The sequence below is a fragment of the Streptomyces sp. NPDC028289 genome, from assembly GCF_055565975.1.
Genome location: NZ_JBVHTI010000007.1, coordinates 292,158 through 403,389 on the forward strand (window position 1 = coordinate 292,158; position 111,232 = coordinate 403,389).

The 111,232-nt window shown below is 72.3% G+C and carries 104 protein-coding genes and 2 pseudogenes (1 of these 106 running past the window's edge); 57 read left to right on the top strand and 49 right to left on the bottom strand.

The window, feature by feature from the left end; all coding sequences use genetic code 11:
- Positions 1-304: 304 nt before the first annotated feature.
- Complete coding sequence (locus ACZ4UV_RS34500) at positions 305-781, top strand: ATP-binding protein (protein ID WP_390042429.1); 477 nt, start codon at positions 305-307, stop codon at positions 779-781.
- A 318-nt stretch (positions 782-1,099) separates the two neighbouring features.
- Here the strand turns inward: ACZ4UV_RS34500 and ACZ4UV_RS34505 are convergent, their stop codons facing one another.
- The gene (locus tag ACZ4UV_RS34505; RefSeq protein ID WP_467843318.1) at positions 1,100-2,035 is read right to left on the bottom strand and encodes a cyclase family protein; all 936 of its coding nucleotides are present in this window, start codon (positions 2,033-2,035) and stop codon (positions 1,100-1,102) included.
- Between the two features lie 86 nt (positions 2,036-2,121).
- Here ACZ4UV_RS34505 and ACZ4UV_RS34510 point away from each other — a divergent pair, with 86 nt between their 5' ends.
- From ACZ4UV_RS34510 to ACZ4UV_RS34525, 4 genes are all read left to right on the top strand, one after another.
- Positions 2,122-3,036: an SDR family NAD(P)-dependent oxidoreductase gene (locus ACZ4UV_RS34510; RefSeq protein ID WP_390041955.1), complete on the top strand. Its 915-nt coding sequence runs from the start codon at positions 2,122-2,124 to the stop codon at positions 3,034-3,036.
- A gap of 335 nt (positions 3,037-3,371) precedes the next feature.
- Complete coding sequence (locus tag ACZ4UV_RS34515) at positions 3,372-4,526, top strand: acyl-CoA dehydrogenase family protein (protein ID WP_451022434.1); 1,155 nt, start codon at positions 3,372-3,374, stop codon at positions 4,524-4,526.
- A complete protein-coding gene (locus tag ACZ4UV_RS34520) occupies positions 4,526-5,578 on the top strand; it encodes a Zn-dependent alcohol dehydrogenase (protein WP_451022433.1) in 1,053 nt (350 codons plus the stop codon). The genes ACZ4UV_RS34515 and ACZ4UV_RS34520 overlap by 1 nt, the downstream gene beginning before the upstream one ends.
- A gap of 73 nt (positions 5,579-5,651) precedes the next feature.
- Positions 5,652-6,917 carry an MFS transporter gene (locus tag ACZ4UV_RS34525; RefSeq protein ID WP_451022432.1) on the top strand — a complete coding sequence of 422 codons (1,266 nt, stop codon included), beginning with the start codon at positions 5,652-5,654 and terminating at the stop codon, positions 6,915-6,917.
- Here the strand turns inward: ACZ4UV_RS34525 and ACZ4UV_RS34530 are convergent.
- A complete protein-coding gene (locus ACZ4UV_RS34530; protein ID WP_467843325.1) occupies positions 6,807-7,844 on the bottom strand; it encodes a GlxA family transcriptional regulator in 1,038 nt (345 codons plus the stop codon). The genes ACZ4UV_RS34525 and ACZ4UV_RS34530 overlap by 111 nt on opposite strands.
- A gap of 71 nt (positions 7,845-7,915) precedes the next feature.
- Between ACZ4UV_RS34530 and ACZ4UV_RS34535 the strand changes: the two genes are divergently transcribed.
- A complete protein-coding gene (locus ACZ4UV_RS34535) occupies positions 7,916-9,235 on the top strand; it encodes an MFS transporter (RefSeq protein WP_467843328.1) in 1,320 nt (439 codons plus the stop codon).
- Between the two features lie 207 nt (positions 9,236-9,442).
- Complete coding sequence (locus ACZ4UV_RS34540; RefSeq protein WP_467843331.1) at positions 9,443-10,639, top strand: PucR family transcriptional regulator; 1,197 nt, start codon at positions 9,443-9,445, stop codon at positions 10,637-10,639.
- Here ACZ4UV_RS34540 and ACZ4UV_RS34545 read toward each other — a convergent pair.
- Positions 10,636-11,187, bottom strand: a complete 552-nt coding sequence (locus ACZ4UV_RS34545) for an HdeD family acid-resistance protein (protein WP_351484173.1) — start codon at positions 11,185-11,187, stop codon at positions 10,636-10,638. The genes ACZ4UV_RS34540 and ACZ4UV_RS34545 overlap by 4 nt on opposite strands.
- A 306-nt stretch (positions 11,188-11,493) precedes the next feature.
- On the opposite strand from ACZ4UV_RS34545, the gene ACZ4UV_RS34550 reads away from it, so the two are divergent.
- The 5 genes from ACZ4UV_RS34550 (at position 11,494) to ACZ4UV_RS34570 (ending at position 17,207) form a co-directional block, all read left to right on the top strand.
- Complete coding sequence (locus tag ACZ4UV_RS34550) at positions 11,494-12,015, top strand: hypothetical protein (RefSeq protein WP_451020185.1); 522 nt, start codon at positions 11,494-11,496, stop codon at positions 12,013-12,015.
- A 98-nt stretch (positions 12,016-12,113) separates the two neighbouring features.
- A complete protein-coding gene (locus tag ACZ4UV_RS34555; RefSeq protein WP_451020186.1) occupies positions 12,114-13,307 on the top strand; it encodes a PucR family transcriptional regulator in 1,194 nt (397 codons plus the stop codon).
- Positions 13,308-13,512: 205 nt separating this feature from the next.
- Complete coding sequence (locus tag ACZ4UV_RS34560) at positions 13,513-14,358, top strand: alpha/beta hydrolase (protein WP_451020187.1); 846 nt, start codon at positions 13,513-13,515, stop codon at positions 14,356-14,358.
- 31 nt (positions 14,359-14,389) lie between these two features.
- A complete protein-coding gene (locus ACZ4UV_RS34565; protein ID WP_451020188.1) occupies positions 14,390-16,123 on the top strand; it encodes a thiamine pyrophosphate-dependent enzyme in 1,734 nt (577 codons plus the stop codon).
- 58 nt (positions 16,124-16,181) lie between these two features.
- On the top strand, positions 16,182-17,207 hold the full coding sequence (locus tag ACZ4UV_RS34570; protein ID WP_467843337.1) for a catalase family protein: 1,026 nt from the start codon (positions 16,182-16,184) through the stop codon (positions 17,205-17,207).
- 22 nt (positions 17,208-17,229) lie between these two features.
- Here the strand turns inward: ACZ4UV_RS34570 and ACZ4UV_RS34575 are convergent, their stop codons facing one another.
- The 4 genes and pseudogenes from ACZ4UV_RS34575 to ACZ4UV_RS34590 form a co-directional block, all read right to left on the bottom strand.
- Positions 17,230-17,829 carry a flavin reductase family protein gene (locus tag ACZ4UV_RS34575; RefSeq protein ID WP_351484163.1) on the bottom strand — a complete coding sequence of 200 codons (600 nt, stop codon included), beginning with the start codon at positions 17,827-17,829 and terminating at the stop codon, positions 17,230-17,232.
- Between the two features lie 61 nt (positions 17,830-17,890).
- Complete coding sequence (locus ACZ4UV_RS34580; RefSeq protein ID WP_451018399.1) at positions 17,891-18,676, bottom strand: enoyl-CoA hydratase/isomerase family protein; 786 nt, start codon at positions 18,674-18,676, stop codon at positions 17,891-17,893.
- A complete protein-coding gene (locus ACZ4UV_RS34585) occupies positions 18,676-20,913 on the bottom strand; it encodes an acetate--CoA ligase family protein (RefSeq protein WP_451018398.1) in 2,238 nt (745 codons plus the stop codon). The genes ACZ4UV_RS34580 and ACZ4UV_RS34585 overlap by 1 nt, the downstream gene beginning before the upstream one ends.
- A gap of 118 nt (positions 20,914-21,031) precedes the next feature.
- Positions 21,032-21,340, bottom strand: a pseudogene (locus ACZ4UV_RS34590) (flavin monoamine oxidase family protein); the annotation flags it as partial.
- A gap of 31 nt (positions 21,341-21,371) precedes the next feature.
- Here ACZ4UV_RS34590 and ACZ4UV_RS34595 point away from each other — a divergent pair.
- On the top strand, positions 21,372-22,277 hold the full coding sequence (locus ACZ4UV_RS34595; protein ID WP_467843920.1) for a nuclease/transposase family protein: 906 nt from the start codon (positions 21,372-21,374) through the stop codon (positions 22,275-22,277).
- A 7-nt stretch (positions 22,278-22,284) separates the two neighbouring features.
- The gene (locus ACZ4UV_RS34600) at positions 22,285-22,653 is read left to right on the top strand and encodes a zinc ribbon domain-containing protein (RefSeq protein WP_451018397.1); all 369 of its coding nucleotides are present in this window, start codon (positions 22,285-22,287) and stop codon (positions 22,651-22,653) included.
- 201 nt (positions 22,654-22,854) lie between these two features.
- On the opposite strand, the gene ACZ4UV_RS34605 is transcribed toward ACZ4UV_RS34600, so the two are convergent.
- Both ACZ4UV_RS34605 and ACZ4UV_RS34610 read right to left on the bottom strand, forming a co-directional pair.
- Entirely contained in the window at positions 22,855-24,012 is a 1,158-nt protein-coding gene (locus ACZ4UV_RS34605) for a flavin-containing monooxygenase (RefSeq protein ID WP_467843343.1), read from the bottom strand.
- Positions 24,013-24,313: 301 nt separating this feature from the next.
- A complete protein-coding gene (locus tag ACZ4UV_RS34610; RefSeq protein ID WP_467843882.1) occupies positions 24,314-25,912 on the bottom strand; it encodes a subtype B tannase in 1,599 nt (532 codons plus the stop codon).
- 214 nt (positions 25,913-26,126) lie between these two features.
- On the opposite strand from ACZ4UV_RS34610, the gene ACZ4UV_RS34615 reads away from it, so the two are divergent.
- Positions 26,127-26,564 carry a Zn-ribbon domain-containing OB-fold protein gene (locus ACZ4UV_RS34615; RefSeq protein ID WP_467843346.1) on the top strand — a complete coding sequence of 146 codons (438 nt, stop codon included), beginning with the start codon at positions 26,127-26,129 and terminating at the stop codon, positions 26,562-26,564.
- A 64-nt stretch (positions 26,565-26,628) separates the two neighbouring features.
- Positions 26,629-26,997, top strand: a complete 369-nt coding sequence (locus ACZ4UV_RS34620) for a GNAT family N-acetyltransferase (RefSeq protein WP_467843349.1) — start codon at positions 26,629-26,631, stop codon at positions 26,995-26,997.
- 246 nt (positions 26,998-27,243) lie between these two features.
- On the opposite strand, the gene ACZ4UV_RS34625 is transcribed toward ACZ4UV_RS34620, so the two are convergent.
- On the bottom strand, positions 27,244-27,915 hold the full coding sequence (locus tag ACZ4UV_RS34625; RefSeq protein ID WP_390041919.1) for a pyridoxine/pyridoxamine 5'-phosphate oxidase: 672 nt from the start codon (positions 27,913-27,915) through the stop codon (positions 27,244-27,246).
- A 140-nt stretch (positions 27,916-28,055) separates the two neighbouring features.
- On the opposite strand from ACZ4UV_RS34625, the gene ACZ4UV_RS34630 reads away from it, so the two are divergent.
- The gene (locus ACZ4UV_RS34630) at positions 28,056-28,502 is read left to right on the top strand and encodes a hypothetical protein (RefSeq protein ID WP_451023359.1); all 447 of its coding nucleotides are present in this window, start codon (positions 28,056-28,058) and stop codon (positions 28,500-28,502) included.
- Positions 28,503-28,627: 125 nt separating this feature from the next.
- Here the strand turns inward: ACZ4UV_RS34630 and ACZ4UV_RS34635 are convergent, their stop codons facing one another.
- Positions 28,628-29,632, bottom strand: coding sequence for an expansin EXLX1 family cellulose-binding protein (locus tag ACZ4UV_RS34635; protein ID WP_451022979.1), 1,005 nt, complete (start codon positions 29,630-29,632; stop codon positions 28,628-28,630).
- A gap of 139 nt (positions 29,633-29,771) precedes the next feature.
- Positions 29,772-30,941 carry a thiolase C-terminal domain-containing protein gene (locus ACZ4UV_RS34640; RefSeq protein WP_451022978.1) on the bottom strand — a complete coding sequence of 390 codons (1,170 nt, stop codon included), beginning with the start codon at positions 30,939-30,941 and terminating at the stop codon, positions 29,772-29,774.
- Between the two features lie 99 nt (positions 30,942-31,040).
- Here ACZ4UV_RS34640 and ACZ4UV_RS34645 point away from each other — a divergent pair, with 99 nt between their 5' ends.
- The 3 genes from ACZ4UV_RS34645 to ACZ4UV_RS34655 all read left to right on the top strand — a co-directional run bounded on the left by ACZ4UV_RS34645 (position 31,041) and on the right by ACZ4UV_RS34655 (position 34,712).
- The gene (locus tag ACZ4UV_RS34645; RefSeq protein ID WP_467843356.1) at positions 31,041-32,228 is read left to right on the top strand and encodes an acyl-CoA dehydrogenase family protein; all 1,188 of its coding nucleotides are present in this window, start codon (positions 31,041-31,043) and stop codon (positions 32,226-32,228) included.
- Positions 32,225-32,689 (top strand): nitroreductase family deazaflavin-dependent oxidoreductase, encoded by a 465-nt coding sequence (locus tag ACZ4UV_RS34650; protein ID WP_467843359.1) that lies wholly within the window; start codon positions 32,225-32,227, stop codon positions 32,687-32,689. Before ACZ4UV_RS34645 ends, ACZ4UV_RS34650 begins: the two co-directional genes overlap by 4 nt.
- A 388-nt stretch (positions 32,690-33,077) precedes the next feature.
- Positions 33,078-34,712 (top strand): tannase/feruloyl esterase family alpha/beta hydrolase, encoded by a 1,635-nt coding sequence (locus ACZ4UV_RS34655; protein WP_467843362.1) that lies wholly within the window; start codon positions 33,078-33,080, stop codon positions 34,710-34,712.
- Between the two features lie 23 nt (positions 34,713-34,735).
- Here the strand turns inward: ACZ4UV_RS34655 and ACZ4UV_RS34660 are convergent, their stop codons facing one another.
- Entirely contained in the window at positions 34,736-35,356 is a 621-nt protein-coding gene (locus tag ACZ4UV_RS34660) for a LysE family translocator (protein ID WP_467843365.1), read from the bottom strand.
- 84 nt (positions 35,357-35,440) lie between these two features.
- Between ACZ4UV_RS34660 and ACZ4UV_RS34665 the strand changes: the two genes are divergently transcribed.
- Positions 35,441-35,893, top strand: a complete 453-nt coding sequence (locus ACZ4UV_RS34665; protein WP_093501654.1) for an Lrp/AsnC family transcriptional regulator — start codon at positions 35,441-35,443, stop codon at positions 35,891-35,893.
- A gap of 66 nt (positions 35,894-35,959) precedes the next feature.
- Here ACZ4UV_RS34665 and ACZ4UV_RS34670 read toward each other — a convergent pair whose 3' ends face one another.
- Complete coding sequence (locus tag ACZ4UV_RS34670; RefSeq protein ID WP_351702695.1) at positions 35,960-36,607, bottom strand: TetR/AcrR family transcriptional regulator; 648 nt, start codon at positions 36,605-36,607, stop codon at positions 35,960-35,962.
- Between the two features lie 122 nt (positions 36,608-36,729).
- Between ACZ4UV_RS34670 and kbpA the strand changes: the two genes are divergently transcribed.
- Both kbpA and afsK read left to right on the top strand, forming a co-directional pair.
- A complete protein-coding gene (gene kbpA, locus ACZ4UV_RS34675; RefSeq protein WP_451022478.1) occupies positions 36,730-37,452 on the top strand; it encodes an AfsK-binding protein KbpA in 723 nt (240 codons plus the stop codon).
- A gap of 199 nt (positions 37,453-37,651) precedes the next feature.
- Positions 37,652-40,000, top strand: a complete 2,349-nt coding sequence (afsK, locus tag ACZ4UV_RS34680; protein ID WP_467843371.1) for a protein serine/threonine kinase AfsK — start codon at positions 37,652-37,654, stop codon at positions 39,998-40,000.
- A gap of 287 nt (positions 40,001-40,287) precedes the next feature.
- Here afsK and ACZ4UV_RS34685 read toward each other — a convergent pair whose 3' ends face one another.
- The 3 genes from ACZ4UV_RS34685 to ACZ4UV_RS34695 are packed head-to-tail and all read right to left on the bottom strand — an operon-like array spanning position 40,288 to position 42,636.
- Complete coding sequence (locus ACZ4UV_RS34685) at positions 40,288-41,061, bottom strand: enoyl-CoA hydratase/isomerase family protein (RefSeq protein WP_467843374.1); 774 nt, start codon at positions 41,059-41,061, stop codon at positions 40,288-40,290.
- Positions 41,058-41,471: a Zn-ribbon domain-containing OB-fold protein gene (locus ACZ4UV_RS34690; RefSeq protein WP_451016731.1), complete on the bottom strand. Its 414-nt coding sequence runs from the start codon at positions 41,469-41,471 to the stop codon at positions 41,058-41,060. Before ACZ4UV_RS34690 ends, ACZ4UV_RS34685 begins: the two co-directional genes overlap by 4 nt.
- Position 41,472: 1 nt before the next feature.
- Complete coding sequence (locus ACZ4UV_RS34695; protein WP_451016730.1) at positions 41,473-42,636, bottom strand: lipid-transfer protein; 1,164 nt, start codon at positions 42,634-42,636, stop codon at positions 41,473-41,475.
- 108 nt (positions 42,637-42,744) lie between these two features.
- Here ACZ4UV_RS34695 and ACZ4UV_RS34700 point away from each other — a divergent pair, with 108 nt between their 5' ends.
- Entirely contained in the window at positions 42,745-44,301 is a 1,557-nt protein-coding gene (locus ACZ4UV_RS34700; RefSeq protein WP_451016734.1) for a FadD3 family acyl-CoA ligase, read from the top strand.
- Positions 44,302-44,385: 84 nt separating this feature from the next.
- Here the strand turns inward: ACZ4UV_RS34700 and ACZ4UV_RS34705 are convergent, their stop codons facing one another.
- The 3 genes from ACZ4UV_RS34705 to ACZ4UV_RS34715 form a co-directional block, all read right to left on the bottom strand.
- Positions 44,386-44,583, bottom strand: a complete 198-nt coding sequence (locus ACZ4UV_RS34705) for a hypothetical protein (protein ID WP_390041892.1) — start codon at positions 44,581-44,583, stop codon at positions 44,386-44,388.
- 248 nt (positions 44,584-44,831) lie between these two features.
- The gene (gene afsR / locus ACZ4UV_RS34710; RefSeq protein ID WP_467843379.1) at positions 44,832-47,783 is read right to left on the bottom strand and encodes an SARP-family global regulator AfsR; all 2,952 of its coding nucleotides are present in this window, start codon (positions 47,781-47,783) and stop codon (positions 44,832-44,834) included.
- A 113-nt stretch (positions 47,784-47,896) separates the two neighbouring features.
- The gene (locus tag ACZ4UV_RS34715) at positions 47,897-48,028 is read right to left on the bottom strand and encodes a hypothetical protein (RefSeq protein WP_451016728.1); all 132 of its coding nucleotides are present in this window, start codon (positions 48,026-48,028) and stop codon (positions 47,897-47,899) included.
- A 43-nt stretch (positions 48,029-48,071) separates the two neighbouring features.
- On the opposite strand from ACZ4UV_RS34715, the gene ACZ4UV_RS34720 reads away from it, so the two are divergent.
- The 7 genes from ACZ4UV_RS34720 (at position 48,072) to ACZ4UV_RS34750 (ending at position 56,267) form a co-directional block, all read left to right on the top strand.
- A complete protein-coding gene (locus tag ACZ4UV_RS34720; protein WP_451016727.1) occupies positions 48,072-49,307 on the top strand; it encodes an amidohydrolase family protein in 1,236 nt (411 codons plus the stop codon).
- The gene (locus ACZ4UV_RS34725; protein ID WP_451016726.1) at positions 49,304-50,227 is read left to right on the top strand and encodes an LLM class F420-dependent oxidoreductase; all 924 of its coding nucleotides are present in this window, start codon (positions 49,304-49,306) and stop codon (positions 50,225-50,227) included. Before ACZ4UV_RS34720 ends, ACZ4UV_RS34725 begins: the two co-directional genes overlap by 4 nt.
- A gap of 9 nt (positions 50,228-50,236) precedes the next feature.
- Complete coding sequence (locus ACZ4UV_RS34730) at positions 50,237-51,007, top strand: SDR family NAD(P)-dependent oxidoreductase (protein WP_451016725.1); 771 nt, start codon at positions 50,237-50,239, stop codon at positions 51,005-51,007.
- 98 nt (positions 51,008-51,105) lie between these two features.
- Complete coding sequence (locus tag ACZ4UV_RS34735; RefSeq protein ID WP_351702659.1) at positions 51,106-52,224, top strand: LLM class flavin-dependent oxidoreductase; 1,119 nt, start codon at positions 51,106-51,108, stop codon at positions 52,222-52,224.
- Positions 52,225-52,318: 94 nt separating this feature from the next.
- Entirely contained in the window at positions 52,319-54,049 is a 1,731-nt protein-coding gene (locus ACZ4UV_RS34740; RefSeq protein WP_451016724.1) for an N-acyl-D-amino-acid deacylase family protein, read from the top strand.
- Entirely contained in the window at positions 54,046-55,515 is a 1,470-nt protein-coding gene (locus ACZ4UV_RS34745; protein WP_467843386.1) for an aldehyde dehydrogenase family protein, read from the top strand. The genes ACZ4UV_RS34740 and ACZ4UV_RS34745 overlap by 4 nt, the downstream gene beginning before the upstream one ends.
- Positions 55,516-55,715: 200 nt before the next feature.
- Positions 55,716-56,267, top strand: a complete 552-nt coding sequence (locus ACZ4UV_RS34750; protein WP_467843389.1) for a DUF3455 domain-containing protein — start codon at positions 55,716-55,718, stop codon at positions 56,265-56,267.
- A 162-nt stretch (positions 56,268-56,429) separates the two neighbouring features.
- On the opposite strand, the gene ACZ4UV_RS34755 is transcribed toward ACZ4UV_RS34750, so the two are convergent.
- A complete protein-coding gene (locus ACZ4UV_RS34755; RefSeq protein WP_388922271.1) occupies positions 56,430-56,816 on the bottom strand; it encodes a nitroreductase/quinone reductase family protein in 387 nt (128 codons plus the stop codon).
- 169 nt (positions 56,817-56,985) lie between these two features.
- Between ACZ4UV_RS34755 and ACZ4UV_RS34760 the strand changes: the two genes are divergently transcribed.
- Positions 56,986-58,635 (top strand): alkaline phosphatase family protein, encoded by a 1,650-nt coding sequence (locus ACZ4UV_RS34760; RefSeq protein WP_451016721.1) that lies wholly within the window; start codon positions 56,986-56,988, stop codon positions 58,633-58,635.
- A 137-nt stretch (positions 58,636-58,772) separates the two neighbouring features.
- On the opposite strand, the gene ACZ4UV_RS34765 is transcribed toward ACZ4UV_RS34760, so the two are convergent.
- The 3 genes from ACZ4UV_RS34765 to ACZ4UV_RS34775 all read right to left on the bottom strand — a co-directional run bounded on the left by ACZ4UV_RS34765 (position 58,773) and on the right by ACZ4UV_RS34775 (position 60,795).
- On the bottom strand, positions 58,773-59,627 hold the full coding sequence (locus tag ACZ4UV_RS34765; protein WP_467843394.1) for a serine hydrolase domain-containing protein: 855 nt from the start codon (positions 59,625-59,627) through the stop codon (positions 58,773-58,775).
- 112 nt (positions 59,628-59,739) lie between these two features.
- A complete protein-coding gene (locus tag ACZ4UV_RS34770) occupies positions 59,740-59,931 on the bottom strand; it encodes a DUF397 domain-containing protein (RefSeq protein WP_451016719.1) in 192 nt (63 codons plus the stop codon).
- A 9-nt stretch (positions 59,932-59,940) separates the two neighbouring features.
- Positions 59,941-60,795, bottom strand: a complete 855-nt coding sequence (locus tag ACZ4UV_RS34775; RefSeq protein WP_467843398.1) for a Scr1 family TA system antitoxin-like transcriptional regulator — start codon at positions 60,793-60,795, stop codon at positions 59,941-59,943.
- A 200-nt stretch (positions 60,796-60,995) separates the two neighbouring features.
- Here ACZ4UV_RS34775 and ACZ4UV_RS34780 point away from each other — a divergent pair, with 200 nt between their 5' ends.
- The gene (locus tag ACZ4UV_RS34780) at positions 60,996-61,436 is read left to right on the top strand and encodes an ATP-binding protein (RefSeq protein WP_451016717.1); all 441 of its coding nucleotides are present in this window, start codon (positions 60,996-60,998) and stop codon (positions 61,434-61,436) included.
- 26 nt (positions 61,437-61,462) lie between these two features.
- Positions 61,463-61,705, top strand: coding sequence for a hypothetical protein (locus tag ACZ4UV_RS34785; RefSeq protein WP_451016716.1), 243 nt, complete (start codon positions 61,463-61,465; stop codon positions 61,703-61,705).
- A gap of 209 nt (positions 61,706-61,914) precedes the next feature.
- On the opposite strand, the gene ACZ4UV_RS34790 is transcribed toward ACZ4UV_RS34785, so the two are convergent.
- The gene (locus ACZ4UV_RS34790; protein ID WP_451016715.1) at positions 61,915-62,499 is read right to left on the bottom strand and encodes a 3'-5' exonuclease; all 585 of its coding nucleotides are present in this window, start codon (positions 62,497-62,499) and stop codon (positions 61,915-61,917) included.
- A 68-nt stretch (positions 62,500-62,567) separates the two neighbouring features.
- On the opposite strand from ACZ4UV_RS34790, the gene ACZ4UV_RS34795 reads away from it, so the two are divergent.
- Entirely contained in the window at positions 62,568-63,188 is a 621-nt protein-coding gene (locus ACZ4UV_RS34795) for a hypothetical protein (protein ID WP_451016714.1), read from the top strand.
- Between the two features lie 134 nt (positions 63,189-63,322).
- On the opposite strand, the gene ACZ4UV_RS34800 is transcribed toward ACZ4UV_RS34795, so the two are convergent.
- Entirely contained in the window at positions 63,323-64,834 is a 1,512-nt protein-coding gene (locus tag ACZ4UV_RS34800) for a CehA/McbA family metallohydrolase (protein ID WP_467843403.1), read from the bottom strand.
- Between the two features lie 154 nt (positions 64,835-64,988).
- On the opposite strand from ACZ4UV_RS34800, the gene ACZ4UV_RS34805 reads away from it, so the two are divergent.
- Positions 64,989-65,834 carry an LLM class F420-dependent oxidoreductase gene (locus tag ACZ4UV_RS34805; RefSeq protein ID WP_451016712.1) on the top strand — a complete coding sequence of 282 codons (846 nt, stop codon included), beginning with the start codon at positions 64,989-64,991 and terminating at the stop codon, positions 65,832-65,834.
- A 96-nt stretch (positions 65,835-65,930) separates the two neighbouring features.
- On the opposite strand, the gene ACZ4UV_RS34810 is transcribed toward ACZ4UV_RS34805, so the two are convergent.
- Positions 65,931-67,517 carry a peptidoglycan-binding protein gene (locus ACZ4UV_RS34810; RefSeq protein WP_467843407.1) on the bottom strand — a complete coding sequence of 529 codons (1,587 nt, stop codon included), beginning with the start codon at positions 67,515-67,517 and terminating at the stop codon, positions 65,931-65,933.
- Positions 67,518-67,983: 466 nt separating this feature from the next.
- Between ACZ4UV_RS34810 and ACZ4UV_RS34815 the strand changes: the two genes are divergently transcribed.
- Together ACZ4UV_RS34815 and ACZ4UV_RS34820 are read left to right on the top strand one after the other, a co-directional pair.
- The gene (locus ACZ4UV_RS34815) at positions 67,984-70,596 is read left to right on the top strand and encodes a bifunctional FO biosynthesis protein CofGH (RefSeq protein WP_467843410.1); all 2,613 of its coding nucleotides are present in this window, start codon (positions 67,984-67,986) and stop codon (positions 70,594-70,596) included.
- A gap of 98 nt (positions 70,597-70,694) precedes the next feature.
- On the top strand, positions 70,695-71,264 hold the full coding sequence (locus ACZ4UV_RS34820; RefSeq protein ID WP_451016709.1) for a hypothetical protein: 570 nt from the start codon (positions 70,695-70,697) through the stop codon (positions 71,262-71,264).
- Between the two features lie 30 nt (positions 71,265-71,294).
- Here the strand turns inward: ACZ4UV_RS34820 and ACZ4UV_RS34825 are convergent, their stop codons facing one another.
- Positions 71,295-72,125 carry a helix-turn-helix domain-containing protein gene (locus ACZ4UV_RS34825; protein ID WP_451016708.1) on the bottom strand — a complete coding sequence of 277 codons (831 nt, stop codon included), beginning with the start codon at positions 72,123-72,125 and terminating at the stop codon, positions 71,295-71,297.
- Positions 72,126-72,228: 103 nt separating this feature from the next.
- Between ACZ4UV_RS34825 and ACZ4UV_RS34830 the strand changes: the two genes are divergently transcribed.
- Positions 72,229-72,825, top strand: coding sequence for an NADPH-dependent FMN reductase (locus ACZ4UV_RS34830; RefSeq protein ID WP_390041846.1), 597 nt, complete (start codon positions 72,229-72,231; stop codon positions 72,823-72,825).
- Here the strand turns inward: ACZ4UV_RS34830 and ACZ4UV_RS34835 are convergent.
- A complete protein-coding gene (locus ACZ4UV_RS34835; RefSeq protein ID WP_451016707.1) occupies positions 72,813-73,313 on the bottom strand; it encodes a DUF2165 domain-containing protein in 501 nt (166 codons plus the stop codon). The two genes, ACZ4UV_RS34830 and ACZ4UV_RS34835, sit on opposite strands and share 13 nt — an antisense overlap.
- 149 nt (positions 73,314-73,462) lie before the next feature.
- On the opposite strand from ACZ4UV_RS34835, the gene ACZ4UV_RS34840 reads away from it, so the two are divergent.
- Positions 73,463-74,884, top strand: a complete 1,422-nt coding sequence (locus ACZ4UV_RS34840; protein WP_467843415.1) for an aminotransferase class V-fold PLP-dependent enzyme — start codon at positions 73,463-73,465, stop codon at positions 74,882-74,884.
- Positions 74,885-74,907: 23 nt separating this feature from the next.
- On the opposite strand, the gene ACZ4UV_RS34845 is transcribed toward ACZ4UV_RS34840, so the two are convergent.
- Entirely contained in the window at positions 74,908-76,617 is a 1,710-nt protein-coding gene (locus ACZ4UV_RS34845; RefSeq protein ID WP_467843418.1) for an ATP-binding cassette domain-containing protein, read from the bottom strand.
- A 25-nt stretch (positions 76,618-76,642) separates the two neighbouring features.
- On the bottom strand, positions 76,643-77,044 hold the full coding sequence (locus ACZ4UV_RS34850) for a hypothetical protein (RefSeq protein ID WP_467843421.1): 402 nt from the start codon (positions 77,042-77,044) through the stop codon (positions 76,643-76,645).
- Between the two features lie 177 nt (positions 77,045-77,221).
- On the opposite strand from ACZ4UV_RS34850, the pseudogene ACZ4UV_RS34855 reads away from it, so the two are divergent.
- Together ACZ4UV_RS34855 and ACZ4UV_RS34860 are read left to right on the top strand one after the other, a co-directional pair.
- A pseudogene (locus ACZ4UV_RS34855) lies at positions 77,222-77,518 on the top strand (ATP-binding protein); the annotation flags it as partial.
- Between the two features lie 6 nt (positions 77,519-77,524).
- A complete protein-coding gene (locus tag ACZ4UV_RS34860) occupies positions 77,525-77,794 on the top strand; it encodes a tetratricopeptide repeat protein (protein WP_467843885.1) in 270 nt (89 codons plus the stop codon).
- Positions 77,795-77,891: 97 nt separating this feature from the next.
- On the opposite strand, the gene ACZ4UV_RS34865 is transcribed toward ACZ4UV_RS34860, so the two are convergent.
- From ACZ4UV_RS34865 to ACZ4UV_RS34875, 3 genes are read right to left on the bottom strand one after another with little or no spacing between them, the layout of a single operon-like run.
- Positions 77,892-78,914, bottom strand: a complete 1,023-nt coding sequence (locus tag ACZ4UV_RS34865) for an SDR family oxidoreductase (protein ID WP_467843423.1) — start codon at positions 78,912-78,914, stop codon at positions 77,892-77,894.
- A 10-nt stretch (positions 78,915-78,924) separates the two neighbouring features.
- Positions 78,925-79,647: a DUF998 domain-containing protein gene (locus ACZ4UV_RS34870; protein ID WP_451016702.1), complete on the bottom strand. Its 723-nt coding sequence runs from the start codon at positions 79,645-79,647 to the stop codon at positions 78,925-78,927.
- Positions 79,644-80,693: an aldo/keto reductase gene (locus ACZ4UV_RS34875; protein WP_451016701.1), complete on the bottom strand. Its 1,050-nt coding sequence runs from the start codon at positions 80,691-80,693 to the stop codon at positions 79,644-79,646. The genes ACZ4UV_RS34870 and ACZ4UV_RS34875 overlap by 4 nt, the downstream gene beginning before the upstream one ends.
- A 76-nt stretch (positions 80,694-80,769) precedes the next feature.
- On the opposite strand from ACZ4UV_RS34875, the gene ACZ4UV_RS34880 reads away from it, so the two are divergent.
- Together ACZ4UV_RS34880 and ACZ4UV_RS34885 are read left to right on the top strand one after the other, a co-directional pair.
- Entirely contained in the window at positions 80,770-81,306 is a 537-nt protein-coding gene (locus ACZ4UV_RS34880; protein ID WP_467843428.1) for a TetR/AcrR family transcriptional regulator, read from the top strand.
- 96 nt (positions 81,307-81,402) lie between these two features.
- Positions 81,403-82,086 (top strand): class I SAM-dependent methyltransferase, encoded by a 684-nt coding sequence (locus ACZ4UV_RS34885; RefSeq protein WP_451016699.1) that lies wholly within the window; start codon positions 81,403-81,405, stop codon positions 82,084-82,086.
- A gap of 113 nt (positions 82,087-82,199) precedes the next feature.
- Here ACZ4UV_RS34885 and ACZ4UV_RS34890 read toward each other — a convergent pair whose 3' ends face one another.
- Genes ACZ4UV_RS34890 through ACZ4UV_RS34900 form a run of 3 tightly spaced genes read right to left on the bottom strand, consistent with a single transcriptional unit; the run spans position 82,200 to position 83,484 of the window.
- On the bottom strand, positions 82,200-82,487 hold the full coding sequence (locus ACZ4UV_RS34890; RefSeq protein WP_467843431.1) for a hypothetical protein: 288 nt from the start codon (positions 82,485-82,487) through the stop codon (positions 82,200-82,202).
- The gene (locus ACZ4UV_RS34895) at positions 82,484-82,675 is read right to left on the bottom strand and encodes a DUF397 domain-containing protein (protein WP_467843434.1); all 192 of its coding nucleotides are present in this window, start codon (positions 82,673-82,675) and stop codon (positions 82,484-82,486) included. Before ACZ4UV_RS34895 ends, ACZ4UV_RS34890 begins: the two co-directional genes overlap by 4 nt.
- Entirely contained in the window at positions 82,672-83,484 is an 813-nt protein-coding gene (locus ACZ4UV_RS34900) for a helix-turn-helix domain-containing protein (protein WP_467843437.1), read from the bottom strand. Before ACZ4UV_RS34900 ends, ACZ4UV_RS34895 begins: the two co-directional genes overlap by 4 nt.
- Positions 83,485-83,597: 113 nt before the next feature.
- Between ACZ4UV_RS34900 and ACZ4UV_RS34905 the strand changes: the two genes are divergently transcribed.
- From ACZ4UV_RS34905 to ACZ4UV_RS34925, 5 genes are all read left to right on the top strand, one after another.
- On the top strand, positions 83,598-84,038 hold the full coding sequence (locus ACZ4UV_RS34905; RefSeq protein WP_467843440.1) for an ATP-binding protein: 441 nt from the start codon (positions 83,598-83,600) through the stop codon (positions 84,036-84,038).
- Positions 84,039-84,264: 226 nt separating this feature from the next.
- A complete protein-coding gene (locus ACZ4UV_RS34910; protein ID WP_467843443.1) occupies positions 84,265-85,080 on the top strand; it encodes a helix-turn-helix domain-containing protein in 816 nt (271 codons plus the stop codon).
- A 109-nt stretch (positions 85,081-85,189) separates the two neighbouring features.
- Positions 85,190-85,537, top strand: coding sequence for a DUF6247 family protein (locus ACZ4UV_RS34915; protein WP_388600569.1), 348 nt, complete (start codon positions 85,190-85,192; stop codon positions 85,535-85,537).
- Positions 85,534-85,794, top strand: coding sequence for a hypothetical protein (locus tag ACZ4UV_RS34920; protein ID WP_451019896.1), 261 nt, complete (start codon positions 85,534-85,536; stop codon positions 85,792-85,794). Before ACZ4UV_RS34915 ends, ACZ4UV_RS34920 begins: the two co-directional genes overlap by 4 nt.
- A gap of 161 nt (positions 85,795-85,955) precedes the next feature.
- Positions 85,956-87,068 (top strand): ADP-ribosylglycohydrolase family protein, encoded by a 1,113-nt coding sequence (locus ACZ4UV_RS34925; protein WP_467843447.1) that lies wholly within the window; start codon positions 85,956-85,958, stop codon positions 87,066-87,068.
- On the opposite strand, the gene ACZ4UV_RS34930 is transcribed toward ACZ4UV_RS34925, so the two are convergent.
- Together ACZ4UV_RS34930 and ACZ4UV_RS34935 are read right to left on the bottom strand one after the other, a co-directional pair.
- On the bottom strand, positions 87,065-87,787 hold the full coding sequence (locus ACZ4UV_RS34930; protein ID WP_451019898.1) for a response regulator: 723 nt from the start codon (positions 87,785-87,787) through the stop codon (positions 87,065-87,067). The genes ACZ4UV_RS34925 and ACZ4UV_RS34930 overlap by 4 nt on opposite strands.
- Complete coding sequence (locus ACZ4UV_RS34935) at positions 87,784-88,674, bottom strand: sensor histidine kinase (protein WP_451019899.1); 891 nt, start codon at positions 88,672-88,674, stop codon at positions 87,784-87,786. Before ACZ4UV_RS34935 ends, ACZ4UV_RS34930 begins: the two co-directional genes overlap by 4 nt.
- A gap of 139 nt (positions 88,675-88,813) precedes the next feature.
- Here ACZ4UV_RS34935 and ACZ4UV_RS34940 point away from each other — a divergent pair, with 139 nt between their 5' ends.
- Positions 88,814-89,521 carry an ABC transporter ATP-binding protein gene (locus ACZ4UV_RS34940; RefSeq protein ID WP_451019900.1) on the top strand — a complete coding sequence of 236 codons (708 nt, stop codon included), beginning with the start codon at positions 88,814-88,816 and terminating at the stop codon, positions 89,519-89,521.
- Entirely contained in the window at positions 89,518-91,824 is a 2,307-nt protein-coding gene (locus tag ACZ4UV_RS34945; RefSeq protein ID WP_467843452.1) for an ABC transporter permease, read from the top strand. Before ACZ4UV_RS34940 ends, ACZ4UV_RS34945 begins: the two co-directional genes overlap by 4 nt.
- A gap of 123 nt (positions 91,825-91,947) precedes the next feature.
- Here ACZ4UV_RS34945 and ACZ4UV_RS34950 read toward each other — a convergent pair whose 3' ends face one another.
- The 3 genes from ACZ4UV_RS34950 to ACZ4UV_RS34960 all read right to left on the bottom strand — a co-directional run bounded on the left by ACZ4UV_RS34950 (position 91,948) and on the right by ACZ4UV_RS34960 (position 95,602).
- The gene (locus tag ACZ4UV_RS34950) at positions 91,948-93,525 is read right to left on the bottom strand and encodes a sodium:solute symporter family protein (RefSeq protein ID WP_451019902.1); all 1,578 of its coding nucleotides are present in this window, start codon (positions 93,523-93,525) and stop codon (positions 91,948-91,950) included.
- 219 nt (positions 93,526-93,744) lie between these two features.
- Positions 93,745-94,530: an SDR family oxidoreductase gene (locus ACZ4UV_RS34955; protein WP_451019903.1), complete on the bottom strand. Its 786-nt coding sequence runs from the start codon at positions 94,528-94,530 to the stop codon at positions 93,745-93,747.
- A 154-nt stretch (positions 94,531-94,684) separates the two neighbouring features.
- Entirely contained in the window at positions 94,685-95,602 is a 918-nt protein-coding gene (locus ACZ4UV_RS34960; RefSeq protein WP_467843457.1) for an LAETG motif-containing sortase-dependent surface protein, read from the bottom strand.
- Positions 95,603-95,847: 245 nt separating this feature from the next.
- Between ACZ4UV_RS34960 and ACZ4UV_RS34965 the strand changes: the two genes are divergently transcribed.
- Positions 95,848-96,708 carry a hypothetical protein gene (locus tag ACZ4UV_RS34965; RefSeq protein ID WP_467843460.1) on the top strand — a complete coding sequence of 287 codons (861 nt, stop codon included), beginning with the start codon at positions 95,848-95,850 and terminating at the stop codon, positions 96,706-96,708.
- Positions 96,709-96,742: 34 nt separating this feature from the next.
- On the opposite strand, the gene ACZ4UV_RS34970 is transcribed toward ACZ4UV_RS34965, so the two are convergent.
- Both ACZ4UV_RS34970 and ACZ4UV_RS34975 read right to left on the bottom strand, forming a co-directional pair.
- Complete coding sequence (locus ACZ4UV_RS34970) at positions 96,743-99,505, bottom strand: exo-rhamnogalacturonan lyase family protein (RefSeq protein ID WP_467843463.1); 2,763 nt, start codon at positions 99,503-99,505, stop codon at positions 96,743-96,745.
- Positions 99,498-100,229: a DUF6250 domain-containing protein gene (locus ACZ4UV_RS34975; protein WP_451022772.1), complete on the bottom strand. Its 732-nt coding sequence runs from the start codon at positions 100,227-100,229 to the stop codon at positions 99,498-99,500. Before ACZ4UV_RS34975 ends, ACZ4UV_RS34970 begins: the two co-directional genes overlap by 8 nt.
- Positions 100,230-100,481: 252 nt before the next feature.
- Here ACZ4UV_RS34975 and ACZ4UV_RS34980 point away from each other — a divergent pair, with 252 nt between their 5' ends.
- The 5 genes from ACZ4UV_RS34980 (at position 100,482) to ACZ4UV_RS35000 (ending at position 107,007) form a co-directional block, all read left to right on the top strand.
- Positions 100,482-102,128 (top strand): rhamnogalacturonan lyase B N-terminal domain-containing protein, encoded by a 1,647-nt coding sequence (locus tag ACZ4UV_RS34980; RefSeq protein WP_467843467.1) that lies wholly within the window; start codon positions 100,482-100,484, stop codon positions 102,126-102,128.
- A gap of 97 nt (positions 102,129-102,225) precedes the next feature.
- On the top strand, positions 102,226-103,395 hold the full coding sequence (locus ACZ4UV_RS34985; RefSeq protein WP_451022938.1) for a low temperature requirement protein A: 1,170 nt from the start codon (positions 102,226-102,228) through the stop codon (positions 103,393-103,395).
- Between the two features lie 185 nt (positions 103,396-103,580).
- Positions 103,581-104,783: an MFS transporter gene (locus ACZ4UV_RS34990; protein WP_467843471.1), complete on the top strand. Its 1,203-nt coding sequence runs from the start codon at positions 103,581-103,583 to the stop codon at positions 104,781-104,783.
- Positions 104,784-104,909: 126 nt separating this feature from the next.
- The gene (locus tag ACZ4UV_RS34995; RefSeq protein WP_089102071.1) at positions 104,910-105,284 is read left to right on the top strand and encodes a nuclear transport factor 2 family protein; all 375 of its coding nucleotides are present in this window, start codon (positions 104,910-104,912) and stop codon (positions 105,282-105,284) included.
- 88 nt (positions 105,285-105,372) lie between these two features.
- On the top strand, positions 105,373-107,007 hold the full coding sequence (locus tag ACZ4UV_RS35000; protein ID WP_467843474.1) for an FAD-binding oxidoreductase: 1,635 nt from the start codon (positions 105,373-105,375) through the stop codon (positions 107,005-107,007).
- Positions 107,008-107,171: 164 nt separating this feature from the next.
- Here the strand turns inward: ACZ4UV_RS35000 and ACZ4UV_RS35005 are convergent, their stop codons facing one another.
- The 5 genes in view from ACZ4UV_RS35005 to ACZ4UV_RS35025 are tightly spaced (at most 33 nt apart) and all read right to left on the bottom strand, a layout consistent with a single transcriptional unit that may run on beyond the window.
- On the bottom strand, positions 107,172-108,005 hold the full coding sequence (locus ACZ4UV_RS35005; protein WP_451015913.1) for an SDR family NAD(P)-dependent oxidoreductase: 834 nt from the start codon (positions 108,003-108,005) through the stop codon (positions 107,172-107,174).
- A 16-nt stretch (positions 108,006-108,021) separates the two neighbouring features.
- A complete protein-coding gene (locus ACZ4UV_RS35010; RefSeq protein WP_451015914.1) occupies positions 108,022-108,471 on the bottom strand; it encodes a VOC family protein in 450 nt (149 codons plus the stop codon).
- A 5-nt stretch (positions 108,472-108,476) separates the two neighbouring features.
- On the bottom strand, positions 108,477-108,848 hold the full coding sequence (locus tag ACZ4UV_RS35015; RefSeq protein ID WP_351484728.1) for a nuclear transport factor 2 family protein: 372 nt from the start codon (positions 108,846-108,848) through the stop codon (positions 108,477-108,479).
- 33 nt (positions 108,849-108,881) lie between these two features.
- The gene (locus tag ACZ4UV_RS35020; protein ID WP_451015915.1) at positions 108,882-109,694 is read right to left on the bottom strand and encodes an ester cyclase; all 813 of its coding nucleotides are present in this window, start codon (positions 109,692-109,694) and stop codon (positions 108,882-108,884) included.
- Positions 109,681-111,232, bottom strand: partial view of a GMC family oxidoreductase gene (locus ACZ4UV_RS35025; RefSeq protein ID WP_451015916.1) — the 3' portion only. The gene runs 86 nt beyond the window's last position; only the last 1,552 of its 1,638 coding nucleotides appear in the window; its start codon lies off the right edge, out of view; it ends in the stop codon at positions 109,681-109,683. The genes ACZ4UV_RS35020 and ACZ4UV_RS35025 overlap by 14 nt, the downstream gene beginning before the upstream one ends.

The following is a 111,232-nucleotide window of genomic DNA, read 5'->3' on the forward strand; positions in this document are numbered from 1 at the left end:
AAGGGCTTGCGCCCCCGCTTGTTCGACTCCCCGTCGCGAGCGTCGCACAGTATGCCGTGGGCGTACTCCTTCGCGCTGGAATATGCCCGAAGCGCTTGTTGGGGTGACTGTACGTCAACCATGCTGTCTCGTAAGGGAATCACGTTCCGTGACCCTTGCTCTGGCCGTTGTTCTGGCCATGCAGAAAATGGCTACGATCGTGGCCCTCGCCGTCCTTGTCGTCGCGGCACTCGTCGCGGCGCTCGCTCGGTGCGGGTTCATGTGTCCGCCGGTTCGGATGGTGTGAGCGGTGCAGGTGCTTCAAGTGCAGCTGGAGATCCGGCCTGACCCCACGGAGGTCGGGCGGGCCAGAAGGTGGGCCCGCTCGCGCCTCGCCGGGTCCGGTATAGCGGCGGACGAGCCGCTGGCCGAGACGCTGATCCTGCTCGTCTCCGAGCTGGTCACCAACGCCGTGGTGCACACCGGCTGTCCGGCCGTGCTGCGGCTCTCGCTGCCGGGTGCGGACCGCGGGGGCGCCGACGAGTCGGTCACCGTGCGGCTGGAGGTCGCCGACGCCAGCGACCGTGCGCCCGTGCCGCGGTGCGCCGACGGCGACGCGACCGGCGGCCGGGGCCTCGCCCTCGTCGACGGGCTCGCCGACCGCTGGGGCTGGAGCCCCGAAGGCGCCGGCAAGCGCATCTGGTGCGAACTCGACCGCTGTTCGGAAACCCGGCAGGGCGCGGCGGTGGCGTACGGCGGCGGTCTGGCCTCGTACGAAGGGCTGGCCTTCGAGGCGGTGTGATCCCGGTGTGCGGCCATGCGCCGGGGTTTGCATCCGTGCGCGCCCATCGCGAACCGGGGCATAAGTCGTAAAACCCCGTGCGGGTGTTGACGCCTTGTGACCGTTTGCTCACGCTTGAGGTCTGCGATTCGCCGCGAGGGGACGGCGAGGGTCTGGGTGACGGACGTCCTCGCCGAGTGTGGGTCGAGCCGGACGGCGGCGCGCGGGACCGGGCTCGGGGCGGGCCGGTGCGCGCAGCCGTCCGGATTCAGGGGGGAATGGGGGAGGGCCGGTGTCACGCCCCCTCGGGCGTGACACCGGCTTCCGGACGGGCGCCGTTCAGAGGACGGCCACGGGGGCGACCGGAGTGCCCGTCGCCCCGACGAACGGCTCGGGCATCGCCGACAGCAGGAACGCGTACCGGCCGGTTTCTCCACAGGCTGTGGACAACTCTTCGAGGTTCCAGTTCTGCCCCTGCAGCATCCCCATCTCGACCAGGTCCAGGGCGTGCACGGGCAGCCACAGGTCCTCGATCTCGGGCGGGAAGATCTCGAACGTCAGGGTGTCGTTCGCGACGGCGGCCACGTCGCGCGCGTGGAACCACTCCGGGGCGTGCACCGAGAGGCCCGGCGACGGATAGCCGTACGCGTGCTTGTCCCCGGCGAGGTACACCTGCACCTGTCCGGTCCGGACGAGCACGATGTCGCCGCCGCGCACGGTCGTCCCGGCGAACTCCTCGGCGGCGTCGAGGTCGTCCGGGGTGACCGCGTGGCCGCCCGCCAGCCGGTCCACGCCACGCGCGCGTGCCACGTCCAGCAGCACCCCGCGCGAGACGATGTGCCGCGCCGTCGAGATCCCGCTGAACTCCGCGCCGCCGTGCGCGGTCACGGTGTGCGCCGGGCGGCCGTTGTACAGCTTGCCCGAGTGCGAGACGTGGGTGAGCGCGTCCCAGTGGGTGCCGGCCTGCAGTCCCATGGTCACGGCGTCGTCGTTGCACGCGACGGTCCCCGGGCCGAACAGTTCCTGGTTGATCTGCACCATGGCGTGCAGCGGGTTGATCCGCCCGGGGATCATCCCGGTCTGCACGCCGTCCTGCTGGAGCGGCAGGGCGAGCGGGACGCGCCGCCCGGTCCGGACCGTCGCCGCCGCCTCCCGCACCACCTCGTCGGTGATCAGGTTCAGCGTGCCGATCTCGTCGTCGGCGCCCCAGCGCCCCCAGTTGTTGACGCGCTTGGCGATGTCGTGGAACGCGGGATGAGATGACGGCGCTGGCATCTGGGTCCTCCCCGGGGCTTGTGTCCGCACATCCGACGCGCCATAAAATCTAACGGTCCGTCAGAAACCGCGGGAAGGGGCCGGGCGTGGGGAACTTCTTGGCAGGCAAGGTCGTCGCCGTGACGGGTGCGGGGCGCGGTATCGGACGGGCGGTGGCGCTGGCGGCGGCGGCCGAGGGGGCGAAGGTCGTCGTGAACGACTACGGCGTCTCGGTCGACGGCGCCTCGCCCACCAGCGAGGTCGCCGAGGCCGTCGTCAAGGAGATCGAGGCGGCGGGCGGGGACGCGGTCGCGGTGGCCGACGACATCTCCACGATGGCCGGCGGGCAGCGGGTGGTGGACACGGCGCTGTCGTCGTACGGCCGGCTCGACGGGGTCGTGTGCGTGGCGGGGATCCTGCGCGAGCGGATGCTGTTCAACATGGCCGAGGAGGAGTGGGACCCGGTGGTCGCCACCCACCTCAAGGGCACGTTCACGGTGTTCCGGGCGGCGTCGGCGGTGATGCGGGGGCAGCGCGCCGGCACGCTGATCGGCTTCACCAGCGGCAACCACCAGGGCTCGGTCTCGCAGGCCAACTACAGCGCGGCGAAGGGCGGGATCATCTCGCTGGTGCGGAGCGCGGCGCTCGGCCTGCACAAGTACGGGGTGACCGCGAACGCGGTGGCGCCGGTGGCCCGGACCCGGATGTCGGCGGGCGTGCCGATGGAGCTGGCCGAGATCGGCGAGCCGGAGGACGTGGCCGCGTTCGTGGTCTACCTGCTGTCCGACGCGGCGCGGGACGCGGGGGTCACCGGGCAGGTCTACACGGTCGCCGGACCGAAGATCGCGGTGTGGGCCCAGCCGAGGGAGCTGCGGGCCGCGTACGCCGACGGGGGCTCCTGGACCCCGGAACGGATCGCGGAGGCGCTGCCCGGGAGCGTGGGCACGGATCCGATGCCGATGCTGGCACGACTGGCGGCGATGGAGGCGGCCGCGCGAACGGGAAGCCGGCCGAACGCCTAGTGGGCAGGGGGTGCGGTACGTGTGCGGGTGCGGCGCCGTCGTGGCTGTTCGCGCAGTTCCTCCCCCAGCCTTCGGCCGGGGGTACCCCCAGCGCCCCTGAGGGGGGTGTGCGGTGGGTGCGCGGGTGCGGCGCCGCGGGGGGGGTGTTCGCGCAGTTCCCCGCGCCCCTGGGGCGGCTGTCCACGCCTGCGTTCGCAGTCCCCGTCCGCCAGGTCATCAGTCCCCACATCCCGTCGGCACCCTTCCCCTCTCCGCCGCGACGGCGATCAGCCACCGCGGTGGTCACCGGCGGTTTTCGTTCGGGCCGTAGTCCCCACGCATCTCTGGAGGTCACCGTGGATTTCGGCGCAGTGCCGGAGGACGAGGTGTTTCGCAGTGAAGTCCGGACCTGGCTGGGTGCGCATGCCGAGTCCGGGGTGGACCGGCGTAGTTGGGAGCGCACCCTCGGGGCCGACGGGTGGATCGGGCTGGGGTGGGCGGAGGGCGGGTACGGGAACCGGACCGCGACGCTCACCCAGCAGGTCGCCTGGGCCGAGGAGTACGCGCGGTCGGCCGCGCCGCCCCGCTCCGGGCACATCGGGGAGAACCTGCTCGCCCCGACGCTCATCGCGCACGGCAGCAGTGAGCAGAAGGCGCGCTTTCTGCCGGCCGTCGCCGCCGGGGAGGAGCTGTGGTGCCAGGGGTACAGCGAACCCGGCGCGGGCTCCGACCTCGCCGGCGTGCGGACCGTGGCGGTGCGGGAGGGGGACGGCTACCGCATCACCGGGCAGAAGATCTGGACCTCGCTCGCGCACGAGGCCGACTGGTGTTTCGTGCTGGCACGGTCCGAGGCGGGCTCGCGGCGCCATCACGGGCTGAGCTTCCTGCTCGTGCCCATGGACCAGCCGGGCCGCATCGAGGTCCGCCCGATCCGGCAGATGACCGGCACCAGCGACTTCAACGAGGTCTTCTTCGACGGCGCGCACGCGCGCGTGGAGCACGTCGTCGGAGGCGAGGGCAACGGGTGGCGCGTCGCGATGAGCCTGCTCGGGTTCGAGCGCGGGGTGTCCACGCTCGCCCAGCAGATCGGTTTCGCACAGGAGTTGGGGCGGGTGGTGCGGGACGCCGTGGAGAACGGGGCCGCCGACGATCCCGTCGTACGGGAGCGGCTGGTGCGGCAGTGGGCCGAGCTGCGGGTGATGCGGTGGAACGCCCTGCGGACGCTGGGGAACTCGGCCGCGGAGCCCGGCGCGCCCAGTGTGGCCAAGCTGCTGTGGGGCGGCTGGCACCAGCGGCTCGGCGAACTCGCGGTGCTGGTGCGGGGCGCGGCCGCGAGCGTCGGCCCGGCCGGCTGGTCGGCCGCCGCACCGTACGAACTGGACGCCGCCCAGCACCTGTTCCTCTTCTCCCGGGCCGACACCGTCTACGGCGGCTCGGACCAGGTCCAGCGCACCATCATCGCCGAGCGGGTGCTCGGTCTGCCGAGGGAACCGAAGGGGGTCGAGTCGTGATGCGTGGGGTCGTGTTCGACGGCAAGCAGGTGCAGGTAGTCGACGATCTGGAGGTGCGGGAGCCGGGGCCCGGTGAGGTGCTGGTCGCGGTGTCGGCGGCCGGGCTCTGCCACAGCGATCTGTCGGTGGTGGACGGGACCATACCCTTCCCCGTTCCTGTGGTGCTGGGCCATGAGGGTGCCGGCGTGGTGGAGGCCGTGGGTGTGGGCGTCACCCATGTGGCGCCGGGGGACCATGTCGCCCTGTCCACGCTCGCCAACTGCGGTGCCTGCGCCGACTGCGACCGGGGCCGGCCCACCATGTGCCGCAAGGCGATAGGGCGCCCGCAGAAGCCGTTCACGCGTGGCGGCCGGGCCGTGTACCAGTTCGCGTGCAACTCGGCCTTCGCGGAACGGACGGTCGTCAAGGCCGTGCAGGCGGTACGGATCCCGAAGGACATCCCCCTGACGTCGGCCGCCCTCATCGGGTGCGGGGTGCTGACCGGTGTGGGCGCCGTCCTGAACCGCGCCCGGGTCGACCGCGGCGACACCGTGCTGGTCATCGGCACCGGCGGGATCGGCCTGAACGTCATCCAGGGCGCGCGGATCGCGGGCGCGTTGCGGATCGTGGCCGTGGACGCCAACCCGGCCAAGGAGGAGGTGGCCCGGCAGTTCGGCGCGACCGACTTCCTGACCTCGACGGAGGCGGTGAAGGACCTGCTGCCGACCGGGGTGGACCACGCCTTCGAGTGCGTCGGCAGGGTCGAGTTGGTCCGGCAGGCCGTCGACCTCCTCGACCGCCACGGCCAGGCCGTCCTCCTCGGCACGCCCGCCGCCACCGCCGAGGCGTCCTTCGTCGTCGCCTCGATGTTCCTCGACAAGTCCATCCTGGGCTGCCGGTACGGCTCCTCGCGCCCGCAGCACGACATCGCCCTCTACGCGGGCCTGTACCGCCAAGGAAGCCTGCTGCTCGACGAGCTGGTGACCGAGACGTACCCGGTCGAGGACTTCGAGAAGGCGCGGGCGGACGCGGAGGCGGGGCGGGTGGCCCGGGGGGTGCTCACCTTCCGGTGAGCGCGCACGGGGTTTTCCACAGCCCTGGGGAAAACCTCTCGGCGTTGTCGGTCCCGCACCCTACCGTCGTCCCATGACCTACCGTGACGTCGCGTCCAAGCAGGTCCTGGTCTGGGCCGGGACCGCCGTGGGGGCCCGGATGCCGGTCGCCATGGCGCCGTTGGCCCTGGTTTTCCTGGTGCGGGAGCGGGCCGGCGGCTACTCGCTGGGCGCGCTGCTCGCGGCGGCCTATGTGGTCGGCGAGATCGTGGGGGCGCCCGTGCTCGGAATGCGGCTGCGTCCGGAGCGGGTGCGGGTGCAGCTGGCCGTGGGGCTCGCGGTCGGGGCCGCCGGGTTCGCGGGGCTCGGTGGCTTCCCGGACGCGCCGCCGGCCGTCCTCGCCGCCTTCGCGTGGGTCGCCGGTGCCGCGCCGGCCGCTGCCACCGGGGGCCTGCGCACGCTGCTCACCGCGCTGGTCCCGGAGCACGCGGCGGCGCAGGCGCTGTCCGTCGAGTCGATGCTGACGTCCGCCGTGTGGGCCGTCTCCCCGGCCGCGGTGGCCGGCCTGGCCCTCGGTGCCGCCCCCGCCACCCCGCTGCGGCTCGCGGCCGCGCTCATGGCCGCGTCGGCGGCCGGGCTGTGGCTCCTTCCGGCGGCCTGGGGCACGGCCGGGCGGACGGCCGCGCCCCTCGTGCGCGTGCTGGCCGGCGCCTGGCCGGTGTACGTCACGGGCGCGGCCAGCCTGACCCTGCTCGGGCTGTCCGAACTCGTGCTGCCCGCCCTGCTCGAACAGCGCGGAATCGACGTCGGCTGGTCGGGTCCGCTGCTGACCGGGATGGCGGTCGGCGGCGGGCTCGGCGCGTTCCTGCACGGCCTGCGCGCCTGGCCGGGACGGCTGCGCACCCGCAGCGTGCTGCTGATGGCCGGCACGGCGTTCTGCGTGACGATCGCGGCGCTCGTACCGCGCGCCGCGGGGATCGCGGCCGTGCTCGTCCTCGGCGGCATGTTCCAGTCGGCCGCGATGCTCACCCGCAACCTGTCGCTGCGCGAGGTGCTCCCGCCGAGTGCCCTGGCCGCCGGGTACGCGGTCATGTACGCGGCCGCCGGCGCCGGTTACGCGGTGACCGGTTCCCTCGCCGGGGCGCTGCTGCGGGTGGTGGCGCCGTCCACGGCCGTGCTGGCCGGGGTCGGCGTGACGCTGGTGCTCAGCGCGGTCGGCTGGTGGGGCGAGGCGCGGCGGGCCCGGAGGTCAGCCCGGGGCGCCGACGACGCCGGGGCTGTCGGGGCTGCCGGGGTCGCCCGTCCCGGTGCGGAAGGTACGGCGATAGGCGGTCGGGGTGACGCCGAGCGCTGCCTGTAGGTGCTGGCGCATCGACTGGGCGGTGCCGAAGCCGGCGTCGCGGGCCACCTGGTCGACGGAGAGGCCGCTGGACTCCAGGAGGTGGCGGGCGCGTTCGACGCGCTGCCGGGTGAGCCACTGACCGGGGCTGACGCCGGTCTCCTCGCGGAAGCGGCGGGTGAAGGTCCGTACCGACATGGCCTCCTGCTCGGCCATGTCGCGCAGCTGGATGGGCTCGTGGAGGCGGCCGAGGGCCCAGGCGCGGGCTGCGGTGGTGGTGGCGACCTGGGGGTCGGGGACCGGGCGGTGGATGTACTGGGCCTGGCCGCCGTCCCGGTGCGGGGGGACGACCGTACGGCGGGCCACCTCGTTGGCGACGGCCGTGCCGTGGTCGCGTCGGACCATGTGCAGGCACAGGTCGATGCCGGCGGCCACCCCGGCGGAGGTGAGGATGTCGCCGTCGTCGATGAAGAGGACGTCCGCGTCCACCTCCAGCTGCGGGAACAGCTGCTGGAGATGGTCCGCCTCGGCCCAGTGCGTGGTCGCCGGACGGCCGTCGAGGTAGCCGGCGGCGGCCAGGACGTAGACGCCGGTGCAGATGGAGGCGAGCCGGGTGCCGGGGCGGATGTGGGCGAGGGCGGCGGCCAGCTCGGGGGTGAGGACGCCCTTCTCGAAGACCGGGCCCAGCTCGTACGACGCCGGGATGATCACCGTGTCGGCGGTGGCCAGCGTCTCGGGGCCGTTGGGCACGTGGATCGCGAAGTCGGCGTCGGTCTCGACCGGGCCGGGCGGGCGGACCGAGCAGGTCACGACCTCGTACAGATGGCGGCCCCGGGCGTCCTTGGGACGGCCGAAGATGCGGTGCGGGATGCCCAGCTCGAAGGGGAGCAGGCCGTCGAGGGCGAGGACGACGACGCGGTGCGGGCGGAAGCCGGGGTTACTGCTCATGGCCCGATCCTAGCGAATGCTGTCCTCCGGGCCACTCGATGGAGTGAACCCGTCGGCCGGATATTTGTGGCGTGACCCAGACAACCGAAGCCGCAGCAGCCCGCCAGGACGCGAAGCCGACCCGCTCGCCGCGCATCCACCGCGCCTGGTTCGTCGCCGCCGTCACCTTCGTCACGATCATCGGCGCGGCCGCCTTCCGCTCCCTGCCCGGCCTGCTCATCGACCCCCTGCACGCGGAGTTCGGCTGGTCGCGCGGCACCATCGGCGCGGCCGTCTCCGTCAACCTCGCGCTGTACGGGCTCACCGCGCCCTTCGCGGCCGCCCTGATGGACCGTTTCGGCATACGGCGGGTGGTGGCCGTCGCCCTGACCGTCATCGCGATCGGCTCGGGCCTGACCGTGTGGATGACGGCGGCCTGGCAGCTGATGCTCTGCTGGGGCCTGCTGGTCGGCCTCGGCTCCGGCTCCATGGCCCTCGCCTTCGCGGCCACGGTCACCAACCGCTGGTTCACCACCCGGCGCGGCCTGGTCAGCGGCATCCTGACCGCCGCCTCCGCCTCGGGACAGCTGATCTTCCTGCCGCTGCTGTCCTGGATGGTCGAGACGCACGACTGGCGCCCGGCCGCCGTCACCGTCGCCCTCGCCGCACTCGCGGTCGTCCCCTTCGTCTGGCTGCTGCTGCGCGACCACCCGGCCGACGTGGGCCAGAAGCCGTACGGCGCCACCGAGTTCGTACCGAAGCCGGCACCGGTCACCGGGGCGGCCCGCAGGACCCTCGGCGTGCTGTCCTCCGCCGTCCGCACCGGCCCCTTCTGGCTGCTCGCCGGCACCTTCGCGATCTGCGGGGCGTCCACCAACGGCCTGATCCAGACCCACTTCGTGCCCGCCGCCCACGACCACGGCCTGCCGGTCACCACGGCGGCCTCGCTGCTCGCGGTCATCGGCGTGTTCGACGTCGTCGGCACGATCGCCTCCGGCTGGTTCACCGACCGCTTCGAACCGCGCCGCCTGCTCGCCGTCTACTACGCCCTGCGCGGCGTCTCCCTGCTCTTCCTGCCGATGCTGCTGGGCCCGGCGGTCCACCCCTCGATGGTCTTCTTCATCATCTTCTACGGCCTCGACTGGGTTGCCACCGTCCCGCCCACCCTGGCCCTGTGCCGGGAGCAGTACGGCGAGGACAGCGCCATCGTCTTCGGCTGGGTCCTCGCCTCCCACCAGGTCGGCGCGGCCCTCGTCGCCTACCTCGGCGGCGTCGCCCGCGACGTCTTCGGCACCTACGACATGGTCTGGTACGCCTCCGGCGCCCTGTGCGCGGCGGCGGCCCTGATGGCCCTGGTGATCCGGCGGCGGCCGGTGGCCGCGGTGGGGGGACTTGGCGCCGTGGTGGCCTAGGCCAGGCGCTCCGCCGGAAGCGCTGCGGCGCGCCGTCTGCCGTCTGCGGCGCCGTCGTGGCTGGTCGGGGGGGGGGGAAACCCCGGCGCCCCTTCGGGGCGCGTTGCGAACCGCAGCGGACTTCGCCGGCCCCGCGCGGCGCCCCGGTCCCGTCCCGCGCTCCGGTGGCGGGGCGGGAGCCCGGCGCCGTTGTGGAAGGATCGTCGGGTGAACGTGCATCGCCCAGCCGGCGCGGGCAGCGCCGACGGTGACCTGCGGGGTGTTCTTCAGCGCTTCGACGTGGGCGTCGTGGTGCGCAGGATGGAGGCCGGTTTCGGTCGGCTCCCCGCCTACACCGACTTCCAGTGGCCGGTGGACCGGGCCGCGGTGGTGCGCTGGAACGTCGACCTCGTCCTGCGCTGGCTGGTCAACGGCTCGCCGCCGGACGACTACCTCCGGTCCGAGCTGCACGAGTTCCTGCGCGCCCGCGCGATATCCGGGCAGCCGATCGAGGACAGCATCCTGGTCTACCGCCGCGGCGCGCGCATGTTCTGGGAGGCGCTGCTGGATCTGGCGACGGACGACGACCGGGCGCTGCTGCTCGCTCGTTCGGAGACCGTCTGGGGCTGTCTGGAGGACTACCTCGACCTGGTCGTGGAGGTGTTCGCACGGGCTTACGCGGACCAGGAGGACGCGCCGTCCACGGCCGGTGACCGGCGCGCCCGTACCCTGTTCGACCGGCTGTGCGCCCAGCTGCCCGTCACGATCGAGGACCGGGACCGGGCCGCCCGGCTCGGCTTCGACCTGGTGGAGCCGTACCGGCCGTTCACCGCGCGGCTCGCCGGGGCATCGGTTGCCGCGCACGCCGATCTCGCGTTCCGGCTGCGTGCGGCGGGGGCGCTGGCCTTCACCGAGGGGCTCCGGGTCACCGGGCTGACACCGCCCGGATTCGGCTGGACGGTGTTCCTCGAAGACCCGCGGCTGCTGCTGGCCGAGGACGAGCCGCTGGCCCGCGGCCGGCTCGGAGCGGCGGCCGACGGGCTGCGTGCACTGATCGCCATCGGGGCCAGGTCCGGGCGCCGGGGCCGGGTGCGCGCCGACGACCACCTGCCCGAACTGCTGCTCGCCGACGCCCCGGAGATCGCCGACCGGATGGTCCGGCGGGTCTTCGGGCCGCTGGAGCGTGCCGACGCCGTGGACCTGGCGGCCACTCTGCGCTGCCTCGCCGCCCACGGCTTCGACAGCACGGCGGCCGCGGCCGCGCTGCCGGTGCACCGCAACACGCTGCTGTACCGGGTGGGCCGGATCGAGAAGCTGACCGGCCTGTCTCTCAGGGATCAGCGGGACCGCACCCTCGTCCTGCTCGCGGTCACCTGGGAGGCGCTCGGCACGGACCTGGGGCCGGCCGGCCCCGACAGCCCCTAGGCCGTCCGCACGGTGTCCCGCAGCCGGCGGGCCAGGCCCAGCTGCATGGCGCCGAGCATGATCATCCAGAGGCCGGCCAGGAACGCCAGCGTCAGCAGCGACAGCTGCGGCCAGGTCAGCAGCATCAGGCCGGCGAGGACACCGAGCAGGCCGATGAAGACGTTCCAGCCGCGTCCGGGCAGACCGGGACGGTCCAGCGCCACGAACACGGCCGTGAAACCGTCGACCATCCAGTAGATGCCGAGCAACAGCCCGAGCGCGAGCACCGTGATCAGCACATGCCGCAGGCTGTACAGCCCGAGCAGCAGACTGACCACGCCGAGAACTCCCGTCAGGGCGCGGGCGGTGTCCCCTGCGCCCAGGCTCACCGATCCCACCAGGCGGAACACCCCGGTGGCGACCAGCTGTACGCCGAAGACGACCGCGAGCACGACCAGTGTCGGGCCGGGCCAGGCCACGGCGACGACGCCGGAGCCGATCGAGACCAGCCCGAAGAGCAGGTGCCATGTCCAGGAACGGCCCAGGCGGGCCAGGGGGCTCTTGTGCATGCGGCGAAGTTATCGGCGCTCCCGGTGGGCGGTTTTCCAAAAACCGGGCGCGGATTCGTGCCCGGGCACAAGGCGTCAGGGCGTTCAATGACGGCAGAACACCAGTACGGGAGGGGAGTCTGTGTCCGAGATTGATCCGCGCCGGAGGCCGGTCGGGACTCCGGAGGCGACTCTCCGGCGGCTGCCGGCCGGGACGCCCCCCGGACGTGTCCGGGAAGCCGCTTCGCGTGGCGCCCGGCCGCCGGCGGCCCACCGGCCCCGGCCCCGGGCCTGGTCCCGGCCGTCGCTGCCCGGGGTGCACGGCGTATGAGCGTCTCCGCCGACTGGGAGAGCTTCGCCGTGATGACCGGAGGAGCCAGCGCCGCCCTCACCGGGCTGCTGTTCGTCGCGGTGTCCGTGGACGCCCGCCGGATCGCCCGGCACCCGGGCCTGCGGGCGGGCGCGGCGCAGACCCTGGTGCTGTTCATCGCGCCGCTGCTCATGGCGACCGTCCTGCTCGTGCCCGGCCAGCCCGACCGGGTGCTGGGCGCCGAGCTCATCGCCATGGGGATCGGCGCCAGCCTGAGCCTGCTGGCCATCGGGCGGAACAAGCGCGAGTCGGCCGTCGACGACGGGCGGCTGACCGACATCTTCGACCGCCGGGACACCAACGTGGTCGTCATGCTGCTGTTCGTGGCGGCCGGGGTCCTGCTGGCCTTCGGCCACGACGCCGGCCTCTACCTGCTGCTGCCGGCCTCCGCCGTGGCGTTCGTCAGCGGGGTGCTGAACGCGTGGCGCTTCCTGCTCCCGCCGCCCGACGCACGCCCGCGGCGTGGACCGGACCGCTGATCACCGGGGCCGACGGTGAACGCAGCCTCCGGCCGCACAGGCCGCCACACGAGCCGGGGCACGCCGGACCGCATCGAGCCCTCCGGAAGGTGACGCGCATGTACGCCATGCCCCGCGCCGACGCCTGCTCCGCGGCGGCCGGTCGGCTGCGCAGCGTACTCCACGGCCTGGACCTCGACCTGATGGCGCATCAGGTCGCCCGCGGCCTGGCAGATGCGCCGACCGGCCGGATACCCGGCCATGGCTGCCGGGCCGGGTCCCGGGAGGACATGATCCGCCGCAGCGTCGAACTGATCAGGAACTGGCTGCTGAGCGGGCAGGAACCCGGCGGGGACACGCTGTCGGAACTCTACGAGGCGGCGCGCGCGGCGGCCAGGCACGGACTCCTCGCCGAGGACGCCTTCCGTGCCTGCTCCGGGGCGGCACGCGCGGTGTGCAGCGCGCTGCTGGAGCTCAGCCCGGCCGAGGACAGGGTATGGCTGATGCCGCAGCTGGACGTGGCGTGGGCGTTCCTGGACATCGCCCTGACGACCGTGCGGAGGGCGTTCGCCGACCAGCGGGAGCTTCCGTCCGCCGACGGCAACTCCCGTGCGGCGGCGCTGTTCGCCCGGATCTGCACCCGGTCGGCGACGACCGTCGAGGACCTGGACCGCGCGGAACGGCTGGGCTTCGATCTCGCCGGCCCGTACTGCCCTTTCGTGACGGCGCTCGACGGTGGTTCGGCCGCCGCCCATGCCGGCCTGGCGGCGCGTCTGCGGACCGCGGGGGCGCTGGCCTGCGCGGAGGGGCACCGCGTGGCCGGCCTGACCCGGCCGGGGTTCGACTGGACGGACTTCCTCGCCGACAGCGCGCTGGTCCTCGCCGCCGAGTCGGCCACCGGCCGCGCGGCACTCGCGGAAACGGTCGGCACCCTGCACGACCTGGTCACCCTGGGGAGCAGGGCGGGGCGCCGGGGACGGATCCGCCTCGACGACTTCCTGACGGAGGTCATGCTCGCGAACTCCCCTCAGCTCGCCGACGGCGTCATGCGGCGCGTACTGGGCCGGCTCGATGCCGAGGATCCCTCCGGAACGCTGTCGCAGACACTGACGTGCCTGGTCGCGCACGGTTTCAACCGGACGGCGGCCGCGGCAGCCCTCCCGGCCCACCGCAACACCTTGCTCTACCGGATCAACCGGATCGAGAAGCTGTCCGGCCTCGACCTCGACCGGCATGCCCACCGGGAGCTGGCCCGGCTGGCGGTCGTCCGGGCGGAGACGACAGGCGCGCGCACCGAGCCTCGCTCCGCGTGACCGGCCGCCCGCCCGCACCGTCCGGCCCCGCGCCGGTTACGGGGAACCCCCCTGTACCCGGGCGCCGTCATGGCGCCCAACGGCGGGCCGACTTCTTGTCCCCGTGCACAACCAGGCAGGTGCCACGCTGGCCGGGCGGCAGGGTCCGGCGCAGCCGGGATTCCCGCCCTGCCGGCACCCGTACCGCGATGGAGGAGATGCGGGCATGACGACGGCCCCGGACACGATCGTCCTGATACACGGCCTGTGGATGACGCCGCTCGCCTGGGAGCACTGGGTGACCCGGTACGAGGAGCGCGGATTCACCGTGCTGACGCCCGGCTACCCGGGGATCGAGCCCGGGGAGGCCGGGGTCGCGGCGCTCCGGAAGGACGCCTCCGCGATCGCCGGCGTCGGGGTCCGCGAAGTGCTGGACCATCTCGCCGGCCTCATTCAGGAGTTGGACACTCCGCCGATCATCATGGGGCACTCGTTCGGCGGGACCTTCGCCCAGCTGCTGGTGGGTGCCGGGCTCGGGGCGGCGGGGGTGTCGCTCGACGGCGCAGCGGTCAAGGGCGTGAATGCGATGCCCCTGTCCGAGCTCCGTTCGGTGCTGCCGGTCCTGAAGGACCCGGCGAACGTGCACCGGGCCGTCCCGCTGACGGCCGAGCAGTTCCACTACGCGTTCACCAACACCCTGGACGAGGATGCCTCGCGGCGCGCCTACGACCGCTACGCGGTGCCGACGCCGGCCCGCATCCTCTTCCAGGGCGGTCTCGCGGCCGTCACCCGCCACGCGGCCACCACCTTCGACTTCGCCGACGACGACCGGGCGCCGCTGCTGTTCGTCTCCGGTGGCAGCGACCACATCCTGCCCCCCGTCGTCCAGCGGCAGAACTACGAGAAGAACGTCAAGCACTCGGCGGCGATCACCGCGCACACCGTGTTCGAGGGGCGTGACCACTTCACCTGCGGCGAGCCCGGGTGGGAGGCGGTGGCCGACTTCGCCCTCGACTGGGCGCTGGACCCGCGCCCCGGAGTCCTCGACTCCGCGACCGGCGACCCGGTGTGACCGGCCGACCTCCGAGAACGGAAGGTGTGCAATGTCCAGGACAGTGGCCGACGGCCTGTGGGAAATGCTGGTCAGCGCCGGGGTGCGACGCTGCTACGGGATCGTGGGCGACGCGCTCAACCCGGTGATCGACGCGCTGCGCCGCAACGGCCAGGTCGACTTCGTGCATGTGCGCAACGAGGAGTTCGGCGTCTTCGCCGCCGTCGCGGAGGCACGGCTGACGGGGCAGCCCGTCGTGGTCTGCGGGACGGCGGGACCGGGGGTCGTACACCTGGTCAACGGCATGCTGGACGCCCGCAAGGAGCGGGTGCCCGTCATCGTCCTGGCCGGCGACACCGAGACCGGCCTGCTGGACAGCGAGACCGTCGAGGAGCTCAACCCGTACCGCTTCTTCGCCACCTCGGCGGTGTACGTGGCCCGGCTGGTCAACCCCGCGCAGCTCCGCCACGTCGTGACCTCGGCGGTCACGGCCGCGGTGGCCCGGGGCGGACCCGCGGTCGTGTCCCTGCCCGGTGACGTCGCGGCGGCGAGCGCGCCGAAGGAACGCTACGAGATCCGGCTGCCCCGGCCGGTCCGTGCACCGGCCGGGGCGGAGGACCTCGCCGCCATGGCCGAGCTGATCAACGAGGCCGGTACCGTGGCGGTCTTCGGCGGCTACGGCTGCGAGGGTGCGCATGCGGAAGTGACCGCGCTGGCCGGGAAGTTGAGTGCCCCGGTCGGCTACTCGCTCAAGGGCAAGCAGTTCCTGGAGCACGACAACGCGAACGCGGTCGGCATGACCGGGCTGCTCGGCTACGGCGGCTGCCATCACGCACTGCACCACGCGGACGTCGTGCTGATGCTCGGTACCGACTTCCCGTTCACCGAGTTCCTGCCGCACGGGAAGACCAGGATCATCCAGGTCGACCACGAACCGGAGCGCCTCGGCAGGCGCGCCCCGGTCGACCTGGCCGTGGCCGGTGACGTGCGGGCGACCGTGGACGCGCTCCTGCCGCTGGTCGAGCCGAAGTCCGACGGCGGCCTCCTCGCCCGCTGCGTGGAGGAGACGGAACGGTTCCACCGCAGGATGCGGCACTACACGGAGAAAGGGCCGCGCATCAGGCCGATCCGGCCCGAGTACGTCGCCACCGTCCTCAGCGACCTCGCCGACGAGGACGCCCTGTTCTTCGCGGACACCGGCACCCCCGTGATCTGGGCCGCCCGCCACATCAGGTACGGGCCGCGGCGCCGGCTGCTGGGATCGTTCTCGTGGGCGTCGATGGCCACCGCGTCGCCCGGCGCGTTCGGTGCGCAGCTCGCCTTCCCCGGACGGCAGACGATCGCGCTGTGCGGCGACGGCGGGTTCACCATGCTCGCGCTCGGCGACCTGCTCACCGAGGTGCAGCGCCGGCTTCCGGTCGTGCACATCGTGCTGAACAACAGCGGCCTGGAGTTCGTCAGGATCGAGCAGCAGGAGGCCGGCTTCGTGCCGTACGGGACCGACTTCGCGACCCCGGACTTCGCCGCCGTCGCCGAGGCGATGGGCGCCAGGGGCATCCGCATCGAAGACCCCGGCGAGGTGGCGGACGGGCTCGCGGCCGCGCTGGCCCACACCGGGGGTCCGGTCGTCGTCGACGTCCTCGTCGACCCCTACGCGCTCGCGATCCCGGCCCGGGTGCCCGCCAGGACCGCCACGGGGTTCACCCTGAGCGCGGCACGGCAGGTCTTCGCCGGCCGCCTGGACGACGTCGTCGACACCGCCACGCACAACGCCCGGCTCGCCTGACCGGCCGATACGACAAGGAGACCGATATGACCGGCCCCTCCGCAGCGGAGGACAACGCGTGGTGACAGAGACAGCGGGCTCCCCGCCCGGCCCCCGGCCCGACTGGCGCGAGATCTACCACGGAGGCTCACCCGAGGCCGAGGAGAGACACTTCCACGACCTTGCCGCCGTCATCGTGGACGTCCAGCGGGCCAACCGGCGAAAATCCGGCTCGCAGGTCTCCCGCCGCACCTTCCACGCCAAGATCGTCGTCGGTGTGGACAACGCCGAACTCGCCTTCCGGGGCGATCTCCCCGCCGCTCTGTGCGCAGGCGACTTCACCCCCGGCGCCCGGTTCCCGGTGACCGTCCGGCTGTCCAACGCGAGTGGCGTCGTCCGCGCCGACAGCAGCCCGGATCTCCGTGGCGCGGCCCTGAAGATCAGGCTGCCCGGCGGGAGGGAGCACGACCTGCTCATGACCAGCTACCCGGTCTCCCACGCCCGCGACGCCACCCAGTTCGTCGAGATCGCCAGGATCGGCGCCGGACCCAGGCCCCTTGTGCTGCCCCGCATGCTGCTGAAGTTCGGCCCGTCGGAGACCGCACGCATCCTCGGCAACCTGAGGAAGGCCAACCGCCCGTCACCAGGCCTGGCGCAGGAGTCGTACTGGAGCCGGGGGGCCGTCCTGTGGGGCGACGCGGGTCCCGTACGGTTCCGCCTCAGCCCCCTCGGCGGTTCGGCTCCTGCTGCCGGGCCGCCGGCGGATCCGGCCGACGGACTGCGGACCCGCTTCGCGGCCGGGCTGAGCGGCGCCCCCGTCCGGTTCGCCCTGGACGTCCAGAAGTTCGTCGACGAGCGGCTCACCCCGATCGAGGACGGCGCGGTGCAGTGGCAGGAACGCGACTCGCCCTGGCTCGGCGTGGCCACGCTGACCATCCCGGCGCAGGACCTGCTCGGCGCGGCGGGCCAGGCCGTCCGCGACCACGTCGACACCCTCGCCTTCAACCCCTGGCACGCCCCGGCGGAGTTCCGGCCGCTCGGCAACCTCAACCGGGCCCGCCGCACGGTCTACGCGGCCAGCGCCCGGGAATGGCAGGCGGGATAGCCGGTCGCACGCGGGAGAAGGCTCAGAGGAACCGCCCCCGGTGGAACAGCAGCGGCGCCCGGTCCGGGTCCTCGCCCGTCCCCAGGGCGGTCACCCGGCCGACCACGATCAGGTGGTCGCCGCCCGTGTGGACCGCGTGGACCGCGCAGTCGATCCAGGCGGCGGCGCCGGTCAGCCGGGGGGAGCCGGAGACCGGGGCCGCGTCGTGGGCGACGCCGGCGAACTTGTCCGCGCCGCTCACCGCGAAGGCGCGGCACAGCTCGCCCTGGCCCGCGCCGAGGACGTTGACGCAGAAGACGCCGGCGCGCGCGATGCGCGGCCAGGTGGCCGACGTACGGCCGACCATGAAGCAGACCAGGGGCGGGTCGAGGGAGAGGGAGGAGAAGGACTGGCAGGCGAAACCGGCCGGGGCGGACTCGCCCTCGGCGGCCGGTGCGGTGATCACGGTCACCCCGGTCGCGAAGGTGCCGAGCACGCGCCGGAACTCCGTCTGCTCGACCGGCGCCCGCTCGTCCGCGTGCACGCACCGCAACTCCGGGCGCGGCAGCGCCTCCACGGGCCCCGCCGCGGGAACCGACCTCAGATAGCGGACGGCAGCCGCGGCCGCCCCTGCGTGTCCCATCACCTCTTCATTGAAAGTGACGGGGCGTCAGATGGGAAGGGGCAGGGGCCCGGTATCGCCGTCATCGGCCCTGGAAATCGGGGCTCCTGCGCTCCACGAAGGCCCGCACCCCGTCCTGGGCGTCCCGGGTCGTCATGTTGATCTCCTGGGCCGCGGCCTCGGCGGCGAAGGCCGACGCCCGGTCGGTGTCCAGGGACGCGTTGACCAGCTGCTTGGTCAGAGCCAGGGCACGGGTGGGGCCGGTGGCCAGGCGGACCGCCCAGTCGCGGGCCGTCTTGGGCAGGTCGGCGTCCGGTACGACCCGGTTGACCAGGCCGAGCCGTTCGGCCTCCGGCGCGGAGAGCGCGTCGCCGAAGAACATCAGCTCCTTCGCGCGGTGCGGGCCGATCAGGCGGGGGAGCAGGTAGGCGCCGCCGCCGTCGGGGACCAGGCCGCGCCGCACGAACACCTCGATGAAACGCGCCGATTCGGCGGCCAGGACCAGGTCGCAGGCGAGCGCGAGGTGCGCGCCCAGACCGGCGGCGGTGCCGTTGACGGCCGCGATCACCGGCTTCTCGCAGTCGAGGACGGCGGCGACGAGCCGTTGGGCGCCGAGCCGGATGGTGCGGGCCACGTCACCCGGCACGCGCTCGGCCGTGCCGCCGCTGCCGCGCAGGTCGGCGCCCGCGCAGAAACCGCGGCCGGTGCCGGTGACGACCACCGCGCCGATCCCCGGGTCCGCCGAGGCCTCGCCGAGGAGGTGGATGACGTGGTCGCGCTGGTCGGGGGTGAGGGCGTTGAGCGCGTCGGGGCGGTCGAGGGTGAGGTGGGCCACCCGTTCCGCCGTCACGTACCGGACGGTGTCCATCAGCGGCACACCGCCAGCGCGTCCAGCGCCACCGCGCCCTGGCCCTGCTCCAGCACCATCAGCGGGTTGATGTCGAGCTCGGCGAGCTGGTCGCCGAGTTCCAGGGCCATCCGCTGGACCCGGAGGATCACCTCGACGAGGGCTTCGAGATCGGCCGGCGGCCGGCCCCGGACCCCGTCCAGCAGGGGCCGCCCGCGCAGCTCCGCGAGCATGTCCCGGGCCTGGTCCTCGCCGAACGGCGGAACCCGTACGGCGGCGTCGTGCAGGACCTCCACCAGGACCCCGCCGAGCCCCACGGTCACCGTCGGCCCGAACAGGTCGTCGTGGGTGACCCCGACGACCATCTCCACGCCTCGCTCCACCATCTGGCAGACCAGTACGCCGTCGAGGGCGACCCCCTCGTAGCGGGCGATGTCCGTCAGGTCGCGGTACGCGTCCCGCACCTGGCTGGCCGAGGTCAGGCCGATCTTCACCAGGCCCAGCTCCGTCTTGTGGGCGATCTGGCCGCCGGACGCCTTCATCACCACCGGGTAGCCGACCAGTCCGGCCGCGCGCACGGCCGCCGCCGCGCTGGTCACCAGCTGCTCGCGCGGCACCCGGATGCCGTACGCGCGCAGCAGCTGCTTCGCCGCGTGCTCGCTCAGCTGCTGGCCCGGCCGCATCAGCGCGAGCGCCTTGCGGTAGGAGGGGGACGGGGTGCGCGGCGCCTCGTCGAAGGGGGAGCGGTAGTCGCTCACGAAGCGGTGGTGGTCGAGGTAGGCGCGGACGGCGGTGAGGCAGTTGCCGACCGTGCGGAAGGTGGCCACCCGGGAGGAGCCGAGCAGGACCTCGCGGTAGGCGGGCTCGGTGCCGACCGGCGAGCCCCACACCACGCACACCAGCTTGTCGCTCGCCTCGGCCGCGTCGACCAGGTCCCGGACCAGCTTGTCGCTGAGCGGCGGGAAGGGCCCGGTGATCGGGCAGACCAGCACCCCGACCTCCGGGTCGGCGAGGATCGCGTCGATGATCTTCCGGCCGCGCCAGTCGCCCACCGGGTGCCCGCCGTTGTCGACCGGGTTGGCCACGCTCAGGTACTCCGGTATCCACTGGTGCAGCTCGGCCTGCCGGGCCTCGGACAGCACCGGCAGCTTCAGTCCCAGGCCGGCGGCCAGGTCGGCGACGTGCGCACCGGTGCCGCCCGAGATCGAGTAGACGACCACCCCGTCGGCGCGCGGCGCCCGCGCCCGGGCCAGCAGGGCGGCGGTGTCCTGGAGTTCGTCGAGGCCGTCGACGCGGATCACGCCGTACTGGCGCAGCGCCGCGTCGACCACGTCGTCCGCGCCGGTCAGCTTGCCGGTGTGGGAGGCGGCGGTGCGGGCGCCGGCCTCGGTGCGGCCGACCTTCACGGCGACCACCGGCACCCGGCGGCGGGCCGCGCGGTCGGCGGCGAGCAGGAAGGCGCGGCCGTCCTTGAGACCCTCGACGTAGCAGGCTATGGCGCCGACCTCGGGGCGTTCGGCGAAGTAGGAGATGAAGTCGGCGGTCTCCAGGTCGGCCTCGTTGCCGGTCGGCGCCCAGTGCGAGAGCCGGATGCCGAGTTCCTGGGCGGCGAAGACGGGCCGGCCCTGGTGTCCCGACTGGGTGATCAGCGCGATCGCCGGGCCGTCCAGGTCGTCGCGGAACCGCTCGAAGGCGTTCAGGTTGGTGTTCGGGCCGAGCAGCCGTAGCCCGGAGCGCCGTACGGCCGCCGCCAGGCGGGTCTGCGCCGCCGCGCCCTCCTCGCCGGTCTCGGCGAACCCGGAGGCGAAGGCCACGGCGAACCGCACCTTCGCCTCGGCCAGTTCCTCGATCACCGGCAGCGGGTCGGCCACCAGCAGCACGGCGAGGTCGACCTGCTCGGGCAGGTCGGCGACGGAGGGCACGCAGTCGATGCCGAAGACCGACGGCCGGGTCGGATGCACCGGGTGCACCCGGGCCCCGACCCGCCCGGCCCAGTCGAGGAGCTGCCGGGTGATGCCGGTGTTGGGCCGCCCCTCGGCGTCCGAGGCGCCGATCACGGCGACGGACTCGGGGCGGAAGAACCTGTCCAGATCCGGTACGTCCGCGTACAGCGGCCGTCCGCTGACGTCCAGCGCGTCCGCGTCGCCCGAGTCGGCCGTACGGCCGTGGACGGCGGGACCGGGACGCTGCTCACCGCAGGCGATGACCCGGGCCCGGCGGGAGTCGGTGGTGAGGGTGCCGTGGGTTGATCCAAGCATCGTTCCGCCCGCTCCTGTGTGACAGCACAATTACCTGACGCAGTGTCAGATTACTGAACTGACGCTGCGTCAGGAACTGGTCTGCACGCAAAGTTGAGCGTCGAAGCAGCTCTTCTTCTCAGCCGAGGGCGGCCAGCACCTCCTTCGCCACCCGCTCGCCCGACCGCACCGCCCCGTCCATGTACCCGGTCCAGAACGTCGACGTCTCCGTCCCGGCCCAGTGGATCCCGCCCGCCGGCTCGCGCAGCGCGGCCCCGTACCCGGTCAGCACCCCGGGCGGCGCGTAGGCCACCGGGCCGCCCCGCGAGAAGCCCTCATTGTCCCAGCGTTGCAGCACGAAGGAGGTGGGGGATTTGGCCTTGTCCCCGAAGTAGTTGGCGTAGTCGGCCAGCACGGCGGCCCTGACGTCGGTCTCGGCCGCCGCGTCGTGCGCCCACCTTGGTGGAGCGCTCCTCAGGGTGCCCGTCCGGCTGACCGACAGAGCCGGTGAATGGGAACAACTGCCCCATTGGTCACTGGTCGTGGTGATCGCCGGACGAATGGCGATCGAACGTGCGGTAGTCGCACTACGGTCCGGTGTCATGAAGTTGGTGGTGCAGGTGAAATTGCTGCCGACGCCCGAGCAGGCGTCGGCCCTTGAGGCGACCCTGCGTGCCTGCAACCGCGCCGCCACCTACGCCTCCCAGGTTGCTTTCGCCCAGGATCTCAAGGACCGCAACGGCCTGCAGAAGGAGGTGTACACAGATCTGAAGGCGACGTTCGGACTGTCGGCGCAGCCGGTGGTGCGGACTGTGAAGAAGGTCGTCGACGCCTACTCAACCCTGAAGGCCAACCTGCTGGCCGGGAACCTGGGCGCACCCACCTCCAAGCGGTACCGCAGGGCAGTCGGCACGCCGGTCGCCTTCCGGCCCCAGGCCGCCCAACCGTTCGATGACCGTTGCCTGTCCTGGCAGTACGACGCCCGCACCGTCTCCATCTGGACAGTAGACGGGCGTTTGAAGGGGATCCGATTCGCCTGCTCGCCCAATCAGCTCAAGACGCTCGTGACCCACCGAAAGGGCGAGAGCGACCTCGTCCGGCGAGGGGGGAAGTGGTACCTGGTCGCCACCTGCGACATGCCCGAGCCGGAGGTGTACGAGCCGGTCGACTGGATCGGGGTCGACCGGGTCATCGTGAACCTGGCGACTACCTCCGACGGCACCAACTACCAGGGCCGCCGTCTGGGCCGCTACCGCCGCTGGCAGGCCCGTAAACGCGTCGAGCTCCAGAGGAAGAACACCCGCTCGGCCACCAGCCGCCTCGCGCGCCGCGCGCAGAAGGAGAAGCGCCATGCCGCCCACGTGAACCACACCATCAGTCAGTAAGGAGATCGTGTCCGTTGCGCAACGCACCGGTCGCGGGATCGCCGTCGAGGATCTCGGCGGGATCCGTGAGCGGGTACGGCTTCGTCGCGACCAGCGGGGCACGCTCTCCTCCTGGCCGTTCCGCCAACTCGGACAGCACCTTGCTTACAAGGCCAAGCGGGCCGGGGTGCCGTTTCTTGAGGTGGACGCGCGCCATACCTCGCAGCGCTGTCCGCGCTGCGGGCACACCGAGCGGGCCAACCGGCCCGACCGGGACCATTTCCGCTGTCGTCGGTGCGGACTCGCTGGTCCGGCCGATGTCGTCGCCGGGGTCAACGTGCGCGATCGCGCACGCTCGGCGTGGGTGCTTGTCACCGCACCCGCACCCTTCCCCTGAAGCAACGAGGGTTGGGTGGATGCGACCCGTGACCGTCCTGTCGTAGGGGGCAGTCGGGAGCGCGACGAGGTGTGAACGACCGAGTGCACAGGCACGGCCGTTCACGACCGAGAAGGTGACGTGCCACGTGCGTCTCCCGTGCTGAGCTGGTGGTTGCAGGTAAGGAGACTGAAGTGTTCTACGCCGTCCAGCGCGTTTGGACTACGCGACCCGCTGCCGCTTGGCGACCGCCCGCGCGATCTTCTCCGCGTCGATGGCCATCTCGCGGATGTTGCCGCTGATGGGGTTGGTGTAGCCGGTGAAGTAGAGGCCGGGGGCGTTCTTCGGGCTGCGCGGGCCGTGGGCGACCGGGCGGCCGCGGTCGTCGAGCACGCCGAGGTGGCCGACCAGGTCCTCCAGGCCGCGGGCGTATCCGGTCGCGGCGATCACCGCGTCGGGGGAGATGCGGGTGCCGTCGGCGAGGGCGACCTCGCCGTCCGCGAAACCGTCGACGGCGGCCACGATCTCGACCTTCCCCCGGCGCACCGCCTCGATGAGCCCGACGTCCAGGACCGGGATGGCGCCCTGCTTCACCCGGCTGTAGAGGCCGCTGTCGGGGCGGGGCAGGCCGTGCGCGGCCAGGTCGGGCACGCTGACCTTGGCCATGGTGCGGGCCAGCCGGTCGACGAAGGCGGTCGGGAGCCGTCGTACCAGGATGGAGTTGTACTGGGCCGCCCAGCCGGCGGTGGAGCGGCGCACGATGTGCGGGACCGTGCGGACCGCCAGCCGCACCCGCGAGGCGCCGCCCTCGGTCAGGTCCACGGCGATCTCGGCGCCGGTGTTGCCCGGGCCGACGACGAGGACGTCCCGGCCGGCGAAGGGCTCGGCGTTCCGGTAGGCGCCGGCGTGCAGGAACTCGCCGCGGAAGCCGTCCCGGCCCGGCCAGTCGGGGATGCGCGGGGTGTGGTTGAAGCCGGTGGCGACCACCACCGCGGAGCCGGTCAGCTCCCGTCCGCCGGAGGCGTGCAGCAGCCAGCCGTCGCCGTCGGGGGAGCGTTCCACGCGGGACACCTCGACGCCGGTGACGATCTCCAGCTCGTGGTGCTCGGCGTACTTCTCCAGGTAGCGCACCACGTCGTCACGGGAGACCCAGCGGCCGAAGCGGCGCGGCACGGGCAGCCCGGGGAGCGCGGACAGGCGCCGGGTGGTGTGGAGGTGGAGGCGGTCGTAGTGGCGGCGCCAGGACGCGCCGACGTCGTCCGACTTCTCCAGGATCACGGCACGGATGCCCCGGACCCGCAGCGCGTACGCGGCGGCGAGCCCTCCGGGGCCTGCGCCGATGACGTAGACGGGCGAAACGGTGGGGGGAAATGCGGCCATGAGCGGGAGCGTAATCACGCTTCACGTTGATGGGTCTCGGTCAAGACCGGAATGGGTTGCGGATTGATCACACCCGTAGGAGAAGTGAGTGGGGCTTGTGACGTAGCCCACCTCATCCGGTGCTCGTGGGGTGGAAATGAGAAAGGCCCGTGACGTCGGGCCCCGGTGCGCTGGGGCCCGACGTCACGGGTGGGCGGTGTCCTTAGACAGACGGGAAAAAGGCCACCGCGTTCGGGGAGGCTATCGCGGCTTCGAGAGCGCCATCACGATGGTGAGAGCTTCTTACTTCCGCGGCGGCCTGTTAATTCCGCTTGCCCTTCTTGTTCTTGCCGTAGCCCGTCACCGTGGCGATCCAGGTGATGAAGTCGCCCGGGTCGGTGTTGGCGCCATGACCCTCGTCCCAGTAGTAGAGGTGGTTGACGTCGTCGCCGAGGTTGTCCAGGCGGGCCGCCAGGTTCGCGGAGATGACGTGCGAGGTGTCGGAGTCGCTGGTGCCGAGGCGGATCCACCAGTGCTTGGAGCGGCGGTCGTTGACCTTCTCCACCAGGTGGTACATCGGGTTCATGAGGTTCAGCTTCTCGGGGATGTCGGCGGCGACCCGCTTGGTGCCGAGTCCGGTGGTGTCATTCTTCGCGCCGTACGCCGTGAAGTGGCGGGTCTCGGTCGTACCCGCTCCGAATTCATTGTTCTCGCCGGCCGACAGGTCGAAGGCGTCGAAGGCCGGGGTGTCCTTCTTGCGGGCGCCGACGTGGGTGAGGAAGTCGTCCCAGCCGAAGGCGGCCCTCCCGCCGGACCAGGTGATGAAGGTGTTCTTCGCCAGGTACGTCTCCCGGTCCGAGTCCGAGAGGGCGGCGAGGTACTTCGTGGCGGACGGCCGCAGGTACTGCTCGACCAGGTAGTCGTCGTAGTTGCGGGCGGTCAGCGGGCCGAAGCCGTCCAGACCGCGCAGCTTCAGGCCCGCCTGGTACTCGGCGAACTGCGCCTTCAGGTCCTTGGAGACGGACTGGTCGACCTGCTTGCCGGTGGAGAGGTCGTTGGTGCCCCAGTTCCACTCGTAGGCGCCGTCGGCGTGCTCCAGGTCGGTGATCGGGCACCAGGCGCCGACCGCGAAGATCGCGTCGGAGGCGTCGGCCGCGCCGAGTTCCTTCAGGTACGTGTCGTAGATCGGGCTGTCGCCGGACGCGCCGAGCAGCGAGGAGAGGGCGCCGCCCGCACTGGTGCCTGCAGAAACGATTCGCTCGACGTCGCCGGGGATCAGGCCCTTGTTCGCCCTGATGTACCGGACGGCGGCCTTGAGGTCGACGATCGCGGCCGGGGCGGTGCCGTAGTACTCGCCGTCGGAGTTCTTGAGGGTACGGCCGCGGGCGCCGGGCTCGATCACGACGTACCCGGCGGCCAGCGCGAGCAGTTGGTTGCCGGCGGTGGCGCCGCCGGTGGCGTTGGTGTTGCCGTTGGCGTTGGAGGCCGTGCTCGCGGAGGAGCTGGGGGCCGCGCCGGTGGGCGCACCGCTCGGCGCGCCGCCGCCCGTCGCGGAACCGCCGCCGCCGACCTCGGTGGCGTCGGCCACGGAGGAGGGCATGTACCCGCCGATGGAGTTGGCGAGCAGGATCGGGGCGTTCGTCGGGTCGACCGCCGTGCCGTCGATCTCGACCGGGGCGCTGACGATCAGGGACTGGTAGGTGGCGTCCACCGGGTTGGCGACGTAGGTGATCGCCTTCCAGAAGTGGTAGGTCACATCGTGCTCGGTGCCCTCGGTGTCCGTGATCGTCGTCGTCAGCTTCGCGTACCCGTCCGGGTCGAACGTCAGGGAGTCCGAGGACGAGGAGGACCTGCTCGACGCCTGCGCGCTGAGGGCGACACCGCCGACTGCCGCGACACCGGCCGTGGCGCCGATCCCCATGACCACGGTCCTGCGCTTGACTGCCCTGTGCTTCACGTTGCTGCCTCTCGTATCGGGCTCCTTGGCCTTGCGGCTGCGAACGTAATCTCGCTCCGACAAAATCGTCAACAATTTCCCGGGATCTCACGGGGGACCCACAGGGTCACGGGAAGCGCACAGGTTTTGCCCATCCGGGACTAGGCTGAGCTCCAGAATCTGACGTAACGTCAGATTCATGGACGCGACGAGTTCCGACGGCATACGCAGCCGGCCCCCGCGGTACGACCGCCCCGAACCGGACGCCTTCACCCGCCCCTACTGGGAGGCGGCGGCCGAGGGCCGGCTGCTGCTCCGCCGCTGCGGCTCCTGCGGCCGGGCCCACCACTACCCCCGGGAGTTCTGCCCGCACTGCTGGAGCGAGGACGTCACCTGGGAGCGGGCCACCGGCCGCGCGACCCTCTACACCTGGTCCGTCGTCCACCGCAACGACCTCCCGCCCTTCGGCGACCGCGTCCCGTACGTGCCCGCCGTGGTCGACCTCGCCGAGGGCCCGCGCATGATGACGGAACTGGTGGCCGCCGACCCTGGGGCCCTGCGCGCCGGGCTGGAACTGGAGGTCGCCTTCCGGGAGGGGGCACCGGTGTTCCGCCCGGCACCGGCGCCGCCGCGCTGAGGCCGGCCGGGCCGTGCGGGGCAACCCGCTGGGTCTCGCCCGGCGCACGCGTTTGAATGGCCCCGTGGCCCTCACCGACGAACAGCCCGCCGCCCGCCGCCCCGACGCCACCCCGCACGGTCACGGTCTGCGGCTCGACCGCTGGGACCCGGACGCGGAGGCGCGGGTCGAGGCGTGGCTGCGGTCCCGTACCGAGCCGGACTTCCGTCGCTGGAACACCCCGCTCACCGTGGTGAGCGACCTCGCGGGTGCCCGCGCGGTCCTGCGCAGGCAGGCGGCGGACGCCACCTGCGAGCCGTTCCGGATCACGGACGCGGAGAGCGGTACGACCCTCGGCCATGTCGGCGTCAACATGATCGACCACACGTTCCGGACCGCCCGGGTCGGCTACTGGGATTCATTCGCAGTGCTCCGGCCTTCAGGCCGGGGGTGAAGCGAATCTTGTGGCTGCGACGCGGAGCGTCGCGGTCTCGTTCCGGCGGAGCCGGGCCTGCGGCGCCGTCGTGGCTGGTCGCGCAGTTCCTACCCCGGCGCCCCTGATGGGACGCCGCTGAATCGGCGCCGCGCTCGCCCGTATGGAATTCCATCTGGCCGTGCCCGAGCTGTTCCACCGGGTCAGGTTCGCCCGGTTGCTCAAGGGCCTCGCGGCCTGAGCGCGGGCGCTCAGAGGCTCACGGGCTCACGGCCACAGCAGTTCCCTGCGCCATCCGCCGTCCGGCTCCGCCACGTACCGGAGGCGGACGTGGCGGCGGTCCGGGTCGCCCTGGAAGAACTCCGCCTCGTCGGGGCGCAGGTGGTAGAGGGTCCAGGTCGGGGACGGGGCGGCCGGGTCGGCGTGGGCGCGTCGCCAGGCCGCCTCCGACTCCGTGCGCAGTTCCTCCAGCGAGGACAGGGGGCTGCTCTGGCGGCCGGTGAGGGCCGCCGCCAGGGCGCCCGTCGAACGGGCGTGCAGGTCGGCCTGGCTCTCCTCCGCGGGAGCCGCGGTGACCGGGCCGCGGAGCCGGACCTGGCGGCCCAGCACCGGCCAGTAGAAGGCCAGGGCCGCGTACGGGCGGGCGCTCAGCTGGTGTCCCTTGCGGCTGGTCGCGTGCGACGCGAAGGACCAGCCGTGCGCGTCCGCGCCGTGCAGCATCACGATCCGTACGTCCGCCCGGCCCTCCTCGTCCGACGTCGCCAGCGACACGGTGTGCGGCTCCGGCTGCCCGGCCGCCACCGCCTCCGCGAACCACGTGGTGAAGAGGGGGAGCGGTTCCGCCGGAGCGGCCGCCGGGTCGAAGGGCCGTAGCTCCGTGGCCTCCGGGTGCCAGACGCGGAGCGACTTCAGGAGCGCGTGAAGATCCGTTGCTGCCATGTGCCGAGTATCACTCGGTACCTCCCGCACCGTGTCATCAGCGACCTCGTGCGGTGGTCCCGGGGCCTCGCGGCCAAACCCCGGGGCACAACCGGGCGAACCGCTGCGAACACCTGTGCCCCGGCCCCACACTGTCCGGCATGAGGGGACCGAAGACCGTGAAAGTGGCCGTACGCCACCTAAACGGCGATGCCGGACGGCGCAGGACACGGGCCGTCACCTGGGCCGCCCGCGACTTTCGGCTGGTGCGGCCGGCCGAGGGGCGGGACCGGGTCGAGCTGGAGTGTCCCGTCTGTACGGCGGCCGTCCTCGCCGAGGTCGCCGACCACGCGCGCACCCGGCGGGTGCGGAACGGGTGGGCGGCGGTGTCGGGGTTCTCCCTGCTCGTCTCCGTCGCCGCCCTCGGCTATGCCGTCCACGAGGGCGGCAGGGCGCTGCCGGCCCTCTTCTCGGCCAGCGTGCTCGTCGCGGTCGTCGGGCTCGTCATGACACCCACGGCGTGGGTGCGCAGCCGCCACCACATCGGCGTCGCGCTCCTCGACGGCCCCGAACCCAGGCGGAGCCACCGCATCGTGCCGGCCCGCTAGACGCTTCGCTGGACGGGCCGCCGGGGGGCGGGTCGTCGGTCGGGTGCGGCGCCGTCGTGGCTGGTCGCGCAGGTCCTACCCCCAGCCGAAGGCTGGGGGTAGGACCAGCGCCCCTTCGGGGCGCTTCAGTGGCGGGTGAACTGGGCCCCGGTTCGTTGGACCACGTCCGGGCGTACGGCGAGGGCCGGGACGGTGAGTTGTTCGCCGTAGATGTCGGTGAGGCGGATCTCGCCGCCGCAGCCGGTGCCCTGTTCGGAGAGGAAGTAGTTGTAGCCGGTGCGGGTCAGCGCCAGCCAGCCGCCGCCGGTGCGGACCTCCAGGCGGGCCAGCGGGTTGCGGTGGCCGATCGCCTGGATGCCGCACCAGTACTGGGTGGAACCGGTCTTGTAGCGGATCGAGACGGTGTCGGAGGTGGCCGGGCTCAGCAGGCTCCAGGTGATCGCGATCCGGCCCGCCGACAGCGGGGCCAGCTTCGCGAACGCCTGGTGGCTGAGGTCGAGTTGGCCGACCGCGCAGGGTGCCGGGCACTCGTTGGTGATCCGTACGGTGATGGCCGTACCGCTCGCCGCGCGGACGGAGACGTACGCGCCGCAGGCCTTCGCCGTCTCGTAGTCCGCGGTGTTCATGGCCGCGGTCATCACGTCGGAGGTCGGGCCGTAGGAGCAGGCGCCGTCGCCGTTGCCGACGTCGTAGGAGGTGGCGACGCCCTGGTAGGTGGTGCCGGGGCGGATCCGGCCGGCCGCGGGGGCCGTGGTGGTGGCGGAGGAGGCACCGGTTGCCGAGCGCCGGGCCGGGGCGGCGGACGGGGTCGCCGGTGCGGACGCGGATGCCGTCGGGGTGGTGTGCCCGCTCGGCGTGGGGGTCGGCGTGGGTGTCGCGGACGGTTTCCGCGACGGGGCCTTCGGGGTCGCCGCCGCGCTCGTCACGGCGTCCGACGCGGCTCCGGAGACCGCCCGGTCCTGCCCGGTGGCGTCGGCTGCGGCGCCGGGGCGGAAGGCCACGACCAGGGTCACGACCAGGGCGACGGCGGCGACGGCGGCCACCGCGAGCAACGGGCCGCGGACCGGGCGCCATGCGAAGTCCCGGTCCGGCTTCGGCTGCGCGCGGCGGCGATGTGAGGAGGAGGCCACGGAGGGATCCTTACGCGATTCGGCGGTGCACGTCCTTCGAACATCGAAGCTTCCGGTATGACAGTTGCCACCGGGGCGGAAGAGGTTGCCGCCGTCGCGCGAAAAGTTGCCGCCGACCGGAGAGGGACCGCCTTCGCGGCTATCCCCGCCCCAGGACCACCGTTCCCGACGAGCAGAACCAGCCCCCCGTCCCCGACGCCACCCCCAGCTCCGGCAGCCCCCCGTCCGCCCGCCGCACCTGCCGGTCCCCGGCCTCGCCGCGCAGCTGCCGTACCGCCTCCACCAGGAGGAACAGCCCGCGCATCCCGGGGTGTTGGGCCGACAGGCCGCCGCCGTCCGTGTTCACCGGGAGCTCCCCGCCCGCGACCCGCAGCCGTCCCTTCTCCACGAACGCCCCGCCCTCGCCCTTCGCACAGAAGCCGAGGTCCTCCAGGGTGACGAGGGTCATGTAGGTGAACGCGTCGTAGATCTCGGCGAAATCGATGTCGGCGGGCGTCACTCCGGCTCGCCGGAAAGCGAGTTGACCGCTCGTCGCCGCCGGGGACACCGTGAAGTCCTCCCATTCCGACATCGTGGCGTGGGAGAGGCACTCGCCCGTGCCGAGGACCCACACCGGGGCGGTCCGGCAGTCCCGTACGTACTCCTCGGCCGCCAGCAGGACCGCCGCGCCGCCGTCCGAGCGGATGCAGCAGTGCAGTTTGGTGAACGGGTCGGCGATCATCGGGCCGGACAGGACCTCGTCGACGGTGATCGGGGTGCGGAACATCGCGTCCGGGTTCAGTGCCGCGTTGGCCCGTGCCTGCACCGCGACCTCGGCCAACTGCTCGATGGTGGTGCCGTGTTCGATCATGTGGCGGCGGGCGGCCATCGCGTACTTGGCGATGAGGGTGTGGCCGTAGGGGACCTCGAACTGCAGGGGGCCGCGGGCGCCGAAGGACAGGTTCCCGGTGCGCCGCCCCGCCCTGATGTCGGCGCGGGCCGTCGAGCCGTACACCAGCAGGACCGCGTTGGCGTGGCCCGCGGCGATCGCGTCGGCCGCGTGGGCCGCCATGACCTCCCAGGTCGAGCCGCCGACGGAGGTGGAGTCGGCCCAGGTGGGGCGCAGGCCCAGGTACTCGGCCACCTCCACGGGCGCCAGGGTGCCCAGCCCCGCCGAGGCGAAGCCGTCCACCGCCTCCCGGGCGAGGCCCGCGTCGGCCAGCGCGCGCCGGGCCGCCTGGGCGTGCAGGGCGTAGGGGGTGGCCTCGTCCACCCGGCCGCAGTCGGAAAGGGCCACACCGACCACGGCGACCTTGCGGGGTCCAGTCATGAATCTGACGGTACATCAGATAGGCTGGACCCCGCCCCTGTGCATCTGCATCCGACGCCCCTAGCATGACGGGCCGTCAGATCGTCAGGAGGTACGGTCATGGACGCCCGCTTCACCGACGAGCAGGACGAGATCCGGCGCGCCCTGCGTGAACTGCTCCACAAGCGCTGCGGTACGGAGGACGTGCGGGCCGCCGTCGACAGGCCGGAGGGGTACGACCCCGGCCTGTGGACCGCCCTCGGCGAACAGCTCGGCCTGCCCGGCCTCGCCCTCCCCGAGGCGTACGGCGGCGCCGGTTGCACGCGCACGGAAGTCGCCCTCGCCGCAGAGGAGTTGGGGCGGGCCCTGGCCCCCACCCCGTTCCTCGCCACCGCCGTCCTCGGCGCCCCGCTGCTGCTCGCCCTCGGCACCGACGCCCAGCGCGCCGAACTGCTCCCGAGGATCGCCGACGGCGGCCTCACCGCCGCCCTCGCCGTCCCCGGCACCCGGCTCGGCACCGCCCTCGCGCTCACCGGGCCGGGCGGCGCCGACTGGGCCGGCGGCGGGCGGGCCGGGGGCGTCCAGGCGCGGCGCAAGGGGGACCGGTGGCGGCTGTACGGGGAGGCCGACCAGGTGCTGGACGGGCACGGCGCCGGGTTGCTGCTCGTCCCCGCGCACACCGGCGGGTACGCCCGCTCGCGCGTCCTCCTCTTCCTGGTGGCGGGCGACGCGGCCGGGGTCGTACGGACCCGGCGGACCAGTCTCGACGCCACCCGCGGCCAGGGCCGGGTGCAACTGCGCGATGTGGAGGCCGAGTTGCTGGGCGCCGACGAGGAGACAGACGTCCGGGCTGCCCTCGCCGACCTCGGCGACTTCGTGGCCGCGGTGCTCGCGGCCGAGGCCGTGGGAGCCGCGGACCGGGCGCTGGAGCGGACCGTGGAGTACGTGAAGCAGCGGGAGCAGTTCGGGCGGGCGATCGGGTCCTTCCAGGCGGTCAAGCACCGGCTGGCCGACGTGTACGTGGCGGTGCGGGCGGCCCGGTCGGCGGCCTACTATGCGGCCTGGGCGACCGTCCACGGGGAACCGGTGGGCGGGCTGGCGCTCGCCCAGGCGCTGGAGGCGCTGCGGACCGCCGCCGGGGAGGGGATCCAGCTGCACGGCGGGATCGGGTTCACCTGGGAGCACGAGGCGCACCTGTACTTCAAGCGGGCCGCCGGGGACGAGCTGCTGTTCGGGCCGGGCCACCGGCTGCGCGCGCACGCGGCCGACTCGGCCGGGCTGTTCGAGCGCGCGGAGGTGGCGGTGTGATCGGCGAACGGCTGGTACAGAGGGTGTCCGCCACCCGGGGGTTCGCCAAGGTGGCCCCGCACGTGGTCCCGGCCCTGGACCGGGCCGTGCACCGGCTCAGCCGGGGCCGGGTGCTGCTCAGCGCCCAGATGCTGCCCGGGGTGATCCTCACCTCCACCGGCGCACGCAGCGGCCGGCCCCGCCGTACGCCGCTGGCGTGCATGCCCGAGGGCGACGGGTGGCTCCTCGTCGGCTCCAACTTCGGCCGCACCGGCCATCCCGCCTGGACGTACAACCTCCTCCACCATCCCGACGCCGAGATCAGCTGGAAGGGCCGCGACATCCCGGTCACCGCGCGCCTGCTGGAGGGGGCGGACCGGGCGGACGCCTGGCACCGGCTCCTGGTGTTCTGGCCGCCGTACGCCGCCTACCAGGAGCGGGTGGACCGGGAGATCCGTATCTTCCGCCTGACCCGGAGGTAAAGCGCTCCGCGGCTGTGCCGCGATGCCCCGTCTGCCGTCCGCGGCGCCGTCGTGGCCGGTCGCGCAGTTCCTCCCCCAGCCTTCGACCGGGGGGTACCCCCAGCGCCCCCTGCTTTCAGGGGCGCGGGGACTCACGCGCCTGCGGCCGGCAGGCGCGCCGCGAATGCCCGTGACTGGAAAGAAGCCGTGGGCGAAGCGCCCCGTAAGGGGCGCGGGGAACTGCGCGAGGAGCCCCCACGCACCCGCGGCCGAGGGACTGCCCCCCCCGTGCCGTACGGCCGTCGGTGTTCACGTCGGCCGTTCCGCGGAGCGGCACACGCGCTCCGCCGTCGGGCGGCCGGAGGCTGGGATGACGCGTTGCGCATTCCCGACCCCGAAAGGCCGACGAATGAACACACGTGATCCGCTCGCGTCCCTGCGGCCGGCGGCCTGCCTCGTGGCCGCCGTGACGGTGGCGGTGTCCGCGCTCGCCGTGCAGCCGGCCGGCGCCGAGGCCGGCCCCCGCTGTGCCGGCCTCGCGCGGACGGTGCTCGCGCACTCCCACGTCAAGAGCATCAGCTCCGAGCTCGTGCCCGCCACCGCGACGCTCCCGGCCTACTGCCAGGTCGACCTCGTACCCACCCGGGCGATCAACGTCCGCGTCACCCTCCCGCTCAGCACCGCCGACGCCGGAGCCGGCGGCACCTACACGGGCGCCTGGAACGGCCGGGTCCTGAACGTCGGCGGCGGCGGGTACGGCGGTGACCTCGGCGACCTCGGCGTGCCGGTCCGGCGCGGCGAGGTCGGTTCGGTCACCGACACCGGCCACAGCTCCGCCTGGTGCGACGCGACCGATCCGAGGACCGGCGAGGCCAACGCACAGCCCGGCTGCGGCGAGGCCGGCGGCGGCTTCGTGCTGTCCCCCTCGGGCGAGCTGAACACCCGGCAGGTCGACGACTTCATCGACCGCAGCCTGCACGAGCAGACGGTCTGGGCGCTCTCCCTCGCGAAGAGCTACTACGGCCGGGCCGCGCAGCGGAACTACTGGGTCGGCGGCTCCACCGGCGGCCGGCAGGGCTGGGAGATGGCCCAGAAGTACGGCGACGAGTACGACGGCTTCCTGCTCGGCTACCCGGCGGTCAACTGGAACCGGTTCATCATCGGCGAGGCCTGGCCCGCGGTCGTCGTCAACGAACTCCTCGGCCCCGGCGGCCTGTCACCCGCAAAGAGCGACGCCGCGAACGCCGCCGCCGTCGCCGCCTGCGACCCCGAGGACGGCGTCACCGACGGGGTCGTCGCCGACCCCCGCCGCTGCGCCTTCGACGCCCGCGAGGTCACGGGACTCACCGCGCGGGAGGCCGAGGCCGTCGACCTCATCTGGGACGGCCCGCGCGACGCTCACGGCAACCGGCTGTGGGGCGGCATCACCCGGGGCACCACCTTCTCGGTCCTGCTGCCCGGCGGGAGCACCATGAGCCCGTTGATCGAGACCTACCTCCGCAACTGGCTGGAGCAGGATCCGGCCTACGACTGGCGCAGGAACCTGACCATGGAGAACTTCCCGCGGTTCTTCGAGGCGTCGTACCGCAAGTTCGAGAAGACCGCGGCCACCGACAGCACCGACCTGTCCAAGGTCCGGAAGAACAACGGCAAGATCCTCTCCTACACGGGGACGAACGACCCCCTGATCCTGCCGTTCAACTCCTACAACTACCAGCAGCGCCTGTACGACCGTTACGGCGTCCGGGGCACCCGCTCCTTCGTCCGCACCTTCTACTTCCCGGGCGTCGGCCACACCGAGCCGGACCTCACCGGCACCACCGACGCGCGGTCGCGGCTCCTGGACGCCCTGGAGGCGTGGACCGAGCACGGCCGTGCCCCCGAGTCCTTCGGCCAGAAGGACCCCGGCACCGGCACCGAACGCACCATCTGCGCATACCCGGACACCGCCACCGCCCCCGGCGCGGGCGCCCCCTGCACGACCAGGACGAGCGTGCCCGCCGACCTGGCCGCCCAGTCGACCACCGCACTGGACCGCCGCTGACGAACCGGGGAGCGGCTGAGCGCTCAGAACAGCCGCTCCCCCAGCAGCAGCGCCCCGATGCCCAGCATCGCCGCCCCCGAGGTCCGGGTCACCGCGCGGGCGGCCCGGGGGCGGGCGGACAGCAGGGCGCGGGAGAGGGCGCCGACCGCCAGGTAGACGGCCGCGCAGGCGGCCATGTGCAGGGCGCCGAGCACGGCGGTCTGGGCGGCCACGGGGAGGTGGGCGCCCGTCGTGACCAGGAACTGGGGGAGTACCGAGAGGTAGAGCAGCAGCGCCTTCGGGTTCAGGCCGCTGATCGCGGCGCCCCGCCAGAAGCCCTGCGGCCCGTCCGCCGCCTCCTCCTCCTCCTCCGCCTCCTGCGGGACCATCGGGCGGCGCAGCACGCCCCAGCCCAGCCACAGCAGGTATCCGGCGCCTGCCACGGTCAGGGCCGTGAGCAGCTGCGGCGACCGGGCGACCAGCACGGCGAGCCCCGCGACCGCCAGCGCGGTGTGCAGCGCGTACCCGGCGACCAGGCCCGCCACCGCGCGCGGCACCGAGCGGCCGCGCACCCCGGCGGCGATCACGTACGCCCAGTCGGCGCCCGGCACGCACACCAGCAGCAGGTCGACGGCGAGGAAGGAGAGGAGGCGTCCGGTGTCCATGGAAAGGGACGTGAGAGTGCGACAGGCCCGAAAGCGTTTCTGAAATTTGCTCGAGAGTGCCGGTTCTGGGGGAGAATCCTGCTCATGGACGACGTGGACCGGAAAATCCTTGCCGAGCTTCAGCAGGACGGGCGGCTGACCGTGACCGAGCTGGCCGGGCGGGTCCGGCTGAGCGTCTCGCCGTGCCACCGGCGGCTGCGCGAGCTGGAGCGGTCCGGGGCGATCAGCGGGTACCGGGCGGTGGTGGACCCGGCCGCCGTGGGGCTGACCTTCGAGGCGCTGGTCTTCGTGTCCATGCGGCAGGAAGACCGGGACACGGTGGCCGACTTCGAGCGGGCGCTCGCGGAGATCCCCCATGTGCTGGACGCACAGCGGCTGTTCGGCGAGCCCGACTACCTGCTGCGGGTGGCCACCGCCGACCTCGCCGCCTTCCAGCGGCTCTACGACGAGCGGCTCGCGACCCTGCCGGGCGTGCAGCGCCTCACCTCGACGCTGGTGATGAAGCACGTGGTGCGGGACCGGCCGTTGCCGGCGTAGGACGACAGGCGATGGTTCACCGCTGCACGTGAACCACCGCCTGCCAGACAGGACCCAGGGCGCGGGCTACTTCGTGGGCTTCTTCCCGGTCACGCCCAGATGCACCAACAGCGCGAGGTTCGGCTTGAGTTCGGCCTGCTTCACGCCCCAGGTCTGGAAACCCTTCTGGTGCGCGGCGACGGCCGCGAGCATGGCGACCAGCGAACCGGCCACGGCGGCCGGGTTCACGTCCTTGTCGACCCTGCCCTTGGACTGCAACTCCGTGATGGAGTCGGTCAGGGAGTTGTTCACCGAGTTCAGGATCTTCATACGGATCTTGTAGAACCGTTTGTCCCCCTCGGCCGCCCCGAGGTCGACCACGCGCAGGATCGCGTCGTTCTTGCGCCAGAACTCCAGGAAACCGTCGACGAGTTCCTGTGCGGTCGCCCAGCCGGCCTTGCCGACCCAGGAGCGTCCGGCCAGCAGCTCGGTCAACTGACCGCCCTCCGTGGCCATTTGCTCGGCGATCTCCAGGACGGCGCCCTCGACGTCCGGGAAGTACTGGTAGAAGGTCGCGGGCGAAGTGCCCGCTTTCCGGGCGACATCGATGACCTTGACGTCCCGGTAAGGGGAGGAGCTGAGCATCTCGCTGAGGCAGTCGAGCAGCTTCTGCCGGGTCGCCTGCCCACGCCGGCCGGCCACGCGGCCGTCGACGGTACGCACTTGTCCTGTCATGCCGTCAGCTTACCGAGGGGTGATCGGAGCGCGATTCGGCCGACTGCAAATGGGGTGCACGGGTGTATAGGGGCCGGTGCGGCTGGTCTGCGCGCTGCGGGCCGGGCGGTTACTTTGACGACATGGCCGAAAACAGGGCATCCGGATACGCGGAGGGCGTCCCCTGCTGGGTGGACGTGCAGCTCCCCGACGTCGAGGCGGGCAAGCGGTTCTACGGCGGGCTCTTCGGGTGGACCTTCGAGGACGCCGGTCCGGAGGCCGTGTGGGCCCGGCTGGGCGGCGCGGCCGTCGCCAGGCTGGCACGGAAGCGGGACGGACGGATGCCCACCGTCTGGACGGTGTACTTCGCGGCCCCGGACATCCGGGACCTCGCCCGCCGGATCGTCGCCGCCGGCGGCCAGATCGTCAACGACCCCGTGCCCGTCCGTGACCTCGGCACCGCTGCCCTGGCCGCCGACCCCACGGGCGCGGTCTTCGGCCTCTGGCAGGCCGCGGCCCACCCCGGCTTCGGCGTCCGGCACGCCCCCGGCACCTTCGCCTGGGCGCAGCTCTACACCAACGACATCGAGGCGGCGAACACCTTCTACGGCCGCCTCTTCACCGGCGCGCTCTTCGGCACCGGCGCCGCTCCGGACTTCGGCCGCGCCCCGGTGACCGAGGTGTTCGCGGCCGGGATGCCCTCCCAGTTCGTCGTCCACTTCCGCACCGGGCACGTGGCGGCCGCGGCCGGGGCCGTGCAGCAGCTGGGCGGCCGGGTCCAGGCGCCGCCCTTCGAGACGTCGTACGGAAAAGTGGCCGTCGTGACCGACAATCAGGGGGCGTTCTTCGCGCTGCTGGAACGCTGAGGCCGGAAACAGGCGGGTCTTGGCGGACAAATGTCTCACTTTGTCATGAGACACCCCGATTGGTCGCCGGGTTCGCAACCTGTGCCCGGGCCAGGAAGAATCGGGGTGCGTGCCGCCATGGCGGTGCGGTGGTGAGACGCTGCACGGGGTCGCGTACATATGTGGGTGGACGGGGCCCGTACGGGGAGGTGGCAGGCAAGTGGTGGATCAGCTGACGCAGCACGATCCGCGGCGGATCGGGCCGTTCGAGGTGCTGGGACGGCTGGGGGCCGGCGGCATGGGGCTGGTCTATCTGGCGCGCTCGGCGTCCGGGCGGCGCGTGGCGATCAAGACGGTACGGACCGAGCTCGCCGAGGACCAGCTGTTCCGGGTCCGCTTCACCCGCGAGGTGGAGGCGGCCCGCGCGGTCTCCGGCTTCTACACGGCGGCCGTCGTCGACGCCGACCCGCGCGCCGCGGTGCCGTGGCTCGCGACCGCGTACGTGCCGGCGCCCTCCCTCGAGGAGATAGTGAACGACTGCGGGCCGCTCCCGGCCCAGGCGGTCCGCTGGCTCGCCGCGGGCGTCGCCGAGGCGCTCCAGTCGATCCACGGCGCCGGACTGGTCCACCGCGATCTCAAGCCGTCCAACGTCCTCGTGGTCGAGGACGGCCCCCGGGTGATCGACTTCGGCATCGCCTCCGGTGTCTCGAACACCCGGCTGACGATGACGAACGTCGCGGTCGGCACCCCCGCCTACATGTCCCCGGAGCAGGCCAAGGACTCCCGCAGCGTCACCGGCGCGAGCGACGTCTTCTCCCTCGGCTCCATGCTCGTCTTCGCCGCCACCGGCCACCCGCCCTTCCACGGCGCCAACCCGGTCGAGACCGTCTTCATGCTGCTGCGCGAGGGCCCGGACCTCGAAGGCCTCCCGGACGAACTGCGCCCCCTCATCGAGTCCTGCATGCAGATGGAGGCCACCGCCCGCCCCAACCCGGCCGACCTCCAGGCCCAGCTCGCCCCCCACCTGTTCGGCTCCGGCTCCGACGACAGCGGTACGGCGTCCGCCTGGCTGCCCGAGAAGGCGGTCGGGCTGATCGAGTCCCGCCGCGGCGGCCGCCCGGCCGTGAAACCCTCCGCCGGCCCGGCCGGCGCCCGCAGCGCCGGCCGCCTCGCGGTCCCGCCGCCGCCCTCCTACGACCCCGTGGTCCCGGCCCCGGTCCCCGTCGGCGCCCCCGGCCCCGACACCGGGCCGGTCCGCCTCGCCGGCGCCCCGGTGCCGATCGGCCCCGGGCCGCGGGTCGCCGACGCCCGCGCCGCCGCCGTGAAGGCCCCTCCGCCCGAGGCCGGCCTGGTGGCCAGCTGGTCCCGCCCGCACCCCGGCGTCAACGGCGCCGACCCCGCCGTACCGGCGGCCCCGGCCCTGCCCCCGGAGACGGCCTCCGGCTGGCGGCCCTGGCGGTTCCGGATGTCCAACGACGTCTGGGGCACCCCGGCCGTCGACGGCGACCTCGTCTACGTCACCTCCTTCGAGGTGCACGCCCTCGACGTGGCCACCGGCCGCCGCCGCTTCAAGACGCGGGACGTCGCCTGGTCCATGGCGGTCGCGGACGGCCGTATCCACGCCTCCGACGGCCCCACCCTGTTCGCGCTGGAGGCCCGGGAGGGCGGCGACCTGTGGCGGCTGTCCACGGACGCCTGGGTGTACTCGCTCAAGGCCGACCGCGGCACCCTCGTCACCGGCACCCGGGGCGGCGGCGTCCAGGCCTGGGAGGCCTCCAGCGGGCAGAAGCTCTGGGAGCTGTCCGGCGCCCAGACCGACTTCGAGGCCCCCGAGTCCGGCCCCTCCCTGCACGACGGCACGGTGTACGTCTGGCAGGACGCGCGCCTGCGGGCGCTGGACGCGCGTACCGGCGACGAACGCTGGTCCTACCCCATAGGTGACGCGGCCTCCTGCGGCGGCGTCCCGGTCCGTCTCACCCACGCCGACGACGGCTTCGTGTACGCCTCCGCGGGCACCCGCGTCATCGCCCTCGACACCGCGAGCGGCCGCGTCCGCTGGCACTTCGAGGCGCCGGCCGTCTTCCTCTCCCCGCCCGCCCACATCCCCGGGCCCGCCGTCACCGGGGGCGGCATCTACCTCGCGGACTACCTCGGCACCGTGTACGCCCTCGACGCCACCGACGGCCGCGACCGCTGGCGCATCGCGACGGAGGCCCGCGCCTCGATCGAGCCGGTCCTCGTCGCCGCCGGCCACGTCCACGTCGGCAGCGGCAAGGGGCTGTACACCCTGGACGCGGTCACCGGCACCCCCAAGTGGCGCTTCCAGGCGGGCGGCGACGTCGTGGGCGCGCCGGCGGTGGCCGAGGGCCGCATCCACTTCGGTTCGACGGACCACCTGTTGTACACGCTGAAGGCCGACGACGGCCGGCTGCGGTGGAAGCTCGCCACCGGCGGGGAGATCACCGGGTCGCCGGTGGTGCGGGACGGGGTCGTGTACGCGTGCAGCAAGGACCGGTGCGTGTACGCCCTGGACGCCGAGAAGGGGACGGGGACGGCCCGCACCGCGTGAGCGCAGCGGGGGCGCGCGTCGTAGGGCCACTGCGGCGCCGTGTGGGCTGATCGCGCAGTTCCCCGCGCCCCTGAAAACAGGGGCGCTGCATCAGCGCCCCTTGAGGGGCGCGGGGAACTGCGCGACAAGCCCCCACGTACATGCAGCCGCTCCCCCGGTCGAACCCGGGACGGCCGTCGCGCCAGTAGTCGCACGGAAGGGCTGCGCACGGCGGCCGTCGCTCGGGGTGGGAGTCGGCTCCCGCAGCGAACGTTACGCCCGAGTGCCGGACGCCGCCACGCGGCGGTTCAGCGGGTGCGCGGCGCCGTACGCGCCCGGTTGCCGAACAGCTCCGCCTGCCGCTCGTCCGGCAGGTTGCCCAGCGTGATCAGGTGCGGGGCCTGGGCCCACCCCCGTTCCCGGTCCGCCCCCTTCGCCGCCCACAGCGCCCGCACGCTGCCCTGCACCCCCTCCGTCGGGTACCCGGCGATCACGGTTGCGCACCGCACGGCCGCCGCCAACGCCTCCCCGGCGGCCGTCACTTCGGACACCAGCCCCACCTCGTACGCCCTGCGCACCCCCACCCGCTCGGCGTTGCCCATGAGCACCATCCGGGCCACCTCCCCGTACGGCATCCGCTGCGCCATCAGCACCGACTCGTACGCGCTGACCATGCCGTAGGAGGTGTGCGGGTCGAAGAAGGCCGCGGTCTCGTCGGCGACGACGAAGTCGCACTCGCCGAGGAGGTAGAAGGCACCTCCGCAGGCCATCCCGGCCACCGCGGCGATCACCGGCTTCCACAGGTCGTTCGACTTCGGGCCGACGGCGATCAGCGGATCGTCCTGGCTGTACGGCGAGGACGGCTGCGGCACGACGGCGTCCCGGTCGAGCCCGGTGCTGAAGGCGCGCCCGCCGGCCCCGGTGAGCACGACGGCCCGTACGGCGTCGTCGAAGCGCAACGCCCGCCAGGTGGCCGAGAGTTCGCCGGCCGTCGCGAGGTCGATGGCGTTGAGCCGCTCGGGCCGGTCGAGGGTGACGACGGCGACCCCGCTCTCCTTGTCCGCCTCCAGCCGCAGGCTCACGGCCGCTCCAGGACCCACTGCGGCAGACCGTCCGCGAAGACCGCCTGCACCCGGGCGCCGATCCGGATCCGGTCCAGGGGCAGGGAGTCGAGCGGCGCCCCTGCTGCGCTCACCACGTTGCCCACCATCCGTACCCGGGGCGCGTCGTCGAGCTCCACGACCACCACGTTGTACGGCGCCTGGGTCGCGTACTCCGGCAGCAGCGGCGGGTGCGGGACGACGTACGACCAGATCCGGCCCCGCCCGCTCGTCGGCCGCCACTCGCTCGCGAAGGACTGGCAGTGCGGGCAGCAGGGGCGGGGCGGGAAGCGGGGTTCGCCGCAGTCGGCGCAGGCCTGGACGCGGAGTTCGCCGCGGGCCGCGTACTCCCAGAAGGGCGCGCCGTCGGTGTCGGTGACCGGTCGCAGCATCTCAGCTCCGGTTGGTGAGGAGGAGGGCGGAGGTGGGGACGCCCTCGCCGGCGGTGACCAGGCAGGTGGCGGCGTCCGGCACCTGGGCGGTACTGGTGCCGCGCAGCTGTTTGACGCCCTCGGTGATGAGGTTGAAGCCGTGGACGTAGGCCTCGGAGAGCCCGCCGCCCCCGGTGTTGACGGGCAGCCGGCCGCCGATCTCCAGGGCGCCCTGCTCGGTGAACGCTCCGCCCTCCCCTCTCCCGCAGAAGCCGTAGCCCTCCAGGGAGAGCGGGATCAGGGCGGTGAAGGCGTCGTAGATCTGGGCGACGTCGACGTCGTCGGGGGTGAGGTCGGCGTGCTTCCACAGGTGGCGGGCGGCGGTCCAGGCGGGGCCGGTGAGGGGGTCGTCGTTCCAGTAGTTGACCATGCCGTGGTGCTGGGCGGGGAGGCCCTGGGCGGCCGAGTGGATGTAGACGGGCCTGCGCCGGCAGTCCCTGGCCCGCTCCCTGCTCACCACCACACAGGCCAGCGCGCCGTCCGTCTCCAGGCAGTTGTCGAAGAGGCAGAGGGGCTCGCTGATCCACCGCGAGGTCATGTACATCTCGCGGGTGAGGGGGCGGTCGTACATGACGGCGGCCGGGTTCTGGTTGGCGCGGTTGCGGCAGGCGAGGGCCACGTTGAAGAGGTGGTCGCGGGTCGCGCCGTACTCGTGCATGTAGCGGCGCGTGAGCATGGCTATCTCGTCGGCGGGCCGGAGCAGCCCGAAGGGCCGGGTCCACTGGGCGGGGGTCGGGAGCTGGACGGTGGTGTTGGTCCAGGGCCGGGGGCCGGAGCCTCGCTTCCGCGACCGCCACGCCACGCCCACGCTCGCCTGCCCACTGGCTATCGCGGCGGCGAGGTGCGCGACCGTGGCGCAGGAGCCGCCCCCGCCGTATCCCACCTTGCTGAAGAAGGTCAGGTCGCCGAAACCGACCGACTTGGCCAGCTCCACCTCGTCGGTCTCCTCCATGGTGAAGGAGGCGAGGGCGTCGACCTCGCCCGGTGCGATGCCGGCGTCGTCGAGGGCGGCGAGGACGGCCCGGCAGGCGAGGGTCTTCTCGTCCTCGTCGAGGCGTTTGGCGAAGGGGGTCTGCCCGATCCCGACGATGGCGGTGGCGTCCTTGACGCCTCTGAGACCGGCCATGTGCCCGTACCTCCACGGCTGTCGGGGTTTGCTGACAGGTCGTCAGGCTACAGCTAATCTGACGGTCAGTCAGCTATGTGTCCGGGGAGGCCGGTTGTGCGCGGTGACATGGAGTGGGAGACCGTGCCGGGTCTGGTGCGGTCGGCGGCGGAGCGGTACGCGGACGTGGAGGCGGTGGTGGACGGCCGCACCCGGATCTCGTACGCCGAACTGGGCGCCCGGGTGGAACGGGCGGCGGCCGCCAGCCTGGCCGCCGGCGTCGAGGCGGGCGACCGCGTCGGTATCTGGGCCCCGAACTCCCTGGACTGGATCGTCGCGGCGCTGGGCGCGGTGTCGGCCGGCGGGGTCCTGGTCCCGCTGAACACCCGCTTCAAGGGCGCGGAGGCGGCGGACGTGCTGCGCAGGAGCGGGGCCCGGCTGCTGTTCGTGACGGGGACGTTCCTGGGCACGTCGTACGTGGCGTCGCTGCGGAGGGCGGCGGGGGAGGGCGGTGGGAGCGGCCCCCTTCCGGGGCTGCCGTCCCTCCGGGACGTGGTGGTGCTGTCGGAGGACGCACCCGTCGGCTTCCGCACCTGGAAGGACTTCCTGGCGGCGGGCGAGGGGGTCGGCGCCGGTGAAGTCGCGTCCCGTTCGGCCGGGTTGGACGGATCCTGCCTCTCCGACATCATCTTCACGTCCGGTACGACCGGCCGTCCCAAGGGTGCGATGATCACCCACGCGCAGACCCTGCGGGCGTACGAGATCTGGGCGGACCTGGCGGGCCTGCGCACCGGCGACCGCTACCTGATCGTCAACCCCTTCTTCCACACCTTCGGCTACAAGGCCGGGGTGATCGCGTGCCTGATGCGCGGGGCGACGATGATCCCGCAGCCGGTCTTCGACGTGGCGACGGTCCTGGCCAACGTGGCGGCGGAGCGGGTGTCCGTGCTGCCCGGCCCGCCGACCCTCCACCAGTCCCTCCTCGACCACCCGGCGCGGGACGCGCACGACCTCTCCGCCCTGCGCCTGGTGGTGACGGGAGCGGCCGTCGTACCCCTGCTCCTCGTCGAACGGCTGCGCGGCGAACTCGGCGTCGAGACGGTCCTGACCGCCTACGGCCTCTCCGAGGCGAGCGGGATCGTCACCATGTGCCGCCGGGGCGACGACCCGACGGTGATCGCGTCGACGTCGGGGCGTGCGATACCCGGCACCGAGGTGCGGGTGGACGAGACCGGGGAGGTGCTGGTCCGCGGCTTCAACGTCATGCGCGGCTACTTCGAGGACCCGGCGGCCACCGCCGAGACGCTGACGGCGGACGGCTGGCTGCGCACCGGCGACGTCGGCGTCCTGGACCCGGCCGGCAACCTCCGCATCACCGACCGCCTGAAGGACATGTTCATCGTCGGCGGCTTCAACGCCTACCCGGCGGAGATAGAGCAACTGCTGGGCCTGCACCCGGAGGTGGCGGACGTGGCGGTGATCGGCGTACCGGACGGGCGGCTCGGCGAGGTCGGCAAGGCGTTCGTGGTGCGGCGGGCGGGGGCCGTACTGACGGCCGACGACCTGATCGCCTGGGCGCGCCGCGAGATGGCGAACTACAAGGTGCCGCGGACGGTGGAGTTCGTGGCGGAACTGCCGCGGAACGCGAGCGGGAAGGTGGTGAAGGGGGAGCTGCGGGCCGGTTAGGCGGGCGGCTGCCCGGACACACCCCGGCCGCGACGGCTCCCCCTCCGCGCCGCCGCGGCCGATCCCCGTCCCGATGTGGTCCTGTCAGGCGGTCTCGCCCGTGGCGTGGATGTTGTCGGCGTGGACGGTGCCCGTGCCGGCCTCCACCACCTCCTCGTCCGCCTTGAACGGGTTCCCCGTCGCCAGCGGCTCGCTCGTCGCGTGGATGTTGTCCGTGGTGACGGTCGTCTCGTCCTCGGTGCCCGTCGCGTGGATGTTGTCGGTGCTGTTGCCGTCGCTCATGTTCACTGCCTCCCCTGACAGTTCGGTGCCCTGAAATAGACCGCCCGTCCGGCGGTTCCCCCGAGATCCGCCGGACAGGCGTCGTGACCGCTCACCGTAGTGCAACGGTCCAGGTCGTCCCGTCTGCCCCCCGACGCGGCGGAACGACACCACGAGAGTGACGGACGGCGATAAACGAACGATGAACGTCCGCGCGGCCGTGTCCGCCCGTCCGGCCGCCGGGACCCGGGCGGCGGTGCCGGTCCGGGTTACGCCATCGCGAGCGGCTGGAGGAGGGCACGGACCTGGTCCGCCTCCGGGGCGCCGAGCGCCTCGAACAGGTCCAGCGCCTCGCGCCAGCAGACCTGGGCCCGGCCGGGCTGCGCGATGCCGCTCAGCGCCTGCCCGAGGACGACCAGCACGTTGGCCCGCCGCCAGTCACCGCCGATGCCACGCAGCACGGTCAGCGCGGCCTCGGCGCTGGAGGCGGCCTGCCCCGGATGCCCGGCGGCCAGATCGACCTCGGCGAGCCGGAACAGCGACATGCCCTCCCACAGGCGCTGGCGGCTGTCCCGGAACACCTCCAGAGCCTCCTGCAGCCGGGCGGTCGCCTCGGTGAGCGCACCGTGCTTGGTCAGGGCGAGGCCGAGGGCGTAGCGGCCGTTGGCGCCCTTCAGGGCGTGCCCCATGGCGTCGTACATCTCCGTGCCCTGCCGGGCCAGCGTCACCGCGCTCTCGGTGCGCCCGGTGGCCAGGTGGACACGGGACAGGTTGCACAGGGCACTCGCCTCGCCGGGGCGGTCGTCGCAGGCGCGGAAGTTCTCGATCGCCTGGTTGAGGTGGGCCTTGCCGTCGTCGTGGCGGCTCTGGTAGACCGCGATCACCCCGAGGATGTTGGACGACCAGCAGCTCGCCAGCGGGTCGACGGACGCGGTGGTCAGCTCCCGGGCCCGGCCGGCCTCCTCGTCGGCCAGGTCGAACCGGCCGGTGACGCTGTGCGCGTAGGCCAGGGTGATCAGGGCCCGGGCCTCGGCGCGCGGGTCCTCGGCGCGGCGCGCCGCCGTGCACAGGGACGCCGCGACACCGGCGTACTCCTTGGAGTTGGTGCCGGACTCGGCCAGGTCCACGGCGGCCCACAGCACGTCGACGGCGCGCGCGAGGAGCCCGGAGCCCGCCGACTGCCGTACGCACGCCAGCAGGGACACCGCCTCCGCGTACAGCCAGTCCTGCGCGCGGTGTCGGTCCGCGAAGACCAGACCGGGGCGCAGGGGGGTGGCCAGGTGGTCCACCAGCCGGTCGCCGGGCCGCTCCAGGGCGTAGACCCCGGCGGCCGTCGCCAGGTAGAAGTCCAGCAGCCGGGAGAGCGCCGCGGCCCGTTCGCTGGGCGGCCACTCGTCCCGCTCCGCGCACGCACGCGCGTAGAGGCGGACGAGATCGTGGTAGCGGTAGCGGCCGGGAGCCGCGGACTCCAGGAGCGAGGTGTCGACGAGGGCCTCCAGGAGGTCCTCGGTGTCCTCCTGGGAGAGGTCCAGCATCGCGGCGGCCGCGGCCAGCGAGATGTCCGGCCCGTCGGCCAGGCCGAGGAGGCGGAAGGCGCGCGCCTGGGCCGGGTCCAGGGCGCCGTAGCCCAGTTCGAAGGTCGCCTTCACCGCCAGGTCTCCGGCCTGGAGCTCGTCCAGGCGGCGGCGTTCGTCGGCGAGCTTGGCCGCGAGCACGGAGACCGTCCAGGTGCGGCGGCCCGCCAGCCGGGAGGCCGCGATGCGGATCGCCAGCGGGAGGAAGCCGCAGGCCGCGACCACGTCCAGGGCGGCCTCGCGCTCGGCGGCCACCCGCTCCGCGCCGACGATCTTCGTGAACAGCTGCAACGCCTCGTCCGGGGACATCACGTCCAGGTCCACCAGGTGGGCACCCGCCAGGTCGACCATCCGCACCCTGGACGTCACCAGCGCCGCGCAGCCCTCCGTGCCCGGCAGCAGCGGCCGTACCTGCGCCGCGTCCCGCGCGTTGTCCAGCAGGACCAGCACCCGCCGCCCGTCCAGCACGGACCGGTACAGCGCCGCCCGCTCCTCCAGCGAGTCCGGGATCGCGGAGTCGGCCGTGCCCAGGGCGCGCAGGAAGGCGCCGAGCACCGTCTCCGGTTCCGCGGCCCGGGTGCCCGCGCCCTGCAGATCGACGTACAACTGCCCGTCGGGGAAGGCCGACCGGGCCTGGTGGGCCACATGGACGGCGAGGGTCGTCTTGCCGACGCCTCCGATGCCCGCCAGCGCCGATACGGCCATCACCCGGCCCTCCGCCGACGCCAGCACCTCGCTCAGCTCGGTGACGAAGGCGGAGCGGCCGGTGAAGTCGGGGACCGTCGCCGGGAGCTGGGCGGGACGGACGAGGACGGACGGGGTTTCCGGAGCGGGGGAGGAGGGCTCGGCCAGGGCCGGGTCGGCCTGGAGGATCCGCTGCTGGAGGTCGCGCAGGCCCGAGCGCGGGTCGACGCCGAGTTCCTCGGCGAGCAGGCGGCGGGTGTCCGCGTACACCGCGAGGGCCTCCGCCTGCCGGCCGCTGCGGTACAGGGCGAGCATGAGGAGTTCGCGGAGGCGTTCGCGCAGGGGGTGGGCCGCGGTGAGTGCCGTCAGCTCCGAGACGGCCTCCGCGTGGCAGCCCAGCTCCAGGTCCATGTCCAGGCGGGATTCGAGGAGTTGGAGCCGCCACTCCTCCAGCCGGGTGCGCTGGGCGTCGGCGTACGGGCCCGGCACCCCGGCCAGTGGTTCTCCGTCCCACAGGGCGAGCGTCCGGTTCAGCGCCTCCCGGGCCTGCCCCAGGTCCCCGGCGCCCCGCGCCTTCTCGGCCACCGCAGCCAGGTCCTGCGCCGCCGCCACGTCCAGGGCGCCCTCGCCCAGCCCGCGCACCGCGTAGCCGCCGGACTCGCTGACCAGGACCCCGGGGTCCAGGATCTTGCGCAGCCGGGACGCGTACGTGCGCACCGCCGCCAGCGCCTGCGACGGCGGCTCGGGGCCCCACAGCGCGTCGATCAGCTCCGCCGCGGTCGCCGTCCGGCCCTCGCGCAGCAACAGGGCCGCAAGCAGGGCGCGTTGCTGCGGGGAGCCGGTGTTGAGCGGCTCCCCGGCGCGCCAGGCGCGCACCGGACCGAGCACACCGAAGCGCAACGCCGCGGCCTCCGCCGAGGAGGAGGCGCGCCGCTGCTCCGGCACCCGCGGTCCACCGTCCATGCCCGTCCCCCTAGACATCCCGCTTCACCCCGTCAGTCTGCCTTGTCCGGGCGGGTTGCGTCAGCCTGGGGAGACGCCGATCACAGGGCGACACGCGGTGGTCCACACGGTCTTCACACGGCGACGGCCGCCGTCAGCAGGCCCGACTCCTGGCGGAACGTTTCCGCGGGTCGGTCGGCGTCCTCCGTGCCGGGTTCGGCGAACGCGGAGACCGAGTGCGCCGCACCGGCCTGACGAACCGTCACCCCATAGCTGACGGTTCGTCAGATCGGCGCTACCGTGAGCGCCATGGACACCCAGGACGGCACCTTTCCGCTGATCATCTCCGTCGACGACCACACCGTGGAGCCGCCGGACGTCTGGCAGTCCCGCCTCCCGAAGAAGTACCTGGACGTCGGCCCGCGCATCGTCCGGGCCCCGCTGAAGGAAATGAGCTTCCTCGGCGGCCGGTTCAAGCCGGTCATGGGCAGGCCGGGCGAGGACGGCCCCATCGGCGACTGGTGGATCTACGAGGACCTGCACCGCCCCCTCACCCGCCTCGACACCGCCGTCGGCTACTCCCGTGACGAGATCAAGCTCGAAGTGATCACGTACGAGCAGATGCGGGCGGGGTCGTACGACGTGCCGCAGCGGCTCGCCGACATGGACGTCAACCACGTCCAGTCCGCGCTCTGCTTCCCGACCTTCCCCCGCTTCTGCGGGCAGACCTTCACCGAGGCCGGGGACCGCGAGCTGGCCCTGCTCTGTGTCCAGGCCTACAACGACTGGATGGTGGAGGAGTGGTGCGGCCCGCAGGCCCAGGGGCGGCTCATCCCGCTCATCCTCATCCCCCTGTGGGACGCCGAGCTGGCGGCGCGCGAAGTCCGCCGCAACGCGGCCCGCGGCGTCCGCGCCGTCGCCTTCTCCGAGATACCCCCGCACCTCGGGCTGCCCTCCGTCCACACCGACGACTGGGACCCCTTCCTGGCCGCCTGCGACGAGACCGGCACGGTCGTCGCCATGCACATCGGCTCCAGCAGCCGGATGCCCTCCACCTCGGCCGACGCGCCGCCCGCCGTCGGCTCCACCATCACCTTCGCCAACTGCTGCTTCTCGATGGTCGACTGGCTGATGAGCGGCAAGTTCGAGCGCTTCCCGAACCTGAAGGTGATGTACGCCGAGGGCCAGATCGGCTGGATCCCCTACATCCTGGAGCGCGCCGACGTCGTGTGGGAGGAGAACCGGGGCTGGGGCGGAGTCGCCGACAAGGTGCACCGGCCGCCCTCCGAGCTCTTCGCCGAGCACGTCTACGGCTGCTTCTTCGACGACGCCTTCGGCCTGAAGAACCTCGACGCCATCGGTCTGGGCAACGTGCTCTACGAGACCGACTACCCGCACTCCGACTCCACCTGGCCGAAGTCGAGGGAGGTCGGCGAGGCCCAGATGGGCCACCTGGCCGGCGACGTGGTCGAGCGGATCGTCCGCGGGAACGCGATCGAGCTGCTGGGGCTGACGGCGGACGGCCTCTGGGGCGGTCCCCGGTGACCCTCGACCACGGCATCCAGCTCCCGGTCCAGTCCCAGTCCACGATCTACGCCGAGGGCTGGGAGGCCGGGGCGGGCGCCGCGGACCTGGTCGAGATCGCGCGGGCCGTCGACCGGGCCGGCTTCGCCTACCTCGCCGTCTGCGACCACGTGGCGATCCCGCACCGGCTGGCCGAGGCCATGAGCACGGTCTGGTACGACCCGGTGGCGACCCTCGCCCACCTGGCCGCGGTGACCGAACGGGTCCGGCTGCTCAGCCACGTCGCCGTCGTCGGGCTGCGCCACCCGCTCCTCTCCGCCAAGCAGTACGCGACCCTCGACCACCTCTCCGGCGGCCGCCTGGTCCTCGGTGTCGGCGCCGGGCACGTGCGGGAGGAGTTCGAGGTGCTGGGGGTGGAGTTCGGGCAGCGCGGGGCCGTGCTGGACGAGGCGATCGACGCGTTGCGGGCGGCTCTGGGGGCGGACGAGTTCCCCACCCATCACGGGAAGTTCTACGACTTCGAAGGGCTCGGGCAGCGGCCCCGGCCCGCGCAGCAACGGGTGCCGGTCTGGGTCGGCGGGTCGTCGCCGGCCGCGGTACGGCGGGCCGCGCTCAAGGGGGACGGCTGGCTGCCGCAGGGCGACCCGCGCGACCGGCTCCCGGCCCAGATCGAACGGTTGCTGCGGCTGCGCGCGGAGGCGGGCGTCGAGGAGCCGATCACGGTCGGGGCGATCACCGAGCCGCTGTACGTCGGCACGCCCGGCTGGGAGGTCGGCCGCCGCACCCTCAGCGGTGCCCCCGAGGCCCTCGCCGAGTCGCTGCGGGCGTACGGCGCGATGGGCGTGCACCAGATCCAGGTGCGGTTCCGCAGCCGGAGCCGGGCCGAACTCATCGATCAGATCGCGGCGTTCGGGGCGGACGTCGCGCCCCTTCTGACCTGAGGGAGTGGCATGGGCAAGCTGGACGGGCGGGTCGTCATCGTCACCGGGGCGGCGCGCGGACAGGGCGAGCAGGAGGCGCGGCTCTTCGTCGCGGAGGGCGCGAGAGTCGTCGTCGCCGACGTGCTGGACGACCTGGGCGAGGCCCTCGCCAAGGAGATCGGGGCGCACTACGTCCACCTGGACGTGGGGGTGGAGGAGGAGTGGCAGGCCGCCGTCGCCGCCGCGAAGAGGGCGTACGGCCGTCTCGACGGGCTGGTGAACAACGCCGGCATCCTGCGCTTCAACGCGCTCGTGGACACGCCTCTCGACGAGTTCATGCAGGTCGTGCAGGTCAACCAGGTCGGCTGCTTCCTGGGCATGAAGACGGTGGCGCCCGAGCTCGACGACGGCGGGACCATCGTCAACACCGCCTCCTACACCGCGCTGACCGGGATGGCCGCGGTGGGCACCTACGCGGCCACCAAGCACGCGGTGCTCGGGCTCACCCGGGTCGCCGCGCTGGAACTCGCCGACCGGCGGATACGCGTCAACGCGATCTGCCCCGGCGCCATCGACACCGCGATGTCCAACCCGGCGCGGCTCGACCCGGCCGCCGACCCGGCGGAGATGAGCCGCGCGCTGGACGAGCTGTACCGCAAGCTCGTGCCGCTGGGCCGGATCGGCCGGGCGGAGGAGGTGGCCAGGCTGGCGCTCTTCCTGACCTCGGACGACTCCTCGTACATCACCGGGCAGCCGTTCGTGATCGACGGGGGATGGCTGGCGGGGGTCAGCGTCATCTGACGGCTCGTCAGCTATTGACGGTGGAGGCGGCCGGTGCGACAGTCGGCCAACGAACGGTATCTGACGGAGCGTCAGGAAATATGGGACGGTGAACCGCCTTGGAATTCGGGCTCTTTGTACAGGGATACGTGGGCAAGCGAGCCGAGACCGACCCGCTGGCCGAGCACAAGGCACTGATGGAGGAGACCGAGTACGTCATCCAGGCGGACCAGTCCGGCTTCAAGTACGCCTGGGCCTCAGAGCACCACTTCCTCGACGAGTACTCCCACCTCTCCGCCAACGACGTCTACCTGGGCTACCTCGCCCACGCCACCGAGCGGATCCACCTCGGCTCCGGGATCTTCAACCCCCTGGCCCAGGTCAACCACCCCGTCAAGGTGGCCGAGAAGGTCGCCATGCTCGACCATCTCACCGGCAACCGCTTCGAGTTCGGCAGCGGACGCGGCGCAGGCTCCCACGAGATCCTCGGGTTCATCCCCGGTGTGACCGACATGAACTACACCAAGGAGATCTGGGAGGAGACCATCGCCGAGTTCCCCAAGATGTGGCTCCAGGACGAGTACGTCGGCTTCCAGGGCAAGCACTGGCAGCTGCCGCCGCGCAAGGTGCTGCCGAAGCCGTACGGCAAGTCGCACCCCGCGATGTGGTACGCGGCCGGGTCACCGCCGTCGTACGCCATGGCGGCGAAGAAGGGGCTCGGGGTGCTCGGGTTCAGCATCCAGAAGGTCTCCGACATGGAGTGGGTCCTCGAGCAGTACAAGACCGCGATCGTGAACGCCGAGCCGGTCGGGGACTTCGTCAACGACAACGTCATGGTGACGACGACGGCGATCTGCGCGCCCACGCACGACGAGGCGATCCGGATCGCCGCGTCCGGCGGGCTGCACTACCTGCCGTCCCTGGTGTTCCGGTACCACGACACCTTCCCGCGGCCCGAGGGGTTCCCGGTGTGGCCGGAGACGCTGCCGGAGTACACGCCGGAGTTCGTGGAGCTGCTGGTCGAGGAGGAGCTGCTGATCTGCGGTGACCCCGACGAGGTGCTGCGGCAGTGCAAGCGGTGGGAGCAGGCCGGGGCGGATCAGCTGAGCTTCGGGTTGCCGGTGGGGGTGCCGAAGGAGGAGACGCTGCAGACGATCCGGCTGATCGGGGAGCACGTGATTCCGAAGATCGACACGGATCCCGTTCACCGGACCACGCGGTTCCGTCAGGGGGCTTGAGCGTCGTAGGCGGGTGCGGGTCGTGTGTGGCTGGTCGCGCAGTTCCCCGCGCCCCTGGGTAAGCAGTCCTGCCGCATACCAAGAGGTGAGCCACATGCTCGATCACGTCATCAAGGGCGCGACCGTTGTCGACGGGACCGGCGCGCCCGCCTTCACCGCCGACGTCGGTATCCGTGACGGCCGTATCGCCGTCGTCGGTACCGTCACCGAGGAATCCCGGACCAGCGAGGACGCCACGGGGCTCGTCCTCGCGCCCGGGTTCGTCGATCCGCACACGCACTACGACGCCCAGCTCTTCTGGGACCCGTACGCGACACCTTCGTTGAACCACGGGGTGACCACCGTCGCCGCCGGGAACTGCGGGTTCACCCTCGCGCCCCTGAATCCGGGACGCCCCGGCGACGCGGACTACACCCGCCGCATGATGTCCAAGGTCGAGGGCATGTCGCTGGTCGCCCTGGAGGAGGGGGCGCCCTGGAGCTGGAACTCCTTCGGGGAGTACCTGGACGCGCTCGAAGGGCGGATCGCCGTCAACGCCGGGTTCATGGTGGGGCACTGTGCGCTGCGCCGGTACGTGATGGGGGCGGACGCGGTGGGCGGGCAGCCGAGCGAGGAGCAGCTCGCCGAGATCGTCCGGCTGCTGCACGAGGCCATGGACGCGGGGGCGTGGGGCTTCTCCACCACCCAGTCCAGCACCCACTCCGACGGCGACGGGCAGCCGGTCGCCTCGCGGCACGCGCTCCCCGCCGAGCTGCTGGCCCTGTCGAAGGCCGTCGGGGAGCACGAGGGGACGCAGATCGAGGCGATCGTCGCCGGCTGCCTCGACCAGTTCAGCGACGCCGAGATCGAACTGTTCGCCGAGATGAGCGCGGTGGCCGGGCGGCCCCTGAACTGGAACGTGCTGACCGTGGACGCGGCCGTGCCGGAGCGGGTGCCGCGGCAGCTCCGGGCGAGCGAGCGGGCACGGAAGGCGGGCGGCAGGGTCGTGGCGCTGACCATGCCGATCCTGACGCCCATGAACATGTCGCTCGGGACCTTCTGCGCGCTGAACCTCATCCCCGGCTGGGGGCCCGTACTCGGGCTGCCGGTCCCGGAGCGGATCGAGAAGCTGCGCGATCCGGACGTACGGGCGGAGATGCTGGCGCGCGCCCAGTCCAAGGAGGCCGGGGTCTTCCGGCGGCTGGCGAACTTCGGGCGGTACGTCATCGGGGACACCTACAGCGAGGCGAACGCCGGGCTGTCGGGCCGGGTGGTACGTGACATAGCACAGGAGCGGGGCCAGGACCCCTTCCACACCCTGGTCGAGATCTGCGCCGCCGACGACCTCCGCACCGTCCTGTGGCCCATGCCCACCGACAACGACCCCGCCTCCTGGGCGCTGCGCGCCGAGACCTGGCAGCACGAGGACGTCATGCTCGGCGGGTCGGACGCCGGGGCGCATCTGGACCGGATGTGCGGAGCGCCGTACACCACCCGCTTCATCGGCGACTGCCTGCGCGGCCGCAAGCTGCTCGGCCTGGAGCAGGCCGTGAAGATGCTGACCGACGATCCCGCCCGGCTCTTCGGGCTGCGGGAGCGGGGGCGGATCGCGGAGGGCTGGCATGCGGACCTCGTGCTCTTCGACCCGGAGCGGATCGCCGCCGGCCAGGCCACCCTGGTGCACGACCTGCCGGGAGACAGTCCGCGCCTGGACGCGAAGGCGATCGGGGTGCGGGCGGTCTGGGTCAACGGCGTCGAGGCCATCCGGGACGACGTGGTGAGCGGGGCCGTACCGGGCAGGGTGCTGCGCTCCGGGCGGGACACCAGGACGGTGAGCACCCGGTGAGCGAGGCGAGCGCCGCGGCGGACGGGCAGCGGCTGTTCGTCGGGGGCCGGTGGGTGGCGCCCGACGACGGGTACTACGAGGTCGTCGACCCGGCGACGGAGGAGACCGTCGGCCGGGCCCCCGAGGCCTCCCGCGACCAGGTGCTGGCCGCCTGCGCGGCCGCCCGGGAGGCCTTCGAGGGCTGGTCGCGGACGCCGGCGGGGGAGCGGGCGGCCGTGCTCGGGCGGGCCGCCGACATCATCCGCGGGCAGCTGGGCCCGTACGCGGACCTCGCCCGCGCCGAGACGGGCGCGACCACCGGCACCGCCCGCGCGATGCAGGTGGGGGTGGCGGTGGCCCGGTTCCGTCGGTACGCGAACGTCGAACCGGCCGAGTGGGCGATCCCGCCGCAGATCAACGAGGCCGGGCCGATGGGGAAGGCGGGCGTGATGGGCGCGCTCGCCGTGCGTCAGCCGGTCGGCGTGGTCAGCTGCATCACCTCGTACAACAACCCGTGGGCCAACCCGGCGGGCAAGGTCGCGCCGGCGCTGGCGATGGGGAACACGGTGGTGGTGAAACCGGCCCCGCAGGACCCCCTCTCCGTCTACCGGATGGCGGAGGCGCTGGAGGCGGCGGGCGCCCCGCCAGGCGTGGTGAACGTCGTCTCCGGGCGGTCGACCGGTGTCGGCGAGGCGGCCGTGGCCTCCCCCGACGTCGACATGGTGAGCTTCACCGGCTCCACGGCCGTCGGGCAGCGCATCGCCGAGGTGTGCGGGCGGGACATGAAGCGCCAGTTGATGGAGCTGGGCGGCAAGGGCGCGGCGGTCGTCCTCGACGACGCGGACGTCGGTTCGGCGGTGGCCGGGATCGGCACCACCTTCTCCTTCTACAGCGGGCAGATCTGCACGGCGCCCACCCGGGTGCTGGTGCAGCGCGGACTGTACGACCGGCTGGTGGACGGACTGGCCGCGTACGCGGGGCGGTTGAGGGTGGGCGACCCGGCCGCGCCGGACACGGTGGTCGGGCCGTTGATCACCGCCGAGCACCGGGCGCGCGTCGAGTCGTACGTCGAACTCGGCAGGAAGGAGGGCGCGACGGTGGTGGCCGGCGGCGAACGCCCGCCGCTGGAGCGGGGGTTCTACGTGCCGCCCACCGTCCTCGCCGACTGCACGAACGACATGCGGGTGGCGCGGGAGGAGATCTTCGGGCCGGTCGTCTCCGTCATCCCCTTCGACGACGAGGAGGAGGGCATCGCCCTCGCCAACGACTCCGACTACGGCCTCATCGACTACGTCTGGTCCGGGGACGTGGCCCGGGCCTTCCGGGTGGCCCGGCGGCTGCGGGCGGGCGGGGTCGGCATCAACACGGTGGGCCGCAACATGGAGGCACCCTTCGGGGGCTTCAAGAAGAGCGGGGTCGGCCGGGACGTGGGCTCGTACGCCCTGCACGCCTACAGCGAGGTGCAGGCGATCGTCTGGCCGGGGTGAGGTGTCGACCAGGGCTGTTCACTTGCCCTTTGGGGATCGTCGTGGTGCCCCGTGCGGGCAGGGATCGGGCAATCGGCTCCGCAGGCGGTGGCGGATCCGTAGCGTCCGGACATGACAAGGGGGACGGCCGGTTTCCGGATCGTCGATGTCCGGCCGCTCTCCCGTCCCGGAACACGCACGACATCCTTGGAGCCCACTCCATGAAGCTCGCCAAGAAGATCGCCCTGACCACCACGGCCGTCGCCGCCGCGGCCGCCGCAACGCTGGCGGGTACGACCGCCGTCCAGGCCTACTCCGCGCAGCCCGCCCGCCTCCCGGCCGTCCACGCCCCCGCCGCGCTCGCCGTCCCCGACGGCAACAAGCTGACCGGCGTCTACTCCGCGCACGGCGTGCAGACCTACACCTGCACGGACGGCGCCTGGAAGCTCCTGGAGCCCGCCGCCACCCTCTCCGACAAGCGGGACCGCGCCCACCGCCCGGTCGCCCTGCACTCCCGTGGCCCGGTCTGGGTCTCCACGGTCGACGGCAGCGCGGTCAACGCCTCCGCGGTCGCCACCTCCGCGAAGGACGGTGCCGTACCCGAGCTGCTCCTGAAGGCCACGGCCACCCGCGGCGCCGGCACGTTCGAGGGCGTCACCTACGTCCAGCGCCTGGACACGGAGGGCGGCGTGGCCCCGGCGGCGGCGTGCACCGGCACGGACCAGGTCTCGGTGCCGTACTCGGCGACGTACGCGTTCTACAAGGCGAGCTGAACGCCGCCGCTCCGCTGGAAGCGCCGCGACAGGCCGTCGGTCGGCTGCGGCGTCGTCGTGGCTGGTCGCGCAGTTCCCCGCGCCCCTTCGGGGCGCTCCTGTTCGGGGCGCTCGTGTTCGGGGTGCTCGTGTTCGGGGTGCTCGTGTTCGGGGTGCTCCTGTTCAGTCGGTCAGGTCGACCCGGATCGTCAGGAGCTGTGTGCCCAGGGCCTTCACGGCCATGCTGTTGCCCTTGGGCAGGGTGCGCAGCCGGGCGACCGGGTCGTCGTCGGGGAGCAGGTGGGCGGTGCCGGAGTGCCACCGCCCGCCGATCCGCACCCGGACCCGCGGATCGGCCTGGATGTTCCGCACGTACTGGGACTTCGTCCCGAACTCCGACACCAGCCAGAAGGAGTCCCCGACCCGCTTCCCGCCCAACGGCGTCCGCCGCGGCTGCCCGGAGACGCGGCCGGTGGTCTCCAGCAGTGTCTGGAAGGGCATGAGCCGGGTCAGCGGATTGGCGACGTACCGCTGGAAGGCGGTGGTGATCCGGAATCTGCGGTCGGACATCGTTCCTCTGTTTCCGAAGTGGGCTACAGGCCGGTGGGCTTTGCGCGCCGACATGACGTTCTTTGACAGAATCGGGTACGCAGGTCCGGTTCCGTACACGTTCTCCTTCTCGAATGGCGGTGCGTCACCCGCAGGGGCACAAGCTCCGCACAGTTTCGAGGAGAACCCCGTGTTCCGACACCCGCTCCGTCCTGTCGCGGCTGCCGCCGCCGCGCTCGCCGCCGTCGGCGGTCTGACCGCCGCGACAGCCGGTCCCGCCTCGGCCTTTCCCGCGTCCCGCTCCCGGCACGTCCTGCTGCTGTCGGTCGACGGCCTGCACCAGTCCGACCTGGCCTGGTACGTGGCCCGGCACCCGCGTTCCGCGCTCGCCCGCCTGGCCGGCGGGGGCGTGGAGTACACCCACGCCAGAACCACCGTCCCGTCCGACTCCTTCCCCGGCATGGTGGGACAGCTGACCGGCGGGGACCCGGGCGTCACGGGCGTCTACTACGACGACTCCTACAGCAACGCCCTGCTCCCGGCCGGCACCACCGACTGCGCAGGCGTCGAGCCGGGCGCCGAGGTGGACCTCACCGAGGACCTCGACAAGAACCAGAACTCACTCGACGCGGGCCAGGGCCTGTCCGGCCTGCCCGGCAGCATCCTGAACATGACCGGTGACGCCGCCGGCCTCATCGACCCGGCGAAGCTGCCCGTCGACCCGAAGACCTGCAAGCCGGTCTACCCGCACTCCTACCTCAAGGTGAACACGGTCTTCGACGTCGCCCGCAAGGCGGGGCTGCGCACCGCGTGGTCGGACAAGCACGTCGCCTACGAAATCCTCGACGGGCCGTCCGGCGACGGCATCCAGGACCTTTTCGCCCCCGAGATCAACAGCCAGGCCATCGGCTACCCGGCCGGACAGGACTGGACGAAGGACAACGCAGCCACCGAGCAGTACGACGCGTACAAGGTGAAGGCAGTCCTCAACGAGATCGACGGGTACGACCACAGCGGCTCGCGCAGGACCGGCGTCCCGGCGGTCTTCGGGATGAACTTCCAGTCCGTGTCCACCGCCCAGAAGCTGCCTGTCTCCGACGGCCTGACGGGTGGTTACACCACGCCGGGCACCCCCGGCCCGCTGCTCGCGAAGAACCTCGACTTCGTCGACCAGGAGGTCGGGGCGTTCCTCGACGAGATCCGCAAGCGGGGCCTCGACGGCAGCACGACCGTCATCCTCTCCTCCAAGCACGGCCAGTCGCCCACCGACCCGAAGGCACTGACCCGCATCGACGACGGGCCGCTGCTCGACGGGCTGAACGCCGCCTGGAAGGCCGCTCACCCCGGCGCCGGTGATCTGGTCGCCCACGCCGTGGACGACGACGCCATGCTGCTGTGGCTCAGCGACCGTTCCCAGGCCGCCGCCGAGTTCGCCAAGGCCTACCTGCTCGCCCGGTCCGGCACCGGCAACGGCATCGACGGAGCCGCCAGGACGTTCACGGCGAGCGGCCTGAAGACCGTGTACGCCGGTGCGGAGGCCGCCCGGTACTTCCATGCCCGGCCCGGCGACTCGCGTGTGCCCGACGTGTTCGGCATCAGCCAGTACGGCGTGGTCTACACCGGCGGCAAGGGCAAGATCGCGGAGCACGGCGGAGCACACGCCGACGACCTCGACGTGCCGCTCGTCGTCTACGGCGCCGGCACCCCGCACGACGTGCGCGTCAACGCTCCGGTGCGGACCACGCAGATCGCGCCGACGATGCTGCGGCTGCTCGGCCTGAACCCGCGGGACCTGGCCGCCGTGCGCATCGAGCACACCCGGTCGCTGCCGGTGCGCTGACCAGGCCCGGGGCCGCACCGTCGGCTGCGGCCCCGGCCGACGGTGTGGGGGTCTGGGGGCGTGCCGGGATGTACGCCGAAGGAGCTTCTGTTCTGCTCCCCGAACCGCGCTGAGCATCCGTCGGCGGCGCGTAGGACTCACTCGTCCTGAAGTTCGACAGTGTTGCTGGGTGCGGTCTGCTGCAGGACCTCGATGCCCAGTTGGTCGGTGCGGTCTGCTTGTCCGGTGAGCCGGTGCACCACTACCCATCTGCCGTCCGGCACGGCGCCGGCGAAAACGGAGGCGTCACCGGTGGCGCCGTTGTGCCAGAGCACGGTGCCGGACTTCTGCCAGGACAGGGCGGGCTCTCCCAGTTTCCGGTCGACGAGGAGGGCGACCACCAGATCGGCGGCGGCCCGCGGGGTGGCCCAGAGGCCTCCGGCGGGCAGGATGGCGCCGGTCATGGTCCAGGGGCGACGTGGGCGGCCGAACAGCCCGCGGCTGTGCAGGCGTCTGTCCGGCGGAGGAGTGCCGGTCACCTCCGTGATGTCCAGAGGGGCAAGGACGTAGTGGTTCAGGAGGTACTGGTAGGACATCCCTGTGGCGGAGGTGAGTGCGGCTCCGAGGATGGCGTACCCGAGGTTGGAGTACTCCTCGGTGTGGCCGGGGGCGGTGGTGGCGAGGGTGTCCAGTCCGTGGAGTACGGCGTGCAGGGCGGCATCGTCGAAGGCGGCGTAAGGGTCGCGCCGGTTCAGGTGCGGGGGCAGCCGTGGCAGTCCCGAGGTGTGCTGGGCGAGATGCCTCAAGGTGATGCCGGTACCCCGCGGTACCGGGAGGAACTCCTCCAACGGGGCGTCCAACTGAAGCACCCCCGTCGCAGCCAGTCGGGCCAGCACGGTTCCGGTGAGCGGCTTGCTCAGAGAGCCGATCTGGACGTACGAGTCCAGGGCGTGTCCATGCTGGACCTGGGGGGCTTGGCCGCTGCTGAGGACGCAGGTGGGAACAGGGCGCACGGCACGCTCTCCGTAGGGATCGGATGATGGTGGGTGAGGAGGCGCCCAACGTCGACTCCCGTTGCTCCTTTGGCGCGCATCTCGGTCACATCCCGGCGGCTGCCCGGCACGGTCACCGTCCGCCGGACGACTTCACCATGTCGAGCAGACCGCCGAAGGCCCTGGCACCGACGGTGAGGACACTTCGGGGCGGGTCGGCGTCGGCTATGCGGACGGTGGCGGGGGAGCCGGGGGTGGTGGATATGTGGACACAGGCCTCTCCTTCTTGGCAGTAGGACGACTTCCGCCAGGTGTGTGTGGACATGCCGACTCCTCACATGTTCTGGATGATGGCGTGGATCAGGTCGCGGGACTTCTCAGGGCTGAGGGCGGTGGCTTCGACGACGTCCAGGAGACGTCGGTACTTCTCCAAGTGGGCCTCGGCGTCGAGCAGTACGGGACCGTGGAACTGGTCGAGTTGTACGGTGTCCAGCTCCGCCACGGGCCCGCACAGGTAGTTGATGGACTGGCCTGATCCCGGGAAGGCTCCGACGTCGAAGGGAAGCACCCGCAGGGTGATGTGATCCCGCAGGCTCATGCTGATCAGGTGCCCGAGCTGGTCGCGGGCCACTTTCCGGCCGCCCACCCGCATGTGCAGGGCGGCTTCGTGGATGACGGTGCTGTACGGATTCGGGTTCTCACGGAACACCACGTCCTGGCGCTTGATGCGGTGTGAGACGCGGTGCTCGACCTCCGGCGGGGTAGGAGTGGGGATCGCCTTGCTGAAGATCTCCCGGGCGTGCTCGGCGGTCTGGAGCATGCCCGGGATGTGAGCGGTGAAGGCGGTACGGACAGCTGTCGCGTGGTGCTCCAGTTCGGCGAGGGTGAGCAGTCCGGAGGGAAGCACTTCGCGGTACGTCTCCCACCACCAGCCGCGTGTCTTCTGCGCGGCCATGTCGGCGAGGGCGTCGACGTAGGGCTGGTTCGTGCACGAGTAGAGGTTGGCCATGGCCCGGACGCGGTCAGGGCTCACTCCGAACCTGGCCGACTCCACGTTGCTGAGTTGACCCGAGCTGGTACCGAGCATCTGGGCCGCCTCGGTGGAGGTCAGGCCCGCCCGCTCGCGGAGTTTGCGCAGCTCTGTGGCGAGCCGGACGCGTCGGGCCGTTGGCGCGGGCCTTGGCGTCATGAGTGCTTCCTCCTAGCGGACGTACAGCGAGCCTGTCACTCACACGAGGGAGATGAGGCCGAGATCCTTCGAATGCCCGCAAAGCTGCTTTGCGAAGCCCCTATCTTCGTCTCAGGCGCCACGCCTGGAAGCGCACCGTGGGACGCCACGGCACAGACACCAGGCATCTGTCGAACTCCCCTCAGCGACCGGAGACTTCCATGGCCACCGTATCCCCGCCCTGGGCGTACACCCTGCACCTTCCGCACGATCCACGCGCACCGCGTATCGCACGGGGCACCCTGAGACTGGTCCTCGCCGCGCACGGGCTCCCGGAGCTGGCCCCGACCGCGGAACTGGTGGCGGCGGAGCTCCTGGCCAACGCGCACTGCCACACGAAGGGGCCGTACGCGCTCCGGCTCCGCTCGGCCGACAACGGCCGCCTCCGCGTGACCGTATGGGACACGGACCCCCATGTCCCGCCCGGCTTCTCGACTGCCCCCGCCCCACCACCCCCACCCGACGCCGAGCACGGCCGCGGCCTGCCCCTGGTGCGGGCCTGCGCGGACAAGTGGGGCGCGGCGGTGCTCCGTGAACTGGGCGCGTCGAAGGGCCGCAAGGTGATGTGGGCGGAGTGCGGAGCCGGGGCGGCGGCGTGGTGACCAGGGCCATGCTGAGAAGCGGAGCGATGCCCCTCCCGGAGATCCGGACCGTGGACGACCTGCGCAGCGCGCTCAGCCGCTACGGCTTCCCGGGCGATCGCGAGCGCTTCGAAGCGGAGCTGGCATCCGCCGTAGGAGCCTCCCCGACCGGTGACTTCGCAGGCGCTGCGGCGGTGGTCCGCGCCTATCGGCACCGCGTCCTGATCAGGAACTCGGCCGAGATCATGACGGCTCTGGAAGACGCGCGAGCCGAAGGTGGCGACGGGTGAAAGAAGTCCCGCTGGAGGAGGCCGAGCCCGCGAGGAAGGCGTTCGGCAAAGTCGCATAATGCGACACAAGCAGGATCGAGCCTCGTTCGACCGCGGACCAAGAACGTCAAGCGGAGTCGGTGAGATCCACCGGCCGCCGGGCGGTGGGCTCGACGCACGTGTCGATCAGCGCGACCCGTTCCGCGAGTTCCGTCAGTTCCCCCATGGCGTCAGGCGAGGTGTTCCACTGCGGCCGGCCAGCGGCCCTGGGCGGAGAGGTGAAGCACGAGGGACGCGATGTTCCAGGCGTCGTCCTCGCCCCGGTGGTGCCGGCCTTCGAGCGGCAGCCCGGCGATCTCCAGGGCCTGGGCCATGCCGGGGCGCTTGCGCAGGCCGTACGCCTCGGTGAAGGCGGCCTTGGCGTTGGTGTGCCGGCGGTTGAAGGGGTACGGCGTCCGGGTCGCCTGGCACTGCCGGGTGAACTGGTGGCGGTCGTAGTCGCCCCAGCTGGCCCACGGCCGGGCGCCCGCGCGGTGGTCGGCCGCCAGCAGCCGGCACGCCTCGGCGAAGGTGACCCCCCGGTCGACCTCGGGCTGGGTGAGACCGGTCAGCTCCGTGCAGAACGCGCTGACCGTGGAGCGGGCGGGCCGCACCAGGATCCGGTGCCGGGCCAGCCGCTCGCCGGCCGCCAGGTCGACGACGGTCAGCCCGACCTCGATGATCTCGCTGACCTGGCCGGGCGGCGGGGAGCCGGCCCAGCAGGTCGCCTCGACGTCCACGACGTTGACGAGCCCCTCGGCCCAGGCGCTGTCCATGACGGGAAGCGTAGGGAGGCGCGGCGGCCGGGGCACGCGAGTTTCGGCGCGGATGGCACGATGCGCCGGTGAGCTACTTCTCGTATCACCGCATCGGCCCTGGCCACGACCGGCCGCAGCTCTCGGAGCCCAGGCCGGCCGAGCCCGGTGAGTGGCCGAAGCTGGAGGCCGCGCTCGCGGTGGTCAACCGCGACCTGACGGCGACCCTGCCGGGGCAGGACCCGCTGGTGCTGATGGTCGACATGCGACAGACCCTGCCCCCGGGCGGCATCGACAGGGGGCAGGTCTACGTGGCGATGCCCGACGGCCGCTGGCAGGGCAAGGCGGTGAACGCGTGGGACCCCGAGGAGGGCGACCCGCCGGAGCCGGACGACGAGGCGACGGTGCTGACCGTGGTCGCGGACGCGGCGCAGGAGACCGTCGTGGAACTGCTCTGGCAGGTCTGGCCGCTCTGCGGGGAGCACAAGCTCGGGATGCACGCCCGTCCCGCAGGGACCGCCGATGACTGGTACCCGGGCGCGACGGACGCGGCTGGACCACCGGTGTGGTGGTGCCGGGGCGGCCGGGACGGCGCCTGCCACGACGTCGCCCCGGTGGGCGAGCTGGCCGCCACCCTGCCGGGAAAGCAGCGGCGCGCACTGCGGCGCGAACTGCGGCGCAGCGAGCGCGGGCGGGACGGCCGCCGCTGAGCGCTTCGCTTGGAGGGGCCGCGATGTGGCGTCTGCCGTCCGCCGTCTGCGGCGCCGTCGTGGCTGGTCGCGCAGTTCCTCCCCCAGCCTTCGGCCGGGGGCACCCCCAGCGCCCCTAACGGGGCGCTGCCACCTCACCGCCCCAGGAAGATCGGGTTCGTCAGTGCCGCCAGGGCGCCGGGGACCGGGCCCGCCGCTGTCTCGTGGCGGATCTCCGCGCGGACGTAGGCGGCGTACGACGGGGTCGTCTGCCACTCGACCACGCCCGAGCCGGCCACCGGGAGCGGGTCGCTGGTGAGGAGGACGCCCTCGTCGGTGACGAAGCGGACCGTGCAGCGGGGGACGCCGGAGGCCTCCAGACGGACGGTCACCGGGGTGTCGGGGGCGACGGCGAGGCGTTCGCCGATGCCCGCCCGCTCGCCGCGGCCGCCCGTCGCCGTGAAGCTCAGCGTCACGTTCTTCGACTCGGCGATGTAGGAGCGGCCCGCGCGCAGGCCCTCCTGGATGGCCTCGCGGCTCAGGTCGTCGGCGAGGACGACCGTCTGCGGCGAGCCGACGGCGTCCGGGTCCCGGTGCGCGTCGCTGTTGCCCATGCCCGGGAGCCACTGCCGGTTCTCCCGGACCGACGCCACCAGCGTGGCGTCCCACGCGGCCAGGGCCACCTCGTCGTCGGGGGTGTAGGGGCCGTTCCAGACCTCGACCGCGTCCGCCTCCCCGAAGCCGAACTTCCAGGCGCAGCCGACGCAGGTCGCGTGCGGGTGCGCCGGTACGACCAGGCCGCCGGCCTTGTGGATCTGGTGGGCGAAGCGGCCGAACCGGTTGTCGCGGGCCCGGTAGCGCCAGTCGACGAAGGTCCCGGGCTCCGTGCCGAGGGCGACGACATGGCCGTTGCGGGTGGTGACCTCCTCGCCGAGCATGATCAGCAGGTCGTCGCCGGCCTGGTCCGCCCAGTGGGCGTGCGACGAGTGGGTGTTGTGCTCGGAGGAGTTGATGAAGTCCAGACCGGCGGCGCGGGCGAGGGCCGCGATCTCGGCGGGGGTGCGGCGGCCGTCGGAGTACCAGGAGTGCAGGTGGCAGTCGCCGCGGTACCAGTCCCGGCCGCGGCCCTTGGCACGGGAGGGCGGGTAGACCGGGTGGACGGGGGTGCCGGGTTCGCCGTACGTCAGGGTGATCGTCAGCTCGTACGACAGGCCCTGTGGGGCCACCGTGTAGGGGCCGAGGGCGACGTACCAGGTGCCGGCGCCGACCGGGCCGGGGATGTAGCCGGGGGTCGCGTCGTCGGCGCGGACGAAGAACTCCGTGCGGGCGCCGCCCGACCAGCCCCGGAAGCCCTTGCCGCCCAGTTCGGTGCCGTGCTGGTCGAAGAGGCCGATGTCGAGCGCGTTGCCCGTGGTGCCGGCCGGGACGCCCGGCCTGTCGTAGGTGTAGGAGACCTCGAGCTCCCGTACGCCGGTGGGCACTTCGACCGGTACGTACACGAAGTCCGGGCAGCCGGGCGGCAGGGTGCCGCTCACCGTCGCCGTCTTCCGAGCCCCCTGGTCCTGACCGTCCGCCGCTGCGAAGCTCACGCTTCCCAACGTAAGGGCTGTGGCCGCGCCCGTCACGATCAGCGCGCGTCTGCCGATGCCGTGCGTGTCCTCACACATGCCGCTCACTCTCCCCTCCGGACGTGAACTCCCACGGAAGGAAAGGGAATCCACAGGTATCCGTCTGTCATGTGCATAGCTGTGTGAAAGACGGGGCGTGTGATGCCGACTGGTCGGTATGGACATATCGAGCCACCCCCGGTACAGATGGGGCATGCGCATAGCCGTCACGATCTTCCTCACCGACGAGACCATCGCCCCCGTCCGGCTCGCCCGTGAGCTGGAGGCACGCGGGTTCGCCGGGCTGTACCTGCCCGAGCACACCCACATCCCCGTCGAACGGGCCACCCCGTACCCGGCGGGCGGCGACCTGCCCCGCGAGTACGGCCGTACCCTCGACCCCTTCGTCGCCCTCGGCCAGGCCGCCGCCGTCACCGAGGGGCTCGGCCTCGGCACCGGCATCACCCTGGTCGCCCAGCACGACCCGATCGACCTCGCCAAGCAGATCGCCACCCTCGACCACTTGTCGGGCGGCCGCTTCACGCTCGGCGTCGGCTTCGGCTGGAACGTCGAGGAGGCCGCGGATCACGGGGTGCGGTGGCGGGACCGGCGTGCGCTGGGCCGGGACCGGATGGCGTTGATGCGGGCGCTGTGGGCGGACGAACCGACCGGCTACGAGGGCGAGTTCGGGAGCGTACGGGCCTCCTTCGCCTTCCCCAAGCCGGTGCAGAAGGCGCGTGGGCCGGTCGCCGGGCCGCGCACGCTGATCGGCGGGGCGGCGGGGCCGAAGCTGTTCGCGCACATCGCGGAGTACGCCGACGGATGGCTGCCGATCGGGGGACGCGGGCTCGCGGAGTCGGTGCCGGTCCTGCGTGAGGTGTGGGCCGACGCGGGGCGCGACCCGGCCGCGCTCCAGGTGGTGCCGTATGCGGTGCTGCCGACGCCGGGGAAGCTCGCGCACTATGCGGAGCTGGGTGTCGAGGAGGTCGTGGTGCAGTTGCCGCCGGCGGGGGAGGCCGAGGTCCTTCGGGTACTGGACGCGTGTGCGGAGTACCTCTGAGGGGGGTGTGCCGACTCGTCGGCCGAGCCGGCCGGCCGTGCTCCGTCGTGTGGTGACCGAGGGAGCGCGGCCGGCCGCCGGCCTGCGGGCACCCGGTCAGCGGACCCGGATGAACAGCACGTCGTATCCGCTGTTCGTGCTGCGGGTCTTGACGTAGACACCGTCCGAACCGCCGTTGGGGTTGCTCGTGTTGCCCTCGACGGTGGTGAAGCTGGAGCCGCCGCTCACCGTGCGCACGATGCCTATGTGCTCGTGCCCGCCGGTGTAGTCGTTGCCCCCGTTCCAGTCGAAGGCCACGATGTCGCCCGGCTGCGGGTTCGTCGTCACCGAGAGGTGGTAGTTGCCGGCCCGCGCCTGCTTGACCCAGCCCGAGACGTAGGTGTTGCGGTAGGAGCTGGCCCCGGTCTGCTTGGCCACCCAGCTCACGAAGGTCGCGCACCAGGCGTAGTCGCGGGTGGACAGCGACAGACCCACCGCCGAGCCGTAGCTGTTCGCCCGGGCGCTGCCCTCGACCGTGCCGGCCTCCGCCTCGGCCACGGCGAGGATGTTGCCGTACCCGCCGCCGGGCGGGGTCGAGGTCGGCGGGGTGACCGCGCCGTACAGGGCGGCCTTGGTGTTCGGGCCCACCTGGCCGTCGACCGACAGGCCCTTCTCGGCCTGGAAGTCCCGTACCGCGCTCTCGGTGAGCGCTCCGAAGTCGCCGTCGACGGCGAGATCGGCTCCGTGGTGGTTGAGCAGGCTCTGCAGCTCGGTGACACAGCCGCTCTTCTGGCCCTTGACGATGTTGCTCGGGCACGAGCTGGAGTTGAGGTTGACCGGTGACGGTGCGCCGCTGCCGCCGCCGGTGCTGATGTTCGAGTAGAGGGCGGACTTGGTGTCGGGGCCGACCTCGCCGTCCACGGAGAGGCCCGCCGACGACTGGAACGACTTCACGGCCGCCAGGGTCTGGGGGCCGAACTGGCCGTCCACGTCGACATGCTGGCCCTTGCCGTTGAGCAGGGCCTGCAGCGTCGAGACGCAACCGCCGCTCATGCCCTCCGTGATGTTCGACGGGCAGGACGCCGAGCGCAGGTCCATGGCGGTGGACGGCGACTCGTCGGTGTCGTAGAGCTCCCGCTTGGTGTTGGTGCCGACCTGGCCGTCGACCGACAGGCCGTTCGCGGACTGGAAGCTGCGGACCGCGCTGTACGTCGCCGGTCCGAAGTCGCCGTCCACGTCGATCGAGTAGCCGAAGTGGCGCAGCAGCCGCTGCAGTTCGGTGACGCAGCCGCCCTTGTCGCCCTGGACGATGTTCGCCGGGCACGACGAGGAGTTGAGGTTGATCGGCGAGGGTGCCGAGCCGCCGGTCGCGTACAGCTTGGCCTTGGTCTGGGGGCCCACCCTTCCGTCCACGGCGATCGCGGTGGAGGCCTGGTACTGGCGCACCGCGTAGAGCGTGTTCGCCCCGAAACTGCCGTCCACCGTCAGACCGGCGCCGTGGGCGTTGAGCAGGTTCTGCAACTCCGTGACGCAGCCGCTCACCTGGCCCTGCAGGATCTCGTCGGGGCAGGACGAGGAGGTCAGCCTGATCGCCGCGGGCGCCGCCGACGCCGGGACGGCACCGAGCAGGGAGCCCGCCGAGAGGAGCGCCGCCGTGGCCGCGAAGACGCCGGCTCTGACTCTCCAGCCGGGTCTCGCGGTCATGGTGCCCCGATGCCGGACGGCCGCTTTGTCGGTGTGCACACGATGTGGAGTTCTCATGGCTGCGAAACGTCTCCTTCGCTGGAGGTGCGGATGGCGGTCGGGCGGGCCGGACCGGTCGGCCTGGTAGGCCTGGCCGGCTCGACGGGCCCGGCCTGGCGGGCCCGGTCCCTGGCCTGGCGGGCCCGGTCGGCCGGGCGCCCGGTGAGCAAGGCGGAAGCTACTGACGGCGGCCCGCCCCGAGAAGGAGAACCACCGGCCGCGGGAGACTGGGATGCCGTTGCCGCACCGACCTGCGACGCTCCGCCGGCGCTGGGATGTCCCTGGGACGCGCGCCACAGGGTGCACGGCGGCGCGGTCCACGAAGAACGTGATCTCTCAGCCGGCCGGCCAGGCGCACGCGCACCCTCCGTGCATCGCGTGCCCCCGCCCCCACCGAACCCATGGATCCCCTACGTATGCTCGAAGGATGACGACTTCCGCGACCTCCGGAACCGGCCCCACCGACCGCCCCGGCGGTACCGGCCCCACCGAGAACTCCATGCGTCGCGCCCTCAAACGCGCCCGGGACGGCGTCGCCCTCGACGTCTCCGAGGCCGCCGTCCTGCTCCAGGCGCGTGGTGCGGCCCTCGACGACCTCGCCGCGTCCGCCGCCCGGGTCCGCGACGCCGGTCTGGAAGAGGCCGGCCGGCCCGGTGTCATCACGTACTCGAAGAGCGTCTTCATCCCCCTCACGCGCCTGTGCCGCGACAAGTGCCACTACTGCACGTTCGTCACCGTCCCCGGAAAGCTCCGCCGGGCCGGGCACGGGATGTTCATGTCCCCGGACGAGGTCCTCGACGTCGCCCGCAAGGGCGCGGCCCTCGGCTGCAAGGAAGCCCTGATCACCCTCGGCGACAAACCCGAGGACCGCTGGCCGGAGGCGCGCGAGTGGCTCGACGCGCACGGTTACGACGACACGATCGCCTACGTCCGGGCCATCTCCATCCGCATCCTGGAGGAGACCGGCCTGCTGCCGCACCTCAACCCCGGGGTGATGTCCTGGACCGACTTCCAGCGGCTGAAGCCGGTCGCGCCGAGCATGGGGATGATGCTGGAGACGACCGCGACCCGGCTGTGGTCCGAGCCCGGCGGGCCGCACCACGGCTCCCCGGACAAGGAACCCGCCGTCCGGCTGCGGGTGCTCGAGGACGCCGGGCGCTCCTCCGTCCCCTTCACCTCGGGGATCCTGATCGGCATCGGCGAGACGTACGAGGAGCGGGCCGAGTCCCTCTTCGCGCTCCGGCGCGTGGCCAGGTCGTACCACGGCGTCCAGGAGCTGATCATCCAGAACTTCCGCGCCAAGCCGGACACGGCGATGCGCGGCATGCCGGACGCCGAACTGGACGAGCTGGTGGCCGCCGTGGCGGTGGCCCGGCTGGTCATGGGGCCGGCGGGCAACATCCAAGCCCCGCCCAACCTCGTCGACAGCGAGTACGAGCGGCTGATCGCGGCCGGTATCGACGACTGGGGCGGGGTGTCGCCGCTCACCATCGACCACGTCAACCCCGAGCGGCCTTGGCCGCAGATCGAGGAGCTGGCCGAGAAGTCGGCGGCCGCGGGCTTCGAGCTGCGGGAACGGCTCTGTGTGTACCCGGAGTTCGTCCGTCGTGGCGAGCCCTGGCTGGACCCGCGGCTGCGCCCGCACGTGGCCGCGCTGGCGGACCCGGAGACGGGCCTCGCGGTGCCGGACGCGGTGGTCGAAGGGCATCCCTGGCAGGAGCCGGAGGAGGTCTTCGTCGCCTCCGGCCGTACCGATCTGCACACCGCCATCGACTCCGAGGGCCGTACGACCGACCGGCGCGACGACTTCGACGAGGTGTACGGCGACTGGGGCGCGCTGCGGGAGGCGGCCGCCCCCGGGATGGCGCCGGAGCGCATCGACACGGACGTGCGCGCGGCCCTGGCGACCGCGGCCGACGACCCCACCAGGCTGACGGACGCCGAGGCCCTCGCCCTGTTCCACGCGGACGGCCCGGCGCTGGACGCGCTGACCGGGATCGCCGACGACGTACGGAAGTCCGCCGTCGGCGACGACGTCACCTACATCGTCACCCGCAACATCAACTTCACCAACGTCTGCTACACCGGCTGCCGTTTCTGCGCCTTCGCGCAACGCCGCACGGACGCGGACGCCTACACGCTCTCCCTGGACCAGGTCGCCGACCGGGCGCAGCAGGCGTGGGACGTCGGCGCGGTCGAGGTCTGCATGCAGGGCGGCATCCACCCCGACCTGCCCGGCACGGCGTACTTCGACATCGCGAAGGCGGTCAAGGAACGCGTCCCCGGCATGCACGTGCACGCCTTCTCGCCGATGGAGGTGGTCAACGGCGCGACCCGCACCGGCATGTCGATCCGCGAGTGGCTGACCGCGGCGAAGGAGGCGGGGCTTGACACGATCCCGGGGACGGCGGCGGAGATCCTCGACGACGAGGTCCGCTGGGTCCTCACCAAGGGCAAGCTGCCCGCCGCCACCTGGATCGAGGTGATCACCACCGCGCACGAGGTGGGCATCCGGTCCTCCTCCACCATGATGTACGGCCATGTCGACCAGCCCCGGCACTGGCTGGGCCACCTGCGCACCCTGGCCGGCATCCAGCAGCGCACCGGCGGCTTCACGGAGTTCGTGACGCTGCCCTTCATCCACACCAACGCACCCGTCTACCTGGCGGGCATCTCCCGGCCGGGCCCGACGATGCGCGACAACCGGGCGGTGACGGCGATGGCCCGGCTCCTCCTGCACCCCTACATCCCGAACATCCAGACGAGCTGGGTGAAACTGGGCACGGAGGGGGCGGCGGAGATGCTCCGCTCGGGAGCCAACGACCTCGGCGGGACGCTGATGGAGGAGACCATCTCGCGGATGGCGGGGTCGTCGTACGGCTCGTACAAGTCGGTCCGCGACCTCGTCGCCGTGGCCGAGGCCGCCGGGCGCCCGGCGAAGCCGCGTACGACGCTGTACGGGCCGGTCTCCGAGGGGCGGCAGCGGGCGGCGGAGGCCTCCGACGGGCACCTGCCGGAGCTGCTGCCGGTGCTGGACTGAGCCGTCGGGCGGGCGGGCGGCGCACAGTACGATGATCCGACCCCTGTGCGAACAGGCAGGGGGCCTCAGAGCGCTCACAGCGGAGGAGATGCGTACCCGTGGCTGCCCGACTGCTGCCCTCCTGGGTGTGGGTCACCGGTCTGACGGCGGGGGCGACGGTGGCCGTCGTCCTCCTCGCCGTACAGGCTGACAAGGGGCCGCACCCCACGGCCGCCGCGGTCCGCCCGTCGGCGAGCGCGTCGGCGGGCGCCCACCCCTCCACGTCACCGGCGCCGACGAAGGCCCCCGCCGTACCGGCGGCCTCCGGCACCGGCCGCCGTATCGTCTACTCGCTGGGCGCCAAGCGGGTGTGGACGGTCGACGCGAGCGACAAGGCGACCCGCACGTTCACGGTGTGGCCGGGGACGGTCAGCCCCGATCCCGGCACCTACACGATCTCCAAGACCCTGGCGGCCACGACCGGGTCGGACGGCGTCCAGATCGAGCACATCCTCTACTTCGCGGCCAAGTCGGGGCTGTCGATCGCCTTCTCCAACGCGGTCGACGGCTCCTCCCCGCCGCCCGCCGCCGGCAAGCAGACCAGCGGCATCCGGATGCACACGGCGGACGGCGCGGCCCTGTGGACGTTCGGTACGGAGCCGGACACCAAGGTGACGGTGGTCAGGTAGCCGCCTGGGGTGGCGGTGACCGGACAACCGTCAGGAGATGGCACGGAGCCGCTGAGGCCGCCGGAGCCGCTCGACGGCCTCGGCCGTCTCCGCGTCGGCGGGCAGGAGTACGACCAGCTGCTGCGCGTCCTCGGTGACATCGAGCGTCTCGCGCCGCAGCCGAAGCCCGGCCCCCGACGGATGCCGCAGCCGCAGGACCCCACGGGCCGGAACCACGTGCCGGTTGATCCGCCGGGTGAAGTCGGCCCCGGCGGCGGGTGCCAGCTCCGCCGTGAACCACTCGCTGTTCTCCACCGAGGGCCCGAGCCACAGGTCGAAGGCCTGCTCGTCGGCGACGGCGTCCCAGTCGGCGAAGAGCTCCCGCGCGCGGGGGTCGGTGAAGACGTACCGGGTGAGATTGGGTACCTCGGCGTCCAGGAGCCCCGTCCCGCCCATCACCGCCTCGTACGCACCGGTACGGGCGAGAATGTCACCGAGCCGGTTGGTGACCAGGGCGAGGCCGGGTTCGAGGAGGCGGAGGGTCTCCAGGACGGCCGGCCGCACCGCGCGCCGCGGCGGCGCCGGCCGCGGATGCGCGACGCACTCACCGCCGGTGATCTTCGCGAGGTAGCGCAGATGGGCCCGCTCGGCGGGATCGAGGCTGAGCGCGTCCGCCAGGGCGTTGACGACGGCCACCGACGGATTGCGGTCCCGGCCCTGCTCGATGCGCGTCAGGTACTCCACGCTCACCCCGGCCCGGTTGGCGAGGTCGACCCGCCGCAGCCCCGGCGACCGGCGCCGCCCACGCTCCGGCAACCCCAGCGCCTCCGGCTGGATACTGTCCCGCTTCGCCCGGACGAAGTCCCCCAACGGTGTCCCCATGCGACCGAGGATAGGCGGACCGGAGTTCCCTCAGCGTGGCCCTGCGGGGGCCAGCCTGAGCCCGGTCTGGCTGCGCCGGTGCCGCGGTCGCAGGCTGACGGCCATGGACAACAACACGCACAGGCTGGTGATTCTGGTGGGCAGCGTCCGGGAGGGCCGGTTCGGCCGGGTGGTCGCCGACTGGGTGGCCGAACAGGCGGTCGCGCACGGTGACTTCGACGTGGAGGTCGTCGATCTGGCGGCGTACGAGATCCCGCTGACGTTGCCGGCGGAGTCACCGAAGCACGCGGGCGACGCCTACCCCCGCCCCGCCGGAATGAGCGCACTGACGAGGGCCCTGGCGATGGCGGACGCGTTCGTCATCGTCACCCCCGAGTACAACCACAGCTACCCGGCGTCGCTGAAGGCAGCCGTCGACTGGCACTTCACCCAGTGGACGGCGAAGCCGGTCGCGTTCGCCAGCTACGGCGGCGCGGCCGGCGGCAGACACGCGGTGCTCCATCTGGAGAACGTGCTCACGGAGTTGCACGCGGTGACCGTCCGGGACGGCCTGGCCTTCCCGAACTACTTCTCCGCGTGGCAGGACGGCCGCCCCCTCGATCCAGCGGCCCCCGGCTACGCCAGGACCCTCCTCGACCAGCTGTCCTGGTGGACGGCCGCCCTCCGCGCGGCCCGCGAGGCGGCGCCTTATCCCTCCTGATCCGAGGGGCTCAACTGGACGACCACGAGCGCGAGCCCCGTCAGCACCAGCACCCGGGTCGCCGCCTCCAGCCCGTTCCAGGTCTTGGACTGCCACATGGAGAACCACTCGCCACCGATCCCGATGAACCCGGCACCGAAGAGGAGGACGAGCATCAGCAGACCGTAGGTGGAGACGCGCCGCGCGCGGACGTCGTCACGGCGTACCCAGAGCCAGGTACCGGCGATCAGCACCAGCGCGGCCAGCGTCTCCCACACGATGATGAGGACGTAGGCGGTGTTCTCCAGCCCCTTGTCCGTGACGGCCCGCCACATCAGGTCGTCGTCCTTGAACGTCGTGTCCATGGCCAGCACATGCTGGACGAAGGCCTGGTTGGTGCCGAAGTCGGTGATGTTCCCGAAAGCGACGAGGGCGATGTAGAGGGCGACCGTTCCGGTCAGGACGGCAGCGGCAAGCGGAAGCGCACGAGGCGCGTGGGAGGTGGACATGCCATTTCCCTTCCCCGGCACCGTTCCTTCCCAACCCGCCCGTCCACAGCCCCTGTTCAGCTGTTTCCGGGCGGGCCGACGTCGTGCCGCGGCGGCGAACCGCTCGTACGCGGATACCGTTGTCGAAGGTTCATGCGAGGGGGGTTCACATGGATACGGCAGACGTCGGCGGACGCATACGCGACGCGGAAAACGCCGACGGCTTCGCGGAGTTGCGGACACGCGAGTTCGGCTACCTCGACGAGGGCGGACACACCTACCTCGACCACACCGGCGCCGGACTCCCCCCGCGCTCCCTCGTCATGGGCAGCGCCCGGCGGATCACCGGCGGACTGTTCGGCAACCCGCACTCCGAGAGCCCCGCCTCCCGCGCCTCCGGGCTCCTGCTGGACGAGGCCCGGCAGGCGGTGCTCCGCCACTTCAACGCCGACCCCGGCGAATACGCCGTGATCTTCACCCCCAACGCGACCGGCGCCCTGCGGCTGGTCGGCGAGGCGTACCCCTTCACGGGCGACAGCCGGCTCGTGATGTCGCTCGACAACCACAACTCGGTCAACGGCCTCCGGGAGTACGCACGGGCGCGGGGTGCCGCGTCCGTGTACGTACCGGGCCTGCACATCGACGAGCGGCGGCTGCTCGCCGCCCTGTCCCCGCCCGGCCCGGGCAAAGGCGCCGGCGGCCTGCTCGCCTATCCGGCGCAGAGCAACTTCACCGGCGTCCAGCACTCACTGGACTGGATCGCCGCCGCCCAGGCGCACGGCTACGACGTCCTGCTCGACGCGGCGGCCTTCGCCCCGACCAACGTCCTTGACCTGAGCCGCCACCACCCGGACTTCACCGCCGTCAGCTGGTACAAGGTCTTCGGGCATCCCACCGGCGTCGGCAGCCTGATCGCCCGCCGCGCGGCCCTCGCCAGGCTGCGCCGCCCCTGGTTCTCGGGCGGCACCATCTACGCCGTCAGCGCCCAGGCCCAGTGGCACGTACTCGCCGCCGACGAGGCCGCCTTCGAGGACGGCACGGTCAACTTCCTGTCGCTGCCGGACGTGACCGCCGGACTCGCCTGGATCGACGGCATCGGCATGGACCGCATACACGCCCACGTCACCGCTCTCACCGGCCAACTGCTCACCGGTCTGCGCGCGTTGCGGCACAGCGACGGCTCGCCGCTGGTGCGGGTGTACGGCACCGACCGCCCCGACGCGGCCCGCGGCGGCACGGTCGCGCTGAACGTGCTCGGCGCGGACGGCCGTGTCGTCGACGAACGCGTCGTCACCCGCGACAGTGCCGCCCACGGCATATCCCTGCGCACGGGCTGCTTCTGCAATCCGGGCGCCGGAGAGGAGGCGTTCGACCTGCCCCTGACCCGGCTGCGCTCGGCGGCCGACACACAAGTCGCCTCACTGGACGAGTACCTGGAGCTCCTGGAGCTGCCGTCGGCGGGCGCCGTCCGGGTCTCCCTGGGCGTGTCGTCCCAGCCCAGGGACATCGAGGCGCTCCTGGCGTTCGTGACGGGGACCTACCGGGACCGGGTGCCGACGGCGGCCGGGCTGGCCGCACGGGAGAGCTGCTGAGCCGGTGCCGTCAAGACGGGGGATCACCGCCCCGCCCGGCTCCGCGCCGCCCCGTCCCGGCACTTGCGGGCCAGAACCACCCACGTCCAGGCCAGGAACACCAGTGTGAAGCCCGCCAGGATCACCCACCCGCGGCTCGCCGGATGCCCGAACGAATCCCCGTAAGACGCCAGCAGCGGCGGACCGAGCCGCGAGCCGCCCGCCCGCCACAGCGACTCGAGACCCACCCCGCTGCCCAGCGCCTCGAACGCCCACCGGTTGGTCATCGCCCAGCTGATCGCCTTCCCGGCCACCGTCATCCGGGGCACCGGCACGAAGGCGCCCGAGAACAGCACCTGGGGGAAGCAGAGCAACGGCAGCATCAGCGTGGCCTGCCCCGGCTCCGGCACCGCCGCCGACGCGAGCAGCCCCAGCGCGAGGGCGGCGGCCGAGGCCAGCACGCTCGACACGAACAGCGATCCGTACGTGTCCCGGCCCGCCGCGGGCAGCCGGTCGAGGGCACGCAGCACCACCAGCAACAGCCCGTCCGCGACCGCGAGCACCGGCAGCATGGTCGTCAGCTTCGAGGCGACGTAGGGCCCGATCCGCAGCCCCGCGAGCCACTCACGGCGCAGGACCGGCAGCTCGGTGCAGATCTGGAGCAGGCCGTACGTCAGCCCGAAGAAGAACGCGCCGAACGCGATCCAGAACATGATCATCGCCGAGGAGCCCGGATCCGGTGCCGCCGGATCGAACGCGCCGGCCCGGAAGAGCACCGCGAACATCGCCACGATCATCACCGGCGAGCCCGCGAGGACGGCGACCGAGAGCCGGTTGTGCAGCATCAGCGCGGTACCGCGCCGGGTCAGCAGCGCCCACTGGCGCAGGACGCCGACCCGCCTCGGCCGCCCGGCCGGTGACACGGCATCAGGAATCCCCGGGGCGTCGCCGCCTCCGGACCGTTCGACACGTGCGCCGCCCGCCACCGCCTCGTACACCTCCTCCACGGTGCCGACCCCGAAGGCCTCGAACAGGGCGGCCGGGTCACCCGCGTACGCGACCTCGCCACCGGCGGAGAGGAAGACGACCTGGTCGGCGCGGAGCAGATCGGCGAGGACATGCGTGGTCAGCACGACGGTGGTGCCGTCCCCGGCGAATGCCCGCAGGGTGCGCAGCAGGGCCGCGCCGGTGACCGGGTCGAGCCCGGACGTCGGCTCGTCGAGGAAGAGCACCCGGGGCCGGGTGAGCAACTCGACCGCGATACTGGCCCGTTTGCGTTCACCGCCGCTCAGTGCGCGCACGGGGGTCTCCGCCCGCTCCGCCAGACCGAGCGTGAGCAGCACCCGGTCGACGGTCTCCAGCACGGTCCCGGCCGGCGTTCCCGGAGCCATCCGCAGACCCGCCGCGTACACCAGCGTGCGGCGCAGCGGCAGTTCGCGGTGGATGATGTCCTCCTGCGGGACGAACCCGAAGTCCGGCCCGGGCGGCCCGGGGGGCGCCCCGTCGTGCAGCACGTCGCCGCCGCTCGGCGCGCTCAGTCCGGCCAGCGTCTGCAACAGCACGGTCTTGCCCGCACCGCTGCTCCCGGCGATCACCGTGAGCTGCCCCGGGGCGACATCGACGGATATGCCGTTCAGTATCCGTCCGCCGCCACGGACCTCCCGGCTCACCCGACGCGCTTGCAGGCGCAGGCCGTTGACGGAGGGGGCGGCAGCCTCGACGGACGCATGCGGGTGCGGGGTCGGTGTCGACATGCGTGCAGCATGTCAGGTGACTCCGCTACCGGGAGGGGCTCGGCGCGGAGCCGTGCACCGGCCGTCGTCGGATCGTGAGCAACAGCGCGGGTCCGGCGCCGAGGACGAGCAGGCCGACGGCCAGCAGCAGCCACGGGTCGAGCAGGCCCTCGGTGCAACTGCTGCCGCCGGCCGAGGTGGTGCAGTAGGTGCCGGGGCCGTGCCGGTTGAGGTAGGCGAGCAGGAACAGCGGCAGGCTCGCACCGGACAGCAGGCCGGGCAGACCCCGGGAGCCGTCCCGGCGCGTGGCCAGGACGACCGTGCCGGCCACGGCGATCGGCAGGACGAAGATCCCGACCGACAGCACGGTGAGGAGGGCGAGCAGGTAGCAGGCTCCGGTCAGAAGCCATCCGCCGAAGAGCAGCCAGGCACGTCTGTTGCTGGTCATGCCGCATCTTCTTTCGTTTGAGCAGTCGCTCAAAAAATAGAAGCCGGCAGAAGCCCCTGGCAAGAGACCAGAACCGGCCAGTGATTTACACCTCGTCGGGTCAGCCGCGGCGGTGGCTCCGTCCGGACTGGTGGTCTCTGCCAGACTCTCTGTGGGCCGACTGCGGGGGAGGCGCGGATGGGATCGACACGGCCGTCGATGCAGGAGCTGATCGGGCGGCGCCGGAGGGCCGGGTTCGTCGGGCGGGTCGAGGAGCGGGCCGCGTTCCGGCGGAATCTCCAGCTGCCGCCGGAGGACGAGCGGCACCGGTTCCTGTTCCATGTGCACGGTCCGGCGGGCGTCGGGAAGACCCGTCTGGTCAGGGAGTTGGAGCAGATCGCCCGGGAGGCCGGAGCGCTGACCGCGTACGTCGACGAGGGCGCGGCCGGGGTGCCCGAGGCGATGGCGGCCCTGGCCGGTCAGTTCGACCGCGCTCTCGCCCTGCAGCCCGACTGGGCCTGGGGCCGCTGTGAACGCGGCGACGCGCTGCGCGTCGCCGGCCGCGACGGGGAGGCCCTGGCCGACTACGACCGCGCCCTCGAACTCGACCCCGAGTACGCGTACGCCTACGCGAGCCGAGGCGTCTCCCTGTCCAACCTGGGCCGCCACGAAGAGGGCCTCACCGACCTGGACCACGCCATCGCCCTGCAACCGGACTACCCCTGGGCCCTGGAACACCGGGCCGCGATCCGGCAGCGCAGCACCCTGTGAACACCGGTCGGCTCTTGGAGGTCGTATCAATGGCCTTTGGTGGCAGGTCTGTTCCGCCCAGGCGCTGTGCATCCGTGGAGGCGCGCTGCCGTCCCGGTCAGCGGCCGATGCCGTGGGCAAGGAGACTCTCGGCGGTCTCGGCGATGGTGTCCTCGATCGGACGGGCCCGCCACCCCAGGAGTCGCTCGGCCTTGGCGCTCGTGGCGTCGAGATCGCGGCCGAGCTGGTGCCTGAGCAGTCGCAGTTCCGGGTTCACGACACCCAGCCCACGGGTGAGCCAGACAGGCAGTTCGCGGGTCGGGGCCTTCGCGGCGCGCTCACCCAGGCGGTCACGCAGTATGCGGGCTATCTCGACGACGCGCAGGCTGTGCCCGGCGACGGCGAGGAAGCGCTCGCCGGCGGCTGCCGGATCGGTCATCGCGCGCACGTGCAGGTCGGCGACGTCGCGCACATCCACGTAGCCCATTCCGAAGGGCGGGCACGCCGGAACCCGTCCTTCGAGCATTCTGCGCACCAGACGCAGGGACGGCGGGTCGTCCGGGCCGAGCAGGGGGCCGAAGACGCCCACGGGATGCACCGCTGTCATCTCCAGACCATCACCTTCCTCTTCGACGAACTGCCAGGCGGCGCGCTCGGCCAGGGTCTTGGAGCGCTGGTAGGGCGGGATGTCGCTGTCGAGGTCGGTCCAGTCCTCCTCGGTGAACGGGGTCGAGCGCGGGGGGTGCCCGATCCCGATGGCACCGAAGGCACTGGTGAGGACGACCCGGCGGACTTTGGCGTCACGGGCGGCGCGCAGCACTCGTACGACGCCCTCCCGTGCCGGGACGACCAGGTCGTCGTCGTTCGCCGGGGTGTGACGCAGCGTCGGGGAGGCGACGTTCAGGACGTAGTCGCAGTCGGCGACGGCGTCGTCCCAGTCCTCGGGGTGTTCGAGGTCGGCACGTACCACCGTGAGGCGGTCGTCGTCGAACGGACCGGCCGCGTGGAGCCAGGAGCGCAGTGCCGGTTCACGCCGCAGGTCGCGGACCGTGGTGCGTACGGTGTGTCCGGCTTCGAGCAGGGTCAGGACGCACCAGCTGCCGATGAATCCTGTTCCTCCGGTGACCAGTACCTGTGTCATCTGTGTCTCCTCAGCGCGCGACGTGCGCATCGAAAGGGGGCAGCGGGCGCGTCGCGTGACGACGCGGGGCGGAAGCGGCCAGGCCGCTTCCGAGGAGGGCGTGGCCGATCATGATCGGGTAGATCACGGCACGCTCGAACATGCCGACGTCCCACATCCAGCCGGTGAGGACGTCGGCCATGAAGAGCGGGAACGCGATCAGCCCGAAGGTGCCGAGTGCGACGCTCGCGACCGACCGGCGCCTGCCGAGACCGGCGCGGGCTCCATTGGCTCCGACGACGATCGCCATGGTGTTGCCGGCGATCATGACGGTCTGCGCGCCGAGGGTGTGGAACGCGATGAGGCCGTTGTCGACGTTGGCGTTGGAGCCCTGGACGGTGCCGACGAGTGCGACTCCGATGCCGGCGAGGACGGCCAGGGCCAGGACGATGACCGGGCGGGTGCCCCTGCGTGGGTCGAACACGAGGAACGAGCCGACGATCAGGAGGACGCCGTAGAGGACCCAACCGGTGTCCATGACGGCACCGAGGGGGGAGTTCGCGACCTGCCCGAACGCGGTCTGCGCCGGGCCGGTCAGGCCGAGGTGACTGACCCAGTTGTAGAGGGGGGAGTACGGCGGGTCCTGCCAGGCGGCGGCGGTGACGAACTCGGCGAGCCAGGACACGAGCGGGCCGAGGAGGATGAGGAGGGCTCCGGCGTGCGCGGCAGCGCCGGAGCGGACGATGGGCTTCAAGACAGGGCCATTCCGGGGACGCGCCGGCGGATGGCCTCCAGCTCGGCCTCGTCCGAGACGCCCTGCCAGTCGTACCGCGGCGTGTACGGGGCCTCCAGGGCGCGCACCTCGTCGTCGGTGAGCCCGACTTCCAGGGAGGCCACCGCCTCGTCGATCTGCCGGATCGAGCCGGCGCCGACCAGCGGTGCGGTGACGACCGGCTGACGTCGCAGCCAGGCGAGTGCGACCTGCGCACGGGTGACGCCGCGCGCGTCCGCCACCTGCCCGACCGCGTCGACGATCGCCTTGTTGGATGCCTCCTGCTCGGGCGAGTAGAGCAGGTCCGCGTACGCTCCGTCCGTCTCGGCGCGCGCTGTGGCGCGGGCGTCGTCCCACGCGCGGGCCAGGCGTCCGCGCGCCAGGGGCGACCAGATGACCGTGCCGACCCCCTCGTCCAGACACAGCGGGATCATCTCGCGCTCCTCCTCGCGGGCGAGGAGGTTGTAGTGGTTCTGCATCGACACGAAGCGTGCCCAGCCGTTCTGCTTCTGCAGGTGCAGGGCCTTGGCGAACTCCCATGCGTGCATGGACGAGGCACCGAGGTAGCGGACCTTGCCGGCCTTCACGAGGTCGTTGAGCGCTTCGAGTGTCTCCTCCCAGGGGGTGGAGTGGTCGTTGCGGTGGATCTGGTAAAGGTCGATGTAGTCGGTTCCCAGGCGGCGCAGGGAGTGGTCGACCTCCGTCATGATCGCCTTGCGGGACAGTCCCCGCCCGTTCGGTCCGAGGCGCATCGGGTGGCGCAGCTTCGTGGCGATGACCACGGCGTCGCGGTCGGCGTAGTCCTTGAGCGCGCGGCCGAGGATTTCCTCGCTGGAACCGTTGGAGTACAGGTTCGCGGTGTCGAAGAAGTTGATCCCCGCCTCCACCGCGTGCCGGATGAGCGGCCGGGCCTCCTGCTCGCCCTTCGACCAGACGGGGTGCCCGCGGTCGGGCTCGCCGTAGGTCATCGCGCCGATCGCGATCGGTGACACGTCCAGGCCTGTGGTGCCGAGCTTGATGTAGTGCATGACGCCCCTCTAAAGTAAGTGGAGAACTCTCCGAATAACGTAGTGGAGAGTTCTCCACTTAGCAAGGTGAGGTCCCGTGGTCCGTTCAGACGCTCGCGAGAACCGGGCACGCATCCTCGCGGCCGCCCGCGAGGCGTTCACCGAGGACGGCAACGCCTCGATGAACCAGGTGGCCCAGCGCGCCGGGGTCGGGGCGGGCACGCTGTACCGCAACTTCCCCACCCGCGAGGCCCTGGTGCTGGCCGTCTACCAGGACGAGGTGGCACGCATCACCGGCACCGTGCCGGACCTGCTGGCCGAGATGCCGCCCCTGGAAGCGCTGCGCCACTGGACGACCGACCTGGTCGAAGCCATGCGCAAGAAGCACGGCCTGGGTGACGCCCTCAGCGCCGGGGCGCACCAGGCGATCGCCGAGGAGAGCTACGGCCCCGTCATCGCCGCCCTCACCCAGCTCCTGGACGCCGGCAAGAAGGACGGCGCCATCCGCCAGGACGCCGACCCCGGCGATTTCCTCCAACTCACAGGAGCCCTCTGGCGCGCCGCGTCCACCCCTGAAGACCGGGCCCCTCGCATGCTCGGGCTCATCCTCGACGGCCTGAGCACGCACCGGTAGACACGTGAGCGCGCCGACGCGGCGCGACAGACCGCCGTTTTGCCGGACCGGCAACAGAAGTGGCAGACCGGGACCCGGCCGGGCGACGGTGGGCCCGTGGCCGACAACGACATCGCAGAAGAATCACCCGCGTCCGGCATCCCCGGGCCTGCCGACGGATACCTCGGGGACCCCGCGGTGCGGGCGGAATGGGACAACCGGTACTCGGAACGGCAGCAGTTGTGGAGCGGCCGGCCCAACGGTGCGCTCGTGACCGAGGTCGCCGGGCTCACCCCCGGCCGGGTACTCGACGTGGGCTGCGGCGAGGGCGCGGACGCCATCTGGCTCGCGCGGCACGGCTGGGACGTGACCGCGCTGGAGGTCTCCGGCGTGGCACTGGAGCGGGCGGCAGGACACGCGCGGGACGCCGGCCTCGCCATTGACTGGGTGCACGCCGCGCTGACCGACGCGATGATCCCGCCGGCCTCCTTCGATCTGGTGTCAGCGCAGTACCCGGCCCTGCTGCGCACCCCTGACGCCGCGGCGGAGCGAGCGCTGCTCGCCGCCGTCGCGCCCGGCGGCATCCTGCTGGTCGTGCACCACGCGGGGATGGAGACCCGGCAGGCACACGACAGCGACTTCGACCCGGCTGACTATGTGTGGCCGTCGACGGTCGTCGACCTCCTCGACGACGACTGGGAGGCAGAGGTGCACGAACAGCGCCCCCGCGTGGCACCCGACGGCGGCGCCGGCGCCCACCACACAGACGACCTGGTACTGCGCGTACGCCGACTGCGCTGAGGGACGGCCGGCTCACCATGGCCGGTCCGTGAGCCGCGAGAGGCGCGTCGGGCCGGCCCGCCGTTCACCGTGTCACCAGGTTTCCGTGGCGAGATCGGTGTGCTGACCGAGGTTCAGGCAAGACCTCGGTGGGCGGCCCACAGCGTCCCGGCACGGTCGGCGGCGTCGGCGATCAGGGCCGCGAGTTCGGGGCGGTCGGGAACCGGGAACGAGACGTAGGTACCCCGACCGCCGGCGACCGGTCGGCCGTAGGCCTTCACCGAGAGGTGGCCGTCCGGGAGGAGCCGGATGGTGAGCGTGCTCAAGAGGAACGCCTCGTCGCGCCGGGTGTCCGTCCAGCGGAGTTGCTCCGGGATCGTGACATTGATCGCCAGAGCGCTCACTTCCAGGTCACCGGTCATGGACCGGTGATCTCCCGCACGAACCCGGCCCACGAGGCGTCGGTGAAGGTGAGCCGTGCGCCGTCCTTGTCCTTGCTGTCGCGGACGTGGACGGTGGTGGCGGTTGCGGGGGATATGGCGACCTCGACGCAGTCGGGGCCGTCGTTGCCGCTGTAGCTGCTCTTGAACCAGTTCAGTGCGGAGGTCATTTCTCTTCTCCCAGAACCTTCTCGATGAACGCCAGGGACTCCCGTGGCGGGAGAGCCTGCGCCCGGATCATTCCATAGCGCATTTCCAAGATCTGAGCCTCTCGGGGATCGCTGATCACCCGGTCGTGCAGCTGGCCCTCGGAGTGCCCCAGTGTCTTGCCATCCGGAAGTTTCAGCACGCGAAACGAGCCCATCACGCCCGCGTGGTCCTCGCGGTCCGTCGGCATTACCTGGATCTCTACATGTCGCAACTGGCCCATGTCCAACAGTTGTCGGAGCTGCTGCCGCAGGACCGTTCTCCCTCCGAGCGGTCGTCGCAGAGTCAGCTCTTCCAGCACGAATGTGATCGCCGGTCGAGGCACTCGCTCGAACACCGCCTTTCGTGCCATGCGCGCGGCGACGAGGCGCTCCACCTCCTCGTCCGTGTAGGCGGGCCGTCGCATGGCGTACAAGGCCTGTGTGTACTCCGGTGTTTGCAACAGGCCGTGGATCTGAAGACTTGCGTACGCGCCCAACTCGACCGCTTCCGACTCCAGCCGTGCCAGATCCCGAACCTTCTTCGGATACCGAGCCCGCTCCACGTCCTCCTTCATGAACGCGAGCTTCCCGCCCGCCCCCAGCACCTCGTCGGCCTTCTCCAGGAAGTCCGGCTTGGGGATGCGCCGCCCCCGCTCCACGGCCGACACCATCTCCTCGCTGTACCCGATGGCGGCGCCGAGTTCGCCCTGCCGCAGCCCGGCGGCCTCCCGCCACACCTTGATCTGCCGCCCGACCGCCCTGAGTACGGCCTCGGCCTCCTCGTCCTGCACACCCGCCCCTTCCGGCGTACGACCCGTACGGCCCCGGCCGGCACCCGTACAGTCACGCTCTGTGCCGGGGTCGTTGCTGTTCAGAGTAGGAACGGGCGACCACGCTGGGTGACATGAACCAGAAATCCCTCCCACAAGTCATCGCCCCGACGCAGCACTTCACGGTTCAGCTGTCCGCCACTCGAAGAGGTGCCCGACTGGCGCGGCTGCTCACCGAACGCCAACTCGACGACTGGAGGTCACCGTTCGCGGAGGCGGCGACACAGGTCGTGGCCGAGCTGGCGTCGAACGCGGTGCTGCACGGGCGCGTGGCGGGACGGGACTTCCGGCTGGGGCTACGGCTGTACGCCGACCGCACGCTCCGTATCGAGGTGACCGACGCCCGGGGCGACCGCGTCCCGCGCCTCCACGATCCGGTGTCCGGCGACGCGGAGTCGGGGCGGGGCCTGCTGGTCGTGGCGGGGTGCGCCGACCGTTGGGGCGTGGACGAGGCGCCGGCCGGTTGCAAGGTGGTGTGGGCGGAGCTGGGGGCACCGGGTCGTGGCGGCCCGTGACCCGGGCCTTCCCGACGCCAAAGACCAAAGAACCGGGGAAAGAACCCAACCCTCCCCTGCCGTCCCCGGCGATCACTCGCCGGAGTGAATATGCCCAACTCAAGTGGCGTGCCGTGGCAGTTGTGGTGCAAGGTCAGCCGCAACGAGCCCAGAAATACTTCGGCCCTCGCCGGGACTGCCATCCCACTGCGAGGGCCTGATCATCAAGGAAGAGAAGACCTTCCCCATGACTGCCCAGCAGCCTAGCGCGCCCGTGCCCGCCAAGACCCGGCATTCCCACCCCGGTGTCACCCATGTGAAGGAACGCCTCGACGGCAACTTCACCGTGATCAGCAACGAGTTGCTCCAGCACCCGGAGCTGTCCGCCACCGCGAGGGGCATCGGGGGCTACATCCAGTCGCTGCCCGAGGGCGCTCCGGTCAGCATCAAGGCGCTCGCCGATCAATTGCCGGAGGGGGAGATCAGGATCGCCGCGGCGCTGCGCGAGCTGGAGAAGTACGGGTTCCATCTCCGCACCAAGGAACGGCTCCCGTCGGGGCAGGTCGTGACCCGGACGGTCGCGTACAACAGGCCGCGGCACACGGTGGTCGTCGAGGCGGCGCGGGCCCCGGAGCCCGTTGCCGCCCGGCCGAGGACTCCCGTCCCGACGCGGGTGCAGGGAGCCCCGCGCAAGGTCCCTGACCTGCTTGCCGGGCTCCGCACGTACGACTCCCGCCTGCTCCTCAGCGAGCGGGACGTACACCGGCTGACACCGGCCGTCTCCATGTGGCTGGAGCGGGGCGTGCCGCCCACCGCGGTCGTACGCGCACTCACGGCCGACCTGCCCGAGGACCCGGTCAAGCACCCGGCGGCCTTCCTGGCGCACCGCCTCGCCAGTCGGATGCCGCCGTCGCTGCCGGCTCCGACCCCGAGAGACGCGTCTGCGCCGTCCCGACCGTCCCGCCCGGATCCCCTCCAGACCTGCGACGGCTGCGAGCGCGCGTTCCGCGCTCCGGAACCGGGGCCGTGCCGCGACTGCCGCGCGGTCGGCGCGGTCGCCTAGAAAGGACGAGGCGCGAGCCGTGAGCTCGATGACGGGCGCCGCCAAGGCGTCACCCCGTCGGGTGTCCGGGTACCGTACGAGGACCGCGCCACCCGCACCGGAGGCCACCGTGAGTGCCCAGACCGACGGCCCGATCGAACCGCTGATCCCCATGCCCGAACTCACCCCGGATGCTCTGCGGGCCGCCGTCGCGCGGATCGCCCCGAGCCGGATCCCGGCCCTCACCCAGCACCTCTTCGAGGCCACGACGAACGCGCAGCAGACGCAGAGCCTTGCGCCGCTGCGAGCCTTCGTGCACTCGTGGGCCGTGTTCGTGGCGATCCAACGCCATCCGGAACGTGCCGCCCGCCTGCGTGAGCTGGAGCGGATCGTGGACGCGGGCGAGCAGGACCCGGCGGCCGCCATCACGGAGATCCAGGCCATCCGGGAGACGGCTGAGGCGGAGGCCGGGCTGTGACGGACTGGGCCTGGGACTACAACCCGAGTGCCGAGTACGTCACGGATGGCCTGCCACCCGGAGTGCTGGCTGAGGTGGAGCGCCTTGCAGCCGAGCTGGCCGCGCTGGGACAGGACTCCGTGAAGGTCGGCAGGCCTCTCGACCGGGAGGGAGGGCTGCGTGAATTCGACATCCTGGGTGGTCGGGGGTTCATCAGTTTCCTGCCCGTGCCCCGCCACGCGTGCGTCTACGTCTGCAACGTCACCTGGTACGGCTGACCCCTTTTTCACTCCCCGTCCGACCTGGCCGAAAGCCGACCACTCGGGACCACACAACCCACACTTCGCATACCTAACTGTCCCCTGAACGGACCGTTCCCGGTCGATTACAGTGCTGTGCGCTCGTATGTACGGACGGTGCCCGTGAGGAGGTCGTGGTGGTGAGTGTGACGTCGGGTGCCGTCTGGGGCCGTGTCGAGCAGCAGGACTTCCGGAGCCGGGTGCGCGGGACGCTCCTCGGTACGGCCGTGGGGGACGCGCTCGGCGGGCCGGTGGACGGGCTGACGCTGGAGGAGATACGGGCCGCCTACGGGCCCGAGGGGCTGGTCGATCTCGGGTTCGGGTACGGGCGGCGCGGGACCGTCACTCATCACACGCAGCTGACTCTCTTCACCGTGGACGGGTTGATAAGAGCCCAGGTGAGGAGGGACACCGGAGCCTGGCATCCGCCCACCGACCTGCACCGGGCCTATCTGCGGTGGGCGGCCACCCAGCGGGACTGGGGGCCGGACGAGCGGCGGACGGAGGACGGGTGGCTGGCGCGGGAGGAGTGGCTCTACGCGCGGCGGGAGCCGACCCGGTCGCTGCTGCTCGGGCTCGGGGACGAGCGGATGGGGACGCTGGAGGCGCCCAAGAACCCGGATGACATGGGGCCCGAGGCCGTCGCGCGGTCGGCGCCGTTCGGGCTGCTCGTCGGGTGGGAGCCGCAGCTCGTCGTGCAGCTCGCCGTGGAGTGCTCGGCGCAGACGCACGGGCATCCGACCGCCTGTCTGTCGGCCGGCGCGTACGCGGTGATCGTGCACGGACTGGCGCGCGGTCAGTCCCTCGACGGGTCGGTCCAGCAGGCCCTCGGCCTGCTCGCCGCCCGGCCGGGGCACCAGCCCGTGTCGGACGCGTTGCAGCACGCGCTCGGTGCCGTACGGCAGGGGATGCCCTCCCCGGCCCGGGTCGAGGAGCTGACCGGGGACGGGGCGGCGGACGGGATGCTGGCCGCGGCCGTGTACTGCGCGCTGGTGGGGGAGGACGTACGGCACGGGCTGTCTCTCGCCGTCAACCAGGCCGGGCCCTCCGCCGTCGCGGGTGCCCTCACCGGCGGCCTCCTCGGCGCCCTGCACGGCGAGACGGCCCTCCCGCCGGCCTGGGTGGCCGAACTGGAGGGCCGCCAGACCGTCCTCGAACTCGCCGACGACTTCGCGATGGAGATGACCCAGGGCCCGGCGCTGCACAGTCCGGTGGGCGCGTCACCGGGGTGGCTGGCGCGGTATCCGCGTTAGGCGGGTCCGGCAGGTCCTGTCCCTCCGGCACCGGAGCCGGAGTCACCGGCCCTCACCAGCCCGGTCTCGTAGGCGACCACCACGGCCTGGGCGCGGTCCCGCAGCCCCAGCTTGGCGAAGATCCGGGCCACGTGGGACTTCACCGTGGCCTCGCTCAGGGTCAGTTCGGCGGCCAGTCGCGTGTTGGACAGGCCACGGCCCAGCAGGGTCAGGACCTCCAGTTCGCGGGGTGTCAGCGCGGTCAGGTCGGTGTGCACGGCGGGGGCGCGGTCGGGCTCGGCGGCGAAGCGTTCCACCAGGCGTCTGGTGATCGACGGGGCGAGCAGGGCGTCGCCGGTGCCGACCAGCCGTACGGCCGCGGCCAGGTGCTCCGGCGTGACGTCCTTGAGGAGGAAGCCGCTCGCTCCGGACGCGAGTGCCGTGTACACGTAGCGGTCCAGGTCGAAGGTGGTCAGGATCAGGATCCGGCACCGCGGGAGCTGGTCCAGGATGAGGCGGGTGGCCTCCAGACCGTCCAGGTTCGGCATCCGGATGTCCATGAGGACGACGTCCGGTCTGAGCCTGCGGGCAGCCGCCACCGCCTCGGCGCCGTCGGCGGCCTCGCCCACGACCTCGATGCCGCGGGCGGTGAGGATCAGCCGGAAACCGGTGCGGATCAGGGTCTGGTCGTCGGCGATGAGGACCCGGGGGGAGGGCCCGGAGACGTCGGCGGCCGTCACGGGCGGTCCAGGGGGATACGGGCCCGGACCCGGTAGCCGCCGCCGAGGCGACGCCGGGCGTCCAGGTCCCCGCCGTACACCGCCACCCGCTCCCGCAGGCCGAGCAGTCCGCGGCCGGCGCCGGGGGCACGCCGCGGCACGGTTCGTACAGAACCTGCCGGACCTGTGCCGGTCAGTACGCTCGGGCCGGTGTTCAGGACCTCCACGCGCAGCGCGTGGTCCGCGTAGCGCACGGTCACCTGGGCGGTGCCGCCGTCCTCGCCGTGTCTGAGCGCATTGGTCAGCGCCTCCTGGACGATGCGGTAGGCCGTCACGTCGATGCCCTGAGGGAGCGGGCGCGGCTCGCCGGAGATCCGTACCTCCACGGGCAGTCCGGCGAACGAGATCCGGTCGACCAGCGGGCCGAGCCGGTCGAGGCCGGGCTGCGGTGCCGGTCCGGTCGGCCCGTCGGCGGCGCCTTCGCCTGCTGCGAGGCCGACCAGGTTCTCGTAGTCCGGGTCGGTGCCGTTCTGGGACGGCGCCAGCAGCCCCAGCAGGTGCCGTAGATCGGTCATCGCCCCGCGGCCCGCGTCCTCCACGGCCCGCAGTGCGGCCGTGGCCTCGTCGGGCATCGTGCCGAGCACCTCGCGGGCGGCGCCCGCCTGGACCACCATGAGGCTCACGTTATGACTGACGATGTCGTGCAACTCCCGTGCGATACGGTCGCGTTCGGCGACCACGGCGGCGTCCGCGGCGCTCTTCCGCTCCCGTTCGAGAAGCCAGCCGCGCTCTCCCACGACGGCCTGCCACCGGCGACGGGTGCGCAGCAGTGCCACGGCCAGCCAGCCGACGGCCGCGGCCGCCACCGCCAGCGCCGTCACCAGCGCGTAAGTCCCCTGCTCCGACACGGGGTTCACTCTCGCAGACCGTCGCCGCGGCCGCATCGGCCGGTGGGACGGGGGTCCTGCACCTCCAGGATGAGGCGCCGGCCAGGTGCAACCCGGGGGCGGATGCCCGGGCGTGCCCTTCCGGCCTAGCGTCCGGTGCATGGTCACTGATGACAGCGCGGGCGAGGCCGTCGTACGGCTCGACGGTGTGCGCAAGGAGTACGGCGGGACGACGGCCCTGGACGGGGTGTCGCTGCGGATCCGGGCGGGCGAGGCGGTCGCCGTGATGGGGCCCTCCGGGTGCGGCAAGTCCACCCTGCTCAACATGGTTTCCGGTCTCGACCGGCCGACGGACGGCACGGTCGTCGTGCACGGCGAGGACGTGGGCAGGCTCGGCGAGAAGGGCCTCGCGTTGTACCGGCGTCGGCGCATCGGCATGATCTTCCAGTTCTTCAACCTCGTCGACGACCTGACCGCCCTGGACAACGTGGCCCTGGCCGCGCAGCTGACCGGCTCCCCGGCCCGCCAGGCCCGCCGCCGCGCGCTCGAACTCTTCGAGGAACTGGGCATCGCCGACCGCCGCAACGCCTACCCCGCCGTGCTCAGCGGCGGGGAACGGCAACGCGTCGCCGTGGCACGGGCGTTGATGAACCGCCCCGCCCTGCTGCTGGCCGACGAACCGACCGGCGCCCTGGACAGCCGGGCCGGCGAGCAGGTGATGGACCTGCTGCTCGACCTCAACCAGATCGGCCAGACGCTGATCCTGGTGACCCACGACGAGCACCTCGCGCGGCGCTGCGCCAGCCGGCTGGTCCTGCTCGCCGACGGCAGGGTGGCGGGCGAGCACACCCTGGAGCCGTCCGCATGAGGGCGGTATGGGCGGCCGCCCGCGCGGCCGTACGGCGGCGACGGCTGCAGACCCTCGTCATCTGGCTGGTGACGCTGACCTCGACCGGGGCGATCGTGGTGGCGCTGGGTCTGGTCGACTCGGCGTCCGCGCCGTTCGACCGGGCCTTCGCCAAGGAGCACGGCCCGCACGTCGTCGCCGCCTTCGACCCGGCGAAGGTGTCGGACGCGCAGTTGCGGCAGGCCGCCCGCGGGGCCGGGGTCGAGGCCGCCGCAGGGCCCTTCGCCCAGGCCGCCGTCGACATGCCCGCGGATGCCGGCAACCGGGAACTCCAGGGCGCGGTCACCATCGTGGGCCGTTCCGGTCCCGGGGGGCCGGTGGACCGGGTGGACCTGTGGGCGGGCCGGTGGGCCACCCGGCCGGGCGAGGTGGTCCTGAACCGGCAGCCGGACTGGCGGACCGCGCTCGGCGAGCGGATCCGGCTGCCCTCGGGCACTGTCCTCACCATCGTCGGCTACGGCTACGAGATGAGCCGGACCGCGGACGCCTGGGTCGCACCGGCCCAGACTGCGGCCCTGCGGCCGACGGCCACCCAGATGCTGTTCCGCTTCACGGACGCCTCCTCGCAGAACCGGCTCCGCACCGCGCTGTCCACGGTCACCTCGGGGCTGCCGAAGGACGCGCTCACCGCCTCCCAGACGTACCTCACCCTCAAACAGCAGGTCGGTGCCACGGCCCGGGCCTACGCCCAGTACCTGATGGCCTTCGGCCTCCTCGGCGTCCTCGTGGCCGTGCTCATCGTGGCCAACGTGGTGAGCGGCGCGGTGATCTCCGGATTCCGGCACATCGGGATCCTCAAGGCCCTGGGGTTCACCCCCGGCCAGGTGGTCGCGGTCTACCTCACCATGGTCTCCGTGCCCGCGGTCGTGGGCTGCGCCCTCGGCACCCTGGTCGGGAACGTCCTCGCGCGGCCCTTCCTCCGGTTCGTGTTCACGGGACCCGACGCGGGGATGCTCCACCGCAACGTAGGCATCGCGCCCTGGGTGAACGTGGTCGCCCTGCTCGGGATGCCCGCCGTCTGCGCGGCCGCCGCGCTCGTCCCCGCGTCGCGCACGCACCGGCTGTCCGCGGCGCGGGCGATCAGCGCGGGCACCGCCCCGCGTGCGGGGCGGGCGCTGCGGCTCCAGCGAGTGCTGGCCGGCACCAGGCTGCCCCGGTCGGTGAGCCTGGGGGCGGGTCTGCCGTTCGCCCGCCCGGGGCGCAGCGGCCTGACCCTGGCCGCCGTGGTCCTGGGGGTGGCCACGGTGACCTTCGCGACCGGCCTGGCCACGACGATGACCCGGTTCGGGGAGAGCGGCCGCGACTACGACGTGACGGTGTACGCCAGCCGGGTCAGCCACGGCAGGATCGTGGAGGCCGAGCACGGGGACCGCCAACTGGACGCGATGCTCCGCTCGTTGCCGGGTGCGAGCCGGGTCACCGCGCGGGGGGACGTCGAGGTGCACCTCGTCGGCTCCGTGCAGCCGGTGATGTTCGAGGGCCGTCGCGGTGACCTGCCGCGGCTGGGCGACGTGCTCACCGGCGGCCGGTGGAACCACGGCAGCGGCGAGGTGGTGGCCTCGTCGGCGTTCCTGCGCCGGCACGGTCTGCGCGTCGGCGGCCGCGTCATGGTGGAGAAGGGCGGCCGCCGGGAGCGGGTGACCGTCGTCGGCGAGACCATGGAGACCGACGGCCGGCTGCTCGTCGGGGACTGGGGGACGTTCACGGCGCTCGCCGCAGGGGAGAAGCCCATCGCCTACCACGTGCAGCTCCGCGACGGCGCCGACCCGGCCGCCTACGCGCGGGCGGCCCGGGCCCTGGACCCCGGCCTCGATCCGGAGGTGAGCGGCTCCAGCAGCAGCGCCGAGACGATCATCGGCTCCGCGACGCTCCTCACCGCCATGCTCGCCGTGGTCGCCGCGCTGGGCGTGTTCAACACGGTCGTCCTCGACACCCGCGACCGCCGCCGCGTCCTGGGCATGCTCAAGTCCATCGGCATGACGCCCCGCCAGGTCACGGTGATGACGGTGACCTCGATGGGGCTGCTGGGGGTGATCGGCTCCCTGCTCGGCGTCCCGCTGGGCATCGCGGGCTACGACCTGGTGGTGCCGCGCATGGCGAACGCCGTGGACATCGTCCTGCCTCCCTCCATGACGGACGTCTGGCGGGCCGGCGTCCTGGGCCTGCTGGCCCTGTCGGGCCTCGCGATCGCGGTGCTGGGGGCGTACCTCCCGGCCCGTGGCGCGGCACGGCTCACGGTGGCGGAGGCGCTGCACAACGAGTGAGGCGACGGCGCCCGGTGGGTCGTCCACATGCCGGCTCGGCCCGGCTTCCGGTGACCGCTCGCACGACTCGGCCCGCCACGGGGGCGGGCCGAGTCGAGTGCTCCGTGTGCCGGTTGCCTTCGGTCAGTCCTTGACCGGCGTCCCCAGGGCGTCGCCGCCCGCCGGGGCCTGCGCCGGGACCGGGGCCGCCGCCGTCGCGCCGTCCCCGTCCGTGTTCACGGTCTCGATGATGGCCAGGCGTTCCGGGGTGTCCTCCGGCTTCAGGTAGCCGATGAGGATGTAGAGGACCAGGGAGACGGCCAGCGGGACCGAGACCTGGTACTGGAGCGGGACCCCGCCGTCGACGTTCCAGTTGATCGGGTAGTTGACCAGCCAGAAGGCGAGCAGGCCCGCCGCCCAGCTGGTGAGCGCGGCCGTCGGGCCGGAGCGGCGGAAGGGGCGGAGCAGGCCCAGCATCATCGGGATCGCGATCGGGCCCATCAGGCCGGCCACCCACTTGATGACGATGGTGATGATGTCCTTGAAGGTGGGGGAGTTGACCTGGGTGGCCACCGTCATGGACAGGCCGAGGAAGACGACCGTGGTGATGCGGGCCGCGATCAGGCCCGAGCGCTGGTCCCAGGCCCGCGCCCGCTGCGAGAGGACCGGGGCCACGTCACGGGTGAAGACGGCCGCGATGGCGTTGGCGTCGGAGGAGCACATCGCCATCGTGTGAGAGAAGAAGCCGACGATGACCAGGCCCAGCAGACCGTGCGGCAGGAGCTGTTCGGTCATCAGGCCGTAGGAGTCGGAGCCGTCCGGCTTCTGGGCGTGGACCAGGAGCGGCGACATCCACATGGGGAAGAACAGGACCACCGGCCAGACCAGCCAGAGGGCGGCGGACAGGCGGGCGCCGCGCTCGGCCTCCTTCGGGCTGCCCGTCGCCATGTAGCGCTGGGCCTGGTTGAGCATGCCGCCGTTGTACTCGAAGAGCTTGATGAAGAGGAAGGCGAGCAGGAAGACCGTGCCGTAGGGGCCGACCAGCGGCTTGCCGTGGCCGTGCAGGGCCGGCTGGTCGAAGGCGTCGAAGATGCCGATGCCCTTGTCGTTCAGCTTGAGGACGACGGCGACGAACATCGAGATGCCGGCCAGCAACTGGATGACGAACTGGCCGAGTTCCGTGAGCGCGTCCGCCCACAGGCCGCCGATCGTGCAGTAGACGGCGGTGATCGCGCCGGTGATGAGGATGCCCTGGTTGAGGGAGACCCCGGTGAACACCGACAGCAGGGTGGCGATCGCGGCCCACTTCGCGGCCACGTCCACGATCTTCAGCAGCATGCCGGACCAGGCCAGCGCCTGCTGGGTGGAGAGGTTGTAGCGGTTCTTCAGGTATTCGAGCGGGGACGCGACGTGCAGGCGGGAGCGGAGGCGGTTGATGCGCGGCGCGAAGAGTTTCGAGCCGACCGCGATGCCGAGGGCGATCGGGAAGGACCAGGTGACGAACGAGGTCACGCCGTAGGTGTAGGCGATGCCCGCGTACCCGGTGAACATCACCGCGCTGTAGCCCGACATGTGGTGCGAGATGCCGGACAGCCACCACGGCATCTTGCCGCCCGCGGTGAAGAAGTCACTGACGTTGTCCACGCGTTTGTGCGACCAGACGCCGATCGCGACCATCACACCGAAGTAGCCGATGAGCACGGCCCAGTCGAGCCCGTTCATGCGCCCCCCTTCCAGGGTCCGCCTACTGAACTCCGCTCAGCTGGCTGGCACTTCGCATAAGCGGAGTGGGAACGGGGAAGGCCGCGAAGTGCCCGCTCATCGTGGGTTCCGTTACGCGGGCACGACAAGCGGGCGTAAGGTCAAGGGAGAGTAAAATCGTTCGTCTTCCTGACCTTGATTCATGAGTATGAACAGCGTGAATGGCTGGAACCAGCCCCCTCAGCGCATCAGCTCCCCCGCGTTGACCAGCAGCGACTGACCCGTGATGGCCCGCGCCCGATCCGAGGCCAGGAACACCGCCGCGTCCGCCACGTCCCCGTCCGTCGCCAGTTCGGGCAGCGCCATCCGCCCGGTCAGCCGGCCCAGCACCTCGTCCTCCGGCACCCCTTCCGTGTGCGCGGTGAACTGGACGTACGCCTGCACCGGCGGCCCCCACATCCAGCCCGGCAGCACGGTGTTGACCCGGATCCGGTACGGCCCCAGCTCCCGCGCCAGCGAGTACATCGCGCTGGTCAGCGCACCCTTGGAGGCGGCGTACGCGGCCTGTTTCACCTGCGTGGGCGCGGCGACGGCGGACTGGGTGCCGATGAAGACGACCGAGCCGCCCCCCTCCTTGAGCCCCGGCAGGCACGCCCGGGTCATCCGCAGCGTCCCCAGCAGGTTCACGTCGATCACCGACGCCCAGCTCGCGAAGTCCGCGTCCTCGACCCCGCCGAAGTAGGAGTCCCAGGCGGCGACATGGATCACCGCGTCGATCCCGCCGAACCGCTCCCGGGCCAGCGCGGCCAGCGCCTCGCACTGGCTCTCGTCGGTGATGTCGGTGGGCCGGTACGCGGTCCGGGTGCCCTCCGGATCGATCCCGGCCGCGCTCTTCGCGAGGTTCGCCTCGGTCCGCGCACCCAGTACCGCGTTCCCGCCGTCCCGTACGACGGCCGCCGCGACCTGGTGTCCGAGTCCGGCGCCGACTCCCGAGACGACGACGGTCTTGCCCGTGAGCAGCGACATCGATGACCTCCGGTTCGCCCACTGTGTCTGACGGTCCGTCAGGGTAGGGGCGGGTGCGGGAGGGTGGAAGGGGGGAGGGGCGGCGGACCGGCAAACGGCGCCGGCTCCGCCCTGGGGGCGGAGCCGGCGGATGGTCACGGCCTTACGGGGCGGCTCAGGACTTGCGGGCCCGGCGGGTGGCGAAGAGCGTGCCGGCGCCGAGCGCGATCACCAGGGCGGCGCCGCCGGCGATCAGAGGTGTCGAGGAACTGGCACCGGTCTCGGCCAGCGGCGGGGTACTGGTGCTGGGCGAGGCTGCCGGGGTGGTGGGCGGCGGCGTCTTCATCGGGGGCACGTGGGACGTGGTGGGCGGGGTGGAGGAGGAGGCCGGCGGGGTGGAGGACGCGGGGGTGGAGGGCGTCGGGGTGGACGGTGCGGAGGTCTCCGGGGCGGGCGGCTGGCTGGCCGGTGTCGACGCGGAGGGCGTGGGGGATTCCGGCTGGTCGGGGGTGCACGCCTTGTCGCCGCCGTTCCAGGCGGCTATGAGGTGGTACGGGGTGACGACGTTGCCGGGTTCGTAGGGTGCGGGGCCGTGCCCGTCCCCCGACTTGCCGTCGTAGACGACGTCGTCGCCGTACAGGTCGATCTGTCCGTAGCAGTCGGGGCTCTTCACGGCCAGCTTCTGCCAGGTCCGCTTGGCGTCGTCGCCGCCCGCGACGTCGTCGGCGGTGAGGTACACGGTGGCGTGGTCGACGAGCGTCTGGTGGCCGGAGGTGTACCAGTTGGAGCCCTCGGTGGTGTACTCGGCCAGCGACACCGGGTACGTGCAGCCGGCGCCGACGTTCTGCCCGGGGGCCAGGCGCACCTCGACCGTGCCGGGGGCGGAGTCCCACTGGTGGAAACCGCCCTGGGAGGTCCAATCGGCGCCGACCGGGTTTCCGTCGGCGTCGACGATGCGGTACTGCACGGTGGCCGTCTGGCAGTCACTCGCGGTGGTGGCGCTCGCGGTCGTGGCCCCGGCGAGGGGCGCGGCGGCGAGGAAGGCCGTCGCGGCGAGGGTGGCCGACGTTCTGGAGCGTGAGAAGCGCGTCACGATGTGCCCTTGCGGAAACTAGGTGTGGGAGGTGGTCGTGCGTGCGGGATGTGCGCAGGCCAATGGAAGACGGCGTGGCCCAACCCCGCGTCACTGCACTCGCTCTGGTCACAGCGAGGTGATCCGCATTCTCGCCAGCGCCGACAACGCCCGTCAATTTCACGCTAGTTAAACAATATCTTCACAACGTCGACCGACCCGGCCGCCCTCTCGTAATCTGACGCCGAGTCAGCTAGACCGGAGTCATGACAGGCGACTCGACGCACACGGAGAACGACACGCGCAGTCAGGTGTACGCGGAACTCGCCGCCGTGGGGCCGTACGGCGTCCGGCCGGGCCACGCCCTCATCACCATGGTCGAACCGCACCCCGGCCACGAGTACGCGTACAACCGCTGGTACGAGGACGACCACTACTACGCGGGCGCGATGGCCATGCCCTGGATGTACGCGGGACGCCGCTGGGTCGCCACGCGCGACCTCCAGCTTCTGCGCTACCCGGAGAAGTCCGCCGTCGCCCAGCCGGTGACGGCGGGGTGCTACATCTCCACGTACTGGATCACCGACGGCCGGTACGCCGACCACATGAAGTGGACGGTCGCCATCAACCGGCGGCTGAACCGGGACGCCCGGGTCTACCAGGACCGGACCCATGTCTTCACGGCGTTCCAGGACCACGAGGCGACCGTGTACCGGGACGAGGCCGCCGGGCCGCGCGACTTCCACGCCCTCGACCATCCCTACGCGGGGCTGGTGGTCGAGGTCGTCGACAGCGACTCGGCAGAGCAGCGGGCCGAGCTGGTGGAGTGGTTGCGCGGGCGGCACCTGCCGAGGAGGCTGGCGGGTTCGCCGACCGCCATGGTGACCGTCTTCCGGCCGACCCCGCTCCCCGGTGACCGGATGACGTACGTGAAACAGGTGGAGGGCATCGACACCCGGCTGACCCTGCTGTGGTTCCTGGAGACCGACCCGAGGGAATGCTGGGACGCCCACTTCACCGGCCTGGACGAGGACGTCGCCGGGTCGGGGCTGGGCCGGGTGGAGCTGGTGGCGCCGTTCATACCGACCGTGCCGGGCACCGACCGGTACGTGGACAGGCTGAGGTGAGCCCACCGGGTGCCGCGCCCCGGTGGGCCGGCGTTCAGTTCAGTGCGTCACCCGCCAGGGCGAGGTCCTCGATGGCCGCGAGACCGTACAGCGCCGTGGAGTTGGTGCTGACCCAGGTCGCGTCCGTCCCGGCGTTGAGCACGGTGGGGCCGTCGGTCCTCGTGGTCGTCCACGGGGTGCTCGCGGCCGGGTAGCCGTCGCTCGCGGCGAACTTGCTCCAGGCCCGGGTGGCCAGTGCGGCCTCGCCGGTCAGGCTCGCCGCGTACGCGTCCAGGCGGGAGTGGCCCTGGACCAGGCTCACCTTGAAACTCGTGCCGTAGCGGGCCTTCTGCTCGGCCGAGGTGGCGTTGAAGTAGCGGCAGTAGTCCAGCCAGGCGGCCTTGAAGCCCGGGATGTCGCTCTCGCCGAGAGTGTCGAGCAGCTCGGCGGCGAGTTCGGGCAGGCCGAAGCTCGCGGAGAGGTGGGAGACGGCGACGACCGGGGTGGTCTGGACGGCGAAGGCGCCCGTGTCGAGGTCGTACAGACCACTGCCCTGGACGAAGCCGTTCGGCTGGGCGGCGATGGTCGAGGCGCTGGCCAGCAGTTTCTTCCGCGCGGTCGGCCACTTCGGGCCGCGCCGTTCCCACTCGGTCCACCAGGCCCAGCCCAGCCCGCTCCAGTCGGTGCCGAATCCGATGGACAGGGCGTGGCGGTCCCCGGGGGTGTAGCCGTCGGTGCGGACCTTGCGGTTGGGATCGAGGGTCAGGAAGGTCTCGTCCGCGTCGACCTGGGCGTGCATGAGGTCGCCGGTCCGCTCGTCGGCGGTGAGGTAGTAGAAGAGACGGCGGTAGACAGGCGTCGAGATGCGGACCTGCTTGGCGCTGTCGCCGAAGTGCTGGACGCCGTGCCGGGTGCCCAGACCGGCCCGTTTCCCGATGTGGGAGACGTCGACCTCACCGGTGTGGCGGGTCATGGCCTCGGCGAAGCGGTAGATGTCGGCGCGTCCGGAGCGCAGGTAGGACAGCCAGAGCCACAGATCGGTGGAGAGCTCGGAGTTGTCCCAGGCGTAGCCACCGACGTCGTAGCACCAGGTGTGACGGTCCGGGTCGTAGGTGTGCTGGACGTCGCCGTAGTCCAGGAAGCCGTACCAGCGGCGCTGTTCGCGCTGGTCCCGGTAGTAGGTGAAGAGCAGGTCGAGGCGGTCCTCGATGGTCTTCCTGGCGGGGGTCGAGCGGTCCACGGGGGACCACAGGCCGGCGAAGACGCCCGCCTTGTGCAGGGTCTGCGGGGCGGCGACGAGCTGCGGCGGTGCGGTCAGCGCGTCCTTCTGGGCGACGAGCGTGCCGGCCGTGGGGGTGGCCGCGTTGGCCCACAGGTAGAGCTCGGAGGTGCGGGCGATGCCGTAGGCGGTGCCGAAGCCCGGCTCGTAGTCCTCGTAGGTGATGTCGAGTCCGGCGGTCTGCTCCGCGTAGGTGTCCTGCCCCAGGCCGTCATGGTAGAAGCGCAGGTCGAGCGGCTGGGCCTCGGGCGACCAGAGCCAGAGGGTGACGGTCGCCTCGTCGGAGGCGGCACCGCGGACGTCGAGCTGGGCGGGGTGCTTCTGCCAGAAGTCCCGCAGGCCGAAGGAGAGTCCGCCGCTGATCCCGCCGACGTAGCCGAAGCCGGGGGCGCGGGTGCCGCCGGTGGTGTGGATCCAGCCGTGGCCGGGCTTGGTGCGCTTGCGGACGGTGAAGCCGTCGGCGGAGAGCTGGGCGAGGGTGTAGTCGCCCCAGGCGGGGACGTACTTGAGGGCAGAGGAGACGCGGGTGTCCCAGGTGGAGACGTCCGGCAGCCGCTCGCCCCTGACCTGCGCGGCGCGCACGCCCGCGCCCGGGTCCCGGCGCAGGCCGGTGACGCCCTGTACGGCTTCGGTGAGGAAGCCGTCGTCGGCACCGGCGAGACGGATGTGGCGGTTGTAGAGCTCGTCGGAGAGGGGGACGCGGACGCGCAGCCCCAGGCCCTTGATGAAGTCGCCGCTCGCCTTGCCGGGTTCCTGGGCGCCGTCGTACGTGACGGTGTGGACGACCCGGACGGCCTCGGACCCGGCGTGGAGGTAGAGGCGGATGACGAAGGGCAGCCAGGAGTGGCTGCCGCGCTCGTGCTCGCCCTCCAGGCGGATGACGGCGCGCACCGGACCGGACTGCTCGACGGTGACGGAGCCGACGCGGCCGGTGAAGCGTTCCCAGCGGGTGCCGGCCCCGCTGCCGTCGTAGTCGTCGTCGATCTCCGGCTGGCGCAGCACGACCAGTTCGGCCTTGCGCGCGATCTCGGTGCCGCCGCGCCTGATGCCGCGTACGACGTCGTGTCCGCCGGCCTTGGCGATGCTGACCTGGATGACGCCGGTGTCGACCTCGATCGTGCCGCCCCTGGTGTCCACCGTGAGCGCGGTGTCCGCCCGCGCGGGTGTGCCGGGGGCCAGCGTGTAGCTCTCGGCGGCCTCGGTGGTGGTGCCGACCGCGTGGGCGGTCCACTTCAGGGTGCCGTCGGGCCAGTAGGCGGTGGGCCAGGACTGGACGGGGACCGCGGTGCCGTCGGCGGTGGTGAGCGCGAAGGCCTGGTCGGCGGCGAACGCGCCCTTGGGCCAGGCCACGCCGAAGGTGGTGCCGACGGCCTCGGCGGGGGTGCCGCCCTCCAGCCAGGTGAGCTGCACGGGGTCGGCGGTGCCGGCCCCGGCCGGCGCCGCCCCGGCCGGGGCGGCGGCGAGCGCCCAGGAGAGCTGGGGCGTCACGACGGCCGCGGCTGCCGCCTTGAGGGCGCTTCTGCGCGACAGCTCAGGCATCGTGACCGCCTCCCAGCCGCCAGACGCGGAAGTCGGTGATGTGGAAGTGACTCCAGGTGGTGCGGAAGGCGAACCAGCCGCTGGTGTACGGGTTCTCGTCGGTGTAGTCGAAGACCAGTTCGCCGTTGTCCCAGTACTGGATGTGGCTGCCGTCGGAGACCAGCCGGACGCGGTTGGGTTCGTTGGCGGTGAGCAGTGGCGAGGTGTAGTCGTAGATCAGCGGCCGGGATCCGGCCACGCCCACGTAGCGGCGGAACCGGGTGGTGGTGTCGGAGTTCGCGCCGAGACCCGCGTAGTACGTGGTGAGGAGGTCGTAGTCGGCCAGGGCGCCGCTACGGGCCGTGCCGAACAGGTCTTCAGGAGACCGTACATCCCGGGCGTTCCAGAAGGAGTTCAGATCGCTGACCCGGTCGTTGGCACCGCCGGCCGAGACCGGTGTCGCCGTGTAGTCGATCTCGTACCGGCCGGCGAACGGCCGCTTGAACCACACCGAGGCTCCGGCGGGCACGTCGACGTCCAGCACCCCGTTCTCCGCCGTGACGGTGCCGCCCTTCTCCAGCTCGGCCCGCCACTGTCGGGTTCCGTGCCGGAAGTCGTCGTGCGCCAGCAACCGGCGTTCGTGGTGGGGGCTCTGACGGTCCGGCGCGGCGGCGGCGCCGGTGCTCAGTGCGGTGGTGACCGCGGCCGCGAGGCTCACCACGACGGCGGCCCAGGAGTAGCGCATCGGAAGATCCCTTTCTATGGACGGCCAGGAGCGTACGGAAACCAACTGTTTCGATCAGCAGAAGCCACAGAAATGAAAAGAAGCATTCACGATCGGGCGATTTCGCGGTCCGATCCCGCATGTCGGGACCGAATGTGACGTCGCGTTACATCTCCGTGGCCATCGGCCCTCGATCGCCGTGGTGCGCCGTCCGGTCGGGCAGGCTTGCGCCGCTCGCCCCCAACCCGCCCTGACGTCACTGGAGTTGTCCGCATGCCGTACGACAGTCCGCTCTCCCGCCGTACCGTGCTCGCCTCCGCGGCCGGACTCGCCCTCGCCCTCGCCACCCCCGTCACGGCATCCGCGGCGAGCTTCGGCTACACCGACGACGGCACCCACTACGTGGTCGACACCGGAGCCGGACTGGTCTTCAAGGTCGACCACAGCAACGGCGACCTCTCGTCCTTCGTCTACAAAGGCACCGAGTACCAGGGCTACGACAGCAAGAACTCCCACATCGAAAGCGGCCTCGGCACCTCGGCGGTGACGGTCTCGACGCCCGCCGCCGGAGTCGTCCTGATCACGGTCGTGCACGGCACCCTGATCCACTCCTACGCGGCGCGCAGCGGTGAGAACAACATCTACCTGTTCACCTACAAGGCCGACACCTCGGTCACCGCCAGCCGCTACATCGCGCGTCTCAGGCCCGGGATCTTCCCGACCACATCCCCCGACACCTGGTCCAACTCGGACACCGTCATCGAGTCCGCCGACGTCTTCCGCAAGACCGACGGCACGACCAGGTCCAAGCACTTCTCCGACCTGCGGACCATCGACTACGACTACTTCGGCTTCAGCACCTCCGCCGCCTCCGTGTGGGTCGTGCGCTCGAACAAGGAGAAGGACTCCGGCGGCCCCTTCATCCGCCAGCTCCTACGCCACGGCAACGAGTCCGGCGCCGGGCTCTACGAGCACCTCTACTACGCGGAGGGTCAGACGGAGCCCGAGCGGTTCGGTCTGCACGGCCCATACGTCCTCGCCTTCACCGACGGCGCCGCGCCGGCCGCCGCCGTGTCCGGGCGCGACGACACCGCCTGGGTGGACGCCCTCGGCCTCACCGGCTGGACCGGTGCAGGGGGCCGCGGCCGGATCGTCGGCAACGGGCTCGCGGGACGGGACACCTCGTACCCCTACGTCGTGGGCGTGTCCAACGCCGACGCCCAGTACTGGGGAAAGGTGGACGCGAGCACCGGCAAGTACGGCGTCAAGGGCATCCTCCCCGGCACGTACACCCTCACCGTCTACAAGGGCGAGCTCGCCGTGCACACCCAGGACGTCACGGTCACGGCCGGTGCCGTCACCACCGTGCACACCATCACCATCACCGGCGACCCGTCCACGGACAGCGCCGTCTGGCGCATCGGCGACTGGGACGGCACCCCGGCCGGCTTCCGGAACTCCTCCCTCGTCACCTACGCCCACCCCTCCGACTCCCGGGCCGCCGCGTGGACCACCGGCACCTACGTGATAGGCGCCTCGACCGCCTCCGCCTGGCCCGCCTACCAGTTCAAGGAGATCAACCAGGGACTGCTCGTCTCCTTCACCCTCACCGCCGCCCAGGCGGCCGCCGACCGCACTCTGCGCATCGGCATCACCACCGCCAAGGCGAACGGCCGCCCCCAGATCACCGTCAACGACACCTGGACCTCGGCCATCCCCGCCGCCGCGACCGAGCCCTCCACCCGGACCCTGACCGTCGGCAGTTACCGCGGCAACAACCACACCTACGCCTACGTCATCCCCGCCGCCCAGTTGCTGACCGGCACCAACACCCTGCGCATCGACGCGGCCAGCGGCTCGGCGGGCGGCGGCGGCTACCTCAGCCCCAGCTACGGTTTCGACGCCCTGGACCTGCTCTGAGGCCGAGTTCGGACATCGCGGGCCATGACTTCCCGCAGTACCCGCCGGAATTCCACTGCGCGCGGGCGCCGGGCGGGGGCCATGTCCCCATACAGGGATGACCGACGCAACCGCAGCGACGACCGCTCCCGCCGTTCCGGCGCGTGACCGCACCACCTGGGCGGAGCTCTTCTTCGACCTGGTCCTCGCGTTCGGCGTGGGCCAGGTCGCCCACCCGGTGGCCGTGCACCCGAGCTGGCCGGTGCTCGGCACCTGCCTGCTCGTGCTGGTCCCGCTCTGGTGGGCCTGGGTGGACGTGGTCATGGCGATGAACGCCGTGCACGAGACCAATCTGCAGCGGGTGTTCCTGCTGCTGACCGCGCTCGCCGTCTACGGCATGGCCGTGGCCGCCCCGCTCGCCCTGGAGGACCGGGAGGCGGCACTGCTGTACTCCGGAAGCTACCTCGCCCTGCGCCTGCTGATCGGGGAGGCGATCCGCAAGGAGTGCGCCCTCTACACCATCCACCCCTACCGGGCCGGACTCGGCTTCGCCGTGGTCCTGTTCGCCTGCGCGACCGTACCGGCGCCCTGGCGCGAGGTCTGCTGGACCTGCGCCGTCGTCGCGGAGATCGCCGCACCCGTCGTACTCAGCGGCCACCTGCGCCAGTTGGCGTTCGGCGTCAACCATCTGCCCGAGCGGTTCGGCCTGTTCGTGATGATCGCCCTGGGGGAGAACGTCTTCGCCGTCGGCGCCGGCGCCGCCCACGGCTCGCTCGCCCCGGCCGAACTGACCGCCCTCGTCCTGGCCTTCCTGGTCGGCTGCGCCCTGTGGTGGCTCTACTTCCACCTGGTGGCCTCGGCCGTCGCACACGCCCTGCGCACCCATCCGACCCCGTCCGTCGTCGTCCGCGACGTGCTCAGCTACGGCCATCTCGTCCTGGTCGTCGGCCTGTTGCTGGTCTCCGTCGGCGCCACCCGCACCGTCCGCCACCCCCTGGACACCCCGGACGGCCTGAGCGCCGCCCTGCTGCCGTCCGGTGCCGCCCTCTTCATGCTGGCGTTCTGCTACACCCGGCGCCGCATGTTCGGCGCCGCGTCCGCCACCCGGTTCTACGGCGGTCTCGCCCTGCTCGTCCTCGCGCTGCCGGCGTGGCGGCTGCCGGCCGTGGCCACCCTCGCCGCCACCACCGTGCTGCTCCTGCTGGTCAACGCGGTGGAGCACTGGCTGATCAGCTCCGGGCGGCAGGTGCCGCTGATCCTCCGGAACCGGGAGTTCGGCACGGCCTGACGGCGGCCCCGCGACGGCCCATGACGGCCCCGCGACGACCTGACGTAGTAGGCCGACGGACCTGGGGGAGTGCCGGATGGCCTTCCGGGGCGGGCTCGGCGGGACGCGGAGCGTTCCTAGGTTCGCTGTATGGAACTTTCCGGCTCCCGCCTTTCCGGCACCGATGACGAAGAGGAGGTGGCTTGATGCCGTCCCGCAGCGCCTTACCCGCCCTGCTCTCCCTGTCACTTGGCTACTTCAGCCTCGGGACGATCTCGCTGGCGGTCGTCGGCCTGAACGGCCCGATCGGCGACGACCTGCACGTCCAGCCGGCCACGGTGGGCATCCTGGTCACCGTCTTCGCGCTGACGTTCGCGGTCTGCGCGCCCACCGCCCCCATCCTGCTGCGCCGGTGGAACCGCAAGCGGGTGCTGCTCGTCGGCGTCGGCCTGCTCACCGTCGGCGCGGCCCTCGGCGCCGTCGCGCCCGGCTACGGCTTCCTCACCGTCACCCGGGTGCTCGGCGCGATGGGGGCCGCGGTCTTCGGGCCCGGCGCCTCGGCGGCCGGGGCGCTGATCGTGCCGCCCGAGCGCCGGCAGCGGGCCCTGGCCACCGTGTTCGGCGGCATGACGGCCGCCGCGGTGCTCGGCGTGCCGCTGGCCTCGTTCCTCGGCGGCTCGCTGGGCTGGCGCCCTGCGCTGCTCGGCGTGGCCGCGCTGTCGGCGCTCTCCTTCGTGGCGGTGCTGGTGTTCGTCCCCGAGATCCCGGCCGGCGAACCGCCGACGGCCGGCGCCTACCGCGAGGCGATGCGCACCCCGGCCACGGCCGCCACGGTCACCACGACCCTGCTGTTCATGGCCGCCCAGTTCACCGTCTACGGCATCGCGGGCGCCTACCTGAAGGACCGCTTCGGTGCGTCCAGCGGGCTGATCTCGCTGACCCTGCTCGCCTTCGGCGTCATCGGGGTGGCGGGCAACGCCTGCGCGCCGCGGATCGCCGAGCGGCTGGGCGGCGGGCGCACGGTGAGCGTCGCGGTGCTCGGGCTCGCGCTCGGCTTCGTACTGCTGCTGGTCGCCCCGCACTCCGCGCCCGGGGTCGTCTTCTTCGCGTTCTGGGCGTTCTTCAGCCAGATGTACCAGGCGCCGCAGCAGGCCCGGCTGGTGGAACTGGTGCCGTTGCAGCCGGGGCTGATCCTCGCGCTGAACGCGGCCGCGCTGTATCTCGGCATGAGCCTCGGCAGTTTCATCGGCAGCTCGCTGCTACCGGACCTGGGCGCCGGGCCGATTCCGTGGGCGGCCCTCGGTGTCCTCGTCCTGGCGGGGCTCGCCCATCTGTCCTCGGTTCGGCAGGTCGCCTCGGCGGCGGCCGCTGCGGAGCGGTCTGCGACCGCGCCCGTGCATACCAGTTGAGCGATTCGTCGGTTGGCCGCGGCGCCGTCGTGGTTGGTCGCGCAGTTCCTCCCCCAGCCTTCGGCCGGGGGCACCCCCAGCGCCCCTTCGGGGGCGCTATCCCTCAAGTCAGTTCAAGGAGAACCCATGAGCAGCCACCAGGTGAACTTCGTTCGCGAGTACATCGAGACCGTCTGGAACCAGGGGCGGACCGAGCTGGCCGACAAGTACCTGGCCGAGGACCTGATCCAGCACAACCCGAACCTGCCCGACGGGCGGGCCCCGCTGGTCGAGTTCGTCGACGGCTTCCACAAGCAGTACCCGCGGGCCCGGTTCGAGATCCGCCGTGCGGCCGGCTCGGGAGACCTGGTCTTCCTGCACACCCGGTTCCGCGGCGACCCGGACGACCGCGGCATGGTCGTCGTGGAGGTGTTCCGGATCGACGAGGGACTGATCGTCGAGCACTGGGACGTCCGCGACGAGATCCCCGAGACCACCGTCAGCGGACACGAGGTCGTCTGACCGTCGCGTCCGCCGGTTCCCCCGTGCCGCCCGGGAGGCCCCGCGCCTCCCGGGCGGCAGCCGTTTCCCAGCGATTCAGGAGATACCTGTGACACGACAGCCACGACAGCAGCGGCCGGACCGGTGGCCCGCCGCCGGATTCAGCCGGCGCGGACTCCTCGGTTCGGCGGCCGCCGCCGGGGCCGGTGCGGCCCTCCTCCCGGTCCCCGCCCGCGCCGCGGAGGAAGCGGCCGGCACCCCCGCCGCGGTCACCGTCGGCGCCTCCGACGCCCGCTATCTCGACCTCACCTCGCGCGGCTACAACGCGAGATTCACCGCCGCCCCCGACTCCGTGCGGCTCGTGCACAGCACCGAGCAGGTGGTGGCCGTCGTCCAGGAGGCCGTGCGCGACGGCAGACGCATCGGGGTGCGCGGCGGCGGGCACTGCCTGGACGGGCTCGTCGACGACCCGGACGTACGGATACTCGTCGACATGTCCGAGATGGACGCGGTCCGCTACGACCCGGCGCGCCGGGCCTTTCTCGTCGAGGGCGGCGCCACCCTCGGGCACGTCTACCGGACGCTGTACCTGGAGTGGGGGGTGGCGCTGCCGGGCGGCACCTGCCCGACCGTCGGGGTCGGCGGGCACGTCACCGGCGGCGGGTACGGCGCGATGTGCCGGCAGCACGGCGCGGTCGTGGACCACCTGTACGCCGTGGAGGTGGTGACGGTGGACGCGTCCGGGACCGCCCGCGCGGTGGTCGCCACCCGGGAGCCGGGCGACCCGCACCGCGAGCTGTGGTGGGCGCACACCGGCGGGGGCGGGGGCACCTTCGGCATCGTCACCCGCTACTGGTTCCGCTCCCCGGACGCCACCGGCACCGACCCCGCCGGCCTGTTGCCGAGGCCCCCGAAGACGCTCCTGAAGTCCACGGTCACCATCAGGTGGAGCGACCTGACCGAGGCGGCCTTCACCGCGCTCATCGCGGACCACGGGGCCTGGCACGCCCGCAACAGCGTCGCCGGGTCCGCCTACGACAGCCTGCACAGCGTGCTCATCCTCTACAACCGGGTGCAGGGCGCCGTCGTGCTCAACACCCAGATCGACGGGACCCTTGCTGACGCCTCCGCGCTCCTTGACGCGTACGTCACGGCGGTGGCCGGCGGCATCGGGGCGCCGTACGCCGAGGTCCGCTCCTCCTGGCCGTGGCTGAAGACCACGCTCAAGGACCCCTACGACACCGGCCTGTACAACCGGACCAAGTCCAAGGGCGCCTACCTGCGCAGGGGCTGGTCCGCCGCGCAGGCCTCGACGCTCTACGGCTACCTCTCCGACGCCGGCTACGACGGTCACGCCGGGATCCTGCTCTACTCCTACGGCGGCAAGGTCAACACCGTCGCGTCCTCGGCCACCGCGCTGGCCCAGCGGGACTCGGTCCTGAAGGCCAACTTCACGACGTACTGGCCCGACGCCGCCTCCGACGACCGGCACGTCACCTGGATGCGGAACCTCTACCGCGACCTGTATGCGGTCACCGGCGGGGTGCCCGTGCCGAACGACACCAACGACGGGTCGTACATCAACTACCCGGACACCGACCTCGCCGACCCGGCCTGGAACACCTCGGGGGTGTCCTGGCAGAGCCTGTACTTCAAGGGGAACCTGGCCCGCCTGCAGGCCGTGAAGGCGGCCTGGGACCCGCACAACGTCTTCCACCACCGTCTGTCCGTCACAGCGGACTGAGGTGGTAGCGCCCCAAAGGGGCGCTGGGGGTGCCCCCGGCCGAAGGCTGGGGGAGGAACTGTGCGACCAGCCACGACGGCGCGGCAGCCGACAAATCCGCCGGAACATGGACGAGCCCCCGCGACGCGGGGGCTCGTCCCGTTCGGGGAGGCGGCGGGCGGGGCTCAGCCGAAGCTGGCCGGGAACGCCACCCCGGTCAGCGACTCGCTCAGCTTCCGCAGCTGGGCGCGGGCGCCCTCGTCGTACGCCTGGGCGCCCGCCCGTGCCCGCGTCGAGCGGTTGAAGTAGACGCCCGACACGTCGTCCAGCGCCGGGTCGGTGATCAGCCGCAGGGTGTTGCGCATGCCGTCCGCGACCGTGCTCTGCGGGGTGAACAGGTTCACCACCATCTTGGTCGGCATGTACGACGCCGGGTGCAGCGCGTTGGCCGTGACCCCGGTGCCGCGCAGCCGCTCGGCCAGGTCGAAGGTGAGCGAGATCTGGGCGAGCTTGGCCTGGCAGTAGGCCTGTACGCCGTCCCAGTTGCGCTCCAGCATCACGTCACGGAAGTTGATCGGCGCCTGGCCCGCGGAGCTGACGTTGATGATGCGGGCCGGGGCCGAGGCCACCAGCAGCGGGGCGAGCCGGCAGCTGAGGATGTACGCGGCCAGGTAGTCGACCTGGAAGGTGAGCTCCAGGCCGTCCTGGCTCTCCTGGCGGGCCAGCTCGACGCCGATGCCCGCGTTGTTCACCAGTACGTCCAGCCGGTCGTACGTGGTGAGGATCCGCTCGGCGAGCTTGCCGATGTCCTCCAGCGAGGAGAAGTCGGCCAGTTCGTAGCTGAGCCGGCCGGTGGCGCCGGCCGCGCGCAGCTCGGCCAGCAGGTCCGCGCCCTTGGACGCGCTGCGGCCGTGCAGGATCAGCGACGCGCCCTGCGCGGCGAGTTCACGGGCGACCGCGCGGCCGAGACCGTCGGTCGCGCCGGTGATGAGAATGGTCTGCTCGGGAACGGCCTTCATGTGGGGAACTCTCCTGTCAGGCGTACGTTGCCAGTTCTTCGGTGGACTGGTCGGTGTATCCCTGGCTGACCTCCACCACGACGCCGTCCGGGTCGGAGACCCAGACCGTCTTCCAGCCGGGGATGAACTCGTCGAACGTCAGCGGCCCGAGCGTCGGCTCCAGCTCGCCCTGGGCGGCGGCGAGGAACGCGTCCACGTCGTCGACCTGGAAGGCGAGGTGGCGGGCGGTGCCGGGGCTGTCCGGGCCGTCCTTCGCGGCGGTCACCAGCGGCTCCGCGGCGGTCGCGAACAGCTCCAGGCAGGCCGGGCCGTTGCGCAGGAAGACCACGCGGGTGCCGTCGGCCTCCACGACCCGGGCGCGGCGGAAGCCGAAGTGCCGGGTGTAGAAGTCCTCGGTGGCCTTCTGGTCACGGCAGTTGAGGCCCACGTGCGCCCAGCGCAGGCCGTTCGGGGCGGCGGTCGTCACGGCCGTCACTTCCCGGTGACCGGGGCGAACGGCACGGTGTCGTGGACGTTCGTCATGTAGGTGATCAGCCCGCCGCGTACCCGGAAGTAGTTGCACACCACGGCCTCGACCGCGATGCCGTCCGGGGTGCGGGCGGTGATGTCGGAGACCACCGCGGCCTGCTCGCCGTCCACGACCACGAGGCGGGGGACGTTGGCGAAGGAGGCGTACATCTGCGGGAAGCCCTTCATCATCTCCCGGAGCGTCTCGCGTCCCTCGACGTGCCCGGCCAGCTGCTCGTCCATGGTCTGGTCGATGGCGAACAGGTCGCACCAGGCGTCCCAGTCCCCCTCGTTGGCCAGCCGGTAGTAGGTGTCGACCACTTCTCGGGTGCTCATGCGCCCGTCCTTTCCTGCGTGCCTGTCGTGGGGTCAGGGGAGGTCCACGCCGAGCTGGCGCATCAGGCCCGCGGTGTCGGCCTGGACCCAGCGCTCGACGACCTTGCCGTCCTCCAGGCGGTAGACCTCCAGGCTGGTCCAGGAGACGTCCCTGCCGGTCGCCTCCTGGCCCAGGAACGGCGCGATGTGCCTGCCGTGGAAGGTGATGTGCATGATCACCTTGTCCGGGGCGGCCGGGTACAGGGCGTCGAGGTGCACGCGCATGTCCAGCGCGTCGTGCGCGCCCTTGATGATCACCTTGAGCTCGTCGAGGCTCTCGACGCTCCAGGCCGGGTTGTTGTCCTTGAACGTGGGCCCGAACAGCTCGTCGAGGTCGTCGTAGCGGCGCTCGTTGACGGCGTCGCTGACCTGCCGGACCACGGTGTAGTTCAGGTCGTCCGAGGACAGCTGGGCGCGCAGGCCGAGCAGGTCGTCCTGGGCCCAGCGCTCGGCGAACAGGCCGTTCTCGGCCCGCCAGATCTCGGTCGTGGACCACTCGACCTTGCGGCCGGTGGCCGGGAGGCCGAGCACGTCGCCGAGGTGGGTGCCGGTGAGCTTCACCCGGGTGACGATCCGGTCGTCGCCGAGCGGCGCGCCCTCCTCCAGCTCGCCCTTGAGGTCGAGCGACTCGTGCGCGCCGCGCACCGCGTCCAGGTAGGAGTCTATGCCGCTGATGTCGAAGCCGGGGTGGTGGTCGGTGAAGTCGGGGCTGAGCACGGCACGGACGCCTTGCAGGTCGCCGGCGTTCAGCGCGTCGAGGAAGCGCCCGTAGAGCTTCTGGATGTCCTGCTGGTCACGGGTGGACATGGTGCATCCCCTCGCTGGGTCGGGCGGCGGTCGGAAGCGGCTGGGAGGTGCCGAGGGCGAACGCCGCCGCGCGCTCGCCGATCATGACGCTGGGTGCGTGGGTGTTGCCGGCCACGATGGACGGCATCACGGAGGCGTCGGCGACCCGGAGGCCCCGGATGCCGTGGACGCGCAGCTCGGGGTCGGTGACGGCGTCCGGGCCGCTGCCCATCCGGCAGGTACCGGCCGGGTGCCACAGGGTGGTGGCGTTGGCGGCGACGTAGGCGCGCAGCTCGGCCGGGGAGGTGACGTCCTTGCCGGGGCCGAGTTCGTCGCCGCGGAAGGCGTCGAAGGCCCGGGTGGCGGCGAGTTCGCGGGCCAGCTCGACCCCGTACGCCAGGACGTCCAGGTCGGCCGCCGAGGTGAGGTAGCCGGCGCTGATCACCGCGTTGGACTCGGGGTCGGCGTCGCGCAGCCGGACCCGGCCGCGGCTGTGCGGGAGCACGGCGATCGGGGCGAAGGTGAGGCCGGGGCCCTCCCACTGGTCGGCGGGCGCGCCGGCCGGCAGGAACTTGACCGGGCCGAAGGTGAACTGCAGGTCGGGCGGGCCGTCCGGGTCGGCGGCCGGGGTGTGGGTGAACAGCCCGGCCTCGGAGAGCAGCGCGCCGGGCGGGTGCTCCTGGAGGGACTGGTAGCAGACCGGGGTGAAGAGGTGGTCCTGGAGCCCGGCGCCCACGCCCGGCAGGTCCCGCACACAGTGGATGCCGTGCTCCCTGAGGTGGTCGGCGGGGCCGATGCCGGACAGCATCAGGAGCTTCGGCGACTCGAACGCCCCGGCGGACACGATGACCTCGCGCTCGGCGCGGATCCGGGCGGGGGCGCCGCCCAGGACGTACTCGACGCCGGTGACCCGGTCCCCGTCGAGGAGCAGCCGGGTGGTGCGGGCGCCGGTCACCACGGTCAGGTTGGGCCGGTCCAGGGCCGGGCGCAGATAGGCGTCGGCGGCGCTGCACCGCCCGCCCGCGTCGTCGCGGTTGGTCTGGTACAGGAAGCCGAACCCGTCCTGCCGGGCGCCGTTGTAGTCGCCGTCGCTCGCGGCGTCGTGGCCGAGCTCACCGGCCGCCGCCACGAAGGCGGACGCCAGCGGGGACGGATTGTCCAACTGCCGTACCCGGACCGGGCCGTCGGCCCCGCGCAGCTCGGAGCCGCCGCCGGAGTAGCTCTCGGCGGCACGGAAGAACGGCAGGACCTCGTCGTAGGACCAGCCGGTCGCGCCCTCGGTGACCCAGCGGTCGTAGTCGTGGCGGCTGCCGCGCACCCACATCAGGGCGTTGACGGAACTGCACCCGCCGAGGACCTTGCCGCGGGCCACCGGGACGCGGCGGCCGTCCATGCCGGCCTCGGGTTCGGTGACGTAGCCCCAGTCGATCTCGCCACGCCAGTCGGCGGTGAGCAGGGAGAGGACCGAGGCGGCGTCGGCGTGGTGGATCTCCGGGCGTACGTCCGGGCCGCCGGCCTCCAGCAGGATCACGGTCACGGACGGGTCCGCGCTGAGCCGG

Bases quoted from the DNA above. Each gene is read 5' to 3' on its own strand.
- ACZ4UV_RS34665 (WP_093501654.1), top strand. From the start codon at position 35,441: ATGGACGACGTGGACCGGAAAATCCTTGCCGAGCTTCAGCAGGACGGG.
- ACZ4UV_RS34615 (WP_467843346.1), top strand. From the start codon at position 26,127: ATGGACGCGACGAGTTCCGACGGCATACGCAGCCGGCCCCCGCGGTAC.
- ACZ4UV_RS34655 (WP_467843362.1), top strand. From the start codon at position 33,078: ATGAACACACGTGATCCGCTCGCGTCCCTGCGGCCGGCGGCCTGCCTC.
- ACZ4UV_RS34845 (WP_467843418.1), bottom strand. From the start codon at position 76,617: ATGTCGACACCGACCCCGCACCCGCATGCGTCCGTCGAGGCTGCCGCC.
- ACZ4UV_RS34695 (WP_451016730.1), bottom strand. From the start codon at position 42,636: ATGGCCGGTCTCAGAGGCGTCAAGGACGCCACCGCCATCGTCGGGATC.
- ACZ4UV_RS34995 (WP_089102071.1), top strand. From the start codon at position 104,910: ATGAGCAGCCACCAGGTGAACTTCGTTCGCGAGTACATCGAGACCGTC.
- ACZ4UV_RS34700 (WP_451016734.1), top strand. From the start codon at position 42,745: ATGGAGTGGGAGACCGTGCCGGGTCTGGTGCGGTCGGCGGCGGAGCGG.
- ACZ4UV_RS34830 (WP_390041846.1), top strand. From the start codon at position 72,229: ATGGACAACAACACGCACAGGCTGGTGATTCTGGTGGGCAGCGTCCGG.
- ACZ4UV_RS34505 (WP_467843318.1), bottom strand. From the start codon at position 2,035: ATGCCAGCGCCGTCATCTCATCCCGCGTTCCACGACATCGCCAAGCGC.
- ACZ4UV_RS34520 (WP_451022433.1), top strand. From the start codon at position 4,526: ATGCGTGGGGTCGTGTTCGACGGCAAGCAGGTGCAGGTAGTCGACGAT.
- kbpA (WP_451022478.1), top strand. From the start codon at position 36,730: ATGGCCGAAAACAGGGCATCCGGATACGCGGAGGGCGTCCCCTGCTGG.
- ACZ4UV_RS34790 (WP_451016715.1), bottom strand. From the start codon at position 62,499: ATGGACAGCGCCTGGGCCGAGGGGCTCGTCAACGTCGTGGACGTCGAG.
- ACZ4UV_RS34785 (WP_451016716.1), top strand. From the start codon at position 61,463: ATGCCCCTCCCGGAGATCCGGACCGTGGACGACCTGCGCAGCGCGCTC.
- ACZ4UV_RS34580 (WP_451018399.1), bottom strand. From the start codon at position 18,676: ATGGACACCGTCCGGTACGTGACGGCGGAACGGGTGGCCCACCTCACC.
- ACZ4UV_RS34990 (WP_467843471.1), top strand. From the start codon at position 103,581: ATGCCGTCCCGCAGCGCCTTACCCGCCCTGCTCTCCCTGTCACTTGGC.
- ACZ4UV_RS34530 (WP_467843325.1), bottom strand. From the start codon at position 7,844: ATGAGCAGTAACCCCGGCTTCCGCCCGCACCGCGTCGTCGTCCTCGCC.
- ACZ4UV_RS34660 (WP_467843365.1), bottom strand. From the start codon at position 35,356: ATGGACACCGGACGCCTCCTCTCCTTCCTCGCCGTCGACCTGCTGCTG.
- ACZ4UV_RS35015 (WP_351484728.1), bottom strand. From the start codon at position 108,848: ATGAGCACCCGAGAAGTGGTCGACACCTACTACCGGCTGGCCAACGAG.
- ACZ4UV_RS35005 (WP_451015913.1), bottom strand. From the start codon at position 108,005: ATGAAGGCCGTTCCCGAGCAGACCATTCTCATCACCGGCGCGACCGAC.
- ACZ4UV_RS34545 (WP_351484173.1), bottom strand. From the start codon at position 11,187: ATGCACAAGAGCCCCCTGGCCCGCCTGGGCCGTTCCTGGACATGGCAC.
- ACZ4UV_RS34625 (WP_390041919.1), bottom strand. From the start codon at position 27,915: ATGGCAGCAACGGATCTTCACGCGCTCCTGAAGTCGCTCCGCGTCTGG.
- ACZ4UV_RS34705 (WP_390041892.1), bottom strand. From the start codon at position 44,583: ATGAGCGACGGCAACAGCACCGACAACATCCACGCGACGGGCACCGAG.
- ACZ4UV_RS34750 (WP_467843389.1), top strand. From the start codon at position 55,716: ATGAAGCTCGCCAAGAAGATCGCCCTGACCACCACGGCCGTCGCCGCC.
- ACZ4UV_RS34720 (WP_451016727.1), top strand. From the start codon at position 48,072: ATGGACACCCAGGACGGCACCTTTCCGCTGATCATCTCCGTCGACGAC.
- ACZ4UV_RS34890 (WP_467843431.1), bottom strand. From the start codon at position 82,487: ATGACCGGTGACCTGGAAGTGAGCGCTCTGGCGATCAATGTCACGATC.
- ACZ4UV_RS34640 (WP_451022978.1), bottom strand. From the start codon at position 30,941: ATGACTGGACCCCGCAAGGTCGCCGTGGTCGGTGTGGCCCTTTCCGAC.
- ACZ4UV_RS34985 (WP_451022938.1), top strand. From the start codon at position 102,226: ATGACCGACGCAACCGCAGCGACGACCGCTCCCGCCGTTCCGGCGCGT.
- ACZ4UV_RS34825 (WP_451016708.1), bottom strand. From the start codon at position 72,125: ATGGGGACACCGTTGGGGGACTTCGTCCGGGCGAAGCGGGACAGTATC.
- ACZ4UV_RS34980 (WP_467843467.1), top strand. From the start codon at position 100,482: ATGCCGTACGACAGTCCGCTCTCCCGCCGTACCGTGCTCGCCTCCGCG.
- ACZ4UV_RS34605 (WP_467843343.1), bottom strand. From the start codon at position 24,012: ATGGCCGCATTTCCCCCCACCGTTTCGCCCGTCTACGTCATCGGCGCA.
- ACZ4UV_RS34970 (WP_467843463.1), bottom strand. From the start codon at position 99,505: ATGCCTGAGCTGTCGCGCAGAAGCGCCCTCAAGGCGGCAGCCGCGGCC.
- ACZ4UV_RS34840 (WP_467843415.1), top strand. From the start codon at position 73,463: ATGGATACGGCAGACGTCGGCGGACGCATACGCGACGCGGAAAACGCC.
- ACZ4UV_RS34645 (WP_467843356.1), top strand. From the start codon at position 31,041: ATGGACGCCCGCTTCACCGACGAGCAGGACGAGATCCGGCGCGCCCTG.
- ACZ4UV_RS34565 (WP_451020188.1), top strand. From the start codon at position 14,390: ATGTCCAGGACAGTGGCCGACGGCCTGTGGGAAATGCTGGTCAGCGCC.
- ACZ4UV_RS34905 (WP_467843440.1), top strand. From the start codon at position 83,598: ATGAACCAGAAATCCCTCCCACAAGTCATCGCCCCGACGCAGCACTTC.
- ACZ4UV_RS34875 (WP_451016701.1), bottom strand. From the start codon at position 80,693: ATGCACTACATCAAGCTCGGCACCACAGGCCTGGACGTGTCACCGATC.
- ACZ4UV_RS34755 (WP_388922271.1), bottom strand. From the start codon at position 56,816: ATGTCCGACCGCAGATTCCGGATCACCACCGCCTTCCAGCGGTACGTC.
- ACZ4UV_RS34550 (WP_451020185.1), top strand. From the start codon at position 11,494: ATGAGCGTCTCCGCCGACTGGGAGAGCTTCGCCGTGATGACCGGAGGA.
- ACZ4UV_RS34940 (WP_451019900.1), top strand. From the start codon at position 88,814: ATGGTCACTGATGACAGCGCGGGCGAGGCCGTCGTACGGCTCGACGGT.
- ACZ4UV_RS34770 (WP_451016719.1), bottom strand. From the start codon at position 59,931: ATGTCCACACACACCTGGCGGAAGTCGTCCTACTGCCAAGAAGGAGAG.
- ACZ4UV_RS34835 (WP_451016707.1), bottom strand. From the start codon at position 73,313: ATGTCCACCTCCCACGCGCCTCGTGCGCTTCCGCTTGCCGCTGCCGTC.
- ACZ4UV_RS34865 (WP_467843423.1), bottom strand. From the start codon at position 78,914: ATGACACAGGTACTGGTCACCGGAGGAACAGGATTCATCGGCAGCTGG.
- ACZ4UV_RS34525 (WP_451022432.1), top strand. From the start codon at position 5,652: ATGACCTACCGTGACGTCGCGTCCAAGCAGGTCCTGGTCTGGGCCGGG.
- ACZ4UV_RS34585 (WP_451018398.1), bottom strand. From the start codon at position 20,913: ATGCTTGGATCAACCCACGGCACCCTCACCACCGACTCCCGCCGGGCC.
- ACZ4UV_RS34775 (WP_467843398.1), bottom strand. From the start codon at position 60,795: ATGACGCCAAGGCCCGCGCCAACGGCCCGACGCGTCCGGCTCGCCACA.
- afsR (WP_467843379.1), bottom strand. From the start codon at position 47,783: ATGGACGGTGGACCGCGGGTGCCGGAGCAGCGGCGCGCCTCCTCCTCG.
- ACZ4UV_RS34965 (WP_467843460.1), top strand. From the start codon at position 95,848: ATGACAGGCGACTCGACGCACACGGAGAACGACACGCGCAGTCAGGTG.
- ACZ4UV_RS34955 (WP_451019903.1), bottom strand. From the start codon at position 94,530: ATGTCGCTGCTCACGGGCAAGACCGTCGTCGTCTCGGGAGTCGGCGCC.
- ACZ4UV_RS34975 (WP_451022772.1), bottom strand. From the start codon at position 100,229: ATGCGCTACTCCTGGGCCGCCGTCGTGGTGAGCCTCGCGGCCGCGGTC.
- ACZ4UV_RS34815 (WP_467843410.1), top strand. From the start codon at position 67,984: ATGACGACTTCCGCGACCTCCGGAACCGGCCCCACCGACCGCCCCGGC.
- ACZ4UV_RS34555 (WP_451020186.1), top strand. From the start codon at position 12,114: ATGTACGCCATGCCCCGCGCCGACGCCTGCTCCGCGGCGGCCGGTCGG.
- ACZ4UV_RS34780 (WP_451016717.1), top strand. From the start codon at position 60,996: ATGGCCACCGTATCCCCGCCCTGGGCGTACACCCTGCACCTTCCGCAC.
- ACZ4UV_RS34850 (WP_467843421.1), bottom strand. From the start codon at position 77,044: ATGACCAGCAACAGACGTGCCTGGCTGCTCTTCGGCGGATGGCTTCTG.
- ACZ4UV_RS35020 (WP_451015915.1), bottom strand. From the start codon at position 109,694: ATGTCCACCCGTGACCAGCAGGACATCCAGAAGCTCTACGGGCGCTTC.
- ACZ4UV_RS34805 (WP_451016712.1), top strand. From the start codon at position 64,989: ATGCGCATAGCCGTCACGATCTTCCTCACCGACGAGACCATCGCCCCC.
- ACZ4UV_RS34810 (WP_467843407.1), bottom strand. From the start codon at position 67,517: ATGACCGCGAGACCCGGCTGGAGAGTCAGAGCCGGCGTCTTCGCGGCC.
- ACZ4UV_RS34740 (WP_451016724.1), top strand. From the start codon at position 52,319: ATGCTCGATCACGTCATCAAGGGCGCGACCGTTGTCGACGGGACCGGC.
- ACZ4UV_RS34950 (WP_451019902.1), bottom strand. From the start codon at position 93,525: ATGAACGGGCTCGACTGGGCCGTGCTCATCGGCTACTTCGGTGTGATG.
- ACZ4UV_RS34610 (WP_467843882.1), bottom strand. From the start codon at position 25,912: ATGGGGATCGGCGCCACGGCCGGTGTCGCGGCAGTCGGCGGTGTCGCC.
- ACZ4UV_RS34910 (WP_467843443.1), top strand. From the start codon at position 84,265: ATGACTGCCCAGCAGCCTAGCGCGCCCGTGCCCGCCAAGACCCGGCAT.
- ACZ4UV_RS34575 (WP_351484163.1), bottom strand. From the start codon at position 17,829: ATGGGACACGCAGGGGCGGCCGCGGCTGCCGTCCGCTATCTGAGGTCG.
- ACZ4UV_RS34690 (WP_451016731.1), bottom strand. From the start codon at position 41,471: ATGCTGCGACCGGTCACCGACACCGACGGCGCGCCCTTCTGGGAGTAC.
- ACZ4UV_RS34945 (WP_467843452.1), top strand. From the start codon at position 89,518: ATGAGGGCGGTATGGGCGGCCGCCCGCGCGGCCGTACGGCGGCGACGG.
- ACZ4UV_RS34560 (WP_451020187.1), top strand. From the start codon at position 13,513: ATGACGACGGCCCCGGACACGATCGTCCTGATACACGGCCTGTGGATG.
- ACZ4UV_RS34630 (WP_451023359.1), top strand. From the start codon at position 28,056: ATGAGGGGACCGAAGACCGTGAAAGTGGCCGTACGCCACCTAAACGGC.
- ACZ4UV_RS34730 (WP_451016725.1), top strand. From the start codon at position 50,237: ATGGGCAAGCTGGACGGGCGGGTCGTCATCGTCACCGGGGCGGCGCGC.
- ACZ4UV_RS34800 (WP_467843403.1), bottom strand. From the start codon at position 64,834: ATGTGTGAGGACACGCACGGCATCGGCAGACGCGCGCTGATCGTGACG.
- ACZ4UV_RS34895 (WP_467843434.1), bottom strand. From the start codon at position 82,675: ATGACCTCCGCACTGAACTGGTTCAAGAGCAGCTACAGCGGCAACGAC.
- ACZ4UV_RS34670 (WP_351702695.1), bottom strand. From the start codon at position 36,607: ATGACAGGACAAGTGCGTACCGTCGACGGCCGCGTGGCCGGCCGGCGT.